102 protein-coding genes, 8 tRNA genes, 1 other RNA gene and 1 pseudogene (1 of these 112 only partly in view) are annotated in these 114603 nt (G+C 68.9%); 57 read left to right on the top strand and 55 right to left on the bottom strand.

From position 1 onward, the window contains the following. Together ACYBSK_RS36930 and ACYBSK_RS36925 are read left to right on the top strand one after the other, a co-directional pair. A protein-coding gene (locus ACYBSK_RS36930) for a S1C family serine protease (RefSeq protein WP_457481534.1) crosses the window boundary here: on the top strand, positions 1–1193 show its 3' portion. 265 nt of this gene lie to the left of the window's left edge; only the last 1193 of its 1458 coding nucleotides appear in the window; the start codon falls outside the window, past its left edge; its stop codon occupies positions 1191–1193. 60 nt (positions 1194–1253) lie between these two features. Further along, a tRNA-Ser gene (locus tag ACYBSK_RS36925) sits at positions 1254–1338 on the top strand. Between the two features lie 105 nt (positions 1339–1443). Here the strand turns inward: ACYBSK_RS36925 and ACYBSK_RS36920 are convergent. Beyond that, positions 1444–2337, bottom strand: coding sequence for a bifunctional DNA primase/polymerase (locus ACYBSK_RS36920; RefSeq protein ID WP_460244700.1), 894 nt, complete (start codon positions 2335–2337; stop codon positions 1444–1446). Between the two features lie 370 nt (positions 2338–2707). Here ACYBSK_RS36920 and ACYBSK_RS36915 point away from each other — a divergent pair, with 370 nt between their 5' ends. The 9 genes from ACYBSK_RS36915 to ACYBSK_RS36875 all read left to right on the top strand — a co-directional run bounded on the left by ACYBSK_RS36915 (position 2708) and on the right by ACYBSK_RS36875 (position 11410). Further along, on the top strand, positions 2708–3013 hold the full coding sequence (locus ACYBSK_RS36915; RefSeq protein ID WP_457481532.1) for a hypothetical protein: 306 nt from the start codon (positions 2708–2710) through the stop codon (positions 3011–3013). 202 nt (positions 3014–3215) lie between these two features. Next, positions 3216–4403: an acyl-CoA dehydrogenase family protein gene (locus ACYBSK_RS36910; RefSeq protein WP_460244699.1), complete on the top strand. Its 1188-nt coding sequence runs from the start codon at positions 3216–3218 to the stop codon at positions 4401–4403. Between the two features lie 26 nt (positions 4404–4429). After that, entirely contained in the window at positions 4430–5353 is a 924-nt protein-coding gene (locus ACYBSK_RS36905; protein ID WP_460247173.1) for a bifunctional MaoC family dehydratase N-terminal/OB-fold nucleic acid binding domain-containing protein, read from the top strand. A 1-nt stretch (position 5354) separates the two neighbouring features. Then, positions 5355–6434, top strand: a complete 1080-nt coding sequence (locus ACYBSK_RS36900) for an acyl-CoA dehydrogenase family protein (RefSeq protein ID WP_457481530.1) — start codon at positions 5355–5357, stop codon at positions 6432–6434. Beyond that, positions 6431–6850 (top strand): MaoC family dehydratase, encoded by a 420-nt coding sequence (locus ACYBSK_RS36895; RefSeq protein ID WP_457481529.1) that lies wholly within the window; start codon positions 6431–6433, stop codon positions 6848–6850. Before ACYBSK_RS36900 ends, ACYBSK_RS36895 begins: the two co-directional genes overlap by 4 nt. Then, positions 6847–8013: a lipid-transfer protein gene (locus tag ACYBSK_RS36890; RefSeq protein WP_460244698.1), complete on the top strand. Its 1167-nt coding sequence runs from the start codon at positions 6847–6849 to the stop codon at positions 8011–8013. Before ACYBSK_RS36895 ends, ACYBSK_RS36890 begins: the two co-directional genes overlap by 4 nt. A gap of 67 nt (positions 8014–8080) precedes the next feature. Then, a complete protein-coding gene (locus tag ACYBSK_RS36885; protein ID WP_457481979.1) occupies positions 8081–8950 on the top strand; it encodes a glycoside hydrolase domain-containing protein in 870 nt (289 codons plus the stop codon). A gap of 164 nt (positions 8951–9114) precedes the next feature. Next, a complete protein-coding gene (locus ACYBSK_RS36880; protein WP_457481527.1) occupies positions 9115–9636 on the top strand; it encodes a SigE family RNA polymerase sigma factor in 522 nt (173 codons plus the stop codon). Between the two features lie 121 nt (positions 9637–9757). After that, positions 9758–11410, top strand: a complete 1653-nt coding sequence (locus ACYBSK_RS36875; RefSeq protein WP_460244697.1) for a long-chain fatty acid--CoA ligase — start codon at positions 9758–9760, stop codon at positions 11408–11410. Positions 11411–11494: 84 nt separating this feature from the next. On the opposite strand, the gene ACYBSK_RS36870 is transcribed toward ACYBSK_RS36875, so the two are convergent. Then, a complete protein-coding gene (locus ACYBSK_RS36870) occupies positions 11495–16129 on the bottom strand; it encodes a PAS domain-containing protein (RefSeq protein WP_460244696.1) in 4635 nt (1544 codons plus the stop codon). A 194-nt stretch (positions 16130–16323) separates the two neighbouring features. Then, positions 16324–16764: an SSI family serine proteinase inhibitor gene (locus tag ACYBSK_RS36865; RefSeq protein WP_457481524.1), complete on the bottom strand. Its 441-nt coding sequence runs from the start codon at positions 16762–16764 to the stop codon at positions 16324–16326. A gap of 169 nt (positions 16765–16933) precedes the next feature. Between ACYBSK_RS36865 and ACYBSK_RS36860 the strand changes: the two genes are divergently transcribed. The 4 genes from ACYBSK_RS36860 (at position 16934) to ACYBSK_RS36845 (ending at position 18245) form a co-directional block, all read left to right on the top strand. Beyond that, positions 16934–17024, top strand: a tRNA-Ser gene (locus ACYBSK_RS36860). A gap of 233 nt (positions 17025–17257) precedes the next feature. Beyond that, positions 17258–17330: transfer RNA gene (locus ACYBSK_RS36855), tRNA-Arg, on the top strand. 496 nt (positions 17331–17826) lie between these two features. Beyond that, complete coding sequence (locus ACYBSK_RS36850; protein ID WP_460244695.1) at positions 17827–18066, top strand: DUF2188 domain-containing protein; 240 nt, start codon at positions 17827–17829, stop codon at positions 18064–18066. A gap of 14 nt (positions 18067–18080) precedes the next feature. Beyond that, on the top strand, positions 18081–18245 hold the full coding sequence (locus tag ACYBSK_RS36845) for a hypothetical protein (RefSeq protein ID WP_460244694.1): 165 nt from the start codon (positions 18081–18083) through the stop codon (positions 18243–18245). Between the two features lie 77 nt (positions 18246–18322). Here ACYBSK_RS36845 and ACYBSK_RS36840 read toward each other — a convergent pair whose 3' ends face one another. From ACYBSK_RS36840 to ACYBSK_RS36815, 6 genes are all read right to left on the bottom strand, one after another. Next, positions 18323–19597, bottom strand: a complete 1275-nt coding sequence (locus tag ACYBSK_RS36840; protein WP_460244692.1) for a site-specific integrase — start codon at positions 19595–19597, stop codon at positions 18323–18325. Continuing rightward, positions 19597–19779: a helix-turn-helix domain-containing protein gene (locus ACYBSK_RS36835; RefSeq protein ID WP_460244691.1), complete on the bottom strand. Its 183-nt coding sequence runs from the start codon at positions 19777–19779 to the stop codon at positions 19597–19599. The genes ACYBSK_RS36840 and ACYBSK_RS36835 overlap by 1 nt, the downstream gene beginning before the upstream one ends. After that, a complete protein-coding gene (locus tag ACYBSK_RS36830) occupies positions 19776–21239 on the bottom strand; it encodes a replication initiator (RefSeq protein ID WP_460244690.1) in 1464 nt (487 codons plus the stop codon). Before ACYBSK_RS36830 ends, ACYBSK_RS36835 begins: the two co-directional genes overlap by 4 nt. A gap of 133 nt (positions 21240–21372) precedes the next feature. Continuing rightward, a complete protein-coding gene (locus tag ACYBSK_RS36825; protein WP_460244689.1) occupies positions 21373–22077 on the bottom strand; it encodes a DUF2637 domain-containing protein in 705 nt (234 codons plus the stop codon). Positions 22078–22118: 41 nt separating this feature from the next. Beyond that, the gene (locus tag ACYBSK_RS36820) at positions 22119–23513 is read right to left on the bottom strand and encodes an FtsK/SpoIIIE domain-containing protein (RefSeq protein WP_460244688.1); all 1395 of its coding nucleotides are present in this window, start codon (positions 23511–23513) and stop codon (positions 22119–22121) included. A 109-nt stretch (positions 23514–23622) separates the two neighbouring features. After that, on the bottom strand, positions 23623–24003 hold the full coding sequence (locus tag ACYBSK_RS36815) for a hypothetical protein (protein WP_460244687.1): 381 nt from the start codon (positions 24001–24003) through the stop codon (positions 23623–23625). Between the two features lie 159 nt (positions 24004–24162). Between ACYBSK_RS36815 and ACYBSK_RS36810 the strand changes: the two genes are divergently transcribed. Then, complete coding sequence (locus tag ACYBSK_RS36810) at positions 24163–24609, top strand: GntR family transcriptional regulator (RefSeq protein ID WP_460244686.1); 447 nt, start codon at positions 24163–24165, stop codon at positions 24607–24609. A 1227-nt stretch (positions 24610–25836) separates the two neighbouring features. Here the strand turns inward: ACYBSK_RS36810 and ACYBSK_RS36805 are convergent. The 3 genes from ACYBSK_RS36805 to ACYBSK_RS36795 are packed head-to-tail and all read right to left on the bottom strand — an operon-like array spanning position 25837 to position 26428. Then, positions 25837–25980, bottom strand: coding sequence for a hypothetical protein (locus tag ACYBSK_RS36805; protein WP_361541025.1), 144 nt, complete (start codon positions 25978–25980; stop codon positions 25837–25839). Beyond that, positions 25956–26216 (bottom strand): DUF7848 domain-containing protein, encoded by a 261-nt coding sequence (locus tag ACYBSK_RS36800; RefSeq protein WP_456227091.1) that lies wholly within the window; start codon positions 26214–26216, stop codon positions 25956–25958. The genes ACYBSK_RS36805 and ACYBSK_RS36800 overlap by 25 nt, the downstream gene beginning before the upstream one ends. Further along, a complete protein-coding gene (locus ACYBSK_RS36795) occupies positions 26189–26428 on the bottom strand; it encodes a hypothetical protein (protein WP_460247182.1) in 240 nt (79 codons plus the stop codon). The genes ACYBSK_RS36800 and ACYBSK_RS36795 overlap by 28 nt, the downstream gene beginning before the upstream one ends. Positions 26429–26633: 205 nt before the next feature. Here ACYBSK_RS36795 and ACYBSK_RS36790 point away from each other — a divergent pair, with 205 nt between their 5' ends. The 3 genes from ACYBSK_RS36790 (at position 26634) to ACYBSK_RS36780 (ending at position 28721) form a co-directional block, all read left to right on the top strand. Further along, positions 26634–27380 carry an XRE family transcriptional regulator gene (locus ACYBSK_RS36790; RefSeq protein WP_460244685.1) on the top strand — a complete coding sequence of 249 codons (747 nt, stop codon included), beginning with the start codon at positions 26634–26636 and terminating at the stop codon, positions 27378–27380. A gap of 2 nt (positions 27381–27382) precedes the next feature. After that, a complete protein-coding gene (locus tag ACYBSK_RS36785) occupies positions 27383–27853 on the top strand; it encodes an NUDIX domain-containing protein (protein ID WP_460244684.1) in 471 nt (156 codons plus the stop codon). Positions 27854–28142: 289 nt separating this feature from the next. Next, positions 28143–28721 (top strand): endonuclease domain-containing protein, encoded by a 579-nt coding sequence (locus ACYBSK_RS36780; RefSeq protein ID WP_460244683.1) that lies wholly within the window; start codon positions 28143–28145, stop codon positions 28719–28721. 195 nt (positions 28722–28916) lie between these two features. On the opposite strand, the gene ACYBSK_RS36775 is transcribed toward ACYBSK_RS36780, so the two are convergent. After that, positions 28917–29483, bottom strand: coding sequence for a hypothetical protein (locus tag ACYBSK_RS36775; RefSeq protein ID WP_460244682.1), 567 nt, complete (start codon positions 29481–29483; stop codon positions 28917–28919). 481 nt (positions 29484–29964) lie between these two features. Here ACYBSK_RS36775 and ACYBSK_RS36770 point away from each other — a divergent pair, with 481 nt between their 5' ends. Then, a complete protein-coding gene (locus tag ACYBSK_RS36770; RefSeq protein WP_460244681.1) occupies positions 29965–30831 on the top strand; it encodes a hypothetical protein in 867 nt (288 codons plus the stop codon). A 152-nt stretch (positions 30832–30983) separates the two neighbouring features. Beyond that, positions 30984–31832, top strand: coding sequence for a hypothetical protein (locus ACYBSK_RS36765; protein WP_460244680.1), 849 nt, complete (start codon positions 30984–30986; stop codon positions 31830–31832). Positions 31833–31971: 139 nt separating this feature from the next. On the opposite strand, the gene ACYBSK_RS36760 is transcribed toward ACYBSK_RS36765, so the two are convergent. Further along, positions 31972–34395, bottom strand: coding sequence for a hypothetical protein (locus tag ACYBSK_RS36760; RefSeq protein WP_460244679.1), 2424 nt, complete (start codon positions 34393–34395; stop codon positions 31972–31974). An 833-nt stretch (positions 34396–35228) separates the two neighbouring features. Here ACYBSK_RS36760 and ACYBSK_RS36755 point away from each other — a divergent pair. From ACYBSK_RS36755 to ACYBSK_RS36715, 9 genes are all read left to right on the top strand, one after another. Then, positions 35229–36092, top strand: coding sequence for a DUF2797 domain-containing protein (locus ACYBSK_RS36755; RefSeq protein WP_460244678.1), 864 nt, complete (start codon positions 35229–35231; stop codon positions 36090–36092). 55 nt (positions 36093–36147) lie between these two features. Further along, positions 36148–36525 carry an antibiotic biosynthesis monooxygenase family protein gene (locus ACYBSK_RS36750; protein ID WP_460244677.1) on the top strand — a complete coding sequence of 126 codons (378 nt, stop codon included), beginning with the start codon at positions 36148–36150 and terminating at the stop codon, positions 36523–36525. Between the two features lie 97 nt (positions 36526–36622). After that, a complete protein-coding gene (locus ACYBSK_RS36745; protein WP_460247172.1) occupies positions 36623–37471 on the top strand; it encodes an amidohydrolase family protein in 849 nt (282 codons plus the stop codon). 77 nt (positions 37472–37548) lie between these two features. Continuing rightward, complete coding sequence (locus ACYBSK_RS36740; RefSeq protein ID WP_457481522.1) at positions 37549–38304, top strand: response regulator transcription factor; 756 nt, start codon at positions 37549–37551, stop codon at positions 38302–38304. A gap of 59 nt (positions 38305–38363) precedes the next feature. Beyond that, positions 38364–39857: a HAMP domain-containing sensor histidine kinase gene (locus ACYBSK_RS36735; protein WP_460247171.1), complete on the top strand. Its 1494-nt coding sequence runs from the start codon at positions 38364–38366 to the stop codon at positions 39855–39857. Between the two features lie 173 nt (positions 39858–40030). Beyond that, positions 40031–41452: a bifunctional glycosyltransferase family 2/GtrA family protein gene (locus ACYBSK_RS36730; RefSeq protein ID WP_457481521.1), complete on the top strand. Its 1422-nt coding sequence runs from the start codon at positions 40031–40033 to the stop codon at positions 41450–41452. After that, positions 41449–43659, top strand: coding sequence for an ArnT family glycosyltransferase (locus ACYBSK_RS36725; protein ID WP_460244676.1), 2211 nt, complete (start codon positions 41449–41451; stop codon positions 43657–43659). Before ACYBSK_RS36730 ends, ACYBSK_RS36725 begins: the two co-directional genes overlap by 4 nt. 77 nt (positions 43660–43736) lie before the next feature. Further along, positions 43737–45248 (top strand): MFS transporter, encoded by a 1512-nt coding sequence (locus tag ACYBSK_RS36720; protein ID WP_460244675.1) that lies wholly within the window; start codon positions 43737–43739, stop codon positions 45246–45248. A gap of 77 nt (positions 45249–45325) precedes the next feature. Then, positions 45326–46108 carry a TetR/AcrR family transcriptional regulator gene (locus tag ACYBSK_RS36715; protein ID WP_460244674.1) on the top strand — a complete coding sequence of 261 codons (783 nt, stop codon included), beginning with the start codon at positions 45326–45328 and terminating at the stop codon, positions 46106–46108. Positions 46109–46232: 124 nt separating this feature from the next. Here the strand turns inward: ACYBSK_RS36715 and ACYBSK_RS36710 are convergent, their stop codons facing one another. From ACYBSK_RS36710 to ACYBSK_RS36695, 4 genes are all read right to left on the bottom strand, one after another. After that, the gene (locus ACYBSK_RS36710; protein ID WP_460244673.1) at positions 46233–46694 is read right to left on the bottom strand and encodes a PPOX class F420-dependent oxidoreductase; all 462 of its coding nucleotides are present in this window, start codon (positions 46692–46694) and stop codon (positions 46233–46235) included. A 39-nt stretch (positions 46695–46733) separates the two neighbouring features. Beyond that, a complete protein-coding gene (locus ACYBSK_RS36705; RefSeq protein WP_457481516.1) occupies positions 46734–47552 on the bottom strand; it encodes a YceI family protein in 819 nt (272 codons plus the stop codon). Between the two features lie 208 nt (positions 47553–47760). Continuing rightward, positions 47761–50202, bottom strand: a complete 2442-nt coding sequence (locus tag ACYBSK_RS36700) for an MFS transporter (RefSeq protein WP_460244672.1) — start codon at positions 50200–50202, stop codon at positions 47761–47763. A gap of 98 nt (positions 50203–50300) precedes the next feature. Further along, complete coding sequence (locus ACYBSK_RS36695; protein WP_457481514.1) at positions 50301–50819, bottom strand: MarR family winged helix-turn-helix transcriptional regulator; 519 nt, start codon at positions 50817–50819, stop codon at positions 50301–50303. A 196-nt stretch (positions 50820–51015) separates the two neighbouring features. Between ACYBSK_RS36695 and ACYBSK_RS36690 the strand changes: the two genes are divergently transcribed. After that, on the top strand, positions 51016–51225 hold the full coding sequence (locus ACYBSK_RS36690; protein WP_457481513.1) for a hypothetical protein: 210 nt from the start codon (positions 51016–51018) through the stop codon (positions 51223–51225). An 18-nt stretch (positions 51226–51243) separates the two neighbouring features. Here the strand turns inward: ACYBSK_RS36690 and ACYBSK_RS36685 are convergent, their stop codons facing one another. The 9 genes from ACYBSK_RS36685 to ACYBSK_RS36645 form a co-directional block, all read right to left on the bottom strand. Beyond that, a complete protein-coding gene (locus tag ACYBSK_RS36685; RefSeq protein ID WP_460244671.1) occupies positions 51244–51987 on the bottom strand; it encodes a hypothetical protein in 744 nt (247 codons plus the stop codon). A gap of 153 nt (positions 51988–52140) precedes the next feature. Then, the gene (locus ACYBSK_RS36680) at positions 52141–53088 is read right to left on the bottom strand and encodes an RNA polymerase sigma factor SigF (RefSeq protein WP_457481511.1); all 948 of its coding nucleotides are present in this window, start codon (positions 53086–53088) and stop codon (positions 52141–52143) included. Positions 53089–53334: 246 nt separating this feature from the next. Then, complete coding sequence (locus ACYBSK_RS36675; protein ID WP_460244670.1) at positions 53335–54159, bottom strand: RNA polymerase sigma factor SigF; 825 nt, start codon at positions 54157–54159, stop codon at positions 53335–53337. Positions 54160–54355: 196 nt separating this feature from the next. Beyond that, positions 54356–54649 carry a Dabb family protein gene (locus ACYBSK_RS36670; RefSeq protein WP_457481509.1) on the bottom strand — a complete coding sequence of 98 codons (294 nt, stop codon included), beginning with the start codon at positions 54647–54649 and terminating at the stop codon, positions 54356–54358. 34 nt (positions 54650–54683) lie between these two features. Beyond that, positions 54684–54857, bottom strand: a complete 174-nt coding sequence (locus ACYBSK_RS36665) for a hypothetical protein (RefSeq protein ID WP_457481508.1) — start codon at positions 54855–54857, stop codon at positions 54684–54686. Between the two features lie 489 nt (positions 54858–55346). Next, positions 55347–55431: transfer RNA gene (locus tag ACYBSK_RS36660), tRNA-Ser, on the bottom strand. Positions 55432–55441: 10 nt separating this feature from the next. Continuing rightward, the gene (gene tadA, locus ACYBSK_RS36655; protein WP_457481975.1) at positions 55442–55900 is read right to left on the bottom strand and encodes a tRNA adenosine(34) deaminase TadA; all 459 of its coding nucleotides are present in this window, start codon (positions 55898–55900) and stop codon (positions 55442–55444) included. Positions 55901–56051: 151 nt separating this feature from the next. After that, complete coding sequence (locus ACYBSK_RS36650; RefSeq protein ID WP_457481507.1) at positions 56052–56609, bottom strand: tRNA adenosine deaminase-associated protein; 558 nt, start codon at positions 56607–56609, stop codon at positions 56052–56054. Positions 56610–56804: 195 nt separating this feature from the next. Beyond that, entirely contained in the window at positions 56805–57068 is a 264-nt protein-coding gene (locus ACYBSK_RS36645; RefSeq protein ID WP_460244669.1) for a hypothetical protein, read from the bottom strand. A 129-nt stretch (positions 57069–57197) separates the two neighbouring features. Here ACYBSK_RS36645 and upp point away from each other — a divergent pair, with 129 nt between their 5' ends. Then, entirely contained in the window at positions 57198–57833 is a 636-nt protein-coding gene (upp, locus tag ACYBSK_RS36640; protein WP_457481505.1) for a uracil phosphoribosyltransferase, read from the top strand. Between the two features lie 100 nt (positions 57834–57933). Here upp and ACYBSK_RS36635 read toward each other — a convergent pair whose 3' ends face one another. The 5 genes from ACYBSK_RS36635 to ACYBSK_RS36615 form a co-directional block, all read right to left on the bottom strand. Continuing rightward, entirely contained in the window at positions 57934–58584 is a 651-nt protein-coding gene (locus ACYBSK_RS36635) for a LytR C-terminal domain-containing protein (protein WP_457481504.1), read from the bottom strand. 153 nt (positions 58585–58737) lie between these two features. Further along, positions 58738–59034 (bottom strand): type II toxin-antitoxin system VapB family antitoxin, encoded by a 297-nt coding sequence (locus ACYBSK_RS36630; RefSeq protein WP_003955420.1) that lies wholly within the window; start codon positions 59032–59034, stop codon positions 58738–58740. A 245-nt stretch (positions 59035–59279) separates the two neighbouring features. Then, positions 59280–59420 (bottom strand): hypothetical protein, encoded by a 141-nt coding sequence (locus ACYBSK_RS36625; protein ID WP_457481503.1) that lies wholly within the window; start codon positions 59418–59420, stop codon positions 59280–59282. Between the two features lie 57 nt (positions 59421–59477). Beyond that, a complete protein-coding gene (locus ACYBSK_RS36620) occupies positions 59478–59813 on the bottom strand; it encodes a hypothetical protein (RefSeq protein WP_460244668.1) in 336 nt (111 codons plus the stop codon). 297 nt (positions 59814–60110) lie between these two features. Beyond that, complete coding sequence (locus tag ACYBSK_RS36615) at positions 60111–60701, bottom strand: HhH-GPD-type base excision DNA repair protein (protein WP_460247170.1); 591 nt, start codon at positions 60699–60701, stop codon at positions 60111–60113. A 138-nt stretch (positions 60702–60839) separates the two neighbouring features. On the opposite strand from ACYBSK_RS36615, the gene ACYBSK_RS36610 reads away from it, so the two are divergent. Then, a complete protein-coding gene (locus tag ACYBSK_RS36610) occupies positions 60840–61181 on the top strand; it encodes a cupin domain-containing protein (RefSeq protein ID WP_457481501.1) in 342 nt (113 codons plus the stop codon). 78 nt (positions 61182–61259) lie between these two features. Continuing rightward, complete coding sequence (locus ACYBSK_RS36605) at positions 61260–63161, top strand: propionyl-CoA synthetase (RefSeq protein WP_460244667.1); 1902 nt, start codon at positions 61260–61262, stop codon at positions 63159–63161. Here ACYBSK_RS36605 and ACYBSK_RS36600 read toward each other — a convergent pair. Then, a complete protein-coding gene (locus tag ACYBSK_RS36600) occupies positions 63138–63848 on the bottom strand; it encodes a sensor domain-containing protein (RefSeq protein WP_460244666.1) in 711 nt (236 codons plus the stop codon). The genes ACYBSK_RS36605 and ACYBSK_RS36600 overlap by 24 nt on opposite strands. Before the next feature lie 405 nt (positions 63849–64253). Then, positions 64254–65210 (bottom strand): recombination directionality factor, encoded by a 957-nt coding sequence (locus ACYBSK_RS36595; protein ID WP_460244665.1) that lies wholly within the window; start codon positions 65208–65210, stop codon positions 64254–64256. Between the two features lie 638 nt (positions 65211–65848). Between ACYBSK_RS36595 and ACYBSK_RS36590 the strand changes: the two genes are divergently transcribed. Beyond that, entirely contained in the window at positions 65849–66838 is a 990-nt protein-coding gene (locus ACYBSK_RS36590; RefSeq protein WP_460244664.1) for a hypothetical protein, read from the top strand. An 82-nt stretch (positions 66839–66920) separates the two neighbouring features. Here the strand turns inward: ACYBSK_RS36590 and ACYBSK_RS36585 are convergent, their stop codons facing one another. Together ACYBSK_RS36585 and ACYBSK_RS36580 are read right to left on the bottom strand one after the other, a co-directional pair. Further along, a complete protein-coding gene (locus ACYBSK_RS36585) occupies positions 66921–67403 on the bottom strand; it encodes an NUDIX domain-containing protein (RefSeq protein WP_460244663.1) in 483 nt (160 codons plus the stop codon). 9 nt (positions 67404–67412) lie between these two features. After that, complete coding sequence (locus tag ACYBSK_RS36580) at positions 67413–68636, bottom strand: helix-turn-helix domain-containing protein (RefSeq protein WP_460244662.1); 1224 nt, start codon at positions 68634–68636, stop codon at positions 67413–67415. A gap of 189 nt (positions 68637–68825) precedes the next feature. On the opposite strand from ACYBSK_RS36580, the gene ACYBSK_RS36575 reads away from it, so the two are divergent. From ACYBSK_RS36575 to ACYBSK_RS36545, 7 genes are all read left to right on the top strand, one after another. Beyond that, positions 68826–69716 (top strand): aminoglycoside phosphotransferase family protein, encoded by an 891-nt coding sequence (locus ACYBSK_RS36575; RefSeq protein WP_460244661.1) that lies wholly within the window; start codon positions 68826–68828, stop codon positions 69714–69716. A gap of 89 nt (positions 69717–69805) precedes the next feature. Continuing rightward, positions 69806–71056: a methionine adenosyltransferase gene (locus ACYBSK_RS36570; protein ID WP_460244660.1), complete on the top strand. Its 1251-nt coding sequence runs from the start codon at positions 69806–69808 to the stop codon at positions 71054–71056. Positions 71057–71133: 77 nt separating this feature from the next. After that, positions 71134–71982 carry an aminoglycoside phosphotransferase family protein gene (locus tag ACYBSK_RS36565; RefSeq protein WP_460244659.1) on the top strand — a complete coding sequence of 283 codons (849 nt, stop codon included), beginning with the start codon at positions 71134–71136 and terminating at the stop codon, positions 71980–71982. Continuing rightward, on the top strand, positions 71979–72689 hold the full coding sequence (locus tag ACYBSK_RS36560; RefSeq protein ID WP_460244658.1) for a histidine phosphatase family protein: 711 nt from the start codon (positions 71979–71981) through the stop codon (positions 72687–72689). The genes ACYBSK_RS36565 and ACYBSK_RS36560 overlap by 4 nt, the downstream gene beginning before the upstream one ends. After that, positions 72682–73974, top strand: coding sequence for a serine--tRNA ligase (serS, locus tag ACYBSK_RS36555; RefSeq protein ID WP_460244657.1), 1293 nt, complete (start codon positions 72682–72684; stop codon positions 73972–73974). Before ACYBSK_RS36560 ends, serS begins: the two co-directional genes overlap by 8 nt. Position 73975: 1 nt before the next feature. Further along, the gene (locus ACYBSK_RS36550; RefSeq protein WP_460244656.1) at positions 73976–74998 is read left to right on the top strand and encodes a glycosyltransferase family protein; all 1023 of its coding nucleotides are present in this window, start codon (positions 73976–73978) and stop codon (positions 74996–74998) included. Between the two features lie 71 nt (positions 74999–75069). Beyond that, positions 75070–76014, top strand: coding sequence for a hypothetical protein (locus ACYBSK_RS36545; RefSeq protein WP_460244655.1), 945 nt, complete (start codon positions 75070–75072; stop codon positions 76012–76014). 239 nt (positions 76015–76253) lie between these two features. On the opposite strand, the gene ACYBSK_RS36540 is transcribed toward ACYBSK_RS36545, so the two are convergent. Next, on the bottom strand, positions 76254–78650 hold the full coding sequence (locus ACYBSK_RS36540) for a helix-turn-helix domain-containing protein (RefSeq protein ID WP_460244654.1): 2397 nt from the start codon (positions 78648–78650) through the stop codon (positions 76254–76256). Between the two features lie 118 nt (positions 78651–78768). On the opposite strand from ACYBSK_RS36540, the gene ACYBSK_RS36535 reads away from it, so the two are divergent. The 4 genes from ACYBSK_RS36535 (at position 78769) to ACYBSK_RS36520 (ending at position 81459) form a co-directional block, all read left to right on the top strand. Further along, the gene (locus ACYBSK_RS36535) at positions 78769–78966 is read left to right on the top strand and encodes a hypothetical protein (RefSeq protein WP_460244653.1); all 198 of its coding nucleotides are present in this window, start codon (positions 78769–78771) and stop codon (positions 78964–78966) included. Between the two features lie 511 nt (positions 78967–79477). Then, positions 79478–80164: an SPDY domain-containing protein gene (locus tag ACYBSK_RS36530; protein WP_460244652.1), complete on the top strand. Its 687-nt coding sequence runs from the start codon at positions 79478–79480 to the stop codon at positions 80162–80164. Positions 80165–80252: 88 nt separating this feature from the next. Continuing rightward, on the top strand, positions 80253–80678 hold the full coding sequence (locus ACYBSK_RS36525; RefSeq protein WP_460244651.1) for a hypothetical protein: 426 nt from the start codon (positions 80253–80255) through the stop codon (positions 80676–80678). A gap of 97 nt (positions 80679–80775) precedes the next feature. Further along, complete coding sequence (locus ACYBSK_RS36520; RefSeq protein WP_460244650.1) at positions 80776–81459, top strand: hypothetical protein; 684 nt, start codon at positions 80776–80778, stop codon at positions 81457–81459. Positions 81460–81550: 91 nt separating this feature from the next. Here the strand turns inward: ACYBSK_RS36520 and ACYBSK_RS36515 are convergent, their stop codons facing one another. From ACYBSK_RS36515 to ACYBSK_RS36485, 7 genes and pseudogenes are all read right to left on the bottom strand, one after another. After that, positions 81551–81973, bottom strand: coding sequence for a hypothetical protein (locus tag ACYBSK_RS36515; protein WP_460244649.1), 423 nt, complete (start codon positions 81971–81973; stop codon positions 81551–81553). Positions 81974–82130: 157 nt separating this feature from the next. Continuing rightward, on the bottom strand, positions 82131–82544 hold the full coding sequence (locus tag ACYBSK_RS36510; protein ID WP_460244648.1) for a hypothetical protein: 414 nt from the start codon (positions 82542–82544) through the stop codon (positions 82131–82133). A gap of 198 nt (positions 82545–82742) precedes the next feature. Beyond that, positions 82743–84044: a GNAT family N-acetyltransferase gene (locus tag ACYBSK_RS36505; RefSeq protein ID WP_460244647.1), complete on the bottom strand. Its 1302-nt coding sequence runs from the start codon at positions 84042–84044 to the stop codon at positions 82743–82745. A gap of 216 nt (positions 84045–84260) precedes the next feature. Then, positions 84261–85967, bottom strand: a complete 1707-nt coding sequence (locus ACYBSK_RS36500) for a relaxase/mobilization nuclease domain-containing protein (RefSeq protein ID WP_460244646.1) — start codon at positions 85965–85967, stop codon at positions 84261–84263. Then, entirely contained in the window at positions 85964–86644 is a 681-nt protein-coding gene (locus tag ACYBSK_RS36495; protein WP_460244645.1) for a MobC family plasmid mobilization relaxosome protein, read from the bottom strand. Before ACYBSK_RS36495 ends, ACYBSK_RS36500 begins: the two co-directional genes overlap by 4 nt. A gap of 116 nt (positions 86645–86760) precedes the next feature. Next, on the bottom strand, positions 86761–87768 hold the full coding sequence (locus tag ACYBSK_RS36490; RefSeq protein WP_460244644.1) for a DUF2637 domain-containing protein: 1008 nt from the start codon (positions 87766–87768) through the stop codon (positions 86761–86763). 413 nt (positions 87769–88181) lie between these two features. Further along, a pseudogene (locus ACYBSK_RS36485) lies at positions 88182–89712 on the bottom strand (DnaB-like helicase N-terminal domain-containing protein). A gap of 270 nt (positions 89713–89982) precedes the next feature. On the opposite strand from ACYBSK_RS36485, the gene ACYBSK_RS36480 reads away from it, so the two are divergent. From ACYBSK_RS36480 to ACYBSK_RS36470, 3 genes are all read left to right on the top strand, one after another. Then, positions 89983–90546: a helix-turn-helix domain-containing protein gene (locus ACYBSK_RS36480; protein ID WP_460244643.1), complete on the top strand. Its 564-nt coding sequence runs from the start codon at positions 89983–89985 to the stop codon at positions 90544–90546. A gap of 175 nt (positions 90547–90721) precedes the next feature. Next, complete coding sequence (locus ACYBSK_RS36475) at positions 90722–91027, top strand: helix-turn-helix domain-containing protein (RefSeq protein WP_460244642.1); 306 nt, start codon at positions 90722–90724, stop codon at positions 91025–91027. Between the two features lie 11 nt (positions 91028–91038). After that, positions 91039–92829, top strand: a complete 1791-nt coding sequence (locus tag ACYBSK_RS36470) for a tyrosine-type recombinase/integrase (protein WP_460244641.1) — start codon at positions 91039–91041, stop codon at positions 92827–92829. A gap of 45 nt (positions 92830–92874) precedes the next feature. Here the strand turns inward: ACYBSK_RS36470 and ACYBSK_RS36465 are convergent, their stop codons facing one another. From ACYBSK_RS36465 to ACYBSK_RS36455, 3 genes are read right to left on the bottom strand one after another with little or no spacing between them, the layout of a single operon-like run. Then, a complete protein-coding gene (locus ACYBSK_RS36465) occupies positions 92875–94443 on the bottom strand; it encodes a class I SAM-dependent DNA methyltransferase (RefSeq protein WP_460244640.1) in 1569 nt (522 codons plus the stop codon). Further along, positions 94440–95360, bottom strand: a complete 921-nt coding sequence (locus tag ACYBSK_RS36460) for a restriction endonuclease subunit S (RefSeq protein ID WP_460244639.1) — start codon at positions 95358–95360, stop codon at positions 94440–94442. The genes ACYBSK_RS36465 and ACYBSK_RS36460 overlap by 4 nt, the downstream gene beginning before the upstream one ends. A 6-nt stretch (positions 95361–95366) precedes the next feature. Further along, on the bottom strand, positions 95367–98237 hold the full coding sequence (locus ACYBSK_RS36455) for a DEAD/DEAH box helicase family protein (protein ID WP_460244638.1): 2871 nt from the start codon (positions 98235–98237) through the stop codon (positions 95367–95369). Positions 98238–98598: 361 nt separating this feature from the next. Here ACYBSK_RS36455 and ACYBSK_RS36450 point away from each other — a divergent pair, with 361 nt between their 5' ends. Both ACYBSK_RS36450 and ACYBSK_RS36445 read left to right on the top strand, forming a co-directional pair. Beyond that, on the top strand, positions 98599–99957 hold the full coding sequence (locus ACYBSK_RS36450) for an AAA family ATPase (RefSeq protein ID WP_460244637.1): 1359 nt from the start codon (positions 98599–98601) through the stop codon (positions 99955–99957). Beyond that, complete coding sequence (locus ACYBSK_RS36445) at positions 99954–100709, top strand: HNH endonuclease (RefSeq protein WP_460244636.1); 756 nt, start codon at positions 99954–99956, stop codon at positions 100707–100709. The genes ACYBSK_RS36450 and ACYBSK_RS36445 overlap by 4 nt, the downstream gene beginning before the upstream one ends. A gap of 123 nt (positions 100710–100832) precedes the next feature. Here ACYBSK_RS36445 and ACYBSK_RS36440 read toward each other — a convergent pair. Next, positions 100833–100917 (bottom strand) — tRNA-Ser (locus ACYBSK_RS36440). A 121-nt stretch (positions 100918–101038) separates the two neighbouring features. Here ACYBSK_RS36440 and ffs point away from each other — a divergent pair. The 6 genes from ffs to ACYBSK_RS36410 all read left to right on the top strand — a co-directional run bounded on the left by ffs (position 101039) and on the right by ACYBSK_RS36410 (position 110304). After that, positions 101039–101133, top strand: an RNA gene (gene ffs / locus ACYBSK_RS36435) — signal recognition particle sRNA small type. Positions 101134–101226: 93 nt separating this feature from the next. Next, positions 101227–103473, top strand: coding sequence for a DNA polymerase III subunit gamma and tau (locus ACYBSK_RS36430; protein ID WP_460244635.1), 2247 nt, complete (start codon positions 101227–101229; stop codon positions 103471–103473). Between the two features lie 511 nt (positions 103474–103984). After that, entirely contained in the window at positions 103985–105244 is a 1260-nt protein-coding gene (gene purD, locus ACYBSK_RS36425; RefSeq protein WP_460244634.1) for a phosphoribosylamine--glycine ligase, read from the top strand. A gap of 405 nt (positions 105245–105649) precedes the next feature. Further along, positions 105650–107500: a hypothetical protein gene (locus tag ACYBSK_RS36420; RefSeq protein ID WP_460247169.1), complete on the top strand. Its 1851-nt coding sequence runs from the start codon at positions 105650–105652 to the stop codon at positions 107498–107500. A gap of 275 nt (positions 107501–107775) precedes the next feature. Next, positions 107776–109263, top strand: coding sequence for a N,N-dimethylformamidase beta subunit family domain-containing protein (locus ACYBSK_RS36415; RefSeq protein ID WP_457481496.1), 1488 nt, complete (start codon positions 107776–107778; stop codon positions 109261–109263). A 135-nt stretch (positions 109264–109398) separates the two neighbouring features. Continuing rightward, the gene (locus ACYBSK_RS36410) at positions 109399–110304 is read left to right on the top strand and encodes a phosphoribosylaminoimidazolesuccinocarboxamide synthase (RefSeq protein ID WP_460244633.1); all 906 of its coding nucleotides are present in this window, start codon (positions 109399–109401) and stop codon (positions 110302–110304) included. A gap of 56 nt (positions 110305–110360) precedes the next feature. Here the strand turns inward: ACYBSK_RS36410 and ACYBSK_RS36405 are convergent. The 7 genes from ACYBSK_RS36405 to ACYBSK_RS36375 form a co-directional block, all read right to left on the bottom strand. Next, positions 110361–110436: transfer RNA gene (locus ACYBSK_RS36405), tRNA-Gly, on the bottom strand. 44 nt (positions 110437–110480) lie between these two features. After that, on the bottom strand, positions 110481–111089 hold the full coding sequence (locus ACYBSK_RS36400) for a response regulator (protein WP_457481494.1): 609 nt from the start codon (positions 111087–111089) through the stop codon (positions 110481–110483). After that, positions 111086–112351: a sensor histidine kinase gene (locus ACYBSK_RS36395; protein WP_460244632.1), complete on the bottom strand. Its 1266-nt coding sequence runs from the start codon at positions 112349–112351 to the stop codon at positions 111086–111088. The genes ACYBSK_RS36400 and ACYBSK_RS36395 overlap by 4 nt, the downstream gene beginning before the upstream one ends. Before the next feature lie 14 nt (positions 112352–112365). Continuing rightward, positions 112366–113184, bottom strand: a complete 819-nt coding sequence (locus tag ACYBSK_RS36390) for an ABC transporter permease (RefSeq protein WP_457481492.1) — start codon at positions 113182–113184, stop codon at positions 112366–112368. After that, positions 113181–114173 carry an ABC transporter ATP-binding protein gene (locus ACYBSK_RS36385; protein WP_460244631.1) on the bottom strand — a complete coding sequence of 331 codons (993 nt, stop codon included), beginning with the start codon at positions 114171–114173 and terminating at the stop codon, positions 113181–113183. The genes ACYBSK_RS36390 and ACYBSK_RS36385 overlap by 4 nt, the downstream gene beginning before the upstream one ends. 130 nt (positions 114174–114303) lie before the next feature. Beyond that, a tRNA-Gly gene (locus ACYBSK_RS36380) sits at positions 114304–114379 on the bottom strand. 52 nt (positions 114380–114431) lie between these two features. After that, positions 114432–114503 (bottom strand) — tRNA-Gly (locus tag ACYBSK_RS36375). Positions 114504–114603 lie beyond the last annotated feature (100 nt).

The raw sequence follows: 114603 nt of genomic DNA, 5'->3' as shown, positions 1-114603 counted from the left end.
CGGCGTACGCGTCGGGCGGTGGCGGTGACGCAGGCTGGGGCGCCTCGTACCAGCAGCCGGCTCCCCAGCCGGGCCGGCGGCGCGGTGGGCTGCTCGCCGGGGTGATCGTGGCCGCGCTCGTCGCGGGCGCGGTCGGCGGCGGGGTCGGCTACTGGGCGGCGGAGCGCGACGACAGCAGCACCGGCTCGACGACCGTCTCGGCCTCCAACCCGGCCGACCTCAAGCGCGACAAGGGCACCGTCGCGGGCATCGCCGCCAAGGCCCTGCCCAGCACGGTCACCATCGACGCCGAGGGCAACAACGGCGAGGGCGGCACCGGCACGGGCTTCGTGTACGACAAGGAAGGCCACATCCTCACCAACAACCACGTGGTGGCGGAGGCGGCCGACGGCGGCAAGCTGTCGGCGACGTTCTCGAACGGCAAGAAGTACGACGCCGAGGTGATCGGCCGGGCGCAGGGCTACGACGTCGCGGTCATCAAGCTCAAGAACGCGCCGAACGACCTGAAGCCGCTCACGCTCGGCAACTCCGACCAGGTCGCGGTCGGCGACTCGACCATCGCGATCGGCGCGCCCTTCGGCCTGTCGAACACGGTGACCACGGGCATCGTCTCCGCCAAGGACCGGCCGGTGGCCTCCAGCGACGGCTCGGGCAGCAGCAAGGCCTCGTACATGAGCGCGCTCCAGACCGACGCCTCGATCAACCCGGGCAACTCCGGCGGCCCGCTGCTCGACGGCAACGGCAGCGTGATCGGCATCAACTCCGCCATCCAGTCCGCCTCCAGCGGTGGCATGGGCGGCTCGGGCCAGTCCGGCTCGATCGGCCTCGGCTTCGCCATCCCGATCAACCAGGCGAAGATGGTCGCCGAGCAGCTCATCAAGACCGGTGAGCCGGTCTACCCGGTCATCGGAGCCTCGGTCTCCCTGGAGGAGGGCACGGGCGGTGCGAAGATCACCCAGCAGGGCGTCGGCGGCGCCGACTCCGTCACGCCGAACGGTCCGGCGGACAAGGCGGGCCTCAAGTCCGGCGACGTCATCACCAAGCTGGACGACCAGCCGATCGACTCGGGCCCGACCCTGATCGGCCAGATCTGGACGCACAAGCCGGGCGACTCCGTGAAGCTCACGTACACGCGCGACGGCAAGGAGAGCACGGTCGACGTGACCCTCGGCGAGCGCAAGGGCGACAGCTGACCGACCCCGCGAACGGACCCGCTACCCTGGTCCCGCGCCGCACCAATGCGTGCGGTGCGGGGTGGGTTGCCCGAGCGGCCTAAGGGAACGGTCTTGAAAACCGTCGTGGCGCGAGCCACCGTGGGTTCAAATCCCACACCCACCGCGTAGCTGAGCGAGCCCCCGATCCGGGTCCCGGGTCGGGGGCTCGCCCGCGTTCCGGGACGTCGCGCACCCCCGTGTCGCGACGGCCCGGCGTGCGGGCCGACGGTTACGGGCCCGCCGTGAGGCGCGCCGCCGAGGCGATCGTGGAGCGGGCCTCGCGCTCCGTCAGGCCCGTGCGGACCGCCGCGGCCGCCAGGTCGTCCGCGAGGACGTCGCCGATGCCGCTCTCGTACGCGCGGCAGGCGGCCCAGAACAGGCGGGTGTTGCGCTGGCCCTCGTGGGCGCTCAGGACGAACTGGACGAGGCCCAGGCCGTGTTGACCCGGTCGCCCCGGCACGGGCTGGTGCGTGCGCGGCGGGGGCGTGAGCAGGCGCAGGAGCGCCGGTGGGCAGGGCGCGGGCGGCAGGTGGGCGGTGCCGGGGACCGTGCTGTAGACGCCGTGTTCGGTGCGGGAGCCGGGGCCGACGAGGTAGCCGCCGGCGCCGCGGATGTCGATGCCGGGGGCCAGGCGCCCCGCGGAGTTGGGCACCACGGCGTCCGGCGGCCCGGACAGCCACAGGTGCCGGCCGCCGCTGGGCGTGGCCACGACCACCGTGTCGGGGATCGTGAACAGATGCCGTAAGGCCAGCTCGCGCAGGGCGGCGGTGGCGTTCGTGCCGGACTTGGTGTCCAGGTCGACGCCGATCAGGTGGTGCGGCGCGAGCCCGCACGCGATGCCGTAGCCCGTCGCCCTGGGCGCCGCCGCGAAGAGCGCGCGGATGCGGCGCGGATCGGTCGTCGCGTCGTACACGCCGTGGCCCGGCAGTCCGCATTCGCCGTGGCAGCGCGGCGCCGTGGGCGGGTCGCTGCGGTGCGGCGAGGGCAGTGCGGGGAGCTTGGTCCTGGCCAGGGGGATGACGGCGAGCCCGCGCTCGGCTGCGGACAGGGCGTGCGCGAGGGCCAGGGTCGCGAGGGGCGGGTGCGGTGGGCAGTGGGGCGGGTGCCGGTCCATGGTGGCCATGCCCTCATTTTCGTACAGACGTTCGAAGAAGGGAAGTCGGGCCGGTCATCCGAGGGAAGCATTTACCAAAAATGTGCTGAAACGCTTCATCGTTTGGGGCGCTTGGGGAGGGCTGGTCCCGAGGTGGTGCGGTCGGGGCTGAGCTGGGGTTTTCCGGTGGTGAAGAGGGTTTATCGACATGTCCTCACGCTTGCGAGGGAATAGCGGCTTCCGGGGTGGTTCGCCGGGGATTCGGTGGGCAATTCTGATCTCGCGACGTCGTGAACATCGCCGAGGCGGTCGGCCAACTGCCTTGGTACAGCCCGTACTTACCGGGACGCGGACCCCGTCCGAGCGCCCGGAGCGTACTTCCTTTCCTGGAGGAACAGACATGGCTTCCATCCGTACCGCCCGCGTCATCGCCGCCGCCGCAGCCCTGCCCTTGGCTGCCGCCCTCTTCTCCGGAGTGGCCATGGCCGACAACGGCGCCTTTGCGGGTGACGGATCGAACGCCGGAGTCGCGACGGTCACCGGCAGCGGTGTCGGCGGCGACAACAACGGCAACTCGTCCACCACGCAGCAGCAGGCCGTCGGCTCCGGCGCCTCGAACCAGAACAACACGGCGCAGGTGAACGGATCGGCGTTCACGGCGATCGACCAGTCGAACGTCAACGTGAACTTCACCGAGCTCTGGTGAGCCACCGGCTCCTGTTCGACGGGGGTCTTCCGTGGGGTGCGTGACAGTCTGCGCGGCGGTGCTTCGGCGCCGCCGCGCAGGCGTGTGCCGGGCGGGTTTCCGATCCTGCCGTGGAGGCCGCTGATCTCTTGACACCCGACAGTATCTGACGGACAGTCAGAAACCCTTGTCGGTACGAGGCCAGTCCTGGAGGGCAGCCGCCGTGCACCTCGCCCCCACCGAGCGCCAGCGCGAGCTGCGCGCCCAACTGCGCGAGAGATTCCGTACGTTGATGCCGGACGGTCCACCGGCCGCCGACGACCCGGACGGGCAGCGCCGGCTGCTGCGCCGCATCGGCGCCGAAGGACTCCTCGGCCTCGGCTGGCCCGTCGAGTACGGCGGCCAGGGGCGCGGCGCGGACGAGCAGTTCGTGTTCTTCGACGAGGCCTACCGGGCCGGGGCGCCGGTCTCCATGGTCACGCTCAACACGGTCGGCCCGACCCTCATGAAGTACGGCACCGAGGAACAGAAGGCATCCTTCCTGCCCCGCATCCTCGCGGGCGACCTGGTCTTCGCGATCGGCTACAGCGAGCCCTCGGCGGGCACGGACCTCGCGGCGCTGCGCACACGCGCGGTGCGCGACGGGGCGAGCGGCGACTGGGTGATCGACGGCCAGAAGGTGTTCACGTCGAACGCGCAGAACGCCGACTGGATCTGGCTCGCCTGCCGCACCGACCCCGAGGCGCCCAAGCACCGGGGCATCTCGATCGTCCTCGTGCCGACCGACGCGCCCGGCTTCTCCTGGACCCCGATCGAGACCGTCGGCGGACTGACCACGACGGCCACGTACTACGACGGGATCCGGGTCCCCGGCGCGAACCTGGTCGGCGAGGAGGACGCCGGCTGGGGCCTGATCACCAACCAGCTCAACCACGAGCGGGTCGCCCTCGCCGCGATCGGGATGCAGGCCGAGGACTTCTACGAGCGGGTGGCCGACGCCGCCCGTACCCCTGATCCGGTGACCGGCGAGCGCCGCGTCGACTCGCCCTGGGTCCGGTCCCAGCTCGCCGAGGCGCACGCCCGGCTGGCGGCGACGCGCCTGCTCAACTGGCGTTTGGTGGGGGACGTCGGGACCGGCCGACTGGCCCCCGGCGACGCCAGCGGGGTCAAGTTCGCGGGAACGGAGTCCGCGGTCGAGACGTACCGGATCTGCCAGCGGATCGCGGGCGAGGCGGGGTGGGTGCGGGCCGGGTCGCCCGGTTCGTTCGGCGGTGAGGCCGGGGTGGGTGACGGCGAGTTGGAGCGGATGAACCGCGCGGCGCAGATCAACACGTTCGGCGGCGGGGTGAGCGAGGTGCAGCGCGAGATCGTGGCGACGATGCGGCTCGGCATGCGGAGGGGGAAGCGGTGAGCGCGGGCGTGGCGGGACAGGAGTACATGGGCCACGAGCCCTTGTCGTACGAGAAGCTGCGGACGTTCGAGGGGCGGGTGGCGGCGACCGAGGCCGCGGGGCTCGATCCGGTGAACGCGCCGATGATCCGGCACTGGTGCGAGGCGATGGGCGACACCAATCCCGCCTACACGGGACCGGACGCGATCGCGCCGCCGACCATGCTCCAGGCCTGGACGATGGCCGGACTGACCAGCTACGAGGGGCGCTCGCCCGCCCACGACGAGCTGTTCGCGCTGCTCGACGGCGCGGGGTACACCTCGGTCGTCGCCACCGACTGCGAGCAGGAGTACCTGCGGCCGCTGCGGCCCGGGGACACGATCACGTACGACTCGGTGATCGAGTCGATCTCGCCGCTGAAGACGACGAAGCTGGGCACCGGGCACTTCATCACGACGCGGATGAACGTGCGGGCGGGCGGGGAGCTCGCCGGGACGCACCTGTTCCGCATCCTGAAGTACACGCCCGCCGCTCGCGGTTCGGCCGCCCCCGGGAAACAGAAGAGCGGGAGCCGGCGGCCGCGGCCCGTCGTCAACCGGGACAACGCGGGGTTCTGGGAGGGCGTCGCCGAGCACCGGCTCCTCGTGCAGCGCTGCCTCGGCTGCGAGGCGCTGCGCTTCCCGTGGCTGCCGGGGTGCAACACGTGCGGCGGCCAGGAGTGGGACACGGTCGAGGCGAGCGGCGAGGGCACCGTCTACAGCTATGTGGTCATGCACCATCCGCCCTTCCCCGCCTTCGACCCGCCGTACGCGGTGGGGCTCATCGAGCTGGCGGAGGGCGTGCGCATGGTGAGCAACGTGGTGGGCGTGCCGTCCGACAAGGTCCGCATCGGCATGCCCGTACGGCTCGAATTCCTGGCCGTCGACGACGACTTGGAGCTCCCCGTCTTCCGTGTCGTCGAGGAGGTCTGACGTGGACTTCACGCCCACCCCGGAGCAGGAGGCGGCGCGGGAGCTCGCCGCGCGGATCTTCGGCGATCTGTCCACACCGGAGCGGCTCGCGGCCCTGGCTGGCGGCACCGACGGCGAGCTGTGGAAGGAGCTGGGCGCGGCGGGCCTCGCGGGCGCCGTCGAGGAGACCGGGCTGCTCGGGCTCGCCCTGATGCTGGAGGAGCAGGGGCGCACGACGGCGCAGGTGCCGTTCGCCGCGAGCTGTGTGTTCGGCCTTCTGGCGGTGGCCTCGCACGGCACGGACGAGCAGCGGGAGCGGCTGCTTCCGGGACTGCGGGACGGTTCGGCCGTGGCGGCGGGGGCGTTTCCCGCGCGCGGTGGGATCGTGGTCGACGCCCCCTCCGACGGGGCCGGGACGGCGCGGCTGAGCGGGGTCGTGCCGTGGGTGCCGTGGCTGCGGGACGCCACGCACGTGCTGGTGGCGGCCCGGGGCGGAACCGGAAACGTTGTCCACAGCCTGTGGATGATCCGCGCCGAGGACGCCGGACGCGAGCCCGTCGAGCTGACCGCGCCCTGGTCCGCGGGCCGCCTCGTGCTCGACGCGGTGGCGGCCGAGCGGATCGGCGACGACGAGGCGTACGGGGAGGTGCTCGCCGCCGCGCGGACCGCGTTCGCCGCGTTGCAGGCGGGGGTGTGCGCCGGGGCGCTGGACCGCGCCGTCGCGTACACCAACGAGCGGGAGCAGTTCGGCAGGCCGCTCGCCGCCAAGCAGGGGGTCCAACTCCGGGCGGCGGAGGCGTACATGGACATCGAGGCGATGCGGGTCACCGCGTACGAGGCGGCCTGGCGGCGCGACGCCGGGCTCCCGTACGACAGCCACGCGCTGACCGCCGCCTGGTGGGCCGCGGAGGCGGGCAAGCGGGTCGTGCACACGGGCCAGCATCTGCACGGCGGCATGGGCGCCGACCTCGACCACCCGGTGCACCGGCACTTCCTGTGGGGCCGGCAGCTGGACGGATACCTGGGGTGCGGGCCGGAACTCCTGGAGGAGCTGGGCGACTTGATCGCAGCGGGAACGGGCGACGGAGGGGTGGGCGTATGAAGACCGGTGAGGAGCCGAGCGTGAAGGTCGGGGACGAGCTCGCGCCCCTGACGGTCCCGATCACCCGGACGCTGATCGTCTCCGGGGCGATCGCCTCGCGGGACTACCAGGACGTGCACCACGACGCGGAGTTGGCGCGCCAGAAGGGCTCTCCCGACATCTTCATGAACATCCTGACGACGAACGGCCTGGTGGGGCGCTACATCACCGACCACTTCGGCCCGCACTGCACCCTCCGCAAGGTAGCGATACGCCTCGGCGCGCCCAACTATCCGGGCGACACGATGGTGTTGAGCGGCGCGGTCACCGAGGTCGACGGCCACACCGCGCGGGTGAAGGTCGTCGGCAGGAACGGTCTGGGCAACCACGTCACCGGCACGGTCACCGTCACCCTCCCCGAAGGGAGCGCGGCATGAGCGTGCGCGGAAAGGACCGGCTCGGCGGGCGGGCCGCGATCGTCGGCATCGGCGCGACGGAGTTCTCCAAGGACTCCGGCCGCAGCGAGCTGAAGCTCGCCGTGGAGGCGGTGCACGCGGCGCTCGACGACGCGGGCCTCTCCCCGGCCGACGTCGACGGCATGGTCACGTTCACCATGGACACCAACCCGGAGATCACCGTGGCGCAGGCCGCGGGAATGGGGGAGCTGTCCTTCTTCTCGCGGGTGCACTACGGGGGCGGCGCGGCCTGCGGCACCGTGCAGCAGGCGGCCCTCGCGGTGGCGAGCGGCGTCGCCGACGTCGTCGTCTGCTACCGGGCGTTCAACGAACGCTCGGGCCGGCGCTTCGGCTCCGGCGTCCAGCACCGGGAGCCGTCCGCGGAGGGCGCGGCGCTCGGCTGGAACCTGCCGTTCGGGCTGCTCACCCCGGCGTCCTGGGTGGCGATGGCGGCGCAGCGCTACCTGCACACGTACGGGCTGACCCCGGAGGCGTTCGGGCACGTCGCCGTCATGGACCGCAGGTACGCGGCGACGAATCCGGCGGCGTACTTCTACGGGAAGCCGATCACGCTCGCCGACCATGCCGCGTCGCGCGGGATCGTCGACCCGCTGCGGCTGCTCGACTGCTGCCAGGAGACGGACGGCGGGCAGGCGATCGTCGTCACGAGTGTGGAGCGGGCGCGCGCGCTGCCGAATCCGCCCGTGGTGATCAGGGCGGCCGCGCAGGGCGCGGGCCGCGCGCAGGAGCAGATGACGAGCTTCTACCGGGACGACCTGACGGGCCTGCCCGAAATGAGCGTCGTGGCGCGGCAGTTGTGGCGCACGGCCGCAATGGGGCCCGACGACATCGACGTGGGGATCCTCTACGACCACTTCACGCCGTTCGTGCTCATGCAGCTGGAGGAGTTCGGCTTCTGCCCGCCGGGGGAGGCCGCCGGTTTCGTGGCGGAGGAGCTGCTGCCGCTGAACACGCACGGAGGGCAGTTGGGAGAGGCGTATCTGCACGGCATGAACGGCATCGCGGAGGGCGTCCGGCAGGTGCGGGGGACGGCCGTGAACCAGATACCCGGCGCGGCCACGGCGCTGGTCACCGCGGGCACCGGGGTCCCTACATCGGGTCTGATTCTGGGGTCGGACGGCTGAACGGGGTGTGTTCGCCCGCCCCGCGAGCGGCCCCGCGCCCTTCACTCGGCCCATGCGCAAACAATGGATGACCTTGGGTTTTGTTTCCCTTCTGCTGGGCGCGGGCCTCGCACCGACGGCGATGGCGGAGAGCCCGCCGCCGTCGGCACGCGCGCAGCCGGTGTCGGCGCCCGCCGCCTCCGGCTCCGACGCGAGTTCGGGGCCCTGGCACTCGGGGGTGCGGACGTTCAACGGGCGGGCCTTCGACGTGTGCAGAACCCCCTCCCTCGACACGATGCGCCGCTGGCGGGAGTCGAAGTACCAGGCGATCGGCGTCTACTTCGCGGGCCGCGCGCGGGCCTGCCCGAACCAGGAGCACCTCGACCGCGACTGGACGCGCGCGGCCACCGGCATGGGGTGGCGGATCCTGCCGATCTACGTCGGCTCGCAGTCGCCCTGCGTCTACGCGCACCACAAGAAGGACACGCTCATCGGGCGCGACCCGTGGGCGCAGGGCGTGCGCGAGGCGCGCGACGCGGTCGACCGCGCCGAGCGACTCGCCATCGGACCGAGCAGCCCGCTCTACCTCGACATGGAGGCCTACGCCCACCGGAAGAAGCCCTGCGCGCGCACGACGCTGTCGTTCGTCCGCGCCTGGGACCGGGAGGTGACCCGCCAGGGATACGTTCCCGGCTTCTACAGCAGCGCGGGCTCCGGCGTGCGGCACATGGAGGAGGCCCGGCGCGCGGGCGTCGCGGACCTGCCCGCCGTGATGTGGTTCGCCCGCTGGCAGGCGCGGCCGGGCCTGTACGAGGAGCCGACGCTCAAGGGCCGCGCCTCCTGGCACCCGCAGCGCAGGATCCACCAGTACGCGGGCAACGTGAAGGAACGGCACGGCGGCCGTACGCTGTGGATCGACCGGAACATGGTGGACGCGCCCGTGGCCCGGATCGGCTGAGGCCGACCGGGAGGGGGAGAGTCAGGGCTGATCCCCCAGGGGACCGCACCCCCGGCTCCACCTTCAGGAGGTGGGGCCAGCACCCCTCGTACAACCTGAGGCGGACGCCGCTTCGGGACCTCCGGCCGATCCCCCGGAGTAGGGGGCGCTCATAGCGTGGAGCCATGACCGCAACTCTCTCGGCACCCACGACGTACCCGTCGTTCGCGTCGTATGTCAGCGCACGCCAGCCCGTGCTGCTGCGCACCGCCCGGTCGTTGACGTCGAACCCGTGTGACGCCGAGGACCTGTTGCAGACCGCCCTCACGAAGACGTACGTCGCGTGGGACCGGATCGAGGACCACCGGGCGCTCGACGGCTATGTGCGCAGGGCCCTGCTGAACACCCGGACCTCGCAGTGGCGCAAGCGCAAGGTCGACGAGTTCGTCTGCGACGAGCTGCCGGAACACCCGGAGCTGCCCGCGGGCGACCCCGCCGAGCAGCAGGCGCTGCACGACGCGATGTGGCGCGCCATCACCAGACTGCCCGCGCGGCAGCGGGCGATGGTCGTGCTGCGCTACTACGAGGATCTGAGCGAGGCCCAGACGGCACAGGTGCTGGGCGTCTCCATCGGCACGGTGAAGAGCGCGGTGTCGCGGGCGCTCGGCAAGCTCCGCGAGGACCCGGAACTGCGGCACACGGCGTGACCAGCGGTGGATCCTGGGTGATTCGCTGATCGATCATTCCGGGAGGTAGTGACATACCGCCTGGTATGCAGTGAGAATCAGCGGACCCTTACTGCTCCGTAGCGCCCACCGGGAGGACGCCGTGCTGAGCACGATGCAGGACGTACCGCTGACCGTGACCCGCATTCTGCAACACGGCGCGCGGGTGCACGGATCGTCCCAGATCACCACGTGGACCGGCGAGGGCGAGCCGCACCGCCGCAGCTTCCGCGAGGCCGCCGAGCGCGCGCACCGGCTCGCGAACGCCCTCCGTGACGAACTCGGGGTCCGCGAGGACGACCGCGTCGCGACCCTCATGTGGAACAACGCCGAGCACGTCGAGGCGTACTTCGCCGTGCCGTGCATGGGCGCGGTCCTGCACACGCTCAACCTCCGCCTGCCGGCCGCCCAGCTGGCGTGGATCGTGAACCACGCGGCCGACAAGGTCGTCATCGCCAACGGCTCGCTGCTGCCGATGATCGCCCCGCTGCTCTCGCAGTTGCCGACGGTCGAGCACATCGTGGTGGCCGGGCCCGGCGACCGCTCCGTCCTCGACGGCGCGCAGGCCCGCGTGCACGAGTACGAGGAGCTGATCGCCGACCGGCCGACCACGTACGACTGGCCCGAGCTGGACGAACGCCGGGCCGCCGCCATGTGCTACACCTCCGGCACCACGGGCGACCCCAAGGGCGTCGTCTACTCGCACCGCTCCATCTACCTGCACTCCATGCAGGTCAACATGACGCAGTCGATGGGCCTCACGGACGCCGACACCTCCCTCGTCGTCGTCCCCCAGTTCCACGTGAACGCCTGGGGCCTGCCGCACGCCACGTTCATGACCGGCGTGAACATGCTGATGCCGGACCGCTTCCTCCAGCCCGCGCCGCTCGCCGAGATGATCGAGTCCGAGCGCCCCACGCACGCCGCGGCCGTCCCCACCATCTGGCAGGGCCTGCTCGCCGAGCTCACCGCCAAGCCGCGCGACGTCTCCACGCTCACGCAGGTCACCATCGGCGGCGCGGCCTGTCCGCCCTCGCTGATGAAGGCCTTCGACGACCTCGGCATGCGCGTCTGCCACGCCTGGGGCATGACCGAGACGTCGCCGCTCGGCACCGTCGCCCGTCCCCCGGCGCACGCCGCGCCGGGCAGCGAGGAGGAGTTCGCGTACCGGCTCACGCAGGGCCGCTTCCCGGCCGGCGTCGAGGGGCGGCTCACCGGGCCCGGAGGCGAGGTGCTGCCCTGGGACGGCGAGTCCGCGGGCGAGCTGGAGGTGCGCGGACCGTGGATCGCGGGCGCGTACTACGCGGGCGCGGACAGTGAACCGATGCGCCCCGAGGACAAGTTCAGCGAGGACGGCTGGCTGAAGACCGGCGACGTCGGCACCATCAGCCCGGACGGCTACCTCACGCTCACCGACCGCGCCAAGGACGTCATCAAGTCCGGCGGAGAGTGGATCTCCAGCGTCGACCTGGAGAACGCGCTGATGTCGCACCCGGACGTCGCCGAGGCCGCGGTCGTCGCCGTCCCCGACGACAAGTGGGGCGAACGGCCGCTCGCGACGGTCGTGTTGAAGGAGGGCGCGAGCGCCGACTTCGAGACGCTGCGCTCGTTCCTCGCGGAGAAGGTCGCCAAGTGGCAGCTGCCGGAGCGCTGGACGATCATCCCCGCGGTCCCGAAGACCAGCGTCGGCAAGTTCGACAAGAAGGTGCTCCGCAAGCAGTACGCGGAGGGCGAGCTGGACGTCACGAAGCTCTGACGGCTTGTTTCACGTGAAACGGGGGCGGCCCGAAAGGGCCGCCCCCGTACGCGCGTTGGGGATGCGTGAGTCGGGCGACCCAGCTCAGTTGGTCCCTATTTTCGCCAGTACGTCCACGATCCGGCCCTGCACTTCGGTGCTGGTCGAACGCTCCGCCAGGAACAGCACCGTCTCCCCCGCCGCGAGCCGCGGCAGGTCGGGGCCGTCGACGGCGGCGGTGTAGACGACGAGCGGGGTGCGGTTCAGCTGCCCGTTCGCCCGCAGCCAGTCGATGACGCCGGCCTGGCCGCGGCGCACCTGGAGCAGATCCATGACGACCAGGTTCGGCCGCAGCTCCGCCGCGACGGCCACCGCGTCCGCGTCGTTCGCGGCCCGCTCGACCTGCATCCCGCGCCGCTCCAGGGTCGCGGTCAGGGCGAGCGCGATCTCCTCGTGCTCCTCGATCAGCAGCACCCGCGGCGGATGCTGCTCGCTGTCCCGAGGAGCGAGCGCCTTCAGCAGCACGGCGGGGTCGGCGCCGTACGCCGCCTCGCGCGTCGCCTGTCCGAGGCCCGCGGTCACGAGGACCGGCACCTCGGCCGCGACGGCGGCCTGCCGCAGCGACTGCAACGCGGTCCGGGTGATGGGGCCGGTCAGCGGGTCCACGAACAGCGCGGCGGGGAACGCCGCGATCTGCGCGTCGACCTCCTCGCGGGAGTGCACGGTCACCGGGCGGTATCCGCGCTCGCTCAGCGCCTGCTGCGTCGCCACGTCCGGCGCGGGCCAGACGAGGAGCCGGCGCGGGTTGTCGAGCGGCTCGGGCGGCAGCTCGTCGTCCATCGGCATCGGCTGCGGCCGGTTGGCGACCTCGACGGCACCGCCGGGTCCGTCCAGCGGCTCCGGGCCCTCGACGCCGTCCTGTTCGGGGGCGCCGATCGCGTACGAGCGGCCACCGCCCTCGGAGGCGTTCGGCGACAGGAGCGGGGGCTGCGGGTGCGGCCGGGCCTGCGTGCCGGTGCCCTGCGGGGGCGTGGGCGGGGCCGGGGGCTGCGCCGCGTTGCCGTTGTCCGGCTGCGCGGCCTGGCCGTGCTGACCTTGCTGCCCCGGGAGGCCCTGCTGTCCTGGCTGTCCCGACTGGTTCTGCTGTCCCGGCTGGTTCCCCTGGCGGTTGGACAGCTTGCGGCGCCGTCCGGAACCGCCGAGCGTCCCGCCCTGCGAACCGGTGCCGCCCTGCGGCTGGCCCGGCTGCGGCGCGGCACCCGGACGAGGCGGGGCCTGCGGGGGTACGGGCGCCTGCGGCGGTACGGAGGCCTGCGCGGGGCGCTGGCGCCCGAACGGCACGCCCTGCCCCAGCGTCCGCACGCTGAAGGCGCGTCCCTGCGTCGAGTTCGTGTCACCGGTCGGCGCGGAGGGCTGGGCCGCCGGCTTCGGCGCCTCGGCGGGCAGCGGCTGCGCCGCGGCGGCGGGCCGCGGCGCGCCTTCCTGCGCGCTCTCGTGGGCGGGCGGGGCTTCCGGCACGGGGCCCGTGGGGTTCGCCGCCAGAGCGGCGCCCGGCTGCGGCGCGGTGGCCTGCGGTGCGGTCGGCTGGGGGCCCGCCGGGTTCTGCGGCGCGGCAGGCGACGCGACCGGCTGCGGGCCCGTGGGGCTCTGCGGTGCGGGCTGCGGCTGGTTGGGCTGCGGGTTCTGTGGGGCGGGGGCCGGGGCCGGTGCCGGTGCTGTTGCCGGTGCCGACTGCGGCTGGTTCGCCGGGGAGTTGGGCGACTGAGGCTGGGGCTGGGGCTGCGGCTGGGCGCCCGGTTGCGCCACCGATGGGGCCACAGGCTGGTTCGGCGGCTGGGTTCCGGGCTGTGCGACCGGCTGGTTGCCCACCGGGTTCGCGGCCGGTGCCGCCTGCTGGTCCACCTGGCCGTTCTCCGGCGGCAGCGCGCCACCGGTGCCACCGGCCGGGGCGGCCTGCGGCGGGGCGGGCGTGCCCTGCGCGGGCGTGGCCTGCGCCGGGTGCGGCTGCGGCGGGGTGTGGTCCTGCGCCACGTGCGTCTCGGCGCTGTCGTGCTGCTGCGCCTCGTCCGGCAGCGGAAGGGGCTGCGGCTGCGGGGTGGCCTGCGGCGGGGCGGGCTGCGGCATGGCGCCGCCGTCCTGCGTCCCGGGCTGTACGCCGGTCTGCGCCTGGGCCTGCGCTTCGGGCTGCTGCCCGGCCTGCGCCTGACCGGGCACAACGGCCTGCGCCTGACCCGGCACACCGGCCTGCGTCTGCGCCTGCGCCTGCGCCTGTGTCACACCCTGCGCCTGTGCCACACCCTGCGGCTGCGCCGCCTCCCGGGCCGCCGGCGTCCGGTCGGCCTCGGCCGGGGGAAGGGCGAACACCTCGCGCGGTCCGGCCTGCTGCTGCTCGCGCGCGGCCTGCGCCTCCTGGGCCGCCTGCGCGGTGCGCAGCGCACGCCGCGCCCGACGCCCGGTCGGCTGGGAACCGGCGGCACCGGCCAACTCCAGCTCACCCTGCGCCGGTTCGGCGCCCTGCTCGGACTCGGGTGCGGGCCCGGACGGCAGCGCGGGCAGCGCGGCCTGCTCCTGGCGCCCGGCACGACGGGCCCTGCGCCCGGTCGGCGCGGGCACGCCCTGCGGCGGCACCGTGTCACCCAACGCCGGGGCGCCCGCCTCGTGTTCGGCAGCGGTCACCACGGAGCCCTGGGCGGCGGACTCCTCCGGGGCGGGACGTCCGCGCCTGCGGCCCGTACCGCTGGAAGGAGCGTTCTGTCCGCCGCCGGCCGGAACACTGCTCTCCAGGAACGCGTCGACCGACGGCCCGGAGGCCCGCCGCGCCCTGCGCCGCCCGCCGGTGGCCTGCGCGGGCAGGCTGGGTCCGGTCTCGGCGGAGGCGTCCTGCGCCGCGTCGCTGGCGGAACCGCCCTCCGGCGCCTCGCCGGGCATCTCCGCGCCACCGGCACCAGCACCAGCACCGGAACCGGCACCGGCGGGAACGACCCCGGCACCCGTCCCGATCGGCACCTCAAGCACGTAGGCGCTACCGCTCATGCCCGGCATCTCGTGCGTCTGGAGCACACCGCCGTGCGCCCGCACGATGCCCTGCACGATCGGCTCGTGCACCGGGTCACCGCCCGCGTACGGCCCCCGCACCTCGATCCGCACGTTCGAACCGCGCTGCGCGGCGGCGACGACCACGGTCGAGTCGACATAGCCGGAGGTGGCGGGCGTCCGGGCGTTGCCGGTCGCGTCGATCCCGGCGACGTCGGCGATGAGGTGCGCGAGCGCGGTCGCGAGCCGCCCCGCGTCGACCTCGGCCTCGATCGGCGGCGCGTGCACGGCGAACTGCACGCGGCCGGGCCCGATCAGCTCGACGGCCCCGTCGACACCCGCGGCGACGACGGCGTCGAACATGACGTTCGTACGGGAGAGCAGCGAACCGCCCTCGTCGAGGGTCTGGTAGGCGAGCACGTTGTCGACGAGCGTCGTCATCCGCGAGTACCCGGCGGCCAGGTGGTGCAGCACCTGGTTGGCCTCGGGCCACAGCTGGCCGGCGTCGTCGGCGGCGAGCTGGCTCAGCTCGTGCCGCAGCTCGTCCAACGGCCCGCGCAGCGACTGCCCGAGCACGGCGAGCAGCTGCGAGTGCCGCGCGGCCAGGGCCTCGTAACGGTCCTTCTCGCGCTCCGCGAGCGCGGCGCCCCGCTCCTTCTCGGCGGACAGCTCCTCGGCGTGCTGCTCGCGGACGGCGGCGAGTTCACCGGTGAGCTCCTCGCGTACGGACGTGAGCTCGGAGCCCAGCTCCTCCCGCACCCGAGCCAGCTCGTCGGCGCTCTCCTCGCGCACGCGAGCGAGCTCGGCGGCGTGCTCCGCCCGCTCCTTCTCCTCGGCCTCGTCGCGCCGCGCGAGCTCCTCGGCGTGCTCGACGGTCAGCTTCTCGAAGGTGCGCCGGTCGGCGAAGGTCATGACGGCGCCGACGAGTTGATCCCCGTCGCGCACCGGCGCTGTCGTCATGTCGACGGGCACCTTCTCGCCGTTCTTGGCCCACAGCACCTGGCCGCGCACCCGGTGCTTGCGCCCGGAGCGCAGGGTGTCGGCGAGCGGGGACTCCTCGTACGGGAACGGCTCCCCGTCCGGGCGCGAGTGCAGGATGAGCGGGTGCAGTTCCTGCCCGCCCAGGTCGCTGGCGCGGAAGCCGAGGATCTGCGCGGCGGCGGGGTTGACGAGCACGATGCGCCCGTCGGTGTCGGTGCCGACGACGCCCTCGGAGGCGGCGCGCAGGATCATCTCGGTCTGCCGCTGCGAACGGGCCAGCTCGGCCTCGGTGTCGACGGTCCCCGACAGATCGCGCACGACGAGCATCAGCAGCTCGGAGCCGCTGTACGACTGACCGCCGCCGGTGCTGTACGGATCCACGGCGTCCCGGGCGCCGTCGGCGAGATTCGCGGAGGTCACCTCGACGGGGAACTCGCTGGCGTCGGTGCGGCGCGCGGTCATCCGCGTCGGCTTGGTGCGTCCGCGCTCGTCGGTGACGGTGTCGGGCCTGCGCATGGAGCCCGGGATCAGCCGCGAGTCGAACTCGGGCAGCAGATCGAGCAGTCCACGCCCCACCAGGGCCGTGCCGGGCGCCTCGAAGGCCTCGAGGGCGATCGAGTTGGCGTTGACCACGGTCCCGTTGGTGTTGACCAGCAACAACCCGTCCGGGAGCGCGTCAAGTATGGCTGCGAGGCGAGCAGCGCCTCGGGATGGCCTGCTGCTCACGACTGCGGTTCCTCCCTGATTACTGCGACGTGCCGACCGCGCGGACCATCCGGCATCGCGGTCCGCGGCGTATCACGGGAGGGAGTCTACGGGCAGAGGTTGAACTGGAGGCGCCGGATGCGACGGAGCCCACGTAGAGGATGTGTTGATCCCGAGCGGGCCGCGTCACGACCGTGTGACTGATGGACCCAGGGTCACGGCCCGGTCGCAGGCAGCACGGGCACGATCTGCTCCCATCGGGAGATCTCGCAACCATTGCTCAACGTGTACGAGGAATCGATCGCGCGCCCGTGCCAGTTGCCCGTCACGCGGGCGGTGGCCGGGCCGCCGTACTGCATGGTGCAGCGCGCGTCGGCGGAGACCGGGGCGAACGGGTCCACACCCTGTACCGCCAACTCGTCGAGCCGCCCGCAGGCCTCGGCCGGCTCCGCGTGCGTCCCTCCGGCGGGCCGGCACTCCAGCTCGTACGTTCCGTCGCTGCCGTTGTCGGAGTCGGTGACGGTGATGGTCAGCCGGTCGAGCCCATCGGCCACCGGGTCGGTGTCCGCGTGCGCGGCGACGGGAGCGGCGGCGAGCAGGGCGAGCGGGCCGACGACGGCGGCGACGGATCCGAGGACTCGGGAAGAAACGCGCATGTACATGTCGTGCTCAACGCCCGTACCCACCCATAGGTTGCGGTCGACACCCCGGGCTTTGCCCTCTGGCCTGCCCGCCTAGTACCGTGGGGGGCGATTGGTGACGCGGCGTTCAGCTGTGTCATCATCTGCACGCACCCACTCGCGCATCCGCGAGAGGGACTGTGCTGGAGGCGTCGCCTAGTCCGGTCTATGGCGCCGCACTGCTAATGCGGTTTGGGGTTTACCCCCCATCGAGGGTTCAAATCCCTCCGCCTCCGCCGCAAGATCCGAAGCCCCGGTCCACCAGGACCGGGGCTTCGTCGTTTCCCGCCCCCGCCCGGCCCGGCCCGCCCCGCCCACCACCCCTCACCGGGCCCTCGCGACGTTTCCGCAGGTCAGAAGGGGTGTGCCTAACGGATTTCACATGGCGGCGGCAGTCATGTAATGTTCTTCTTGTCGCCGGGACGGGCCGAAAGGCCGGGAACGGAGACAACAACAAAAGAAAAAACAAGCACTCGTAGCTTAACGGATAGAGCATCTGACTACGGATCAGAAGGTTGCAGGTTCGAATCCTGCCGAGTGCACACCAGACCAGAGGCCCCGTGGAGGAATCCACGGGGCCTCTGGCGTATGTCTTGACGGCAGTGTTTGACGGCAACCTCGTCCGGCCCCGTGAGAGCGCCTGCCAACCGATGGTGGCGATTCGACGCGCAGGAGTCGCGGGCTGCGCCTGGCACCCGGTTCCGAGTTGGGGAGTGGCGCGACCGCCCGGCGACCGTCCCGTCTCTCCGAGAATGTCAGTGGGTGCCGATAATCTGGTGTTGTGCTCCGTCGCCAGCACTAGATGTAGTGGTGGGTCTGACTGCACATGGCACATGTTGGGGTGTCGTGCTTGCTGCTGGGCCATTCGGGGTGCTTCACTTGATCCGCCAAACCAAAGCAGGCCCCAGCCGGGGCCCAACTTGAGGTTGGGCGCTTGGCAATGGGGCCTGATGCGTTGGTCGCGCTCGCAGACTCTATCGTCCTGTCTTGGGTCCTCCAAGATGGCTGCCCGCGTCCGGCCTCGGAAACGGATGTGCCATGACGAATCAGCCGAACACACGGGATGTGTCCAGACGCGAGGACGGCTGGGCGGTGACGAAGCCTGGATCCGAACGGGCAAGTGCCGTGCTGCCGACCCAGGCAGCAGCCGCCGCGCGCGCCAAGGAGATCCTGGCCAATGACGGTGGCGGTGAACTGCGGGTCCGGGGTCGGAACGGCCAGGTGCGCGAGCAGAACACCGTTCCTCCGGGCAACGACCCGAAGCGCTCGAAGGGGTGATCACGTACACGTACGTGATCAACAAAGACCTCGGCAGCAAGCGCGAAGTCGAAGCCAACGGGTTCGCCACCGTAGGAGAGTTCATCGACTTCTACGGAGTCGGAACCAAAGGCGAGAAGATCGTGAAGCTGCGAGTTCGGTCCGCGAGAGTGGAGACGGTCGAGCAGATCGCCGGCTGATGCTCTAACGCGGTGAAGCGGGCCCTCACCCACTGGTGGGGGCCCGCTTGCGTTGTCAGCTACCTGTCGCTGCTCCGTCACCGTTCCCTCTCGTCTAGCGTTCGGGCATCGCCATCTTGGCTGCCGTTTACGAGCGCTGCGCTCACACGATCGAACGCCGAACGCTGTGAGTCGAGCCGGACGAACGTGTAGATGTCCATGGTCACGCGGATCGAGCTGTGGCCGAGTACTTCCATGATCATGCGGGCGTCGGCTCCCTGTTCGTGCAGGAGCGACGCGCAGGTGTGGCGCAGGTCGTGGAAGCGGACCTTGCGAACGCCGGCCCGGGCGCAGAGGACCTCGAAGGACCGGTTCAGGTTGCGCGGCTCGATGGGCGTGCCGTTCCTCGTGGTGAAGACCAGGCCGTGGCCTGTGCCCTTCCAGGCATCGCCCGCGGCCTTCTTGTCGGCGATCTGCTGGGCACGCTGAGCCCGGAGCGCGGTCACACACTCGGACGGCAGGGCCACGCGACGAGCTGACCGCTGTGTCTTCGGCGCGACGATCAGCAGTTCGCCGCCAACCCGCTGGAGCGCCTGGCGGACGGTGAGGACACCTTCGTGAAGGTCCATGTCCGACCAGCGCAGCCCGAGCAGTTCCCCGCGACGCAGGCCGATTCGAACCGCCACCTCGTAAGCGGCCCACAGCCGGTTCTCCCGCGCGGCCGCCAGGAGCATGCGTCCTTCCTTAACCGTGAGCGGTTCGATCTCGCGCTTCGTTCCCATGCTCAGCTCCACGTTCCGGGCCACGTTGCGCGGCAGCTCGTCTTCGCGCACGGCGTGCTGGAGTGCGGCACGAAGGATCACCAGAAGGAAGCGCACGGTCCGATCAGACGGGAGCTTCGTGCAGCACTTGCCGAGGGCGCAGCAGCGCCGCTTGTGCTCGGGCCGCTTCTTGTCCTTGCCCTGAGCACAGCACTGACACGTGGCGGCCGTCTTCACGAGGAAGGCCCGGATGTCGCGAGCAGTGAGCCGGACCAGCTTCTTCCTGCCGAACTCTGGAGTGACGTAGTTGCGAACGAGAGACTCGTAGTTGACGTAGGTCGTCCGCCGGACCTTGCCCCTGGCGACGTTCAGCAGCCAGTACCCCAGGTACTCGGAGACCGTCATCTTGCTGGTGGCCACCGGCAGGCCGTTGAGGGAGTCGGCCTTGAGTCTGGTCAGCTTCTCGTGTGCTTCGTCCCAGGTCTTTCCATAGACGCTGCGCCGCTTGTACGTGCCGTCAGTCGTGAGCACGTACGCGCTGCCTTCCCAACGCCCGTCCTTGCGCTGGTAGATGGTGCCTTCGTTGTTGGCGTTCTTCTTGGGCTTGGCCATCAGGCGGCTTCCTGTTCGGTGCGGAGGGACACGTACGCGTCTACGGCGGCGTCGCTGATGCGTCGACAGCGGCCGATCTTGAAAGAGGCGAGTTCGCGGGAGCGGATCAGGTCGTGGACCTTCCAGCGGCTGATGCCGAGGCGCGCGGCGACCTGGTCCACGGTGAGCACGTTTGTCGTCATGCGGGCATCAGCCCTTCGTGCTTGCAGCGTTGGGCGTGCTCCATGTCGTGGCGGACTTGGGCGGCGAGAAGTTCTTCACCGGGGCGGTAGCCGCTGCTGAGGTAGGTCCACGAAGAGGTGGTGACGAGGGTGGTGTTCTCGTCGTCGACGGGGAGGCCGGCGCGAACGCGGGCAGCTTCGGCCTGTGCGGTGCGCCAGGCCCGGCGGACGTCGCGGAGGGCGCCGAGGGTGGTGGAGTAGGCGCGGGATTTGCTGGAGAAGTGGCCGCGGAAGCCGAGCATGTGAGCCCACTTCCAGAGCTTGAGGTGGGCGAACTCTGGGAGGTGACCCAGCGCCCAAGCTGTGCGGATCATCTGCCGGGCGTGCTGCTGTACGGGCAGGCTGGTGAGGGGTTCGGCTTGGCCGGTGCCGTCGCAGTCCTCGCACAGGTCGCGGAAGCCGTCGGGGCCGCGTACGTATCCGCGTCCCTTGCAGGGGCGACACATCAGGGTGCGGTCAACCGTGCCTGCACCTTCGGCGTTCTTGGTGGCGTACTTGGCGACGTATCCAGCGACTTTGGCATCGGTAAGTTCACCGTCGCCCAGGGCGGAGATATGGTCCACCTTGAAGCGGTCGCCCCATTTGATGACGCGTTCGCCGACCGCGTCCGACTCGACGAGGAGACTTGCGCGCTCGACCGCCAGGCCGACAGCCGCCTGAAGGGCGTCGAAGGTGGCCCAGGCCGGGGGCGAGGTGGTGTGGCCGTCGGGACCGTCGAAGCGGACGACTGCGTGAAAGTGGACCAGGCCGCGTTGCTGGTACTCGGCGACCTTGGCGAAGGAGACCCGGAGGGCAGCGTTCAGTGCCTTCTGTGTCATGCCGAGGTGCTTGGCGAGGGCACGCCGCATGTAGGTGGTGAAGCGTGCCCAGAGTGCCCCGGCGTGGGCATTCCACAGAACGGCGCCGGTGTAGTCGTAGCTTGCTGGGCTGAGTGGGGTGCCGAGTTCGGGAGCGTCCTGTGGGTGGCTTGCGCCGCATGCGCAGGGGCGGGGCTCACCTGCCTTCGTCGTAGGGCGGTTGTGAACGGGGCCGAAGGACGGGGCGGTGAGGGTGACGAAGGCGCGGGGGTGGTCGCGGACGGTTTCGGCGACGCTCTTGCCGCCGGACAGCCCGGCCTTGATGAGGTGGTACGTGTCGGCGGCGTACACCCGAGAACAGGCAGGGCAGCGGGAGGAGCGGCGGTTTCCGCAGGTGGTCAGTAGCCGTCCGGAGGGTTCGTCCTCGGAGCGGTAGGAGCGGACCGCTTGCTTGGTGGTCGCGTCGGTGGTGGTTGTCCAGCCGTGCAGGTTCACGGGGTTGGTACAGCCACGCAGGTTGCGGACTTGTTCGGTGACGCGGTCGAAGCCATCGCCGTTCGCGAGGGCGAGAAGGTCGCGGATTGCGGGGCTGATCACATGGTGCAGGCCGATTTCGCGGGCCATGGCGTGCAGGTATCCCTTCTGGTGGGGCAGGGACCGCCGGGCAGCAGCCGAGGGGGTTTGCTACTGCCCGGAGGCATGACGAACCGGGCCCGGCAGGGCAGGGGTAGGGAGAGGGGCCGAAGCCGGCCGAAGTTCAGGCGGTCAGGGCGGCGTGCGCAGCCTTGGCCAGGGGAAGGCCGACGCCGAGCCGAGCCTTGAGTTGCGAGGCAGTGATGGGCTGGCCGTGGGTCGCGGTGTGGTCGGCCGCGATCTCACGTGCGGCTTCCAGGAGGCCCTGGGGCACAGGGGCGGCCTGGGCCGGGTCGGCGACGGGCAGCGGGGAGAGGGACGCCGCAGGTTGGACAGCTTCGGCGGGTGCGGGCAGTGCCGATTGGTCCGGTGCTTGTGCCGTGTCGGTCAGCACCGCAGGGGATTCGGTCGGCGCGTCGGCGGGGGTGGCGACCGCGTGGAAGTGGCGCAGGAGGGCAGGGCCGACCGCGCCCCAGCCGAGGAGGAGCAGGGGAGCCACAGCGTCCACGCAGGCGCGGCCGTAGTGCTCGGAGATGAAGGGTTCGGCCACGTTCAGAGCGAGGGTGAAGAAGCCGGAGACGTGCATGAGGCGGGTTGCCGCCTTGAGTTCACTGGCCGGGACTCCGCGCAGGGACAGGTACCGCAGGGCGACCAGGAGGCCGACCACGGACAGGTCCACCATCGGGGCGATGAGCGGTGCGACGGAGCCGGGAACGTCGAGACGTAGGGCGAGGTTCCAGACGTTGCCGAAGGAGAACACGAAGGCCAGTAGGGCGATGACAGCCATGACCACGGTGACCGTGCGTTGCGTGATCCTGTCTTCTGACATGGGGTTTCACCTCCTTTCGAGGGCGTAGGCGATAGGGACGTTCAGGCTGTTTCTGGCAGGGCCTTGGCGAGGTCAACGGGGTCCTGACCGGTGAGGCCCTCGAGGAGCCGGCCGGGGTCACGGGTGAGGTGTGCTGTCTCGGCAGCTATGCGGGCGGCGTGCTCGTCGGCCACGAACGGGGTGCGGATGCGGACGAAGCCGGGGCGACCATGGGCGTTCATGACCGCCACCCCTACATAGGCGGCGTCTTGGAGCGTGACCGGGTTGGCTTCGGGCCACTGACGGATGTCGTCTCCGAGGGCGGCAACGGCGGCGTCGGCAGTCTTCTGGGCGAATGACAGGCCGACCGGACACACGTCCCTGATGAAGGTAGGGATGGCGTCGCCGGTGGTCTTCTGCGTGATGATCAGGGTCAGGAAGCCAAGCGCTCTCCCCTTCTTGGTGAGGTCTTCCGCCAGCCGAGCGTTCTCAACAGCCAGGGCGGCCAGTTGCTTCGTCTGCGCGTCAGAGCCCTTGTGATCGCGGAAGTAGGTGTGCGCTTCGTCGATGATGGTGACGATCAGCGGCCACTCTTCCGTGGGCCCGGCGTGCCAGAAGTTCTTGACGCCTCGGATCTGCTTCTGACAGGAAGAGCGGGCACGGCGTAGCTCGACCAGCCGCTTCAGCTCCTTGTTCGCCGCCTCCAGGTCGTCACCGACGAAGGCGAACAGTCGGTCCACAAGATCGGCATAGTCTCCCTCGTAGGCGTGCGACACCTTGCCGTCGAACACGTTGAACTGCACGGCCGGTGACGGGGCCCAGTCACAGATCAGACGGTTGACCGCAGACGTCTTCCCGAAGCCGGGCAGGCCCGCCATCGTCACGCCGGGAACTTCCGACAGCGGCACGCTGACGGGCATGCCGAACTCGTCCAGACCGAGATCCCACAAGGCCACCTTCTGCGGCATCTCCCCCGTTGGGGTGTGCGTGGTCGAGGTAACGAGCGGGTCGACTCGTACGCCGCGGATGAGGACCTGACCCGGTTTGTCCGGGAGGACCGAGACCCGGGTCATGCGCCATGCGTCGGCCAGGTACGGGGCCGCATTCTGGAATTCCTTCAGGCCCACCTGCGGCAGGCAGCCCGCCCGCACGATGACCCCGAACTCATCCGGGACGACCTTGAGGGTTGGCACCAGGACGCGGGGCTTCACGACCTTGTCACCGCTGGTGAGAGAGGCCACGGCGGTTGGCATCTTGTCGGTGACGGACAGCCCGACCATCGGCGCCAGCCGCTTCCAGCCCCACCGGATGCGTACAGCCAGACGGATGCTGCGGCGTTCCATGGGCGTCGCTCGCAGGTAGTGGACCACCCACACCACCGCCCACAGGGTGATCACTATGAGGCCCAGCCAGACAGCACCGCTGATCCAGCCGAAGGCTTCGTTGATTCCGTTCATCACTGCGTCCTTCTGTTTGTGAGGAGTTGGCCGCCAGAGCGGCGGCGTCCTGCCCCGCAGAGGTGAGAAGACAAAGGCCGCCGCTCTGGGATGTCGCGGAGTGCTGGACCTACGCCGCCGCAGATTCGGCAGCCTCCTGCGGGACCGCCGGGCCAGCGACCAGCTCCAGGGACGTGCAGCGGAAGGCGACGCCCTCCTGAAGGGAGTCGTTGAAGATCCGGGCCCACGGAATCGCGAACAGCTCCACCGGCTTCACGAAGCGACCGGGGTGAAGACCGTTCGGCAGACCTCCCGCCGGAACGGTGATCTTCATTGCCTCGGCCCGGTCGTCCTCCATCAGGAAGAGCGTCACGACGAACATCGGCTGGCCGGTCTCGCGGTCGACGGCGCGCACACCGTTCTCCTGGTCCTTCCACTTCGGCACCGGAGGCGTGCCGACCATGAAATTCGTGGAGTCGAGCAGACCGACGCGGATGAAGGTCATAGCCATGACAGATAGAGCCCTTCGGTTGGTTCTGCGGTCCGGGTGTCGGCCGCTACACGAGGTAACCACAACAGCTAGGTGTACTGCAACACTCATGTGTTGGATGTTTGCTGCTACCCATGTGTTCCGTAGGTGGGGCAGGCGTAGCCGCCGTATTCTTGGGCCATGACGCTGCCCCTGGAAGACGACTCACGGCCGCCCTACGTGCAGGTGGCCGAGTACCTCCGCCGTCAGATCCAGAGCGGTGAGCTGAGTCCCGGGGACAAGGTCCCGTCCTCCCGTGAGCTCCAAGAGAAGTTCGGTCTGGCCAGCGCGACCATCCAGAACGCGTTCCGGCTGCTGAAGAGCGAAGAACTGATCTACAGCGTCCAGGGGCGGGGCAGTTTCATTCGCCGCCCCGCCGCCGGCCCCGGGGCAGAGGGTGGGACGGAGAACCCGGAGCTCTCCGAGTTGGAGGGTTCGGAGGGTAACGCCGCAGGCCTGCGCTCTAAGGTCGCGTCCCTTTCCGCCGAGGTTGCCGATCTGCGCGGCCAGGTCGGCGAGATGCGCGAGACGATGCAGAGCCTGTTGGAGCTGATGCAGCAGCTGAAGGGTGAGGGCGAAGGCGCCTAATTTCCGCTCGCACCTGCTTCAGGAGTGACGCCAGTTCGGCCAACTCCACTACGAGACGCGTCACTTCACCGTCAAGTGCCGCTATCTCCGACTCATCCACCAGGTCCCGCCCTTCATCGCGCTGATCTGACTGCTCACGCCACCACGGATCACTAGCCCGTGGGATGCCCTGTCCCGTAGGGCGGTTGAAGGCTTCACGTCCTCCCGCACCACGGTGATGCAACTTGCTTTCGCGTCCCGTCACACGCCCCCCAGTAGCCCGCTTCGGCTATGGCGCCGATGCTTGGTCCTTCGCCTGCTACAGGTGTGGGCAGGCCTCGCCGTGTGACAGTCCGGGCCCGACGAGTTCAGGAAAACCCAGAACGCCTGTGGATAAGTTTTGGCGATCCAGAGCGCAGAACGGCTCAATAGATGACCAAGTATCGGGAAACGGTCAGCGAGGAGCGGCCCAAGGGGCGAGCTGTCCAAAGTTTCTTTACTGGATCAAGGCGGCCCGCCTGCGGCGGACCGCGCGCGCTGGCGGCCCGGGGCCGCCGCCGCTCCATGTCTCCGCCACCGCTGCGGCGGCCCCACGCCGCTCAGCGCGCAGCTTCGCCGAGACGGACGGCAAGGTCGGAAAGTAACTTGACCACCCCGAGCACCAGGGCCCCGCCAACGTGTACCGACCCGACCACGCCACTCGACCGCCCGCCACCCCATAGCCGCACCGACCACTGACGCGCAGCCCGAACGCGGTCGCCATGTCACGTCGGCAACGGCCAGGCCGAACAGTGGAACAGTCCGTGACGTGAACAAGTGGGGTGGCTGAGACCGGAATTGGGTTGCTCGCGGCACACGTGACGGGTGCTCGTTCGTCTGTCCCGCCGTCGTGGCTGACTTTCGGTGGCTGGGGTCAGGACTGGGCTCCCACGGACTTCCCCGCATCATTGATCGTCTCCAACTCGGAAGCTAGGAACCGGGGTTGTAGTCGCACCCGAGTTCGAGAACGCCGACCGCCCCGGTACCATCGGCACCGGGGTCCTGATCAGGGCTTCCGCGACCGGACCACCCGGAATGCTGTCCAGGCTGAGGGGTGGTCCGGTCTCTTGCTCTAGGCGCCCTTGCGCACGGCGAGGGCGGGGACTGCGCGTACCGGGCAGGCCGGACGCAGATGTGGACCCGTCCCCACCGAGCCCGTAGAACGTGGGGGAACCACGTTGATCGGCGTCAGTCGATGGGGACGGGGGTTCAGAACGACGAAGCTCTGGACGCCAGCGCGACGCCGATGACTACACCGCTTGATCCGGAGATCATGATGATCAGTAGCGGGCCCGTGAACTGCCCCAGCCGGTTGATCGTTCGGCGCATCATGCGCTCATCCAGGATCGCCACGGCCGCGTGATGATCTCGCGATAGGTGTGGTGTGAGGGGTTCTTGCCGCAGTGCTTGAGGACCCAGTCCTGGGGCTCGACGAAGTCCTCGCAGGTCGGTGACGTCTCGCCGTCCACTGCACACTGCATGGCGTACGTCGTGGGTTCGGCGTCAGGCTCCCGATCGGGTTCGAGAGTCCACGTCTCATATCGCTGTACGGCCCGAGGGCTCACATTTCCCACCGGCTGTTCCCCCATGACACTTCGTTGGCCAGGAACACCTTCGCGCTCAGTCCTTCGGCTTGGGTGGGCTCACGGAGTGTCTCGGGCGGGGCATCCCACTCCATGCCGCCCCGCGGCGGGCGCAGTTGTACGTACGGGCCCTCGTGTCCCATGACGATGCCGGCCTTGTCGGTGCGTTCATCCACCACGAGGGTGCCGACAGTCGGTAGGGCCGCCTTGTCGACCACTTGTGCCTCCTACTCGCAGATGGGACGAACCGGGTCCGATCCGGAGAGCCGCATCACCCGTAAGCGGTCCGTATCCGTCCGTGTCCATGCGGAGAAGCATCAGGCCGACTGACAGGACCTAGGAACAACCCCCAAACCCCACTTCGGGACGTCCTGCGTCGGGTAGAACGTCCCTAGTGCCGTCCCAACCGTCAGGGGGAGACTCATGCAGAACGAGAGACTACGTGCCGTCATGGCGGCCGGAGGCTGGACGTACGCCGCCCTAGCAAAGGCAGTTGAGGTCGATCCCAAGTCGGTGGAGCGATGGGTGAATCTTGGCCGTACGCCGCGCCGTGCCACAGCCTTGGAGGCGGCTGAAGCCCTAGGAGAAGACGTGCACGCACTATGGCCGGCACTGCGGCAGGCTCGCGCCGCCCGATCTATCAGCCCGGAGCTCGTCGCCCTCTACGAGCAACGTGCCGACCTCCCTGTATCCACGTTCGTGGACATGATGGCGCAGGCCCGTGAGCACATCGACGTGTTGGTGTACGCGGCCGTCTTCCTCCACGAGGCGTACCCCCGGCTCAACGATCTGCTTCGCGAGCGTGCTGCCGAAGGCTGCTCCGTTCGCATCGCGATAGGAGATGCCGACAGCTCGAACGTCCAGGCACGCGGCCAGGAGGAGCGGTTCGGCCACGGCATCGAGTCCCGGTGCCGACTGGCGCTGATGCACTACCGCCCTCTGGTCGGCGTACCCGGCATCGAGATAAGGACCCACGGAACGACGCTCTACAACTCCTTGTACCGCGCCGATGACCAGATGCTGATCAACGCTCACGTCTGGGGAGTGAACGCCTACGGTGCCCCGGTGTGGCATCTCCGTCGCAACGGGGAAGGCGGCATGTTCGACACCTACGGGCAGAGCTTCGACGCGGTATGGGCGACGGCGGAGCCGGTACAGCAGGAGGAGTGACCATGTCGCGGACCGAGTACTACGACGACCCGAACGCACCCAAGCCGAACAGCATGGTTGTCGCGGCCTCCGCGGTCGTCACTGATGAGCAGGGGCGCATCCTGCTTCAGCGACGTCGGGACAACGACCTGTGGGCCCTGCCGGGAGGCGGCATGGACCTCACCGATTCACTGCCCGGTACGGCGGTCCGCGAGGTCAAGGAAGAGACCGGGCTGGACGTGGAGATCACGGGGCTGGTCGGAACGTACACCGATCCGAAGCACATCATCGAGTACACGGATGGTGAAGTCCGGCGACAGTTCAATGTCTGCTTCACCGCTCGGGCCGTCGGCGGTGAGCTCGCAATCTCCAACGAGTCGACAGAACTCCGGTTTGTTCGCCCGGAGGAGCTTGAGGACTTGTCGATGCACCACACTCAGCGGCTTAGGCTCCGGCACTTCCTGGAGCACCGCGAGCGCCCGTATCTCGGCTGACGGCGACTGACGGCACCATTGATCGGGAGTTGAGCGAAGTCGTCTTCGATCAAGGCTTCGCGCACGCCACTCAACACGCTGCCAACTGCGGTGGTGTTACTCAGGCTCTCGGACGGGGCCGTTCACCTGCGTGCATGCTCGGTTGCTATTCGTCGCGGGGCGGCTCGGGGCCTCGTCTGAACGACCATGTACGAAAGTGAACGAGACGGAAACTGAGACGGCGCAGAGCAGTTGGGACGGCAGGCGCCACGGCCCGTTGGATGTCAGTGGCGGCGTCTAGCTTGCTGCTATGGATTGGGAAACCGACGAAGAGTTCTATGCGTGGGCCGAAACCCTGGGTTCTCCGTGCGTTATGTGCGCCGACAGTTTATGGCGAGTGCTCGCAGGACCCAAGGGGAGGAGATGTCCGCAGTGCACCAACGCAGTCCGGCAGGCACGCCGACACAAGCTAACGGTTGAACGCGTCAATGCGATCCTTAGAGCCCAAGACGATACTTGCCCGTTGTGCCTCAGGCTGGGTGGAGATCCGTCGATGGAGGGTCCGTCTTGGTGGCACATCGATCACGATCACAACTGCTGTCCGAGCCAGTCGTCGTGTGGGCAGTGTGTACGAGGACTCCTGTGCCGGAACTGCAATGTCCGCGGTTTGGCCTGGTACGAGAGTCTCTCCCCGGAGCTGCGAACCTGGGACCACATCAACGCCTATCTAGCTGATCCGCCTGCACGTAGACCAGAGTCGGCGGTTTTGCTGCATGGTGACCTAAGGGGCGTGCGCTCCCGCGACGGATCCTTCGCTGGGTGGCGCTCCGATCAGTCGCTACGCAGTGATCACGAGCCACCTTCATCCAGCGAGCCAGCACCTCAGTAGACCTGAAGTCAAACCCGCATCGACTTCTCATCCGTAGCTTTATGTGGGCCGGGCACCAACCGCCGTAGTGGTCACGCACTGACCTGAGATGCGCTCTTGCCGGCGGGGACTGGTTGCTGTGGTTGCGGGACTTCGCTCCTGTACAGCGAAGGAGCCGAGCTCATCTCGCCACTACCCATCGTCGGAGAAAAACAGTCAGTCTTCGCTTCCTGGGGCAAGCTCACCGGAACCGATGTTCAAGGCCCCGCTTTCGATCAGACGGTACAAACGCTTCGTCGACATGCGCCGCTGTATTTGCGTATGCGTGAAGGCGTCATTGAAGGAGACTTGAGTCACCGGTCGAGGGTCGAGCAACCACCTCGCAAGGTTCTGGTCGCCTCGTCGAACGGCGTCCTCAACCTGTTGCTGCAAGCGTCTCATCTGGTCGGCAAAGGGACCGTAGAAGAAGTCGTCGTTATCCGTAGGCGGGATCTTTGACATCGCACGGTAAGCAGATTCCCGCAGCTCATCCGCTCGGGCCGTGAACGTTGACTCGTCAACGTGCTGGCCCCCAGCTAGCTGTTCGCAGGCGCGCAGGAGGTATTCAATCCACGCCTGCCCCGTGGCTCGGATCTCCCCAACCAATTGGGCGTCCCGTGCCTTGCGGGCCATGTCAGCCTGAGCCGCGTTTTTCCTTACCTTCCACACCTGAACGACCGAGGCTGCCGCCCCCACGGCAAGGCCAGCCGCTCCGCTGACGATCGCGGTCGCTAGTTCACTCACGCGGCGAGTCTGGCATGCGATGGCTGATGCCCGCACTCGGCAGACGGGTCCGAGCCTTGGACCTGCGCGTTCGCTATGAAGCCGGAGACGAGCATCGAACTCGCACTCTCAGCTTGGGATGCTGTGATCATTTGCGGTCGGATCGGCTGCTGACCTGGCGGAACGGCCACGATACGGCCTCGTCGGGCCCGGCTGCTTTCACCGTGGTTCCCTGCTGTGCTGTTCCCCGCTCGATCGGGTGCGGTTGTGGTGTGGACCGTCTCGGTGGTTGCACTTGGGGACTTTCCCGACGTCGTTCTTCGTCGGCGTCGGTGCCAGCGCTCGGACAGCTCCCCTGTCACGAGCGTTGCTTTTAAAGACACCAGGGATGAGGACACCGCGCTCGTCGCGTAGGCCGAGCCCATCAGCCATCAGCCATCAGCCGGCTACGGCCGTTTGATCTGTCTGACCTAGCTGCGCAGGACGTAGGAGCTGTGCGGTAATGGCTGCTGTGGATCAAAACTCGCTACGGAAGCTCGTGGAAGGCCAACTCCTTCGGCTGGAAGGCAACGCCTTCCAGGACTGCATGGATCGGCTCGGCCTCGTGTTGTACCCCGGCGACTACCAACCCGTGCGGGCAGCCGGACCGAAGGGCGACACCAAGAACGACGGCTACTGCCCGAAGGCCCGGGTGTTCTTCGCGGCGCACGCAACTCGCGGTGAGACGTTTGCCAAGGCCAAGGGTAAGATCCGCGGGGACTTGGAGGGCTGCCTCCAGGAGCACCGGGACGTGAAGGTGTGGCGCTTCCTCACCAACGACACGTTGCCCGGCGAGGTCGACCAGTTCATCGACAACACGCTTCGCCCCCTGTACCCCGACGTCACCATCGAGGTCTGGGGACTCAAGACGCTCTCCGATGAGATCAGCAAGCTCAAGCAGGGGCAGGTCGAAAGGATCATCGACGTCATCACGGTGGACGAGCCAGAGTTTGAATTCGTAGTGCTCAACCACATGAAGACGGGGCGTGACCTCTGGCCAGTCCTCTCAGACTGCCTCGGATGGTTGCCTCATGAGGAACCAAACGACTGTACCGACGACGAGCAGGACCTCATCGACAGTGCGGTCCAAAGCTTCCGAGACTGGAGCGACATCTCAGGAGACATCGATTTCTCTCGCTCCTCAGTGCGGGACGCACAGCGAAGCATCACTGCCATCCTGGACGAGCTCGCCGAGAAGCGGTTTGCCCTCTACGCCGCGACGACAGACGACTACCCCCTTACCGGTGGTCCATCGCCATTCCTGGGGACTGTCGCCATCTTCAGGATCGTTCGTGTAGCCAGTGAGCAGCCACCACCTTCTGGTAGTTGAGGTACGAGCCTTCCCGCAAGCTAGAACTCGATCACCCACTTGACGCCGGCCACTCCCCCTCGGAAACGTGAACTACGAGTGATTGCTCCGCTCGAATCGACGTCGGCAACTACTCGCTAGTCCAGCGGTTCTTGGCGCCGTAGCCTGCTGGGATGAAGCCGAGAGATCTCGTTGCTGTCCTCAACGTCCCCAAGGCTGAACGGCTTGACCTCATTGCCGAGGGCCTTGAACTGCTGGCGGAACACGTCAGCACGCTGCGGGATGACCTCATCCACCTTCAAGAGGCCGGGCGCAGTCGAGGCGCAGCAGTGATCGACGGTCTCGCCAGCGAGGAAGCGGCGAAGATGCTCATCCTCTGGGATGTCGTTCGTATGGGCTGGACTGACATCGATGCGGTACGGGGGCAGTTGAGGACCTTCTACAGCCACCTGGCCCGAGGGATCTATGCGCGGTTGGTTGAAGGCCGACCGGCAGATCTGGCAGAGGTGCGCGGCTACGCGGAGTCCCTACGCCACAGTCTCTATCTCGACGGTCCCAACGATGTTGACTGGATCTTCCGCAATCGCGTTGAGGCAGATCGTGAAGAGAGTCTGTACGTCGACTACGTCACGAGCGAGGGTGACAGCGCCTGGATCACGCCAGCAAGGCTGAGTGACCTGAAGCTCTCCTCCTGGCCAAGCATGGTGGTCGACCTGGCCCTTGCGCTGCATCGCTTCGGCTGCACGAGCAAGGAGGGGCTGGAGATCATTGCCAAGGAGTGGGACGGCGTATCTCTGGACGACGACACCCACTGGGTGAAGGTTGAAGCGATCAACAAAAGTATCCTGGAGAAGTTGGGCACTGCCGGTCTATACAGCAACGACCTGACGCAAGTGGATGTACGGCTTGCTCTGGAACAGTGGATCTTTCCGCTTGGCGGTGTTGACTTTAGCCCGATCAAGGTCACGAAGACTGAGCTTCTGGCTGAGCGAGAACGGTGGGTCGCGAGTCAGTGGCAGTAAGGGCATACCCAGCTGTCAACGTTGCTGTCGAACCTCTCCGCAGTTATGGCGTCGAAATGGCCGCTTAGATTGTGACCATCAACCCGCAGCTGGCCAAGCCGCCTGACGCGTCTCGATTGCACAGTGCGACGAGGTGAAACTAGTCGTCGTACAAATCACTGCGAACCATCAGCTCGGCGTTCGGCACTTTACTCATCTGCTCCTTGAACTCGTCTGAGACATGTTGCGTTGTTGCAAAGATGACTCGGGCGGGATTTCTGAGTGGCATCTTTGCCAAAGCTGCAAACTTTTCCAAAGCTTCGGTCTTCAAAGAGTCAGTCTTGCACTCGCCGAATACGATCGCACCATCAACGATGCAAGCTACGTCCATTTCCCGGATCCTGCCTCTCCGGGGAAAGTCGAGTAGATCGATCTCAGGGGCATAGTGGAAAGCGGACTTCGACTCGCCTTTCAGCTTGTACAGAACCTGCGCAGTGAGGTGTGAGTTATTCCGATAGAACTGGTAAATTGTCTCCGAAAGCCTGTAGTACCAGTGAGGTACAACCGGGTTCCTCCAATGTCCTCGCGTGAATTGCTGACTCAAAGAGCAGCGGTTGCATGTGAATTCTGTCGTCAGGGCATCGATTCCATACCAGGAAATCAGACGACACCGTTCACACTGGAAGATATAGCCGCGTTGGAGCACCTGATTTCCCACAAGATCATCTACCAGATCAGCAGCCGCCTTCTCGTCACTCAAGCTGCCCGCAATGGCGTCGAGATTCAGGTAGGCCCTCTGGTCGTTCTCCAGGTAGATGATGTTGCCGCCCTCGGCCACCTTCTTCGACATGAACTTATCCAGAATCGACCTGGTGGCGGCAGCCTTGATGAACTTGCCGGTAGCGTCCAGACCGCCAAACCGTCGGAGCGTGTCGTTGAAGTAGTTTCCCTTATCTGAGTATCGGACCTTGACACCGACACCTTCAAAGTAAGTATCGAAGAGCGTCACAGTGTTCAGCATCTCGATCTTGGGGCGAACCAAAATGGCGTCGAGGTCACTGCCGAAGATCATGGAGTTGGGACACAGATAAGCAATGCCGTCATTTGCCACACGAGACTCGGTAGTCGAGTTGTGGAGATTGGCGATTTTCGGCCCCAACGTTGGTAGCGACGGCGGCTGATAGCCCTCGATTTGTAGCGACGTCAGCCAATAGTGGCCGGGAAGCCTGATTGCGTTGAAGCTCTTAGGCTTGGGTGTAGCAAATGGGCTGACACTCTTCCCGTCAACAAACACCATACTGCGATGGTTGACGTAGTTGTCGGTCTCGTAGACCCGAAGCACACATGAGGTCGAGATGGATTCGACGGAAACGCATTCAATCTTGGAAGCGAACCTGTCAGGCTCAAAATACGAGAGCCTTCCAATCTGGGTCCGATAGGAAACGAGTTGTCGTTGGCTAAGACTCATGCTGCACAACTGCACGCTCTTAGCGCTATGGCCGTAGCGAATCAGGGAGGACACAACACTAACAAGGTCGCGTCCTGATTGCTGCTGTAGCGTAAATGGCTCTACTTCTTGTCCCTGCTCACGGCGCTTTCTGGCTGTATTACGTGCCTTAGTGTATGAGCGCAGCCAGGCCTGTGGAAGCCACTTAACGCCCTCATGCATGCGGGACAATGAGTAGTAGAAGCAAAAGTCCTCCACTGTGTCACCAAGTACTAGAACCACTGGTTCTTTATCTGACCGATGATTGTCAGCCCTGTAGTACTGACCCAGGTGCAGCATACTTAGACCGAACGGGGTATTCGGCAGGAAACTCTCATCCAAGTGCGGTTCTTCGTGTTCGCCAGAATATGGCCGTTGTGGCCCTTGGACGTGAGTCAAAACGTTTGTCAGCTTGTATGTGTCCGGCAATCGCTTCGGCGTGAAGCCAGCTTCACTGATCTCGTCGATATACTCGCTGCTTCCTACTCCCGTCTCGGAATGGATGAGCAGCTTGAACGTTGGATCGCTAATTACCGGGGGGAGCCTCACGAGGTCGATGTGTCTGGTAGCCGCCGAAATGATTTTTGCGATCTTCGTGAAGGGGTACCCGAAGCCGGACGTACTCGTCAGATGTTGGTCGACTGCATCACTGTGATGAAACGGACTCAGTCGGTAGATCAGCTCCTTATTTAGGCTTTCACTGATGATGAGCTCATCCACCTGAGACTGCGCAGCACTATCCGTAAACCAATCCTCGAACTCTGCGTCACTCCAGTCTTTGGTTTGCTCGCTATTCTTGTGAAACTGTTTGATCTCCGCATATCGATCCGGGTTGGCTTCTTCGAAGTCCGTGAACGTCAGATTGCAAACTGCGAGATGGTCAGGACTGTAGGCCTCAAGTAACTCCCAAAATTTGCCTTCAATCTTTTCGCCATCTGTCGGCACAATCAGAAAGTAACGACCACCCCACACTTGAGATGCTTGGGTGATAGCCGCGTTGGCTGCGGTTTTCCAGTACTCACTATTCTTGTTAATGAAGATGGCACACCGGGGCGGACGCACAGTCGCGGTGATGTTTTGGTAAGTCGGCTCGCCCACGCTGCTTCTCCTTGAAGTGCTACATGGCTTTAATTATAGGATCAATCACCGAAACAGGATGATCGTCAGCGATATTCCTAGAACGGTGGCAACTGCGAAATCTTCGAACGTGCGGCCATGGCCGCACCTGTTTTTACCCAAATATCGGTTACAGTGGCGACGGCCCGCGAAGCAACCACATGTGAATTTGACCGTCCAGGTCAAGATATCAGGCAAGCAGTTGACACGCCTTGAAAATGAACGACGCTGACTGACGTACGGGGCAATGTCACCTAGGTCAGCGGAGCGGCTTTGGGACCATGATCTTCGAGGCTCGCGCCAAAATGGCTCCGTAAAGCTGTGGAGCCGACGGACCCAGCCACGACGTACCTCTTCTCTGGCATCAGGTGGCTGATTGCTGTGCGCCCGTGCCGCGCGCGGGGAGCGGAGCGAGCCGCCATGAATGAGTAGTGAAGGTTGCAACTCGCGCAGGAGAGCTTCGATCGGCCGAGTTCTGAGACTGGTGGAGTCGGGAAGCCGGGCCAGATTGCTGTGCTGACGCCCGGCCGGCGCTGACAGGTGTAGGTGTCGGCACAGCTCAGATTGACGGCAGTTCTGACGGCAACGACGGCACACAGACACCCGTGATCGCCAACTTGGGCGGTCAAGGTCAGCGGGAGCCAGCCCGGTACCTGCGATCTTGCCCAATCCTACGGATCAGAAGGTTGCAGGTTCGAATCCTGCCGAGTGCACACTGACAAGAGGCCCCGGAGAGATCCGGGGCCTCTTGCGTTGTCCGGGCGTTGTCAGTGCCGTGCGTCATCCTGGCTCGTATGACGTGGTGGTGCACCGGAATGCGGTGGCGTGGGGGCGGGCCGGTCTTCGGGTGGGTGGGGGACGGCGGGGGCGAGCGGGAGAGCGGGGTGCGGTTCGGGGACGGGGTGGCGTTCCGGGTCGGTGGGGCGCGGCGGTGTCTCGGGGTGTGGCGGGGAGGGCGGTGGACCGTCTGTCCCGGGTGGGACGCCGTGCCGGTGCGTGGGACGCGGGCGCAGTGCGCGGAGTGTGCCGGGATCGACCGGGCGTGGTCCGTGGCCGCGGACACCATCGCCGACGATCCCCGGCCGTACCACGTGTACTTGGCGTGGTTCGGGGACGGGCTCGTGAAGGTGGGGATCACGGGGACGCGGAGGGGGAGCGATCGGCTGCTGGAGCAGGGGGCCGTGGCCTTCACGTGGCTGGGGCGGGGGCCCTTGATGGCGGCCCGGCGGGCCGAGGAGCTGTTGCGGGTGGCGCTCGGGGTGCCGGACCGGATTCCGTACGAGAAGAAGCGGGCCGTGCGGAGCGGGTTGCCGGGGGCCGGGGAGCGGGGCGCCGAGCTGGTGCGGGCCCACGCCGTGGCCGTGGGGCTCGACGGGTGGCCCGAGTCGTTGGAGCGGCTGCCGTGCCAGGTGGTGGATCACGGGGAGGCGTTCGGGCTCGCCGGGATCGACCGGGTCGACGCCGTGGTGAGCGAGCTCGCGGAGGGCGCCGTCGTGGCGGGGCGGGTCGTCGCGGCCGCCGGCCCCGATCTGCATCTCGTGGAGGAGGACGGCGGGCGGCGGCTCGTCGTCGACGTCCGGGTGCTGGCCGGGTGGCCGTTGGAGCGGGTGTCGGCGGGGGCCACGGACGCGGGGTTCGTGGTGCGTGAGGTGCCGGGGGTGCAGGGTGGGCTCTTCTAGGCCAAGGGCCGACGCTCCCCTTCCCCCGCGCCGGGGGACAGGGGATCGTAGGGACATGAGTGATCACGTCGATGCGGCTGACCAAGCGGCCGGTGGGGCTGCGGCGCGGCCGTTGCCCGCCTTCGAAGCGCCGTACTACCTCGTGGTGTTCACCGCCGTGCGGACCGAGGGGGACCGCGGGTACGGGGAGGCCGCCGACCGGATCGACGAGTTGGTCAAGGAGATACCGGGATACCTCGGGCACGAGTCGGCGCACGAGCCCGGTGGCCTCGGCATCACCGTCTCGTACTTCCGGGACGCCGCCGCCGTCGAGCGGTGGCGGTCCAACGGTGAGCACCGCGTCGCGCAGAAGCAGGGGCGCGCCGAGTGGTACCAGCGGTACACCGTGCACGTCGCCAAGGTCGAGCGGAGCCGGAGCTTCGAGCGTGAGTGAGGCCACCGCCCCCGGCCCCACTTCCGCGCCCGGCCCCACTTCCGCCTCGGGCCCCACCGAGGCCGAGCGGGTCGCCGCCTTCCGTGCCCGGCACCGGCTGCCCGGTCTCGTCGACGTGCACACCCACTTCATGCCCGAGCGCGTGCTCCGCAAGGTGTGGGCCTACTTCGACTCCGCGGGCCCGCTCGTCGGCACCGAGTGGCCGATCACGTACCGGGAGGAGGAGCATCAACGGCTGGCCCGATTGCGGGAGTTCGGGGTCGTGGCCTTCACGTCCATGCTCTATCCGCACAAGGCCGGGATGGCGCGCTGGCTCAACGCGTGGGCCGCCGGCTTCGCCGCCCGCACGCCCGACTGCCTGCACACCGCCACCTTCTTCCCCGAGCCGGGCGCCGAGTCGTACGTGCGCGAGGCGCTGGACGCGGGGGCGCGGGTGTTCAAGGCGCATGTGCAGGTCGGCGCCTACGACCCGAACGATCCGCTGCTCGACCCCGTGTGGGGGCTGCTCGCCGACGCCGGGACGCCGATCGTGACGCACTGCGGCTCCGGGCCCGCGCCCGGCAAGCACACCGGGCCCGAGCCGATCGCGCGGCTGCTCGCCCGGCATCCGCGGCTGCCGCTCGTGGTCGCGCACATGGGGATGCCCGAGTACACCGACTTCCTCGCGCTCGCGGAGCGGTACGGGCAGGTGCGGCTGGACACCACCATGGCGTTCACCGACTTCGTCGAGCGGCAGGCGCCGTTCCCCCGGGACTGTCTGGAGCGGCTGGCCGACGTCGGCGACCGGGTGCTGCTCGGCAGTGACTTCCCGAACATCCCGTATCCGTACGTGCATCAGCTGGAGGCCGTCGAGCGCCTCGGGCTCGGCGGCGACTGGGTGCGGCGCGTGTGCTGGGAGAACGGGGCGGAGCTGTTCGGGATCGCCCCGCCGGAGGGCGTTTCCTGAGAGCCCCCTGTGGGTTTCTCAGAGTTTTCACAGGTTGGGGAAAGGGGGCTCTCAGAGGCGCGTCGCAAGGTTGCACCATGACCGCGACCTCGCCCCAGGGGCGTACCGAACTGCTCAGGCCGGACGGAAGCCCCGTCCGCGTGCTTGTCGTGGACGACGAGCAGTCCATCACCGAGCTGTTGTCCATGGCCCTGCGTTACGAGGGCTGGCAGATCCGCGCCGCGAGCGACGGCGCGGGCGCCGTGCAGACGGCGCGCGAGTTCCGGCCCGACGCCGTCGTGCTCGACATGATGCTGCCGGACATGGACGGGCTCAGCGTGCTCGGGCGGATGCGCCGCGAGCTGCCCGACGTGCCCGTGCTCTTCCTCACCGCCAAGGACGCGGTCGAGGACCGCATCGCGGGCCTGACGGCCGGTGGCGACGACTACGTCACCAAGCCGTTCAGCCTCGAAGAGGTCGTCGCGCGGCTGCGCGGCCTCATCCGCAGGACCGGCGCCGCCGACCGGCGCAGCGAGTCCGTGCTCGTCGTCGGCGACCTGATGCTCGACGAGGACAGCCATGAGGTGTCCAGGGGTGGTGACAACATCCATCTCACCGCCACCGAGTTCGAGCTGCTCCGCTTCCTCATGCGCAACCCGCGGCGCGTGCTCAGCAAGGCGCAGATCCTGGACCGCGTGTGGAGCTACGACTTCGGCGGCCAGGCCAACGTCGTCGAGCTCTACATCTCGTACCTGCGCCGCAAGATCGACGCCGGGCGTGAGCCGATGATCCACACCCGGCGCGGCGCCGGGTACCTGATCAAGCCGGCCGTGGCCGCCACCGCGGCGTCGTGAAGCGCAGGGGCCGGCCCCAGACGCTGCGGACCCGGCTCGTCGTCACGGCCGTCGCGCTGATGGCCGTGGTGGCGGCGGTGATCGGGGTCGTGTCGACGGTGTCGCTGCACTCGTACCTGTACGACCAGCTCGACGACCAGGTCAAGGGCATAGCGATGCGCGCGGGAGGGCCGAAGGGCGACTTCCCCGGGGCGGGCCCCATGGGGCAACAGAACGGCGAGGATCTGGCGTTCGTGACCGTGGGCTCCCCCTCGGGCACCCTCGGCGCCGAGATCAGCGACGGCCAGGCCACCGACGGCAAGGTCAGTGTCGAGGGCACGAACGACGCCGGTGGCCGGCAGACGCAGACCAGCAAGCTCTCCCAGTCCGTCCTCGACGCCCTCGAAGAGGTCTCCCAGACCGACGACGGCACCGCGCACACCGTCGACCTCCCCGGCCTCGGCAGCTACCGCGTCCAGTACGTCTCCGGCTCCAACGGCGACTACTACGTGGGCCGCCCCACAGACCAGGTCGACTCCACCGTCAACAAGCTCATCGTCACCGAGCTGCTCGTCGCCGGTGCCGCGCTCGTGGCCGCCGGAGCCGCCGGGGCGATCATGGTCGGCGTCAATCTGCGGCCGCTGCGCCGCATCGCCGCCACCGCCACCCGGGTCTCCGAACTCCCGCTGCACAGCGGCGAGGTGACCCTCTACGAACGGGTGCCCGAGTCCGAGGCCGACCCGAGAACCGAGGTCGGCCAGGTCGGTGCCGCGCTCAACCGGATGCTCGACCATGTGCACGGCGCGCTCGAAGCGCGTCAGCAGAGCGAGATGCGGGTGCGCCAGTTCGTCGCCGACGCCAGCCACGAGCTGCGTACGCCGCTCGCCTCCATCCGCGGCTACGCCGAGCTGACCAGGCGCGGCCGCGAGGAGACGGGCCCCGACACCCGGCACGCGCTCGGCCGCATCGAGTCCGAGGCGCACCGGATGACCGGGCTCGTCGAGGACCTGCTGCTGCTCGCCCGGCTGGACGCCGGAAGACCGCTGTCGTACGAGCCGACGGACCTGTCGCCGCTCGTCGTCGACGCGCTCAGTGACGCGCGGGCCGCGGACCAGAACCACTACTGGCGTCTGGAGCTGCCCGACGAGCCGGCCACCGTGCTCGCCGACTCCGCGCGCCTGCACCAGGTCCTGGTCAATCTGCTCGCGAACGCGCGTACGCATACGCCGCCGGGGACGACGGTCACGGCCCGTGTGCACCAGTACGGGCCGTGGGTCTGCCTCGACGTCCAGGACGACGGGTCCGGTATCCCGCCGGAGTTGCTGCCGCACGTCTTCGAACGGTTCGCGCGGGGGGATTCCTCGCGGTCCCGGAAGGCGGGGTCGACCGGGCTCGGGCTTGCCATCGTGCAAGCTGTTGCGGCGGCGCATGGTGGGGCCGTGACGGTCGACAGTGTGCCGGGGCGCACCGTTTTCACCGTGCATCTGCCGGCCTACGCGGCCGTGGCGGCTCCCCATGCCGACGCCACGGGGCTCCGCCCCGGACCCCGCGCCTCAATCGCCGGCGAGGCTTGATTTTGTCGCCCTGTGCGTCGAGTGGCGGCGGGGCGTGGGTTTGCCGCCGCGCCTCAATCGCCGGCGAGGCTTGATCGAGTGGCGGCCAGGCGTGACGTGGTCGGCTGGTACTCACAGGCAGGGCAAAGCTTCACCACACAGCCCTAACAGGGCAGTTGGCGAATGTCGGTGGTATGCGAACCGACTCTTCTCCGGGCATCGACCCCACCGTCTCTGCGAGGTTCGGGGCGCTGCCGGCGCGGGAGCACCTCCCTGCCGGCAGCGGCGATGTGCCGGTCCTGGACGTTGTCATCCCCGTCTACAACGAGGAGAAGGACCTCGGTGAGTGCGTGCGCAATCTGCACCGCCATCTGGTCCGCACCTTCCCCTACCCCTTCCGCATCACCGTCGCGGACAACGCGTCCACCGACAGCACCCCGCAGGTGGCGCACGGCCTGACCCGCGAGTTCCGCGAGGTGCGGAACTTCCGGCTCGAACAGAAGGGCCGCGGCCGCGCCCTGCGCACCGTGTGGTCGGCGTCCGACGCGCCGGTCCTCGCGTACATGGACGTGGACCTGTCCACCGACCTGAACGCGCTGCTCCCGCTGGTGGCGCCGCTGATCTCCGGTCACTCCGACCTCGCGATCGGCTCCCGGCTCGCCCGCGCGAGCCGGGTCGTGCGCGGCACGAAGCGCGAGTTCATCTCCCGCACCTACAACCTCATCCTGCGCGGTTCCCTCCAGGCCCGCTTCTCCGACGCCCAGTGCGGGTTCAAGGCGATCCGGCGCGATGTCGCGCAGGTGCTGCTGCCGCTGGTCGAGGACACCGGCTGGTTCTTCGACACGGAGATGCTGGTGCTCGCCGAACGGGCCGGGCTGCGCATCCACGAGGTGCCCGTCGACTGGGTCGACGACCCGAACTCGACCGTCCACATCGTCAAGACGGCCACCGACGACCTCAAGGGCGTGTGGCGCGTCGGCAAGGCGCTCGCCACCGGCTCGCTCCCCCTCGACCGCCTCGCCCGCCCCTTCGGCGACGACCCGCGCGACCGCAACCTCACCGACGTACCCAAGGGCCTGGCCCGCCAGCTGCTCGGCTTCTGCGTCGTCGGCGGTCTGTCGACCCTCCTCTACCTGCTGCTGTACTCCGGGTTCCGTACGTTCTCGGGGGCGCAGCTCGCCAACGCGCTCGCCCTGTTCGTCTCGGCGATCGCCAACACGGCGGCCAACCGGCGCCTCACCTTCGGGGTGCGAGGCCGGGACAAGGCCGTGCGCCACCAGGCCCAGGGCATCGTCGTCTTCGGCATTGGCTGGGCCCTGACCAGCGGCTCGCTCGCCGCCCTCGGCACGGCGTCCGGCAACCCCTCGCACTCCACCGAACTCGTCGTCCTGATCGCGGCGAACCTCGCGGCGACCATCCTGCGCTTCCTGCTCTTCCGGGCGTGGGTCTTCAACGACCGCGGCGAGCGCGGCACCCCGGTCCGGGACGCCGCCCCGACCCCCGTACACACGTCCCAGGTGCCGGGTGCCTGGGACGACGGGACCGTGCGGATGCAGCCCGTCGGCGCGCATCACCACCACGACGACCCCGACCCCGACACCAGGATCCAGCGATGACCACAGAACTCCGACCCTCGTACGACGCCGCGGACGCGGCGCCGGCCGAGTCCCCGCCCCCGGGCGCGGGGCACGGCCGGCCGAAGGCCTCCTTGCGCACGCGTGTGTGGCGCGGCAGGCCCGAGGATCCGCGCTGGGCGCGCCCGGCCTTCCTCGGCATGCTCCTCGTGATCGCGGCCGCCTACTTCTGGAACCTGTCCTCCTCCGGGTACGCCAACTCCTTCTACTCGGCGGCCGCGCAGGCGGGCAGCGAGAGCTGGAAGGCGTTCTTCTTCGGCTCGTCCGACGCGGCGAACGCGATCACCGTCGACAAGCCGCCGGCCGCGCTGTGGCCGATGGGCCTGTCGGTCCGGCTCTTCGGCCTCAACTCGTGGGCGATCCTCGCCCCGCAGGTCCTCATGGCCGTGGCCACCGCCGGTGTGCTGTACGGGGCGGTCCGCCGCCGCTTCAGCGCCGCCGCGGGCCTGCTCACCATGGTGGTCCTCGCGACGACCCCGGTCGCCGCGCTGATGTTCCGCTTCAACAACCCGGACGCGCTGCTCGCGCTCCTGATGACCGTCACGGTCTACTGCGTGCTGCGCGCCATGGAGAACGGCCGCACCAAGTGGCTGATCTGGGCGGGCGTCGCCGTCGGCCTCGCCTTCCTCGCCAAGACGCTCCAGGCGTTCCTGATCCTGCCGCCGCTGGCGGTCCTCTACGCGGTGTTCGCGCCGGTACGGGTGCGCAAGCGGTTCGGCCAACTCGCCCTGTCCGCCGTGGCGATGGTCGTCGCGGGCGGCTGGTGGGTGGCGATCGTCGAGCTGTGGCCCGCGTCCTCGCGGCCCTATATCGGCGGCTCCCAGAACAACTCGTTCCTTGAACTGACCTTCGGCTACAACGGCCTCGGCCGCATCAACGGCGACGAGACCGGTTCCGTCGGCGGCGGTGGCGGCGGCACGGGCGGCGGCACCGGGCAGTGGGGCGAGACCGGCCTCACCCGGATGTTCAACTCCGAGATCGGCAGCCAGATCTCGTGGCTGATCCCCGCCGCGCTGATCCTCTTCGCCGCGGGCGTCGTCCTGACGTGGAAGGCCAAGCGGACCGACCTGACGCGCGCCGCGTTCCTCGCGTGGGGCAGCTGCCTGCTGATGACCGGCCTGGTCTTCAGCTTCATGGCCGGCATCTTCCACCAGTACTACACGGTGGCCCTGGCCCCCTACCTCGCCGCCGTCATCGGCATGGGCGCGGTGGCGCTGTGGGAGCGCCGGGCACGGGTGGCCTGGTCGGTGACGCTGGGCGCGGCCGTCGCCGTCACCGCGGTGTGGGGCTACGTCCTGCTGAACCGGACGCCGGACTACCTGCCGTGGCTGCGGTGGGCCGTGCTCATCGGCGGTCTCGTGGCGGGCGTCGGCCTCGCCGTGGCGGGCCGCCTGAACCGTCGACTGGCCGTCGCCGCGGCCGGGCTGGGCCTCGTCGCCTCGCTGGCGGCGCCCACGGCGTACACCGTCTCGACGCTGAACACCGGGCACACCGGGTCGATCGTGACGGCGGGCCCGTCGGGCTCCAGCATGATGGGCGGCGGCATGCCGGGTGGCGGCAAGGGCGGCGGCCCCGGAGGCGGCATGCCGGGCCAGCAAGGTGGCAAGACCGGCCAGGGCGGCCAGGGCGGCCAAATGGGCCAGCCCCCGACCGGCGGCAACGCCCCGGGCAACGGCAACAGCAACGGCAACAGCAAGAGCAACCAGCAGGGCGGCTTCCCCGGCGGCGGCATGCCGGGCCAGCAGGGCAGCAAGACCGGTGGCAAGACCGGCGGCAAGAACAGCGCCAAGGCCGGCGGCGGCGGTGGCGGCGGCATGGGCGGCCTCCTCAACGGCGCCCAGGTCAGCAGCAAGGCCAAGAAGCTGCTCCAGAAGAACGCCGAGGACTACACCTGGGCCGCGGCCACGGTCGGCTCGCAGAACCAGTCGAGCTACCAACTGGCCACCGGCGACCCGGTGATGGCGATCGGCGGCTTCAACGGCACCGACCCGTCCCCGACGCTCGCCCAGTTCAAGCAGTACGTCGAGGACGGCAAGATCCACTACTTCGTCGGCAGTGGCTCCAGCGGCGGCGGCATGGGCGGCTCCAGCTCCGGCACCGCGTCGAAGATCACGAAGTGGGTCGAGGCCAACTTCACGAAGGTGACGGTCGGCGGCACCACGTTCTACGACCTGACCCAGCCCAAGTAAAAAGCGCTTGTACGGCGTACAGCCAGTCCTCTACGGTGTATGGGAAGCGTCACCCCATACACCGTAGAGGAGTGTCCATGGCATCCACGGCCGACCCGGCCACCCAGGCACCCCGGGGCACCGCCGGGCACCCCCAGCGCTGGCTCATCCTCGGCGTCATCTGCGTCGCCCAGCTGACCGTGCTGCTCGACAACACCGTGCTGAACGTGGCGATCCCCTCCCTCACCCGGGAGCTGGACGCCTCGACGTCCGACATCCAGTGGATGATCAGCGCGTACTCGCTCGTCCAGTCCGGCCTGCTGCTCACCGCGGGCAGCGCCTCGGACCGGTACGGCCGCAAGAAGATGCTGGCGGCGGGCCTCGCGATCTTCGGCGTCGGCTCGCTGACCGCGGCGTTCGCGGGCTCCACCGGGCAGCTGATCGCGGCCCGCGCGGGCATGGGCGTCGGCGGCGCGCTCATGATGACGTCGACGCTCGCGGTGGTGGTCCAGGTCTTCAGCGAGGCCGAACGCGTCAGGGCGATCGCCCTGTGGTCCACGGTCAGCACGCTCGGCTTCGCCGCGGGACCGCTGGTCGGCGGGGTGCTGCTCGACCACTTCTGGTGGGGCTCGATCTTCCTCATCAACATCCCGGTCGTGCTCGTCGGCCTCGTCGCGGTGATCGCGCTGGTCCCCGAGTCGAAGAACCCCTACGGCGACCGCCCGGACCTGCTCGGGGCGCTGCTCTCCACCATCGGCATGACCGGCGTCGTCTACGCGATCATCACCGGCCCCGACGACGGCTGGACGGCCGCGTCCACGCTCACCTCGGCGGCGATCGGCGTGCTCGTGCTGGCCGCGTTCGTCGCGTGGGAGCTGCGGATCCCGTATCCGATGCTCGACATGCACTTCTTCCGCAACCGGAGGTTCACGGGCGCGGTGACCGGCACGATCCTCGTCGCGTTCGGCATGGGCGGTTCCCTCTTCCTCCTCACCCAGCACCTCCAATTCCTGCTCGGCTACGGCCCGTTGGAGGCCGGGCTGCGCACGGCGCCGATGGCGCTCACGGTCGTCGCGCTCAACCTCACCGGCGTCGGCGCCCGGCTGCTGCCCAGGATGGGCACGCCCCTGACCATCGCCGTCGGCATGACGTGCATGGCGGCGGGGCTCGCGGCCATCGCCGTGCTCGGCGGGGACGGATACGGGGGCATGCTGCTCGGCCTGGTCGTCATGGGCGTGGGCATGGCGCTCGCGATGCCGGCGATGGCCAACGCCATCATGAGCGCGATCCCGCCGGAGAAGGCGGGCGTCGGCGCCGGGGTCAACGGCACGCTCGCCGAGTTCGGCAACGGGCTGGGCGTCGCCGTCCTCGGCGCGGTCCTGAACGCCCGGTTCACGGCGCTCGTGTCGGTCTCCGCGGCCTCGTTCCCGGCGGCGCTGGCGGCGGCGGACTCCGCGGCGGAGCGGGCCCGGATCGGCGAAGCGTTCTCCTCCGGTCTGGAGAACAGTCAACTCGTCGGCGCGGTCGCCGTGCTCGCGGGCGGCCTGCTCGCGGCGGCGCTGCTGCGCAGGGCCGAGCGGACAGAATCCGCGGCGGTGACTTCCGCTTAGCATCGGTGCGGGCGGGGAGCGGTTCTGTACGCAGGGCCGGCCCGCCCGCGTACGAGGAACTCCTGGGAAGGAACGCCATGGCGAAGGCAGCGCGGATGAGCGTCTGGCTCGACGACACGGACGGCGCCGCGGAGCCCAGGGCCAGAGCGTCGCGCGGGCGCCGGACCGAGCAGCCCAGTGGACTCGACCGGGAGCGGATCACCGCGGCCACGGTGAAGCTCCTCGACGCGGAGGGCCTCGCCAAGTTCTCGATGCGGCGCCTCGCGGGGGAGCTGGGCGTCACCGCGATGTCCGTCTACTGGTACGTCGACACCAAGGACGACCTCCTCGAACTCGCCCTGGACCAGGCGTTCGGCGAGCTGGAGATCCCGGACACGGACGCCGACGACCTGCCGTCCTGGCAGACGCAGCTGCGGGAACTCGCGGCGGTCTACCGGCAGTTGCTGGTGCGTCACCCGTGGATCTCGCCGCTGGTCGGCAACTTCCTCAACGTCGGACCGAAGTCCCTGCTGTTCTCGCGCGCGGTGCAGCGGGTCATCGCCCGCACCGGCCTCACGCTGGCCCAGCAGCGCGGCGCGGTCTCCTCCGTCTTCCAGTTCGTCTACGGCTACGGCACCATCGAGGGCCACTTCCGGCAGCGGTGCGCCGAGGTGGGGCTCACGCAGGACGAGTACTTCCACAAGGCGATGGCGGCGTTCTCCGTGCCGGAGGAGATGGCGGGGGACTTCCGGCACGCCGAGCGGATGATGGAGGCGGTGGAGGAGGGCGGGGACGTGGACGCGATGCGCGACATGGACTTCCAGGTCGCCCTGGACCTCCAGATCGCGGGCATCGAAACCCTGGTCGCCCAACGGCCTTGACGCCACGGGGCTCCGCCCCGGACCCCGCTGCTCAATCGCCGCAGGGGCTTGATCGTTCCAGCCTCGCCGGCGTTTGAGGCGCGGGGTCCGGGGCGGAGCCCCGAGGCCGTAACGCCGGTACCGGCTACGCCAGTCGCGCCGGGAACCCACCCGTGGCCACGGGCCCCCACCTCTCCGGCGTGATCCGAATGATCGACTTCCCCTGCTTCCGCATCGCCGCCCGATACTCGTCCCAGTCCGGGTGCTCCCCCGAAATGCACCGGAAGTACTCGACGAGCGGCTCCACGGAGTCCGGCGCGTCGATGACCTCCGCCACCCCGTCGACCTGCACCCACGGCCCGTTCCACTCGTCACTGAGCACGACGACACTCACCCGCGCGTCCCGCTTCGCGTTCCGCGTCTTCGCCCGCTCCGGGTACGTGGATACGACGATCCGCCCGTCGCCGTCGACCCCGCAGGTCAGAGGTGAGGCCTGCGGGGAGCCGTCGGCGCGGGCGGTGATGAGGAGGGCGCGGTGCCGGGGTCGTACGAAGTCGAGCAACTCGTCGAGTGAGACACGGGTGTTGGTCGCGATGTTCGGAGCCATGCTGCGCAGCCTAACTCCGGCCACCGACACCCGCCGGTGTCACATCTGCGGCAGCGCGTCGCCCTGTACGGCCTGGATGTCGAGCTCGACCTTCAGCGTCGCGCCGATCGCGGCGATGCCGGCCTGCACGACCTGGTTGTAGTTCATGGCGAAGTCCTCGCGCTTCAGCTCGGCGGTCGCCTTGAACGCCGCGCGCGTGCCGCCCCACGGGTCGGCGCCGGTGCCGAGGTAGCTGAGGTCGAGGTCGACCTCGCGCGCCACACCGTGCAGGCTCAGCTGGCCGTGCACGGTCCAGCGGTCGGTGCCCGCGGGCTCGATGCCGGTCGACCGGTACGTGATCTCCGGGAACGTCTCGACGTCCAGGAAGTCCGGGGACTTCAGGTGGCCGTCGCGCATCCCGTTGCCGGTGTCGATGGAGGCGGCCCGGATGACGGCCTCGACCCGCGACTTCTCGACGTCCTGCGCTATGTCGATGCGGGCCGTGAAGTCGGTGAACCGGCCGTGCACGGACGTGATCCCGAGGTGCTGCGCCGTCGCGGCGACCGAGGAGTGCGCCGGGTCGACCATCCAGGGTCCGGGCGGCGGCAGTTCGGCGCCGCCCTGCCGGTGCAGCACGATGCTGCCCACGTCGGCCCGGCCGCTCGCGGTCACCATCGCGGTGGAGGCGGCGGGGGCGTAACCGACGGCGGTCACGATGACGGTGTAGGGACCGGGGGCGAGCTGGGCCGGGTCGTGCACGGCGCCCTCGTCATCGGCCTCGGCCCGCAGCACCTGCGAGCCGGTCATGTCGGTCACCGTGACGACGGCGTGCGGCAGGGCCCACCCGTCCCGCGTGCGGATCCGCGCGCTCAGTCCCATGCTTCTGATCTCCTAGCTCAAGTTCTCACGTACGCAAGGGGGCCGGTCATCGCTCCCCTTGCGTGGACGGGCCCCGGTCGGCGTGCGTCACGGCCGTCCCCTGCCGTTCTGCGACGCCACCGGGTCCGGGGCCCATTCTCACAACCGGGCCTGTGCGGTCCGCGTCCGCTCAAAGCGCGAACCACACCTTCAGGTGGCCCGGGGCTTGTTACTCGCCGGGGTGGGCGAGTTCGATGTCGTGGCCGTCGATGCCACTGCCGTTCACGCTGAGACCGGTGGCCACCGGCGGGTAACCGGTCGCGATGACCGTGTACTCGCCGCCGTCCAGGTCGGTGAAGGCGTACGCGCCGTCCTCGCCGGTGGTGGCGGTCGCGACGACGTTGCCCGCGGCGTCCACCAGCGTGACCCGCGCGTCGTTGAGCGCGCGGCCCGCGGCCCGGACGGTGCCCTGGACCTGGGAGCCGGAGTTCAGGTCGATCTCGACGCGGGTGACACCCGTGCCGCCCACCTCGACCGGCAGCGCGGTCGGGCGGTGGCCCGGCGCGTTCACGGCGACGGTGACCGGGCCGGGGACCAGCTCGGCGAAGGTGAACTCGCCGCCCTGACCGGACAGTCCGGTGGCGAGCACGTCCCCGCGGACGTCGGTCACGATGACCATCGCCCCGACGACCGGCGCCTTGGTCTCGCTGGCCCGCACCACACCGCTGAGGCCACTGGTGCCGCTGAGCAGGATGTCGTACGTGACCGCTTCCTCGCCCACCAGCACGGTGGAGGCCTGCGGCTGGTAACCGTCGGCCGAGGCGATCAGGACGTAGGAGCCGGCTCCGGGAGCGTCGATGCCGTACGAGCCGTCGCCCTGGGCCACGGCGCGGCCGAGCTGGCGGCCACCGAGGGAGATCAGGGTGACCGCGGCACGCGCCACCGGGGCGGACTCGGCGCCGCGGACGAAGCCGCGGACCGGGACGCCGCCGCCGACGGGCACGTCACCGGCGGTCGCGGCGACGGCCGCGAGCCGCTGGGTCTGCGTGTCGGCCGCGGGCTGACCCGCACCGACCAGGCTCGGGACCTGCTCCGGCATGGGCGCCGGGTCGGCGGCCTGGGCGGCGGCGACGGCGGGCGCCGCGTCGCCCTGGGCGGCCTGTTCGAGGGCTCCGGTCGTACGCAGGGGAACCTCCTTGATGAAGAGGGTGAAGAGGAAGGCCAGGAAGGCGATCGGCGCGGCGTACAGGAAGATGTCGGCGATGCCGGCCCCGTACGCGGCCTCCAGCCAGTTGCGGATCGGGCCGGGCAGCATGGACATGTCCGGGAGCGAGCTTCCGGCCATCGCCTTGCCTGCGGCCTGCCGCTCCTGCGGGCTGAGCTGGCCGATGGTGTCGGTGGCGTGGTGGCTGATGCGCGTGGTCATCACGGAGCCGAGCGCCGAGACGCCGATCGTGCCGCCGAGGGACCGGAAGAAGGTCACCATCGAGGAGGCGGAACCGAGGTCCTGGGGGGCGACCTGGTTCTGCGTGCTCAGCACGAGGTTCTGCATCATCATGCCGACGCCGAGACCGAGCAGCGCCATCCAGATCGCGACGCGCCAGTACGGGGTGTCGTACTCGATGGTGCCGAGCAGCCCCAGACCCGCGGTCAGGAACAGACCGCCGGCGACGAGCCAGGCCTTCCACTTGCCGGTCCGGGTGATGATCTGGCCGGAGACGGTGGAGGAGATGAACAGGCCACCGATCATCGGGATCGTCATGACACCCGACATCGTGGGCGTCTCACCGCGCGCCAGCTGGAAGTACTGCGAGAAGTACACGGTGCCCGCGAACATCGCGACACCGACGAACAGCGAGGCGATCGAGGCCAGCGTGATGGTGCGGTTCTTGAACAGGCGCAGCGGGATGATCGGCTCGGCGGCCTTGGACTCGACGAGCGTGAAGATCAGCGCGAGCACGATCGCGCCGCCGACCATCGTGTACGTCTGCCACGACAGCCAGTCGTACTTGTCGTCGGCGAAGGTGACCCAGATGAGGAGCAGGCAGACCGCGGCGGTGATGAAGAAGGCGCCGGCCCAGTCGACCTTGACCTTCCGCTTGAGCACCGGCAGCTTCAGCGTCTTCTGGAGCACGACCAGGGCGATCAGCGCGAAGGGCACACCGACGAAGAGGCAGTAGCGCCAGCCGAGCCAGTCGGTGTCGGTGATGACGCCGCCGAGCAGCGGACCGCCGACGGTGGCGACGGCGAACGTGGCGCCGAGGTAGCCGGAGTAACGCCCGCGCTCACGCGGGGAGATCATCGCGGCCATGATGATCTGCGCCAGGGCGGACAGACCACCGGCGCCGATGCCCTGGATGGCACGGGCGGTGATCAGCATGCCCGGGTTCTGCGCGAGGCCGGCGACGACCGAGCCCACCACGTAGACGACCAGGGCTATCTGGACCAGGGCCTTCTTGCTGAACAGGTCCGCCATCTTGCCCCACAGGGGCGTGGTGGCGGTCATGGCGAGCAGCGAGGCCGTGACGACCCAGGTGTAGGCGGACTGGCCGCCGCCCAGGTCGCCGATGATCTTCGGCAGGGCGTTGGTGACGATCGTCGAGGAGACGATGGCGGCGAACATGCCGAGCAGCAGCCCGGACAGCGCCTCCATGACCTGGCGGTGGGTCATGGCAGCCCCGCCCTCGGGGGCGGCCCCTGAATGCTTGGGATGGCTGCCCCGCACACCGGACGGTGTGGTTGTTGCCATGGGATTCCTTTTCTTACGTATTACGCGGGTGTACGGGTGGTGGCCTGAGCGGTCGACCCGGTGGTCGGCTCAGTGGCGGCCTGCGGAACCGTCGTTCGGGACCCCGTCGTGCGGCAGTCGCCGAAGCTGTCGCGCAGCCGCGTCATGAGGACGATCAACTGATCGACCTCGTCGTCGGACCAGTCGCTCAGCCGGTCGGCGAGCAGTTGGGTGCTCAGTTCGTTGAGCACCTCCAGCTGCTTCGAGCCCTTCTCGGTGAGGCTGAGGATGCGCGAACGCTTGTCTGCGGGGTCGGGATGGCGCTCGATCCAGTCGCGGTCCGCGACGTGCGCCACGTGGCGGCTGGCCACGGACACATCCACGGCGAGCAGCTCTGCCATGCGGCTCATCCGCATGTCGCCGTAGCGCTTGAGCAGGGTGAGAACCGCGGCCGAACCGGTCGGGCAGTCGTGCGGAAGGATCCGCGCCATGTCCCTCTTGACGGCTCCGAAGGCGCTCATCTGTCGCGCCAGCTCGTCGTAGTGACGTTGTGCGGCCACGGCACCTCCTGACCTAAGATTTTTATTTGTTGCTTAGGGCAACCATAGAAGCGGTTGGTTGCCGCAGGCAAACGAAAAGGGGTGATCGCGAATAAAATCGCGGCAAAGATCGAGTGCAAATCAGTAAAGTCGCAGCTCAAGCGGTGTGCGCTGGGACTGTGGCGCTGTTCACGGCAATTCGCTAGGGTCCTGCCCCATGGCTAACAACCCCCAAGGCCCCGGCCCCCAGGGCAACCAGGACCCCGCGGGCAGCACCCAGATGTTCCGCGCCTTCGTCGACGAGCAGCCTCAGGGAGGCCGTCAGGCGGCCGCCCCCGCGAAGTCCGGCCCCGGCGCCGGCCTGATCATCGGCATCGTGCTCGCGGTCGTCGTGGTCGCGGCGGTGGCCTGGCTGGCACTCAAGTAGCGGGAATCTCCAGCGGGTTCACTTCCAGTCGACGTCGACGTCCTTCGTCTCCAGTCGCATCCCGAGGGGTACCCGCCACTCGTCGACGCACACGTTCCACGTCTTCCGCTTCCGCTCCCCGGCCCCGATGGGCACGGGGAGCTTCTTCGTGACGTCGACGGTCGCCCAGTCGATGCCCAGCGCGCCGATCACATGCGTCTCGAACGTGACGGTGCCCGAACGCACCGCGCTGCCACCGGAGTTGTGCAGGGTGAGGGTCACGTCCTGACACCAGCGCTTGTCCGCCTTGGCGAGCGCCGGGTCGCCGACGAGCGCGAGCTTCGCGGGGCCCGCGGGGCTCGGCGCGGAGGGGCCCTCGCCGCCTGCGCCGGTGCCGGGGGAGGCGCTCTTCGGAGGCTTTGCGTTCGCGGACGCCGTACTGCCGCCGGACCCGCTCCGGCTCGCTTCGGGGGTCTCACCGGCCGCCGGGACGTCACGGTCCACGTCCTGGCCGCCCCCCGATCCCTTGCCCGCGCCGGACCCGCCCGCCCCGCCCGCGGGGGAGCCCTTCCCGGAGCCGTCCGGCGCGCCCGGCCCTCGGGGCGTGCGCGGGTCCAGGGGTACGAGTTCCACCTTGCCGGTGGGCGCGACCCGGTCGCCCGGTCCGGTGGGCGCCGCTCCCGCCGCGCCCACGGCCACGTACGAGCCGGGCCCGTCGTCACCGCCCAGGGCGACGACGGCCCCCGCGCTCACGCACACCACGGCGACCGAAGCGGCCCCCACGGCGGCCTTCCTGTGACCGAGCAACCATGTCCGCAGCATCGCGCCAGTGTGTCTGACGCTCCGTCAAATCGGAACCCCGCGACCCGGGTTGAACCGATCACTCGACGGCCGACGGCGGTCGATCGGCAATGAGCTCGCGCTCGGCCGACGCGCTCAGTCCGCGATCAGGCCCTCACGCAGCTGCGACAGCGTCCGCGTGAGCAGGCGCGAGACGTGCATCTGGGAGATGCCGACCTCCTCGCCGATCTGCGACTGCGTCATGTTCGCGAAGAACCGCAGCATGATGATCTGGCGCTCGCGCGGCGGCAGCTTCGCGAGGAGCGGCTTCAGCGACTCCCGGTACTCGACGCCCTCCAGGGCCGTGTCCTCGTAACCGAGCCGGTCCGCGAGGGAGCCCTCGCCGCCGTCGTCCTCGGGGGCCGGGGAGTCGAGGGACGACGCCGTGTACGCGTTGCCCACCGCGAGGCCGTCGACCACGTCCTCCTCGGAGACGCCCAGCACCGCGGCGAGCTCCGGGACGGTCGGCGAGCGGTCCAGCTTCTGCGAGAGCTCGTCGCTGGCCTTGGTCAGGGCGAGCCGCAGCTCCTGGAGGCGGCGCGGCACCCGCACCGACCAGGAGGTGTCACGGAAGAAGCGCTTGATCTCCCCGACGACCGTGGGCATCGCGAACGTCGGGAACTCCACGCCGCGTTCGCAGTCGAAACGGTCGATCGCCTTGATCAGCCCGATCGTGCCGACCTGGACGATGTCCTCCATCGGCTCGTTGCGACTGCGGAAGCGGGCCGCCGCGTACCGCACCAGCGGCAGGTTGAGCTCGATGAGGGTGTCGCGGACGTAGGCCCGCTCGGGGCTGTGCTCGTCGAGCGTGGCAAGACGCAGGAACAGGGAGCGGGACAGGGTGCGGGTGTCGATGGACCCCGAGGTCTGCTGCGGCTGAGGCGTCCCGGACACCTCGGGCCCCTCGGCCGGCTGGGCCGGGACCGAGGCGGGAACAGGAGCGTCGATCAGCGCGGCAGGCGTCTGCTCGCTCAGGTCGTCGGTCGCGGCGGGCGCGCCGGGCGTGAGCGTGAGCACCTTCGAGCTGCCCTGGTCTGCGGACATGCCACCCCCTTGAGGTCGCGGACGGTCGCGGCGGACGCTCCCGTCAGGTAAGAGCGCAGCCTCCACCTGAATACCGGACGTGGGGCTGCGCCAAACGCCGTTCCAGCAGAATGTCACATGTCGGCAACACGCTGTAGTGACATGTCGACATGTATGGGGTGGATCGGTGCAGGAAGCAGGGGGTGTGGCCCGAGAGGAACCGGATTCTGCCGGGAAAGCGCCCCGGGACCGGTCTACCCGATCGAGCTACGCTTCGATCCTGTTTGCGGACCGAAGTCGAGCGAAGCTCCGGGCGAGGAGCCTTGACACGTGCATCTGCGAGACGCCCAGTTCCGCGCTGATCTGGGACTGCGTCAGATTGCTGTAGTAACGCAGCAGCAGGATCCGCTGCTCCCGCTCGGGCAGCTGTACGAGCAGATGCCGTACGAGGTCGCGGTGCTCGACGCCGTCCAGCTCGGGGTCCTCGTAGCCGAGCCGGTCGAGCAGGCCCGGCATCCCGTCGCCCTCCTGCGCCGCCTCCAGGGACGTCGCGTGGTACGAGCGGCCCGCCTCGATGCAGGCGAGCACCTCGTCCTCGCCGATCCGCAGCCGCTCGGCGATCTCGGAGGTGGTCGGGGAGCGCCCGAAGGCGGTCGTCAGGTCCTCGGTCGCGCTGTTGACCTGCACCCACAGCTCGTGCAGCCGCCGCGGTACGTGCACCGTGCGGACGTTGTCCCGGAAGTACCGCTTGATCTCGCCGACGACGGTGGGCATCGCGAAGGTCGGGAACTGCACCCCGCGGTCCGGGTCGAAGCGGTCGATGGCGTTGATGAGACCGATCGTGCCGACCTGGACGACGTCCTCCATCGGCTCGTTGCGGCTGCGGAAGCGGGCCGCGGCGTAGCGCACCAGCGGCAGGTTCGCCTCGATCAGCGCGCCGCGCACCCGGGCGTGCTCGGGGCTGCCCGGCAGGAGGTCCTTGAGCTGGGCGAAGAGGACCTGGGTCAGGGCACGGGCGTCGGCGCCCCGGCTCTTCGCGGGCGCGGGCGGTGCTTCTTGAGGCGCAGTACTGGCCGGCACGGTCAACTCCACCTCTGTTTCCGTCAACTCATCGGTCAAAAGCGGTCATAGCATCACAAGACATGTGCACTGTGTGCAAGCACCGCATTACTACGTGTTGAGGGTGTAGAGGTGACGAATTGGTGCACAAGACGCAATGAAAGCCCCTCACCGTTCCGGTGAGGGGCTCCTGGGTCCGCTCTCGATCGAGTGACCGAGCGGGACGCGCTCAGAACTCGTAGTCGGCGATCACCCACGTGGCGAACTCGCGCCACATCGCGACGCCTTCCTGGTGCGCGGGGTGCTCGATGTACCGCTTCAGGGCGTCGGTGTCCTCGACGGCCGAGTTGATCGCGAAGTCGTAGGCGATCGGCCGGTCGGTGATGTTCCAGTCGCACTCCCAGAACGTCAGCTCCGGGATCTTCCCGCCCAGCGCGCGGAAGGCCTCGACGCCCGCGGCCACCCGCGGTTCGTCACGGCTCACGCCGTCGTTGAGCTTGAACAGGACCAGATGGCGGATCACGGGAGCTCCCTGGGTGCTGACGACGGGCCCGCCGCTACTGCCCGCCGTTGACGACCCAGGTCATGAAGTCGCCGATGGACTGGGCGGCGGACGATACGCCTTCGAACCCTATCTGGACGTAGTCCGCGGCCTTGGCCGGGTCGGTGATGATCACGTACAGCACGAAGACCACAAGGACGAAGAGTCCGATCTTCTTCGACTGCACCACGATGGCCTCCCCGTGCCCGCGTCCCTAGCCCTGTGGCCCCTGTAGCCGCCTGCGGCGCCTGTCTGCCGGCGCGAGTCTAACGCGGACGATCACTCATGTGACTTTTAAGGACCAACGGCCTCCGGTTATGGGCCCTTTGCCGTCGTCCGCGACCGCCGCAAAGGCGCAGGATTGGTGATGAGCCCGGAGGGTCTGGCAGGAATCCGAAGGGCAGGGACGTGACCCCGACTGCGGGGTCCGCGCCGCGGCTTCCCCCCGGAAGCGGCGCGGGCTACGGGAGTCCGTCCTCGTCGGGGGGAGTGGTTTGTCCCCCCGATGCCACTCCCCCCGTCCCGAGCGGGACGCAAGAGCCCCGGCGCCTCTGGACAGGCGCCGGGGCTCTTCGTGTACGTGTACGCCTACGTGGCTGGGGTTCGCGGCCACGGTCCGCGAAATACGGCGGGGCAAAGCGAAGGGGCGGATCCTTGTCGGATCCGCCCCTTCGAACGGCGGTAGCGGTGGGATTTGAACCCACGGTGAGTTTCCCCACACTCGCTTTCGAGGCGAGCTCCTTCGGCCGCTCGGACACGCTACCGAGAGGAACTCTAGCCCATGGTGGGCCGTGGTCTGAAATCCGTATCCCTGAAGAAGCGGGTGAGGGGTTCGGCGCACTCGCGGGCGAGCACTCCGGAGATCACTTCGGGCCTGTGGTTGAGCCGCCGGTCCCTGATCACGTCCCACAGCGAACCGGCCGCGCCCGCCTTCTCGTCCCGCGCCCCGTAGACGACCCGGTCGACGCGGGACTGCACGAGCGCGCCCGCGCACATGGTGCACGGCTCCAGGGTGACGACGAGCGTGCACCCGGTGAGCCGCCACTCGCCGGTCGCCTGCGCCGCCCTGCGCAGCGCCAGCACCTCGGCGTGCGCGGTCGGATCGCCGGTCAGCTCACGCTCGTTGTGCGCCCGCGCGAGCACCGTGGTCCCGTCCGGCGCCAGGACGACGGCGCCGACGGGGACGTCACCGCCCGCCGCGGCGAGCCCGGCCTCGGCCAGGGCCTGCCGCATGGACGGCACCCACGGGTCCCGCACGGGATCGGGACCGGAGTCGGAGACAGGACCGGGACCGGAGCCGGGCACAGGACCGGGACCGGAGACCGGATCGGGGACGGAAGCGGCGTCGGAGGGTGTCACGGCGAGGAATCTATCGCCGCGGCGGTCAGCGCACCGTTTCGAGAACCTCCGATGCGCCCAGGGCGTCGGCGATCTCGCCGAGCGCGTCCGCCCCGTCGAGGATCAGCAGATCCTTCTCGGAGACGCCCAGGTCGGCGAGGACCTCGCTGTCGCCGAGCGGGCCCGGCGGGACCACTTCGGCGCCGGGGTCCTCCTCGTCGTCGGCCGTGTCCTCGCCGTCCGGTTCGCCGTCCTCCGTGCCGTCCAGGTTCAGGGCGTCGAGGTCGTCGACGGCGTCCGAACCGTCCGGCGCCTTGCCGAGCAGTTCGTCGGTGAGCAGGATCTCGCCGTAACTGCTGCGGGCGGCCGCGGCCGCGTCGGAGATGTAGATGCGAGGGTCCTCCTCGCCGTCGATACGGACGACGCCGAACCAGGCGTCCTCTTGTTCGATGAAGACGAGGATCGTGTCGTCCTCGGCGCCGGCCTCGGCCGCCGCCTCGCGGGCCAGGTCGGACAGGTCCGACAGGGTCTCCACGTCGTCGAGCTCTGTGTCGCTCGCTTCCCACCCGTCTTCGGTGCGCGCGAGCAGTGCGGCGAAGTACACCGTGACTCTCCCACTGGTCTCAGGTGTGCCGGTCGGGAATCCCCCCGGCGGGGTTCTTGGTGGCGGGGAGTGCTGCTCAAGCCCCGCCCACTCGGAATCGTGGCAGAAAGTACGGCTTCAAGAGAGGTCTTCCGCGCGCTGTGTTCGTGGCGCGTCTTCCGCGGGGCCCGTGCGGCGGGCCTCCGCGGGGGATTGTCACCAGCGAAAAGTGCGCATGCGCATCTGCTGGCGCATCCGTGCCGCTCGGGCGCGGCGCGGCTGGACCCGGGCCCGCAGCTCCCGCGCCTCCGTCAGCTCGCGCAGGAACACGGCCCGCCTGCGGCGCCGCTCGGCGTCCGTCTCCGGCCCGGTCCCGTCCCCTGCGGGGTCCGGCCCGGCCGCGCCCGCTCCCGGGTCACGGGCGGCCGCGCCCGCGCGGGACCCCCGGTCGGGCCGTTCCCGGCGCTTCTCGTCCGCCATCGGCCACACCACCCCAGTCCGCCCAGTCGGCACCCGTCGGCGAGTCCCTTCCACCTTCCCTCGGTACCGGCGGTTGATGCCACCGCACGGGGGAGCGGGCGGCCGCGCGGCCCGGTTACTGTTGATGACATGCGGATCCACGTCGTCGACCACCCGCTGGTGGCGCACAAACTCACCACGCTGCGCGACAAGCGCACCGACTCCCCGACCTTCCGGCGGCTCGCCGACGAGCTGGTCACCCTGCTCGCGTACGAGGCGACCCGGGACGTGCGCACCGACCAGGTCGACCTCGACACCCCCGTCGCGCGGACGACCGGCGTCAAGCTGTCGTACCCGCGCCCGCTGGTGGTGCCGATCCTGCGCGCCGGTCTCGGCATGCTCGACGGCATGGTGCGGCTCCTGCCGACCGCCGAGGTGGGCTTCCTCGGCATGGTCCGCAACGAGGAGACGCTCCAGGCCTCCACGTACGCGACGCGCATGCCGGACGACCTCTCCGGGCGCCAGGTGTACGTCCTGGACCCGATGCTGGCCACGGGCGGCACGCTCGTCGCGGCGATCCAGGAGCTCATCAAGCGCGGCGCCGACGACGTCACGGCCGTGGTGCTCCTCGCCGCCCCCGAGGGCGTCGAGATCATGGAGCGCGAGCTGGCCGGCACCCCGGTGACCGTCGTGACGGCCTCGGTCGACGAGCGGCTCAACGAGAACGGCTACATCGTCCCGGGCCTCGGCGACGCGGGCGACCGGATGTACGGCGCGGCCGAGTAGCGGCGAACGACGCAAAGGGCTGTGCCCGCGGCCACCGATCACTCGGCGGCCGCGGGCACAGCCTTTTCGCGTCTCAGTCCCTACCGCGTGACGGCAGTCCCTACCGGCAGTCGGCGGAGGCGCTCGGCGTGGGCTTCGGGTGGCTCAGGGCGGTCAGCGCCTTGTCGGCGGCCGGCTTCTTGGTGAGCTTCTTGAAGCCGGAACCGATGATCAGGTCGACCTCGGTCGGCTTGTCGCGCTTGTCGGCCTTCAGCTCGGCGCCGGTCAGCTGCGTGCCGAGCACGGGCAGCGCGGCGTCGGTGGCCGCCGAGGCGCCGAGCAGTATGCCGGGGCCCTTGACCTTCTTGTCGTACGCCTTCGTGGCGTTGCCCACGTCGCCGATCTTGAAGCCGCGCTTCTTCAGCTCGTCCGCGGTGTCCTTGGCCAGGCCGCTGCGGGCCGTGGCGTTCAGTACGTTCACGGTGATCTGGGACGGGGTCGGCAGCTTCTGCGCCGCCTTGCTCGGGGACGGTGAGGCGCTCGGCTTCTTCTCGCACGCGCCGGACTTCGCGCCGGCGGCGCTGGCCTTGTCACCGCCCGTGAAGACGTCGACCAACTGGAACGATCCCCAGCCGATCAGCCCGATCGCGACGACGGAGGCGACGATCGCGAGCACGAGCCGTTGGCGCGGACGGCCGCGCCGCATGCGGGGGTACTTGTCCCCTGTGATGCGGTACTTGCCGCCCATGCCGGGGGGAGTGAGCATGCTCATGGACGCAGCGTAATGCTGTGCGGCGACGATGCCTATTAAATGATCACGGTCAGTCGCCCAGTCCAACCCAAAAGGGCCAATACGGACTTGAGGCGCCGTCAGCGATCGCGGCCTGCGGCGAGCGCCTACGGCCCGCGCTGACGGCGCGGCGCGTCAGCCGAGTTCGAGCACGCGGGCGTGCAGCACCTGGCGCTGCTGGAGCGCGGCGCGCACGGCGCGGTGCAGGCCGTCCTCCAGGTAGAGATCGCCCTGCCACTTCACGACGTGCGCGAAGAGGTCGCCGTAGAACGTCGAGTCCTCGGCGAGCAGGGTCTCCAGATCGAGCTGGCCCTTGGTCGTCACCAGCTGATCGAGGCGGACCGGGCGCGGCGCGACGTCCGCCCACTGCCGGGTGCTTTCCCGGCCGTGGTCGGGGTACGGCCGGCCGTTTCCGATGCGCTTGAAGATCACACGGAAAGCCTACCGGGCGAGGCTCTCCGGGCGCAGCCATGGGGACGTAGTGCGGCGTCGGTAAATAACGTGCTTAACCGGTGCCAACCAGGTCCAGTCGAGTCGCCCACAGAGGCCTGAAACGAGTGGCGCCCAGCGTGAGTTGGTCGAAGGAAGGCGTGTGGATGGCTCTTCCGGGGTAGAGGCGCGCGTCGCGTTGACGGGCGGTTCCCCGCGCCCGGTGGAACGGCGCGGGGAACCGGTTCTCAGCGGTCGTCCTTCTTGCGCGGCGGCCGCCGGTCGCGCGGGGCGGTGGCCGGGGGCGTCTGGTCCGTCGTGGCGCGTTCGCCGCGCGCGGCCTCCGCGCGCATCAGGGCGCGCAGCAGCGCGTAAGGGTCCTTGGGCATGGGGGTGTTGCCGTCCTTCGTGAGTCGTGCGTGCGTACGGGGCCGGGGCGGGGCCCCTCAGCAGCGCAGGACGACGGTGCGCAGGGCGCGGTGGGACGGCGGCGCGGGCTGCGCCGTGGGGACGACCGGGGACCAGCGCGGCGGGGCGCCCGGGGGCGGCGCCGTGAGCAGCAGCCGGACGGGGTGGCCGGTCGGAAGCCGCAGCGCCGCCTCGGGCGTCTCCCGGGTGCCCTCACCCGGTTCGCAGGAGGAGGAGAGGGCGGGCGGCGGCGCGGACGCCTCGGCGGGGGCGGCGGCCGGCGGCGCGAGCAGCAGCGCGACCAGCAGGAAGAGCGCGCGCACCACGGCCGGGACACGGCGGCCCGGCACAACGGCGGACGCGGCGGCACTCATACCCCGTCATCTGCCCACCCCCGCCCACGGCCTGATCCCCCCAGCCCCAGATCCCCCCTGACGGACTACTCCCCCACCCCCAGCTGACGCACCAGCAGCCCTTATGAAGCCCCTCCGGCGATTGAGGAGCGCACCACTCAAGCCCCTTCGGCGATTGCTGAGCGCACCACTCAAGCCCCTCCGGCGATTGAGGAGCGCACCACTCAAGCCCCTCCGGCGATTGAGGAGCGGGGCCCGGGGCGGAGCCCCGCGACGCCAACCACGGCCCCGCCGAAACCACACCCACCCGGCCCCCGCCTACTTCGCGGCCTTCGCCGCCTTCGCCGCCGCCTTCATCTCCTGCTTGTGCGCCCGCACCTTCGCCAACGACTCCGGCCCCGTAATGTCCGCGACCGAACGGAACGCCTCCGGCTCCCCGTACGCCCCCGCCGCCTCCCGCCACCCCGCGGGCCGCACCCCGAGCTGCTTGCCGAGGAGGGCCAGGAAGATCTGCGCCTTCTGCTTGCCGAAGCCGGGCAGCTCGTTGAGGTGCCGCAGCACCTCCTTGCCGGTGTCCACGCCCTCCCACACGGCGGCCGCATCCCCGTCGTAGTGGTCGACGAGGTACTGACACAGCTGCTGCACCCGCTTGGCCATGGACCCCGGGTACCGGTGCACGGCCGGCTTCTCGGAGAGCAGCGCGGCGAAGGCCTCGGGCTCCCGCGCGGCGATCTCGTACGCGTCGAGATCGTCGACGCCCAGCCGGTCGGCGATGGTGCGCGGCCCCGCGAACGCCCACTCCATGGGCACCTGCTGGTCGAGCAGCATCCCGACGAGCGCGGCGAGCGGACTGCGGCCGAGGAGTTCGTCGGCGGCGGGCTCCTGGGCGAGGTGGAGGGTGACGTCCATACGGCTCATACGTCGATGATCGCGCCACGCCGACCGCGTCGCCACGCCGGGGCCGGACCGGGCCCGCGAGGCCGGGCGCGGCCACGATCGGGCGCCACCGCGTCGCATAGGCGCGCCGTAGGCGGTAACCCTGACGTCATGGCTTCCACGACACCCGCCCCGTACGATCTCGCCGCCCTCGCCGACGATCATCTGACGGCCGCCCGCAAGGCGGAGCACGGCCGCAGCGCGGAACTGCTCGTCAAGGAGGACCCGCTGCTGCGGCAGAGCGTCATCGCGCTGACCGAGGGCAGCAACCTGGAGGAGCACAACGCCCCGCCCGCGGCCACCCTCCAGGTGCTGCGCGGCCGGGTCCGCCTCACCGCGGTCTCCGGCGACGTCACCCTCACACAGGGCCAGCTGCACCCCATCCCCCAGGAGAAGCACGGCCTGGTGGCGCTGACGGACGCTGCCGTGCTGTTGACGGCGGTCACCGCCTGAGCTGATCGTGTTCCCGTCGCCACGGGAGCCTTGTGGACGGGGCTCCCCGGGTCGGGTTCTGCGCAAAGGAGTGCGGGCATGCCGTCGTACGAGGAAGTCTTCCGAGCGAGCACCGAGGACCCCGAGGGCTTCTGGCTCGCGGCGGCCCGCGCGATCGACTGGGACACGCCTCCGACCAGGGCGCTCGACTCCTCCCGCGCGCCCTTCCACCGCTGGTTCCCCGACGGCGCGCTCAACGTCTGCCACAACGCCCTCGACCGTCACGTCGAGGCGGGCCGCGGCGCCCAGCCCGCACTCGTGTACGACTCACCGGTGACGGACACCAAGCGCACGTACACGTACGCGGAGTTGACCGACGACGTCGCCCTCTTCGCCGGAGTGCTGACCGGTCTGGGCGTGACCCGCGGCGACCGGGTCGTCATCTACATGCCGATGGTCCCGGAGGCCGTCGTCGCGATGCTCGCCTGCGCCCGGATCGGCGCGGTGCACTCCGTCGTCTTCGGCGGCTTCGCGGCGAACGAGCTGGCGGTGCGGATCGACGAAGCGGCACCCAAGGTCGTCGTATCGGCGTCCTGCGGGATCGAGGGCGCCCGGGTCGTCCCGTACAAGCCGCTGCTGGACCGGGCCGTGGAGCTGGCGCGGCACGCGCCGGACGCCTGTGTGGTCCTGCAACGCCCGCAGGGGCCGGGCGAGTTGATCGCCGGGCGGGACGTGGACTGGGCGGCGGCGATGCGCGACGCCCGTCCCGCTCCGTGCGTGTCCGTCGCGGCCACCGACCCGCTCTACATCCTCTACACGTCCGGAACGACCGGAAAACCCAAGGGAGTCGTCCGCGACAGCGGCGGCTACGCGGTGGCGCTGCGCTGGTCCATGGAGGCCGTCTACGACGTGGGCCCCGGTGAGACCATGTTCACCGCGTCCGACGTGGGCTGGGTCGTCGGCCACTCGTACATCGTCTACGCACCGCTGCTCGCGGGCGCCACGACCGTCCTCTACGAGGGGAAACCGGTCGGCACCCCGGACGCGGGCCAGTTCTGGCGGGTGGCGGCCGAGTACGGCGTGAAGACGCTGTTCACGGCGCCGACGGCGTTCCGCGCGATCAAGAAGGTGGACCCGGAAGGGCGCTTCACGCGCGCGTACGACCTGAGCGGCCTCACGTACCTCTTCCTCGCGGGGGAGCGACTCGACCCGGAGACGTACCACTGGGCGAGCGACCTGCTCGGCATCCCGGTGGTCGACCACTGGTGGCAGACGGAGACGGGCTGGCCGATCGTGGCGAACCCGATGGGCATCGAGGCCACGCCGGTGAAGGCGGGCTCCCCGACGTACCCGCTGCCGGGCTGGGACGTCCGGGTCGTGAACGGCGACGGCAAACAGGTGCCGCCCGGCGAGGACGGCGCCATCGTGGTCCGCCTCCCGATGCCGCCCGGTGCGCTGCCCACCCTCTGGAACGACGACGCGCGCTTCGTCTCCTCGTACCTCTCGGCCTTCGACGGCTACTACCTGACCGGCGACGGCGGACACGTGGACGAGGACGGCTACGTGTTCGTGATGGGGCGCACGGACGACGTCATCAACGTCGCGGGCCACCGCCTGTCGACGGGCGGCATGGAGGAGGTCCTCGCCGCGCACCCCGACGTCGCCGAGTGCGCGGTCATCGGGGTGGCGGACTCCCTCAAGGGCCAGGTCCCGCGCGGTTTCGTGGTCCTGAAGGCGGGCGTGGAGTCGGACCCCGCGGTGGTCGAGGCGGAACTCGTCCAGCTCGTACGGGACCGGATCGGGGCGGTCGCCTCCCTGAAGGACGTCGCCGTGGTGGCGGCACTGCCCAAGACCCGCTCCGGGAAGATCCTCCGCAGGACCATGCGCGGCATCGCCGACGGCCTGGACGAACCAGTGCCGTCGACGGTCGACGACGTGACGGTCCTGGACGCGCTGCGCCCGGTCCTCACGCGGGGGTCAGCGGGCCGCGCCGAGCAGTGAGCGGATCGCGACACGGTCGAGGTTCGTGAGCCCGCGCACCAGCAGCGGCGTCAGGAACACGAACACGAACCCGATGGCCGAGACCGCCGCGATCTGGGCGGGCGACTCCACGTAGTACGCGTGGTGCACGCCGGCGTCGGTCGTGAAGTCGTAGAGCCGGTAGCCGGGCCAGTCCAGGTAGCGGTGGAACACCCAGGAGTAGGTGGGGAAGAGCGCGACCACCCAGCCGGTGACCAGGAAGGTCACGGACAGGACGAAGGTCAGCACCCGCCACGGGAACATCACCGTGTGGAAGAGCAGCGCCTTCCACCCGGCGGCGTCGGCGAGCCGCCCGCGCAGCCCGGCGGCGGGCGCGGCGGGCGCGGCGGGCGCCGCCACGTCGAGCCCGAGCAGGCTCCGCGCCCGCCCCCGCTCGGCCGCCCCGAGCCCGCGCGCCCCGCCCAGAGCCGCCGCGAGGACCGGCAGCCCGACCCACACGACGAGCGTGCTCACCCCCAGGGCGAACATCGTCACGGCGAAGACGAACCCGGCGATCGCGACGGGCAGCGACGTCAGCGTGTGCCCGATCTCGCGCCAGGTGACACCGGAGAACGGGGCGCGCCAGAACCCCGGCCGCGCGAACGAGGGGTCCGGGAGGCGCGTCGGAGTCGAAGTGGTGCTCGGGCGGGACAGCGTGGTCGAGGTCATGCCCCAAGCCTCCCGATCCGGCGCCGCCGGGGACATGGGGCTGCGGGGTGTCTTGGGGGTGGGGTTTTCCCCAGGTCACTCCACAACGCGCCGCGGACAAGGAGCGGACAGCGACACGAACAATGCGTCGGACAATGCCGCGGACAACGACAAAGGCCCGGACCGATTGCTCGGTCCGGGCCTTGTGCCTGCGGAGGATACGAGATTCGAACTCGTGAGGGGTTGCCCCCAACACGCTTTCCAAATGTTCGTCTGGGCGTCCGGTGGGGGTCGTGGGTGTCCTGACCTGCGGTGAAGCATTCAGGCCAGCCTCGTCCGAACGGTCCTGAACAGAGGCGAATGAGACCAGGACTGAGACCAGTCGGCCCCGGCTTCCGGTGGTCCCAGAGAGACGCTCGGAGCTCGTCAAGCGAGTGGTGAATCCGGGCCTTGGAGAGCTTGCTCTGCGATGGCGGCGATGCGTCCGACATGCTCTTGCAGCCGGGCAAGGTCCGCGGCCTGCCGTCGTTGTGCCAACACCTCGGACAGGGCGGCCATGACGGTCTCCTGATGGTCGCTGGTGCCCAGCACTTGGGCAGCACGGTGGAGCAGAGAGGTATCCACGGCGACCGAGCAGGCAGTCTCGTGCACAGTCGTTGCGGCGGGCTCTGGGGCCCGGCGGGCCTCGCGGCGGCGTGCGGAGGGTGCCGGAGCTGGCGGCGGTTCAGCCGTCGGCGGGGCTTCAGGTGCAACGGTGCTGGGGCTGCCGAGCACCGTGACCACCGGCTTTCGATAGCAGACACGTTCTCCTGCCTTGGTCGTGAAGACGACCAGCTCCATGGTGAGGTCGCAGACGGCCGGGCCGTCGACACGTTCCAACGCGTCCGTCAGGTCGGAGAGCTGCGAGGCCAGCTGCCACGAGCTCGTCGTGAAGTGGAACTCGCCAAGCATGCACGCCCCTGCGATCCGAAAGGTGAGGTCGGTGGAGGGCATTGGGCCGCGGCCGCTCCTGGCGGCCAGTCTCTTGTCCTCAATCAGTGGTGGGCATCCGCAGGACTGGCCCTTCTTCTCTGCCGGTGACAGCAACTGCGAGCCGTCACACTCGTGGATGATCTCTTTGCTGCTCCGGAGGACCATGCGAGCGGCCACTGCGGCAGGCCCGTCCATAATGACGCGCACGCTGTCACTGCTCGTCAGAACCTCATAGGCAAGGCCGCTCCCTCCTCCGTTCGTTTGAGGTTCGCCGCCCAGGAAGCCGGCGATGCGCGCGGCGACATCGGCATCGTCGGTGGTGACGCGCCAGGCATCTAGGGCTTGGGGCCGCCCTTCGGATAAGCGCCCCTGGTGAAAGCGTCCAGCTCGGGCAGTCGTGCACTTCGTCATTAGGGACCCCCTGGTAGACCGGGCAGCAGCTTTTGGGTGAACGAGATGACTACCTGGAAGAGAGACCCGGCCTGCACGTCTCACGATGTTGCGGCCGGTCGGGCCATCCGGGCTTGGCCATTGGACTGTTCGGATCGTTGCCGTCGTGGACCGTAATACCGGTCCCGCCGAGCGCCTACAGCAGAATCGGTGACGTTCCCGCATTCTGCTGCCCAAGCGTCTCTACAACCGGACGGACAGCGCCGCTCCCTGCGCTCGCAACCACGCTCGCAGGGCTCCCTTGTGCGTACGACGGCAGCAGTGCCGACCGTCTGCGGTGGTGGGATGGAATATCGCCTCCGTTGGCACAGCGGCCGACCATTCGCCAGTTCGCCGGGGCGGACAGGGAAGAACCTGGAAGGGGCTGGTGCGCGGCCGCGAATGTTGGATCATCCCTGTGCGCGTGGTGTGCTGAGGCGTTCCGGCACGGGCTCCTAGTCGCAGAGTTGTGCCACCACACTCCCTCGAAGGGTCCTCTGCAGCTCCGTCCTATCGTGCCCAAATGAGCGGGGGCACGGACTGCCTGTTTCGGAGCCCGGTGCGCTGCCCGCAGGAAAATCCCTTGTCTGCGGGGACGGCCGTACCGTCACCATGGGCGCATGAGGTTGATCCTGGACAACAACGTGTGGTCCTACGTGGGAATTGAGGGCAGCAAGACTGAGCTTGAATCTCTCGCCCGCAGCCGTCAGTTGTCTGTACGGACGCCGCCGGCCACGCTGCTTGAGGTCCTACGAACCAGAGATGCGGAGAAGCGGGACCGCATCATCAACGCGATGACATCGCGTTACTGGGTGCGACTCCGTACCGAAGTCGACGTTGAGTGCGAGGAGTTCGTCGCGGAGGCGCGCCGCCTGCGCCCCAAGTGGGTGCGTCAGTTGCCCCTACCTGGTAAGCCCGCTGCCCTGAGGGAGTTCTGGACGCGCGGGATCTGGCGGCAGGCGGCACAGGACAGCGCTCCGCTCGCGGCCCGCCAGCCGCATGTCACGGACACAGCCGAGGGCCAGGTCTTCGACGTCATGAAGCGGAACAGCCTTGCGATGCGTGAGGCAGGTCGGCACACGAACGACCTGGCCAAGATGACTCTCACGGCGGCAGAGGAGGCTCCGGACTCCTATCTCGCCGGCTGGCAGCGCGGAACTTCCGTCGCAGGATGGCGAGTAGAGGGGCGTGACGTATTCAGGCACTCTCTGGGTCGGCAGGACCTCATGACATTGGCGGGGCTCGATACGACGTTCGGCGACTGGCTTGCGCCGTATCTGCACCTCGACCGGGTGATGCGTGACCCAGAGGACTTCACTCGTTTCTGGCTGGAGGACGTCGACGAAGCACGGATGCCGCGCAACTGGCTTCGGTGGGTCTCGGGCATCGCGCTGCTCGAGCACAAGGTCACCACAAGCACGGGCCGAGACAACCAGTTGGCCTGCTACCTGCCGGACTGCGACATCTTCCTCTCCGAGGATCGACGGTTTGTCCGCGCCCTGCAGCGGGTGAAGGAGACGTCACCGATCTCTCTGCCGGAGATCCGCTGGGTTGACATCGAGGCGAGCGGTGGCCGCGCTGTTGACGTGATCGCGGCCGAGCTGGCCTGAAGTTCTATCTGGGGCGTGGGGAAGGTCGAGAGCGTTCCAACCTGCGGGGAGCAGTAGGCGTATGGCCTTGGCGGGACGACGTCTACGAGCTGACGTCTGGAGACTCCCCGTGCTCCAGGTAGCAGGTCAGGCCGTCAGCGTGGGCTCTGATACCAGCGGTGATGCGGCGAACGAGCCGCGGGATGGTGAGCTCGGCGAGCTCGTCTGCGTGATGGAAGTCGTAGCTGCGGAGCTCGTCGACTTGCAGTGTGATCTGGCCGAGGAGGTCCGGGCTTAGGCGGCCGCCGTCGAAGAGGTAGAGGACCTTGTCGCCCTCGCCGGGGTTCGGTGCCCAGTCCACGACGAGCAGGGGGCCGATGGGCGGCTTGATGCCCAGTTCCTCGTGGACTTCGCGGACGCAGGCTTGCCTCGGTGATTCGCCTTGCTCGACGTATCCGCCGGGGATCTCGCGGTAGTCCTTGTACGACGGTTCGACGAGCAGCACTCGACCGGCATCGTCGAAGAAGAGGGCGCCGGCTGCCATGCGCGGGTGGGCCATCTTTGCTTCGTGCTCGTTCTCGCTCACGGGTGGACTCTAACCGCCGGCGATGATGCGGAGCCTTCGGGCCAGGTCGGCTACGGGCTGGGACGGTCGGCCTCGGGTTCCGCGGATCCAGCCGATGACCAGTTCGCGGCTGAGGTAGTGGTGGCGTACCTGTTCAGGCGCGATCCGCTCGGCGTCGAGCAGGGCGTCCAAGGCGTCGTCTGTTCGGTTCCAGGAGCTGAGCGCTCGGGCGACTTCGAGGCTGTGTCGTACGCGCCGCTCTACTGGCAGGCCGCTGGTGTCGATGCGGGGGCCGAGGTCGGCGGCTACTTGGATGTCCCCGAGTTCTCCGGCGGTCGCCACGCAGTGGATGGCCACGTTGGTGGGGCCGAAGGCGGTCCACAGGTGGTTGGCGTCGGCGCCTAGCCGTTGGGCGGTTTCGTCGGCTTCCCTGAGGAAGCTCTGTGTCGTTGCCCTGTCTTCTGCTCGCGCGGCGGCCATGGCCCCGGCGAGGAAGAGCGTGCCGTATACGGAGAGGTGTTCGTCGTCTGCGTGGACCAGTTCCGGCTGCATGGTGGCTGCCGCGTTGTTCACCAGTTGGATCGCCGGGGCGAAGCGTCCGGTGGCCAGGAGGCAGTGCGTGACTGCCCGGAAGAGTGAGCCCAACACCGCGCTCTGGCCGCTGAGTTGTGCGGCTGCCAGACCTCGGTCAGCGGCGATCCAGGCCAGCTCCGTCTCGCCGACCTTGCCCAGCACCATGGCCGCACCTTGATAGGTCAGGGCGAGCAGGGCATGGGCCTCCTCCCTGTCGTGCCCCGAGTAAGCGCGGGATGCGGCGAGGGCATCCGCCAGGACGAGGGGGAGGCGCCGGGTGGCAAAGCCGTAACGCGATGCCTGGTAGGCGTCGAGGACTTCCTCCACGTGGGTGCGTAGATCCGGAAGGGTGGGTGGCTCCTCGTCGGGAGGAGAGCCGAGCAGAGGTGTGAGCTGCTGGTAGTCCATGAGCGCGTCCCGCAGCACGGGGACCGTGCGGCGGCCGCTGTCACTCGACCACTCCAGGAGCGTGGGCTCGGCGAGCAGGTCCCCGAGCGAGACGTCGAGAGCCTCGGCGAGTGAGGTGATCACCGAGAGGCGGTCGAGCTCGATCCGATTGTTTTCCGCTTTGCTCAGCCAGTCCGTGGTGCGGCCGACAAGGCCGGCCAGGACCTCTTGGGAGAGTCCGCGCCGCCGCCGGTACCAGGCCACGCGTTCGCCGATGGTCAGGTTTTCTGTCATCCCTCGCATGTCCTGAGCATCACCTCGTGGCCGGAATCGACCCCGGAAGGTTTTTCCGGGGTGCTGCGGGGCGCCGCGCCTACTGTCGCAGCAGACCGAGAAAGCCGCAGGGCCTTGGGGCCAACTCCTGCTGGTTCAGCTTGTTTTGGCGATCATTTCTGCTTCTCGAATGGGATGGAGGTGTGGAGGGTGCGCAATACGAAGATGACGGAGCCGTGGGTCGATCAAGGGCTCGGTCCGTTCGGCGTGGCAGTCCTCAAGCCGTACTCCAGAACGCGGTTCGCCCTGGACGGCAGCGCCGTGCTGAAGGTCTACGTCGGCATCGACCCCGAGGGCCGGTGCCAGCGTGAGGCCGCCACGGTCCAGCGTGCTGCCCTGCGCGGCATCTCGGTTCCGACCGTCCGGGCGACGGGCGTCGGCGAGGCCGGATCCTGGACGGTGTTCCGGGCGGTGGATGGGACGCCGTGCTCGGCCTTCACCCGCAAGACGATCGAGGATTACATCGGTCACGTCGTGGCTGTGAGCGGCATGCTTCACAGGCCCGCCGGCTCCACTCCCGGCCCCGGTTGGGAGATGCGGAGTGGCAGCCCTGTCCCGGCGAGCCAGTTCCTGCTGGATCAGTTCTCCGCGCGCTGCCGGTGGCTGCCCTGGTGGGCGACGCTGGGAGAGGTCCTCCAGCCGGTCGACGCGCACCCAGTCGTTTACCTGCATGGCGATTTCAAGCCTGAGCACCTTCTCGTCGACGGCGAGCGCCTGCACGTTGTCGACTGGGAGGCGAGCGCCTGTGGCCCAGCCGTTCTCGACTACACCGACGTCGTCTTCCACCTCGTACGTGACCTGGTGTACGAGGGCGTAGCGCCCGCGCGTATTCCGGTCGATCTTGTGACCCGGCTGCCATTCAGCGGACCGGTACTCGCCTGGCGCCTACTCCTCTGGCTCGATCGCCGGCGGACCCAGGACATCGACCTCGTGACCATTCAGGACGTCGTCCGACTTGCTGCTGAGGAACAAGCCGCCTCTGCGTACAGGGCGCTCGCAGAGATCGTTGCGCAACTCCGTGCTGTCGGAGTTCCTCGCTAGATCCCTATCGCACCGCACCACACCGCTCGTCCAGGCGTGCTGACGCCTGCGCTCATCCTCTTCTGTCCACCCTTGAACGGGAGTTCGTGATGCCTCGTACGAGCACGACCATCGACAAAAGCCACCTCGTCATCGACACCGGCATGACCCGACCGGACGCCACAACCATCGTGGAACGCAAGGGCCTTGGCCACCCTGACACCCTGGCCGACCATCTTGCCGAGCGCCTGTCCCGCTCCTACAGCCAGTACACCGTCAGGAACTTCGGAGCTGTGCTGCACCACAACTTCGACAAGCTCGCCCTCCTCGGTGGGGCCAGTGAGGTCCGCTACGGAGCCGGCCGCATGACGTCGCCGGTGCGGGTCCTGGTCAACGGACGTGCAGCGCCCCTGTGCGGCGGCGAGCGCATCCCCGTCGAGGACATCGTGGAGGCGGAGGTACGGGCGTTCTTCGCCGAGAGGTTGCCCGAGGTCTCGGACCACCTCGACATCGTCTTCAACATCACCAGCAATTCCAGCCCGGGCGCCGTTCTCACTGGCGACGGGGTTCCCGACCGCACGCGTTGGTTCGCTCCCCGCTCGGTCGAGGACCTCCGCGAGCGAAGGGTGCGGCTCTCCAACGACACGTCTCTCGGCACCGGTTGGGCACCGGAGAACGGCTTCGAGTCCTTCGTGCGCGAGCTGGTGAACCACTTCTCCGGGGAGAGCGAGTTCACGCTTGCCCGTGCCTGGTGCGGCTCGGACGTGAAGCTCATGGGCTACTGGGACGGCGACCAGGCGGACATCGTGCTGTGCGTCCCGCAGAAGTCGCGCCACGTGGGCAACCGAGCCGAGTACGTCCGTAACGCCGAGGACGTTCTGGCCGAGTGCCACCGTCTCGCAGCCCTTCGCCTGCCCGGAGCGGAGGCGCGCTTCCGGCTGAACGCCCGCGACGTACCGGAGAAGGACGAGCTGTACCTGACGTACACCGGCAGCTCGATCGAATCGGGTGACGAGGGCGTCGTGGGGCGCGGTAACCGAGTCAACGGGCTGATCACGCCGCTGCGGCCGATGAACCTGGAGGGTGCCAATGGCAAGAACCCCGTCTACCACGTCGGCAAGCTGTACAACGTCGCCGCGCAGCGGCTCGCCAACCGCCTCCACGAGGCAACCGGCGAACATGCGGAAGTGCACCTGGTCAGCACGACCGGGCAGCGGCTCGACCAGCCGTGGCGTGTCCTCGTCCGCCTGTCCTCTCCCGACGCCGAGGTGGACAAGGTGCAGGCCCTGGTCGTCGAGGCTCTCGGCGAGTTCCCGGCCCTGACGGACGAGCTCGTTTCCGACGGGATCGTGATGAGCTGATGGTGGTGCGGACGCTCGGAGAGGTTCCCGCAGGATGTCGGCAGCGATTACTCGCGCACTATGGGGCTGACGCCCAGGTGTGGCTCGATGCGGCACCCGGCCTGCTGGAGCAGGCTGCCGAACGCTGGAAGCTGTCCCTCGGCGATTATCACGACGTCGGCCACGCCTCGGTGATCGCGACCGCCGTCGCCCTCGACGGGCGTCCGCTGCTCCTCAAGGCGTGGACCGACCCCGCCCGGTATGCACACGAAGTCGGCGCACTGCAGTTGTGGGCCGACGGACCGACGGCTGACGTGGTCGAGGCCGCGGACGATCTGGCCGTGGCCGCGCTGGAGCTAGTGGGCGGCCGACCCGGCGGTGCTGCACGCCCGAAGCGCGAGACACAGATGGTGGCGGTCGCACTCCACGGGCTGCATGCCCTCGGCCGGCGCCGGGCCGGCCCCAGAAGATTCCCGCTGCTCGCCGACCACCTCCGCACGGACATGCTGCCGCGGATCGAGCAACGAGCTCGGGAAGTCGACCTCGGCGCTCGACGCCTGCTCGTCGAGGCCGTCCTCTCGACACTCGCCGGGCTGGAGGAGGACGCAAGCAGGACGACAGTTCTTCACGCGGACCTGTACCGGGAGAACGTGCCGTTCGACGGGCGCGGGCACCCGCGCCTGCTCGATCCGCTGCCCATGCTGGGCGACGAGGTCTTCGACTGGGCCTTCTGGACCGTCTACTACGACCTCGGGCACAGCACCGAGAGACGGCTGGCCACCGCCGCCCGAGTCTCCCGGCTCCCGATCCCCGTACTCGCACCGTGGTGCAGAGCGCTCGCTCTCGACGGGCTCCTTTACTACCTGGAGACGGGCGACCGGCGAGCACCGCAGATGGCGGAGGTGCTTGCCGCCCTTTCCGCCTCGACCCCAAGGAGGGACTCGTGACCACCTACGTCCTCCGCCACGGACAGACGGACTACAGCAGGCGGTACCTCGTCAACGGCGACCCGTCCAAGCCCGTCCACCTGACCGATGAAGGCCGACAGTCGCTGAACCGCGGCTGGTCCACCCTCCCCCTCCACACAGTGAGCACGTGGCTGACCAGCGAATTCCCGCGCGCTCAGCAGACAGCCTCTCTGCTGATGGGAGTGCCGTTGGAGGAACTGGTCGTCGACCCCCGACTGAACGAGCTTGATTACGGGGAATTCGAAGGACGTCCGTTCCTGGATTACGCGGCCTGGCTCGACGACGCGGGACCTGACGAGCGGCCTGCGGGCGCCACCGAATCCCAGCGCGACGGCATCCGGAGGATGCTCACGGGGCTGCTCGACGTCCTGAAGCATCCCGGCCCCCGCGTCCTCGTCGGCCACGGCCTCTTGGCCTCCGTGCTCCTCTGGCACCAGATCCGGTCTCCGACGGAGGTCATGCCGCTCTTCTTCCCAGAGGCGCCGTACGTCGAGCCGATTGCCATACCCGACGACGAGCTGCCCGACTGGGTCACGACGCTGCTGAGCGATCTCGCCACTGACGTTCCCGGAGGTCGTGCCGAGCGCGGTGGCGCGGACATATTCCGGATCGGAGAGGGCTCGGCGGTTGCTACCGTCGATTCCGTATCCCACCCGCCGGATCAAAAGGATCTTCCTCATGCATGATGCCCGCGCCCTGATTGAAATGGGTGCCGAAGCGGTTCGTCGGCTCGCTCGTCGCGGTTACTCTCTGGACCTGTCCGAGCTGGAGTCGCTCCAGTCTCGTCGCAACCAGAACATCCGCTCGGCCGACGAGCTGCGGGCAGAGTCCAAGCGGGTGGCGAGCGAGGTCCAGCAGACGGCCAAGCAGGGCGGCGACATCTCCAAGCTGAAGGAGCGCGCCCGTGAGCTGAAGGAACAGATCCGGGACATCGAGTCCGGACAGGTGCAGGTCGAGGTGCAGCTCCGCGACCTCCTCCTCAGCATCCCGAACCTGCCTGATGACTCGGCCCCGGACGGCGACTCCGAGGAGTTCGCGGTCGAGATCCGCAAGGTCGGTACCCCGCCGGCCTTCGCATTCGAGCCGAAGGACCACGTCGACCTCGGCGAGGCCACCGGCATCCTCGACTTCGCCCGCGCCACCAAGTTGTCCGGTTCGCGCTTCGCGGTGTCCCGCGGTGCCGGCGCCGCCCTGGAGCGCGCTCTGGCCACGCTCTTCCTCGACATTCACACGCGCCGCCACGGCTACGTCGAGCACGGGGTCCCCTACCTGGTGACCCGAAAGACGATGACCGGCACCGGCCAGCTGCCGAAGTTCGAGGAGGACTTGTTCAAGACCGGCGCAGCCGATCGCGACCTGTTCCTCATCCCGACGGCCGAGGTCCCGCTGACCAACCTCTACGCCGACGAGATCATCCCGCCCGCCGAGCTGCCCCTGGCCCTCACGGCCCACACCCCGTGCTTCCGCTCCGAGGCGGGCTCGTACGGACGTGACACCCGCGGCCTGATCCGCCAGCACCAGTTCGCCAAGGTCGAGATGGTCAAGATCGTCGACCCGGACACGGCGGACGCCGAGCTGGAGACGATGGTCGGCCATGCCGAGGCATGCCTGAAGGAACTCGGCCTCGCCTACCGCGTCGTCAAGCTGGCCGCCGGTGACACCGGCTTCTCTGCCCAGCTCACGTACGACATCGAGGTCTGGATCCCGAGCCAGAACACGTACCGCGAGATCTCCTCGGTCTCCAACTTCGGCACCTTCCAGGCCCGCCGGGCCAACATTCGCACCCGCGGCGAGGACGGCAAGCCCAAGCTCGTCGCCACCCTCAACGGCTCCGGCCTGCCCGTCGGCCGCACCCTGGCCGCGCTCCTTGAACAGTGCCAGCAGCAGGACGGCTCCCTGGTCCTGCCCGAATCCCTCGTCCCGTACCTCGGCTTCCGCCGGATCTCGGCGGACGGAACACCGGAGGCATAACGTGCTCGTCGGCGTCTGCGACTTCCCTGGTAGCTACGCCTTTCCACCCGCCGGTTATGGCGGGATCGAACGATGGCTGTGGGCGGTCGCCGTAGGCGCCCGAACCACAGGCGCCGACGTACACCTCCTCGGGCCGGGCTGGCTCACTGACCTGGAGCACGACTGGGTCCGCAAGCCGGTCCGCCTGGAGGACATCACCGCCGGATCGCTCGCCGAGCGCGAGCTGCGCGCCACGGGCTACGACCTCTTGGTCGTCGGGCACGAATATCCGTCCCTGCCGGCGTGGACTCGCACATGGAACGAGCTGAACTGCGACGTCGCCACGTTCCAGCACTCACCCGTCTTCCAGCATGGCGATGAAGCCTTCGACGGCAGCCGGTCACGGCTCTACTGCTACTCGCCCGAGATGGTCGAGCGGTACGCGCAGCACCAGCCGATCCCGGAACTCGCAGTTCACCTCGGCCTGGACGAAGAAGAACCGCCAGCTGTTCCCGGCAGAGATCTCGTGTGGCTCGGCCGCATCGACGAGGAGAAGGCGCCGCACATTGCCGTCCGCGCCGCCCAGATCCTCGGCCGCCGGATACAGGTAGTCGGTCCGGTCTTCGACGAGGCGTACGTACGACGCCACGAACGGCTCTTCAGTGCGGACCACGTGAAATGGGTCGGCGAACTCGGCGGCCCTGCCAAGACTGCCGCCATCCGGGACGGATCCGTCTTCGTCTACACCTACGCCCGTACGTACGTGGAGGCCGGCGCAGCCGTCTTCGGAGAGTCTCTCCGCGCTGGCACCCCCATGGCCGCCCTCACCTGGCGCGAAGGGACCTGCGCTGAGGCGGCCCTCTGTGACCGGACCGGTGTGATCACAGTGGCCGATCCCGCCGAGGACGACGAGACGGCGGCGAAGCGTCTCGCCCTCGCGATTGAGCAGGCCGAGGACCTCAACCACACCGAAGTCCAAGAGATCGGGTTACGCCGCTTCGACCCGGCCCGCCACTTTGCGGCGATGGCGTTGCGGTCATGCTGAGTACGCCTGCAGCACCCGTGTTCGGAGCACTACCCCAGTCGGAGACCCGTCTACCCGAGGTCCTCCGCCAAGTGCTCGGCTCCCAATGGGAGTTCACGCTCTCCTCCGAGCGGATCGCGATCGAGCACATGCGCAGGGGATCCCCGTACTGTCCACCTCGCCGGGCACCCTCGTGGGAGGAGCTACTGCTGGGGCTCAAGGCGGGCTTCGCGGCCCAGGATGTCCCGCAGGTCTCCTGCCTGCCCATCCGGTGGGGCCGCGAGACCGAATTGACGATCTCGGCCGTCCAAGCCCTCGACCCCCTCCTCAAGGACAGGCGACCGGTCACCTACCGCAGCGGCTTCCTACCCCAGCCAGTCGTCCGTTTCACCGGGCAACGTGATGCATCGGGCAATCTCCGGGCAGGGTTTCTGACCTCGTTCGTCAACGTCTCCCGTGTCCAGCCGATTCAGCGTGTGGACGAGTACGGGGAGATCTTGGACGGCTGGATCAGTGTGCTGTCGTGCCTGGGCTTTCACGCACGCCACATCAGCATCAGCGGCAAGCTGACAACATGGCGCCGCCGCCAAGTCGCAGGCATTACCCTGCGTTTCAACCATCTCGATCTGTCCCTCGGCGACATCGTCCTCCTATGGAACGTCGATGACCCCTCGTGCATGGCTGTAGACCTCGGCACCGGGCTGGAACGACTGGCGTGGGCGCGGACGCGGAGGAACTGGACGGACCTCGTCTTCGGCAGATTCGCGCACATGGCGTCGCCGCAGACTCTGGATGCCGTCCGCACCGCCACGCTCCTCCTCGCCCACGGCATCCGCCCCGCAGCGCGAGGAGCCGGCGGGATCACTCGCCGGGTGATCGGAACGATCGAACCCGAATCGGCGAGGCTGGGCGTCAGCTCTCTGGTTCGCGCCTCGTACCGCTACTGGCGGTTGTTCGGCGAGCCGAATGCTCCATGGCCTGCGGTGGCCACGGCGATCGAGGCGGAACTGGATCTGAAGGAGGACCTGGCAGGCTGAGCCCGCTCATGGGGGTAAATCTGTCCAGATAGGATCTCGCGGCTCGTATCATCGAGCGCAGCCCTGGCCAGCGCGTTTCTGGGCTGTTTTGGCCTGTGTCGGCGTGCCCGAGTCTCAAGCCGTGGGCATTTCCTTGCGGTTGTCTTTTGCCGCCATCCGTCTGCCCAGTCCCGATACTGTTCGTCGGACGGTTCGTCGGCTGGCGCCCCATGCAGGCTGCCAACCAGTGTCGGGATCGGTCACCACAGTTCTGGGTCAGGGGCGTCGACATCGTCAGCGTCCGAAAGGACCTCCTGGAGCACGGCGTTGGCCTGAGGATGCTCAGAGTCGCTGCGGCCCCCGATGCCGAGGACGATCCGGGCGAGGCCCGCGTCGATCGCTTTGCGGGCAAGGGGCCCGGCATGAGCGCTGTCCTGCCGAAGCCGCCGGAAGAGCAACTCTCGAAGCGGCTGCACTGTTCCGTGGTCGACCGCAGTGAAGGCGTGCTCATCAGCCTGGGCGTGATCGCCTGCGTCCTCGGCGACCAGCATCGGCACGCGGGTCCACCCTGCCTCGACACCTTCCTTGTGGATCCGCATGGCCTCCACGTCGTCACCTTCCTGAAGATGAAGGCGGGCAAGATCGCCGTAGTCGTCGATCAGCCCGGCGTCGACGGCCTTTTGGAAGTAGACCTTGGCGTTGCTCAGGTCACCCGCCGCCTCATAGCGGTAGGCAAGCCGGGAGTACGCGTAGATGTCGCCGATTGCCGCGATGCGTTCGGTCCATTCGGTGGCTTCCTTGAAATGCCTGTCTTCGGCCAGCAGGAACACCAGGCTCTGCATGGCGTCCGGATCGCCGGCTTCGGCGCCCAGCCGGTAGAAGCGCTCGGCGTCAGCCCGGCGTCCGTCCTCCTCATGCCGCTGACCAATGCGGTTGTAGGCGTCCACGAACCCCCTCTCGGCCAGCTCGTCCCAGATAGCAGCGGAGGCCTCTCGGCCTTCAGTGCCCTCCAAAATGCGCGCCCTTTCCTCTTTGACCAGGAAGTCCGGCCAGCCCTCAAGGGCGCTGGCGTCACCAAGGCCGAAGGCCTGGCGGTAAAGGACTTCAGCGCCGTCCCCGTCGCCGGCTTCTCCCTGCTGCTGCCTCGCCAGGCGGAACAGGGCACGCGTGCTGCCGTTTTCGGCGGCACGATGAAACAGGTGGTGGGCCCATTGGAGGCGGTGACGGTCTTCAGCGGCCTTAGCGAGGTTGGTTAGGTCGTCGGGGTGGGTGAGGTGGGTGTGGGCGGCATGCCAGAAGGACGCGGGAGGGCAGAGCCGTCTACGAACCAGGCGGCCATGCTGTTCGAGGTAGTCGGCCAGACGGAACACCGCACCCGGACCTATCGCTGTGCCTGCGGTGCTTTTGGCCGGAGCGGGCGGGCGCCGGGGAGGCCGGGGGGCGGCGTGGCGGAGGGGGGCTTGTTTGCCGTGGACAGGCTGGGCGAGTTCGGCGAAGGCGCGCTCGGTCCAGTCGTCGGTGAGCTGGTCGTAGTCAGTGTCGGTGAGGTAGTCGATCGAGGCGTTGGTCAAGAAGGTCTGAGGGAGGTGGAGGCTGACGCCGAGGCGGCGTGCGTCGATCGCGGCGTCCAGGAGCGCTCGGGCGGGAGGGGTGGCCTGCTGATAGCGGCGCAAGAGTTCCGGAGCCCCGGCCAGGTCCTGGGCCACTCGTCCGTCACCGGCCCGGGCGAGGGCGTCGGCGAGGAGAAGGTCGCCGGCTTCGGCCAGCGCGGTTGCGGCGGCCAGCGCAGCGGCGTCGAAGCTGTCGGGGACGGCCAGGGTCCGCCCGGCGAGGAGTTCCCGGACCCGGCTGTACGGGTCAGGCTCGCCTGGTATGGGCAGGGCGGTGTACAGGTGGGCGTATTCGGGCCAGAGCGTGCCTAGTACGAGCACCGGGCCTGGGCCAGTGTCGGTGAGGAGCCGGTGCACCGCGGCGGTGATCTGCTCGCCGACATTGGAGTCGCCGAGGTAGTGCTGGGCCTCGTTTAGCCACACCACTGTCCGAGGCCCGACATGGTGCAGCTCCTTGAGTACTGCTTGTGTGCGGGTTGGGTCGAACGGGTGCCACAGCCGCCACCCCTGCGATGCGAGCGGTTGAACGGCCTCCCAGCACGCCCTTGTCTTCCCAGTTGAGGAGCCGCCGACCAGCACGACCATTCCACTTCGCCCGGCCGCCGCATTCTGCACTACGGTGCCCAGTAACCGGTCATGCTCTCTGGGCACGTACCCGGGCAGCACTCGGCCCGCCAATACACCGGCATCCGCGGGGGTTCTGCTGGGCCCCGCAGGGTGCACCTCCAGATCGTGCGGCTCCCACGCCCTAATCGGCCTGCCCGGCTCCCGACCCGCGCAACTGTCCGCCCCCGGTACCTCGGTCGCGAGCCGCTGCCACTCAAGCAGCTCGTTCACGGGCAGTTGCAGCACACGGGCCAGCGCGGCCACGGTCTGCGCGGACGGAACATCCCCCCGGGGCGATAGCGCCGCCGACACTGTCGTGCGCCCCAGTTCCGCCCGGGTGGCGAGCTGCGTCTTGTTCATCCCAGCCGCAGCCAGTGCGTCGGCCAGGCGACTACGCAGCTTGGCCCGAGCCAAGACCCGGCCATCCAAGTCCTCCTGCACGCCTTGCCCCCCTGGTGGTGTGTTCGCCAGTGTTCATCTTCGTCCTGGCGAACCATGGCGCACGCCGATTCCGCGACTTTCGATCACGTCAACCCACCACCGTCATCGGGAGCTTGCCGTGACTATCGCTGACCTTCTCCTCACCACCGCACTCGTCACCATCGTCGCCCTGCTGACCGCAGCCGCTGCGGCCAAACTTGCTCGGCTCGACGGCGCCACCTACCCCACGGCTCTCACCCGCGCCGCCACCGCCTTTGCCGCCGTCATCACCCTCGCCACCACAGTGACCGCGGCCATCACCACCCTCCTCACTTGAGACCCGCCACTTCCTGGACGATTCGTCAGCGGACGATCGCTATGGAGTCGCAGACCTCAGCAGATCGACGGACGCTGTTGCCCACGGGAGACTCTCGGCGATTTCGCCGCCTGGTAGCCACCGGCTGACTGTCACAGCGAGGCGGTCCATGGAGCTACCCCCAACCCGAGGAACGGCCTCCGAAGCCGTTTGGGGAACCAGGGACGAGCGCCCATCGGCCGCTGTCACGCGAGTGGGTTGCCGGTACTAGACAGCGGGTCTCACTGCGACTGCACAAGCGCAGTCGCAGTGCAGGCAGCCCCAAGACTGTGCAGCGAAATACGAGATCCCACAGTCCACCTTTTCGGCAGTTCGCCTGGGGCAGACAGGAAAGAGCGCGGAATGACTGGTGGGCCGTAGCAGAGCATGTCAACGTACAACACCCTGCTGGAAGAACCCCCTTGAACCCGCGGAGGTGCCCCTGCACTCACATCACCCCGATGTCCCCTTCAACTGCGACTCGACGGACTCGTTGTACTGGGTCACTCCGCGTCATCTGGCCGGTGACGACGGTGCTCTGGCCGAGCGGGTCGGTGACGCCCTGGCCGATCTCGACTGGCGTATGTGGCTGACCGCGCACGACACCCTGCTGTATGTCAGCCCGGACGGGCTGCGCGGCGCTGAGTGGACTCTCGCCCCGTACCCGTTCGAGCTGGGCGGTCTGCCCGTGGCCTGGCAGGTGAGTGCCCGCTCTCGTGTCGACTCCGTGATGGTGGAGTGGAATGCCTACTTCACCATCGGAGTGCCCTACGAGGCGCTCACGGACTTTCTACTTGCGCTCGATGCCCGCTCCGCGCCTGACGTGGGCTTTGACGGGCCCGACGTCGTGCTCGCGGAGTTGGGTGCGCGCGGTTGGTTCCGTGACGCGGACCGTCCGCATGCCGCCGCCTTCGATCCTGGATTCACCGGCAGTATCTCGTTGGAGTTGCTGCCGCCGCTCGTTCAGGACGCCGATCCGCGCCCTGATCAATTGGGCTGGCAGGCATGGGCCGAGCTGGAATTCGGCGGCCCGTATTTGTGGTGCGCGAGCTTCAGTTCCAGCGTTCCGCACGACCTCGTGGCGGTGTTCGCCTCGTCAGTGGCCGCGCCAGGCCCCGTGCCCCGCCACACGCTTCCTGCTGGCGCCGAGGACCGACTCAGGATCCTCCGCCGCGGCTAGCCGTCCTTCATCCGAGGCCCGGTCGGCCTGGAGCCGGCGGCCTTTGAGCGGCCTCTTTGTACGTGTCAGCCGATAGAGAGGGAGAACCGTGTTCCGACGCCGTTCCCGGATCGACCGGGAGTTCCGTGAAATCCAGCGCGCCGGCCAGGCGATGCTGGCCGCAGCCGCCGAGTGGCCGAAGCCGGAAGCACCCGCGCCGGCTGAGGCGCGAGCCGAGCCGGCCGACTTCCTGCCGCCGGAGTTCCGGGCCCCATGCCGCCAAGACGTGGCGGGGTTCATGATGCGCTGGGACCCGCCGCTCGTCATCGATGGCGAGGTCCACGCGTGCCACTGCGGCGCCTACAGGAACTGGATCGTCTTCAACATGCGCGATGACTCGGTGTGGCTGCGCTGCCCGGCTGGTCACGAGGCGCAGGAGCCGCGTCTGGATACGGCTTGGTACAACCGCAACTCCGGTCCGATCGACCGCTTCCATCCCACCCTGGAAGACGGCCTGCGCCACCTTGGCCGCTGACGGCGCGAAACCCCTTCCCCTGTCCCTGCGTTCGTCGGCACTCGGAGGGCCGACCCCTGGTCAGACCGTCCGTCTCGCACAACCAAGGGGTTTTCGCATGCGCCGCTCCACTACGACGGCCTTCGGCCTCGGTGCCGTCTTCACCGTTCTCTCCCTGACCGGTTGCTCCGGCCACGCCGAGCCCACCGGGGCCTCCGTGCAACACGGCGGCAGCGTCTCCTCGGGATCCGCGCCGCTGTCCTCGGCCCAGCTGAAGCAGCTGCTGCTGAACGAGAGCGATCTGGGCGAGGGCTACACCCGCAAGCCCGAGACGCCGCGCCGAAACGACGACGTCACCGTCATTGGTTGCCCGGCTCTGGACAAGCTCGGCGGTGACGCCGCCACCGGCTCCGGCCTCGGCTTCACCCGCAAGGCGAAGGCGTCCTTCTCCTACTCCTACGCCGGCCGCAGCGGCTCCGAGGTCAGCGAGGAGGTGTACAGCGACAGCCCGGCGAAGCTGTCCACGGGCATCACGAAGATTGTCGACGCGATGCTTTCTTGCCCCTCGTATCAGGTGGCGTCGGGCGGCACGGTCATCGACGTGGGCACCGAGAAGTCGGCCGCCCCGGACATCGGCGACGAGCGGTGGAGTCAGCTGCTCACCTTCTCTGTCGGCGGGCAGCGCAGCGTTGTCAGACAGACGGCGATCCGCATCAGCAACATTCTGGTGATCGTCTCCGGTTCGCCGGGCCTCGTGGATGTTCACTCGGCGCAGGCCGTGCGAAAGGTAAGCGCGCGGTGATCCCCGGTACGTGAAGGGGGCCTGCGGTCAGGAAGCTTCCTGACCGCAGGCCCCCTTCTTCATGTCAGGGTCCGGGTGGTGCGGTCCCTCGTCAGAAGGTGTAGGGCGTGAACGGACGGAGTGGTTCGTTCACAGCGGCGAGTCGTCGATTGAGCTCGGCTACTTCGGCCTTATTCATGAGCTTGACGGCGTTTCCGAGGGTCTTCTTGTGCAGCTGCTCCCAGAACGGGGCCAGGAAGTTGTCCAGGGCTGCGGGGGCATCGGCCTTCGTCTGGAGGTAGTCGTGGTAGCGAGCGAACTGCTCGCGTGCCTCCTCCATATCGGTGCGGGTGGCGGTGAACGCCGTGTCCTGTTCCTGCTGGGTGAAGGGGCGTCCGTCGCGGTGAGACCAGGTGCCGGTGTCGGGCCGCTTCTGGAAGTCCGCGTCGCACAGCAGGGCGACGATCTGGGGGCGGGATTCGGTGGTGGGAATGGAGGATGCTCCTTGAAGTGAATTGACGTGATCGGAATGCAATGGGCCCGCTGCGTCCCCGGCTTCGGTTACCGGGAGGCGCCTAGTTGCTGCTCCGGCTGCTCATGTCAGTCTTTGGCTGAGCAGAGCAGCTTGGGATGCGCCTCGACATCGGCGTTCTGGCCTGCGGGACTGGACGCCTCGTCGACGCTGCTGGGTGTTAGAAGGCGGACCGGACGGGTGTGAGGGCCGGGCCGTCCACGGCATGGAGTAGCCGCTCGAGTTCTGCTTGTTCGGCGTCCGTCATGTCCTGCACGATCGTGCCGAGGTGCTTGTTGATGAGCCGCTCTACGAACGGATCGAGGAAGCGGTTCAGGTCCCTCTGGGCCTTGGTCTGCGCGCGCCTGTACTCCAGGTAGCGCGCGCGGTGCCCCACGTCCTCTGTTTCTCCGGGCTGGGTGATCAGGTCGACAGCGGCCTGCTCTTCCTGGGTGAAGGGGTGTCCGTCGTGGTGAGACCAGGTGTTGGTGTCGGGCCGTCGCGTGAAGTCTGTGTCGCAGAGCAGGGAGATGGCACGGCGGCACTGTTCGGCGGTGGGGATGTGAGTGCTCCTTACGGGGGCGGCTGGGAGCATCAAGGATCCGGAGAATCGCCGGTTTCGGTAACCGGCGATCGTCGGCTATGTTGCGCCCGCTTAGGCGGGGAGATCACTACTCACCGGGACCGGCCAGAGCGGGAGGACGGGGTCGTGTACACGGTGTGTGTCACGGTTCCCGCCTGCAGGGCAGGGCGGTAGCGGCCGACGGGACCGACCTCACACCCGATCCTCTGTTCAACTGACCCAGATGCCTTTGGGTGAGATCCGTCGGGCGAGGCGTCGGCCCGCGTCACTGACCGGAGTTGACCAGGAAACGTCGGCCACCTGGCATCCGAAATCATCGGCGAGCGCGTGAACGAGCGTGGCCCCAACTCCACGGCTGCGGTAGATGTCTGCGACCCAGATCAGGATGATCCTCGGACGCAGGGTGACGTCCTCGTCGCCGTACCGCGAACCGTCGACCAAGTCCCAACGGCGATGCTCAGCGGTGTCGTGTGCTGCCAGATAGCCGATGACGTGCCCGTTCACCTTCAGCAGGTAGGCGCGCACGTTGTCCGACGTCTCTTCGGGCTCGCCAAGATGAGTCCACGAGTTGAAGTCGTAGTGTTCTTCCTTCTGCGGCATCCGCCCCACCCGGTTGGCCAGCCTGCGCCACGAGATGGGGGACTGCGCCGTCACGATGGCCAGATCGCTGTGCCAATCAAGGTTTTTGGGCGTCCTGATGCCGAAGGTCCACGCTGTGTGGTGGGCGGTGTGCTCGTTACCGCCGTCCACCAGATCTTGCAGGGTCATCCCGCAGGGGCAGGAGGAAGCGGCCGGTGTCGTCACCTCACGGAACGCGACGCGTATCGCCCCGTAGCTGAGTTCTTGGTTTTGGCCGCCTACCCAGGGGCGCATGGGTGCACCGTCCGGCTCCTCATACTCGGACCAACGGTCCCTCCAGCCCGGATAGTGCTGGGGGTCCTCCTCTCGTAGCTGCTTCTCGACGGGTGACAGCGTGGGCCGGATCCATACGCTGCCCGCTGTGGCCCGCCCGTTGAGGCGGACTCCCTGCTGCTTGGCCTTGCCCCGCAAGAACCTCAGGAACACGCGGGGCGGCGGGTCGAAGTCGACGCCACGAACCAGCTCCCGCTCGCCGGGAGCCAGCCAGTCGTTGACGGGCAGAGCCATCTCGTCAGCGAGCGTCTGGAAGATGCCGTAGTCGTTATTGAGCTCGGCGACGCGCAGCGCCTCAACCGTGGCTTCGACATGCCGGAAGGGAACGAACAAGGTGATCCATTCCGGGCCGTTGGTCCACGAGAAGGTGTCCGAGCTGCCGTCGTACCGGATGCGGTCGATGCCCGCTCTGCGGGCCGCGTCGACGGCTTCGGTGTAGGCAGCGGGCAGTTCGACGGCGTTTCCCTGCCGCCGTGTGACGTGGGCGTACCCGTCGCGGTCGAGCCGGACAGTGGCGTACCAGCGGTAGGGCCGGACAAGGATCTTCCGAGAGCGCCAGTCGTACGGGGGAGGGTCGAGGTAGACGGTTCGCTCAGTCATGCGCTCCGCTCCGGAAGGCTGAGGACATCGGTCAGGGGGCGTCCTACAGCGTGCCGTGTGGATGGAGTGGCTCGGGCGTGATTGCCGATCTTCGCTCCTTCCTGCTGCGGGCTCGGAGATGGCCCGGACTTCGAGAGGCATGAGCGCGATGCACGGGGAGTCGCTTGTCTCCCGTCGTCGACGAGGGTTTGCTGCAGGAGCTTCCGATCGCACTGGTCAGCGCCTTCGCGCTGAGGGCTGTGGATGAAGTAGATCCCCGGCCAAGGCGTGGGTTGGAGGACCCGGGCGTTGCGCGGTGCTGCGGACGTTCGCTGCTTGGGCTCGGGGGCTGGGGGCGTGGCGGTCGCCGAGGCGCTGGATGCGCCAGACAAGGACTTCGGATGCCGACTTGACGTCGTCCAAGGAACGTTGGTGGGCTGCTTGTTGGAGGACGGTGGCGGGGTTGTGGCCGGCTGCTTCGGCGGTAGCGAGTGCGGTGGTGAGTGAAGGCCACGTGTTCTCGCTAAGGATCTGTTCTGCGTGCAAGGGCAAGACCTCGCGCAAGATGCGGGCGTACCGGTGGGAAACGCCGTCGGAGGGCCGGTGCCTGGCGAGTTGAGTGAGGCTGGTGGGGGCGATCTGGTCGTAGGCGGCCTGGAGGTGGATAAGCGTCTGGCTGGCAGCGGCAACCTGCCGGTCGTGGTGGTGCCTGGCACTGCGGCGCTGTGCGGCGAGGACGACGAGGATCGCGGCGTCGAGGAGCATGGCCAAGCCGGTGCCGTCGGCAGGTTGGTATCGCATCCCCTTCAGCGCGCCGCGCAGCGCGCGACCGTGCTGGTGGTCGATTCGGGCGCGGGTGTGTGTGGCGTGCTCGAAAGCGAGTGCTGCGCGGCGAAGTTCGGCTTTGAGGCCGACGGGGGCGTGGGCGGGCAGGGCATACAGGACTTCACCGAACACGGTCAGGTGGGCCCGGACGGTGGCGTCATCTCCATGCTCAAGGTGGTGGGGGATCCGCTCGGCTGCCGCGGTGGCCTGGTGCCACGCGTTGGGATATCGGAGTCCAGCCGGTGAGGCCGGACCGTCGGCGGGTGTGTCGGCCGCGGCCAGGCGCTGCCTGATCTGGGGCAGGGACAGGTCGGTGGCGAGGCTGGAGCCGGAGTACCAGATGGGCGGGCCGTCGTCGGGCAGGGAGACCTTGTAGCCCTGGAGGTCGCCGGAGGGCAGGCTACGCGTCTCGACCTGGAGGCCGGCGTCGGCGAGCAGGTTGAAGAACTCGTCCAGGTTGTGGGCGTGGGAAAGCGCGGCGCGGACCGTGTGCCGCAGTTGTTCGCGCGCCGTCGTGTTGTGGCCGAGTCGTTTGGCCTTCTCCTGTTCGGCGCGGGTGGGGCGCTTGGCCGCCGGGGTGCCGGCAGCGGCCTCGGGCCCACGGGGTAACTGAGTGAGGCCGAAGTCCGCCTCGATCGAGGTGAGTTCGGTCATGGCGCGGTGGTAGTCGTTCCAGTTCCGGGGCGGGCGCAGGTCTCCGCGGACTTTGGTGGCGACGATGTGAATGTGGTCGTTCGCGTGCCGCACAGCCACCCAGCGACATCCGTCCGGATCCCCCTTGGGCGCGATGCCGGTCGCGTGCAGGACGCGCCGGGCGATCGTTGCCCACTCGGCGTCCGTGAGGATGCGGTCCTCGGGTGCGGCGCGCACCGAGCAGTGCCACACATGCCCCTCCGGCGCACGGCCGCCGGCCTGTACGACGCGCAGATCCACCGCGCGGGTGAGCTGGCCGAGCCGCTGCTTGTGGCCGGGGCTGTCCCAGGGGCCGGGGTCGGGGATGAAGTCGTCCCAGGAGCCGACGATGTGCTGGTCGGTGTGTTCGTTGGCGCGGCCCTTGCCGAAGAGGTACGCGAGCACGCCGTAGGTGTTGCTGCCCGGCTTGACGATGTTCGCGATCACGCCAGACCGCCCGCCTTCTGCCCGGCTGCCCGGAAGGCAGCGTCGTCGATCGCCCGGACCGTGTCGTGAGCGGTGGCGAGCACACGCTCCGCCCGCTGCAGGATCGCCGCATCCACAGGGTGTGGGTCGCCGTCCGTATTGAGGCGGCGGGCGATCTGGTTGACGTTGTTGCCGATCCGGGCGATCTGCGCCCGCGTCGCGGCTAGCTCGTCGACCGCGTCGTCGTACACGGTGCGCTGGTCGGGCAGGTGCTCGTCGCCGTTGACGAAGGCCATCGCGACCGCGGCGACCAGATGCGCGCCGGTGATCTCCAGTGACTTCGCCTTGGCAAGGATCCGCGCCTTCTCATCGACGCTGTAGCGGGCATCTACACGCTCTTCGCGACGGCCTTCACCGCTGGCAGTGCGGCGATGCGCGGCTCGATAGAGCGCGGCTTCATCGGCTGCACGTGCGACGGCAGACGACGACTGTTCTTCGACGACGAGGTGCCCCACGCCCTCCTGCTCCGGCGCGCCCTCGCGCCGGAGCAGCTCCTCCGCCACCCCTGGGGCGGAGGTGTCCGCGATGGACCGGCCTGTGGACGGTCCATCGCTATTGCTTGCTCCTGTTCCGGTGACGGGTGTGGTCGCAGTCATCTCCTTTTGGGAGATGGGGAGTTCGCGGTGCGGGTCGCGCATGGATTGATTCTCCGAGGGGTGTTGGTGCCGGGTACCGTTCGGCCGCCCTCGTACCGGGCTTGTCCGTGCAGGATGCAGGGAGCCGGATGCGAGGGCTGAGGGAGATTTCGCGGGGATCAGGCAATGTCGACGGGGGCCGCGCCCTGTGCCTTCTGTTGCTGGGAGGAGGCTTCGCCGAGTTCGCCCGCAAGCTCGTCCTCGGAACCGTCGCGCGGGACAGGCTCGGTCTGGCCGGTGCGGTCGGCCTGCAGCTGGTTGCGCAGGGCGCGGGATCGGTCCTGGCCGATCCGTAGTTCGCTGCGCAGACGCTCGGCGGTCAACTGGTCGTCGCTCCAGTCGGCGGTCAGGCGTCGGGCCTCGTTGAGGACTTCGGCGTCGGTGCGGGTGCGGTCGACGGTCGACTTGGCGGCGGAGGGCACCCGACCGGTCGCCCGACGCGGCGTGACTCTGGCCGACTCCGCGACGGCGGCCGACCGGGCCGGTCGGGCAGATGGGGCCGACCCGTCGGCCTCGGTCGGCCCTGTCGCGTGCGCTGCGGCGGCCTTCACGGGGGTCGACGCGGTCGGCTGGACCTGGGGCGCTTCGGCCTGGTTAGACGGCGACTGCACGGCCTGTTTGCCGATGTGCTGTCCGGCCGACTCGTCAGCCTGCTGGCCGACCGAGTGGACCGAGGCCACCGCGGCAGAGTCGGCCGACTCGGGGGTGTGATGCAGCACCTTCGCTACGAGGTCCGACCCGAAGTAGATCGAACCGACCGGGAGTGAGGTCGCCAGCAGCACCAGCGCGTAGTTCGCCGGGGCCCAGTCGGCCAGTCGGCCCCACCGGGCCGACGCAGTGTGCAAGGCCGGGACGAGGCCGTGCACGTAGTTCAGCAGGAGGCTGGCGACCGTGTAGGCGCCCAGGACGCGCAGTGCGTACTTTCGGTCGGTCCCGGTCAGCACGAGCGTGGCGACCAGCGCGAGGGCCATCAGTCCGTCGATCACGATCGGATAGAAGAGGGCGGCCCAGGAGTCGGCGCCGATGGCGCGGGCCACGTCCTTGAGCGCGTTCCACGAGACGCGGAAGGCCATGAGGACGACGACCATCAGGGCGAGGACGAGGGTGATGCGTCCGTTGAGCTCCACGCGACGTCCGTCATCAGGCGCGGGTGCCTGGTGGACATCGGCAGGATCGCCATGTTGGCGAGTGCCTCGTCCTCGGTGGAGCGGGGGGATGCGGTTGCGTATGCCGTGATGGTCGAGTGCGGGTGCCAGCTCGCTGGGGGCAGGGGAGTGCAAGGCGGTGGACTCCTGGGGGCGGTGAGGCTTGTGGGGTAGGAATGAGGGGCGTTCACGGAGGGGGCGTACACGCGGGCCCCCTTCTAAAGGGGGCCCCGCGCGTGATCGCCTGGGTGTGTGTACGGCGTGGACGCTCGCGTGATCGCTTGACCTGCGGTTTTACGGTGACCGTGTGCGCTGTGAGCGGTTCACGGCGGCAGCTGTGCGCAGGGGCCGCGTGTACGGTCGCGTGATCGCTTCCCGCAGGTCGGTGGTGGGGCTCAGCCGACGGCAGTGAGGTGGCGTGCGGTGGCGTAGTAGCGGGTCTGCTGCCCGCCTCCGGCTCCGCCGGCGATCCCGTCGGCCTTGGTCGCCAGGCCACTGTCGACGAGGCGCGTCAGGTGACGCCGCGCCTTCTCGACATCGGCGCGTTCGGGGTCGCCTCCACCGATCAGGACGGTCGCCAGGTCGCGGGCGCTCAGACCGCCCGGGGCGTTGCGCAGCAGAACAGCGGGATCCTTGGTCGGGTCGACCGTGGTGGTGCCGCGCTTATGGTCGTGGGTGACGTCCAGCGGGCCGACCTCGCCGGTGGGGGTCTTGAGGTGGTGCAGGGTGACCGCGGGGTCGCCTGCCCGGCCGGTGACGAACAGGACGCTGCCCGCGCCGGCGGTGAACCAGGTGGAGCCGTAGACCTGGTCCAGGCTGGGCCGTTGACCGCGCGGTGCGTCGGCGGTGGCCTTGCGCTGGTGGTGGAGCTCCAAGATCTCCACGCCGTTGCGTAGGGCGCGCATGCGGGCGTTGTGGAAGGCGACCGCGAGGCTGTCGTCGACCATCGTGCTGACCGCGTCCTTGAGGCTGTCGATCACGATGGTGTCGGCCTGGTGCGCGGCTGCGAGGTCGGCGAGGAGATCGGGCTCCTTGTCGAGGGTGGCGGGCAGCGGGCCCTCCCACACGACGAGCCCTTCGCGCAGGATCTTCTCGTCGGTGTCGAAGACGCGGCGGGCCATGGCCTTGGCGATCTGCCTGGGCCGGTCCATGGCCAGGTACAGCACCCGTCGACTGGGTGCGACCGGCATCTCCAGAACCGTCTCCGACAGGCCGAGTCGAGCGAAGATCACCTGATGGGCCAGGGTGGTCTTCCCGACACCCGGAGCGCCGACGATCATCAGGCTCTCGCCGGGCGCCCAGAGGGTCTTGTCGCGCGTTCCCCACAGGGGCTCGGCGTCGGCCCCGGTCTCCGTGACGAAGGACCAACCGTCCCTGGCGAAGCGGTTGAGACGCCCCTGGCCGGAGGCCAGGGGCGCGCTCACGCTCGGCTCGCATCTCGACTTCGACCTCGCTGCGTATCGCCTCGGGGTCGGCGCCCGGCTCCTGGGCACGTTGCACGGTGCGTACGGCGGAGGCGAGCAGCCTGCGGAGGTTGGCCTTCGCGCGGATGATCTCCGCGTGGTGTTCCGCGTTGCCGACGCTGTAGTGCAGGTCGGCGAGCTGATGCAGGTAGACGGCGCTGCCGACGCGCTGCAGGTCGCCCTGCTGCTGGAGCAGTTCGGTCAGGACGATCGGGTCGGTCGGTTTGTCCTCGCGGTGCAGGGTGAGCAGTGCGCGCCAGATCGTCTCGTGCGCGGGTCGGTAGAAGGCGTCGTCACCGAGGATGTGCCGGACCGAGTCGATGACGGTGACGTCGTGCATGCAGGCGCCGAGCACCGCGCGCTCGGCGTCCACGTTGTACGGAGGCTCCGCCCCGTCCAGGGGCGCGGGAGCGTCTTCGTAGTGGGATGGCGTCTGGGGCGGCAGGGTCGTACCCTGGGGCATAGAACTCCTCACCCGGCAGGCCATATGGGGCGGCAACCCCGGCCGGGCCGGTCGAATCGTTAGGTATGGCGGTTGTGGGGTTTCTGCTTCGCCCCCGGTGTTTCGCAGCGCCGGGGGCTTCTTCATGCCCACGTTCGTCCGAGGACAGCCATAACACTACCAGCAACGATTCAAATGGGAATGGCTTGCAATGCAGATCGGGTTAGTGTTAGCTATTCGTCATCGTCCACAGCTGTACGACCGTGCACTGAGCGAGAGGAGGTGTGAACGTTGAGCGACGAAGACGGCGCGGCCCGCGCCGGAACGGACCGGCCTGAGCCGGAGAACCACGTGGCCGACCGCATCCGGACGGAGCGCGAGGTTCGTGCGTGGAGTACGGCGAAGCTCGCCGAGGAGATGACCAAGGCTGGCCACCCGATCAACCAGTCCGCGATCTGGCGGATCGAGAGCGGAAAGCCCCGCCGCAGGGTCAACCTCGACGAGGCGCTCGGCTTCTGCAAGGTCTTCGACCTGCCCCTCGACGAGCTGACCAGCCCGCCAGGACGCCTGATGAATGCCCAGGTCAGACGCCTTGTCGGCGAGTACGTCGAGAAGTGGAAAGAATGGCGCGTCCTGGGGAAGGCCCAGGATCGCATCATGGCCGAGCTCGACGACTACGCGAAGGCCCACCCGGACCAAGCGGACATGATCAAGGTCATGCTCATGCACGAGCTGGAAGTCGCTTCCGATGGCGAGTTCCGACACCACCGCGGCTCGCGCCCCAAGCTCCAGAGCTGGCTCGGCCCCGACCGCATGTGGCCGGCCGACGAAACCGAGCAGCCGCCGGCCCAGTAGCCGGTCCACCACCCGCCACGCTCACTTCGGCGCTGCGAACGCCGACGAGCCATGTGGCGAATACCGCGAGCCCTGCGAACTCGCGGACTCCGTGATCCCCGCAACCGCCATACCTGACGACCGACCGGCACAGCTGCATGGGTTGCCGCCCAGGCCCGCCGGTCAAGGAGCCTCCTTGCCCCAGAACGCTTCTTCCCTGCCCCTTGCCCAGATCGCCCAACTCCTCGACGTACCCGAGGAGTCCCTGCGTGCGCTCATAGCCGCGCGCGGCGGCGACCAAGGGGACACCACCCTTGTCGGCCTCACCGTCGCCGAAGCCGCCCGCCGCCTCGGCATCGGCCGGACGAAGATGTACGAGTACGTCTCGTCCGGGGCGATCCACTCGGTCAAGATCGGCAGTCTGCGCCGCATACCCGCTGAGGCGGTCGGCGAGTTCCTATCCCGCCGCCACCAGGTCACGGACTTCGACACTGCGGCCTGAGCGGGGCGACCATGGCAAAGACCACGAAGCCCCAGAGTTCCCGCCAGCCCAACGGCGCCTCGTCCATCTACTTCGGCAAGGACGGACGCTGGCACGGCCGCGTCACCGTCGGCGTCAAGGACGACGGCACCCCCGACCGTCGCCACGTCGGGCGCAAGACCCGCGCCGAGGTCACCAAGGCCGTCCGCGAGCTGGAGAAGCAGCGCGATTCCACCGGCGTCCGCAAGGCCGGTCAGACCTGGACGGTCGAGACCTGGCTGACCCACTGGGTGGAGAACATCGCCGCGCCCAACGTCGGCGAGAACACCATCGACGGCTACCGCGTGGCGGTCTACCACCACCTCATTCCCGGCCTGGGCGCGCACCGCCTGGGGAAGCTGGAGCCCGAGCATCTGGAGCGCTTCTACCAGAGGATGCAGGCAGGCGGCAGTGCCGCCGGCACCGCTCACCAGGCCCACCGCACCGTAAACACGGCGCTGAATGAGGCGGTACGCCGCCGTCACCTCACCATCAATCCGGCCTCTATCGCCAAGGCCCCCAAGGTCGAAGAGGAGGAGGTCGAGCCGTACTCGCTGGAGGAGGTCCAGCGTCTCCTCGCCGAGGCCGCCAAGGTGCGCAACACCGCCCGCTGGGTCATTGCCCTCGCGCTTGGGCTGCGCCAGGGCGAGGCACTTGGCCTGAAGTGGGAGGACGTCGACTTCGAGGCCGGCGTCATCCTCGTACGCCGAGGCCGCCTGCGGCCCCGCTACAAGCACGGCTGCGGCGACAAGTGCGGCCGCAAACCCGGCTACTGCCCACAGAAGATCAATACCCGGCGTGAGACCAAGGACACCAAGACCCGCGCCGGCAAGCGCCCGATCGGCGTGCCCGAGGAGTTGCTCAGGCTCCTGAAGCGGCACAAGGAGGAGCAGGAGCGCGAGCGAGCCCTCGCCCGCGACCTGTGGGTGGAGAAGGGGTACGTGTTCACCTCGCCGACCGGCGAACCGCTCAACCCCAACACCGACTTCCACCGGTGGAAGGACTTGCTCAAGGCGGCGAAGGTCCGCGACGGCCGCCTCCATGACGCGCGTCACACCGCGGCGACCGTTCTGCTCCTCCTCGGCGTCCCCGACACGGTCGTCGACCGGATCATGGGCTGGGAGCCCGGCAAGTCCGCCCGGATGCGCAGCCGGTACCAGCACCTCACCAGCCCCGTGCTCCAGCAGACCGCCGCGAAGGTCGGCGCCCTGATCTGGGGCTCAACACCACACCAGTCCCCGTCACCGCTTGGAGGTCCCGTGCCCGGCTTGAGTCAGAGCTCCGCACTATCGGGGCCGGATGTATACGTGGCTTGCCTTGGCAAGCGTGGCGAGTGGTATGTCCCGTTCCTGCACAACGAGCATGCCCAGGCTCTGGCCTCCCAGTGGGGCGTCGATCACCCCGGGAAGCCTGCGCACGTGGAGAAGTGGGACTGGCCTCAGTGGGAGCGCGAGGGCCCTGGTGGTATTCGAGCTATCCGTGACCAGATACCCGACCGCCGGCTCGTTCATCACGCCCACGCTGCGTTCCTACCCGGCGGCGAACGGCTCAATATCGGCCGCGACGAGCAATGGTCCGTGGTGGCCTGGGAGTTCGAGACCGACCTCTACACGGACCTGCCCGTGCGCTGGCACACGACCCGCCGCCCTGGCCAAGAGGTAGAGGCGCAGGTACGCGGTACGGACAGGACTGCTGTCGCAGCCGCGTTCGCAGAGGCTTGTGCACAGGCTGCGGATCGCGCACAGAACCCCATCAAGTACGGGGACGCTGGGGCCGATTTGTAGCCGCATTGCCAGGACGGGCCCGGCGCCACGGCCGGGCCCAATCCCTTACTGCTGTCCGCGGACTAGCGGCGGTAGCTCCACGTCCAAGTCAGCTGCCAGGTGCTCTAGTTCGAGCAGCGCCTCGCGCAGACCCGTGGAAAGCGCGAGCGTGAGCTCGGTGAGGGACTTGGCCTCCGCCGCTTCCGGTTCGATCAGGCCGATGTCGAGGTTGACGTCCTTGGTAGCGATGAGTTTGGCACCGTCAAATACCTGGAGCCGGCCTTCGGGTGCGCGGCGTTCAATGGCGCCTTCCGGGTCGTCGGATCCAAGGCCGAACACACGCGTCTCGAAATCCTCGAGATGCCGAGGGAGCAGCGGGTTCTGCTTAAGCGTGAGGCGGTTTCCGGTGCGTAGGTCGTACACCCACAGCTTTTGCGTGTGCGGTGGTTCGTCTTCGCTGCGGCGTGGCGGGGCAGCGTCGAAGAAGAGGACGTTGGCCTTGACTGTGCCGGCGTAGAAGATCCCCTTCGGCAGGCGCAGGATGGTGTGGAGGTTGTAGCGCTTGAGCAGTTCACGACGGATGTTTGCGCCGCGGCCGCCTTCGTTGAGGACATTATCGGGCACGATCACCGCGGCCCTGCCATGGTCAGCAAGCAGGTTCACGATGTGCTGGACAAAGTTCAACTGCTTGTTAGTCGTGGTCTCCCAGAAGTCGCGGCGATGGTACGAGAGATCCTCCCGGCTGACCGAGCCGTCGATGTTGGTGATCACAATCGACGATTTCTTACCGAAAGGAGGGTTGGCGAGGACCATCGAGGCTCGCCTGGTCGGGGGCTTCGCCAGAGCATCTTCTACATTAATGAGGGGTTTTCCGTCTGGCTTTCCGATGTTGTGTAGGAGGAGATTCATCTCTGCGAGACGGGCAGTTGCAGGGACAAGTTCAGTACCCCAGATGGCATCGCCTTCATCGAAACGGGCGAAGTCCTCCGTGGACATTTCTTTGCCGTACTCCCGCACGATGTGGTCGTATGCGGCGAGTAGGAATCCGCCAGTGCCACAGGCCGGGTCAGTGATGGTGTCGTCCGGGGTGGGGCGCATGCACCGCACGATGGACTCGATGAGCACGCGAGGTGTGAAGTACTGTCCGGCGCCAGCCTTAGTGTCCTCCGCACTACGAGCGATGAGCGCCTCGTATGCGTCGCCCTTGATGTCCTTGCTGGCGGTGAGCCACTGCTCCTTGTCGATGAGGTCGACGATGAGGCGGCGAAGGTTGGCCGGATTCTGGAGGCGGTTGCGAGCGCGGTGGAAGATCAGGCTGAGGGCGGTGTCCTTTGCCCCATTTTCGCGTTTGCCGAGGTCAGCGAGGAGCTGTGTGTACGCCTCCTCCAGGTTGGTGCCGGTGAGATCGAGGAGTTCTGGCCAGCCGCGCCCTTGCCACTGCTCCGTGCTGGGCAGGACATGGCGCCGCCGTTCTTCGGGGAGCGTCTTGTCAGCCTCCTCGATTTCCGCCGCCATCTTGAGGAATACCAGGAAACTCAGCTGCTCCAGGTACTCAAGGCTCGAAACGCCGTCGTCCCGCAGGACGTTGCAGTAGTTCCAGAGCCGGTCGACTAGACGGCGAGCTTCTGGTTTCACGCGTTGAACTCCTCAGGGAAGAGGGTCTGTTCCTCTACGGGGGGATGCGTCTCCGTGGCTTGAAGGGGAAGTTCCTGGGCGTCGGCAGGGGCTGACACTTTCGGCTTCTCGCGCTTCTTGCCCCGGGCTAGTGCTGCCGCACGCCGGATCGCTTTCCGCTCCGCCTCGGCAGCCTCGCGCTCCGTAGTGATCCGCTTGAGGAGATCATCTGCGGGCTCATCGTCAGGCTCCTGGGGGACTAGGCGCCCTGCAAATGCCTCGACGAGGCATGCCCGCCGCAGCTCGTTGACCTGATCCTGTGCGGCTCGAAGAGCGGCATCAATTGAATCCAGCCGGGCAAGGTGCCTATCGAGGGCCTCGGTAATGCGCTGTTGTTCGGCAGCTGGCGGGATAGGGACGCTGATTGCCTTCAGGTCTGGTTGTGAGATGTTCCGCATTGAATCCGAGGTGCCTGATGCCTTCGCCTCAACTTCCTTACGTACTGCTGGCGATCTGAGCCAGTAGGTAAACCACTTGCGGTCAACTTCGAGGCCGGGCTGGAAACGGATGCTCTTGTCGCTGAGTAGGAGGCGGGATCTCACTTCACCGACAAGAACCGGAGCCCCGACGTGTTCGACGGTGTTCGCGCGGCTTACCAGAACATCGCCCTCGTGGATCTCGTAGGACGGATTTACAAGCCGTTCATCCAGTAGTGCCTTATTTTCATCGGGGCGGAACTCACCCCACGTCATGGCAGTGACCGTGATGATCCCCCACTCGTCCGGAGCAGCCGGACGCGGATCACACTTGAATGACTTGCCCGCGTCCGTTTTTACGAGTAGGTCCCCGACAGTTCCCCAGGCCCAACCTGTGGGAAGCTCCGCCTGCCCTGTGCCGGTCGGAACGTCCGTTCCAATCTCGTTGCTCTCCGTGCTCACGCGTCCTCACGCACCCAGTTCTCGATCAAGTTCGTCAATAAGCTCGTCCGGCGTATGCGTGTCTTCGGCGAATGCCTCCCTGAACCCGCTCCAGCCGCCTTCGTCACGACACAGCGCATGCTGGTCCAGTGCCTCTACCGACACGGCTGCCGAGGTCGAAACTACGCCCACGATCAATCGCAACCACTTCTGCTGGTGATTCGTGTACGTCGTTCCGGCCGCCTCCTGCCGCGCGAGCCACGCCTGGAAGCGAAGCTCCACGGTATCCCGGTATGGCCGGAACTCGTCGCCGTCGAATCCCAGCTCGAAGCGAAGTACCGACAGCAGCTCGGGCAGCCCTGCCCCTCTGCGCCGCTCATCACGCGCAATGCCGAAGTCGACGTACGCCTTCCAGATCCGCTGCCGGGTCCAGCGCTGCTGCGGCGGACTGACCAGACCGAGGATCTCGTTGATCCGAGCTTCCACCACGCTCAGAGGCTGACGTTCCTGGAAGGCGATGCGCAGGGCGGTGAACTGTTCCCGCTGGTCCTCCATGTACTTGCGCCAGTCGGTGACTGTCCGCTCGGCGCGCATGACGTCTGTCACGCCCTCGGCGATCACACCGCCGTCCTGGCTGAGATGATCGATCTTGATCCAGCGGCGCTTCCTGGCAGCCTCCAAAAGCGCTTCTCGTAGCGCCTCTCGTTCCATGAAGGGACGTAGTGCCTCCATCAGCATGGCGTCGACCGTGTCCTCCACCGATTTCGGAGCTGGCTCCGCGTTGTCCGGCTCACCAGCTGGCGGAAGGCCCGGCACGGAGCTCGGTATGGCGGCTCTGACACGCTCTTCTGCGAGCCTGTCGGGGTCGGCTGCCAGGACGAGGTCGGTCACAAGCTCGGTTAGCTTGCGGCCGCCGGCACTGCCCTCGATCCGGGTGAGTTGCTCGTCATCCAAGCGCTGACCGAGGCGGCTGAGGCGTCCGGCCAGCGTGGCGGCATCGTCAACCGACAGGGGACGCCCCTCCTCGCATGCCTTGAGAAGCCTCTCGAGACTGGGAGTCTCCGACATCCCGTCGCGTACGAGCGGTCTCGCGTCAACCATGGCGTGTTCGGTCACTCCGACCGTGTCGACGATCACGAAGCGGTCCTTGCACAGCGCGTCCTCGGTGACCTGTTTCAAGACTTCGGGCTTAATGATCCGAGCTCCGCGACCTTTCATCTGCTCGAAGTACGACCAGGTCCTGATGTCCCGCATGAAGACGAGACACTCCAGAGCCGGGATGTCAGTGCCGGTGGCGATCATGTCGACGGTGACGGCGATACGGATCTCGGGCTCGTTGCGGAAGTCACGGATGGCCTTGTCCGGCCGGGACGCAGCGCTGGTGATCTTCTTGCAGAAGCCGTCCCCAGCCCCTTCCCATGCGCGGAGCACCTCGTCAACGATTGCGTCCGCGTGCCGATCGCTGGCCGCGAAGATCAGGGTTTTCGGTACGACCTTCCGCGCGTGGAGTACCTCGCCGGTCTCGAGGTCCAGCTGAGGCGGGAAGATCTCGGTGAACAGGTTGTCCTTGAAAGTCTTGATGATCGTGCGAATCTGCCCAGTGGACTCCACGCGCCTGTTGAGCTCGGCCGGCACGTACGCGTCGTCCTCGTCCTGCTGGCGCCAGTGTTGCTTTCGCGTCACGCGGTCGACGTGGGCGAGGACCGTGTTCAACTGCTCGATCGTGCCGTCTGGGGCGACTGTCGGCGTTGTCGCTCGGATCAGCGAGCCTTCACGACTGATGCGCGTCGAGATCTTGTAGACGTCGTAGTCGACGTTGACCTCATCGGCCACGGCCTCCTCGTACGAATAGGTGCTGACGAGGTTCTCGTTGAAGAAGGCGAACGTCGGCCCGATCGGGGTCGCGGTGAGGCCCACGATATGCGCGTCGAAGTACTCAAGAACAGGCCGCCAGGTGCCGTAGATAGAGCGGTGACACTCGTCAATGACGATGAAGTCGAAGTAGTCGGGCGGGAGTTCAGTCGAGTAGCGGACTTCGGGGCGCCCGGTGGTGAGTCCCGCCGTGCCACCTGCCTCGAATGCTGCCTCGCTCGTGCTGCCCGGTTCCGGCAATGGCTGACCGGACAGCTTGCACCACAGTCTCTGGATCGTGGTGATCACGATCTTGTCGGAGTCGGCGAGGCCCGAACTACCACCCGAGAGGTGCTTGAGGGGGAACTCCTCATGCAGCGCCTTCTTCGAGCCCGCCGGGATGAAGTCGCGATACTCGTCCCGTGCCTGTTCGCCCAGGTTGTTGCGATCCACAAGAAAGAGGATTCGGTGGGCGTCCGCGTGCTCGAGGAGGCGGTGGCTTGCCTGTACGACCGTGTACGTCTTACCGGAACCGGTCGCCATCTGAATCAAGGCCCGCGGCTGATCCGCTGCGAATGAACTCTCCAGGCCCTCGATCGATCGTTGCTGAGCCTCGTACAACTGCCTTTGTGGGTCCAGTTGGACGCCAGGCAGCCGGCGCAGCCGGGCTCGCAGAGTCGGCGCTTCGGGACGGCGTATGGCCTCACGTTTCCAGCGGGCGACGGTGGTCGGACGGGCGGGGGCGAAAACGTAGCGACTGCGCGCTCCGCCCGCAGGGGAGTCTGGAGCAGCAGCGCCGTCGAGACACTCGGCGTCGAGTGAGTTACGGAAGCGCCAGACGTGGCCATTGGTTCCGTATTGGAAGGGCAAGGAGCGCCCCTGCCAGGCGCGAGTGGGATGCTGCTGAGCGAGTGGGGCGGCAAGCCGTTTCGCCTCGGCGATCAGGTCGCGAGGATCGGCGGTGTCCGCTCCAGCCACGACGAGGCCGCTTAGGTCCTGGTCGACGTAGAGAAGGTAGACACGGAGGCTGGGGTCCTGTGAGTGCATGGTCCGGACTGCTGTCGGATCCGGCCTGAGGTCACGCTCATGTAGGGCGCACACGCGCCACCCGGCCTCACGCAGAGCTCTATCGGCCCTGTCGTGCGCTTGAGTGCCGGCAACGTTCACGGCCCCTCCCCGTACTTCATCGCTTCCTGCTCCGAGCGCGTCTCGATTCAGCTCGCCAGCCTCACCTATTACATCAACTGGCGCACGCGCGTACGGTACGTGCGCGGCTTCGTAGACCCTGATTGGCTGGATTCGGCCACTGACCGAGACGAGTCGCTGTCAGAGCGCATCCGTACAGTGGGCGTCAGATCACCACGGGCAGCGGGAGCCCGGGGCGGCGGCATAGGGAAGGGTTAGTCCGGTGTACGTGACGAGGCTCCGGCTCGACGGCGTGCGTGGGTTCCACGGCGCTCGTGCGTGCGACCTCGACTTCACGCGCCCGGATGGGAGCTTTGCCGGCTGGACCGTCCTTGCCGGTCGTAACGGCTCGGGCAAGTCGACTCTGCTGAGATGCATCGCTTTTGCCCTGGCCGGCCCAGAGCGTGCCAGCCGCTTGGACGGGGAGGTCGAGGACTACCTCACCCACGGTCAGGCCCAGGGCGGTCTTGAACTGTCCTTGCTTGTGGACGCAGCGGCCGATCTAGGCGCTCCCACGTCGGCTTCAGTACGCACGGTGAAAATGGCATGGGGGCCGGGCAGGGAGCCTCTCAATGCGGAAGACGCACCCCCGACGCACGTCCGGTTCCTCGCGGATGCAGGGGCCAAGGCGGCCAGGCTGTTGTGGTCTTCCTCGCCACCGACAGGTTGGTTCCACGCTGCATATGGTCCCTTCCGTCGCCTCAGTGGCACCGGCCTCTTTGAGCAGGACCGTCAGACCCCAGACAGGGTCGAAGCGGTGCGCACCCTCTTCCAGGAGGAGTCGGCACTCACTGAATCGGTCACCTGGCTTGTCGATCTCCATACGCGCAAGCTCGAAGGTGAGGCTGGCGCCCGAGGGGTGCTGGAATCGGTACTCGAGCTTCTGAACGACGAATTGCTGCCGGGAGGCTTCTGCGTCGAGAAGGTCACATCTCGCGGCCTTTGGCTTCGCCGGGCAGACGGCGAGGGGCCCCTCGTTCTCCAGCGACGGATGAGTGACGGCCTGCGCACTGTGACCGCACTGGTTCTGGACGTCGTACGGCAGATGCATGCCGCCTACGGTGCGTTGCAACTATGCCGAGACGATCGTGGTCGGCCATATCTGCCACACCAGGGCGTCGTCCTCATCGATGAGGTGGACGCGCACCTTCATGTTTCCTGGCAGCAACGCATCGGCGAGTGGTTCAAGAAGCACTTCCCCGCGGTTCAGTTCATCGTCACCACCCACAGTCCGTATGTCTGTCAAGCCGCGGATCCTCGTGGTCTCGTGCGACTGCCAGGCCCCGGTGAGCAGGCCCCTCCGGAAGTCGTCGATGAGAAGGAGTACGGGACGATCGTCTACGGCACCGGCGACGACGCTGTCCTGTCGGACTTCTTCGGTCTGGAGTCGCCGTTCTCCCGCCGTGCCGAAGAGCTCAGGGAAGAGCTTGCCGACCTGGAGTACGAGGTTGCGGCCGGGGATGCTGATCCCGACGCAGTACGCCGGTTCCGTACTCTGCGCCGGACTCTGGCCAGTTCGCAGGCGACCTATGTTGAGGACTCCAGCCTGCGAGCCAGGAGACGGGAGAGCGGCGGCTCGTGATCAAGGTTGTGCGGCCAAGGCTCTCCACCGAGCTGGAAGCGTCTCTGCTCGTTCTGTCACAGGAGATGGCCAACACTCCGATCGCGGAACGCGACAAGCATGCTGAGCGAATGTGGGACCGCAAAACCGTTCGGCGTGACGTGTACCCGCTAGTCCGTGGTGCCCTGGAGGCGATGGCTCCTGGCATTGACTGCTGCATGTACTGCGGCAATCACATGGCCGATCAAGTGGATCACTTCGTACCCAAGTCCCGCTGTGCTCTGCGGACCTTCCACTGGCCCAACCTGCTGCTGGCCTGCTCCACCTGCAACACGCGCTTCAAGCGCGATAAGCACCGCGGCGATGGGCTCGTCGGCTCGCTGCTCATAGATCCGACCCGCGAGGACCCCTTTGAGCATCTGGATCTCGGGCTCTCAAGCGGCGTGTACCGACCTGTGGAGCGCTCAACGAAGGGGCAGTGGACGATCGAGGTCTGCGGTTTGAATGAGGGGAAACGGCCTCGAGTCAGGGCTGCAGCCTGGATCAATCTGATCGACGACCTGCAGGGCTGGGCTCAAGCGAGGGCTGCCGGCGACGCGAAGAACATGCGACGCAAGATCAACCGCATGCGCAATCAGCCATTCGCCGATGTCTGTCACGCCGCGTTGCGTAAGGCCGTGTCAGATGAGGCGCCGAGGATCTTTGCGGTTGAGGAGCCGGGCGTGCTCGCTCTCCTCCGGGACGACGAGCTTCGGGCCGCCTTCGCATCCTGAGCCGCCCCAGTGACCGGCCACGCTGGCTGGTCGCGCCAACTGAGACCAAAACTGAGACCACCCAACGACGAAGGGCCCGGCCGCTGAGCGGTCGGACCCTTCATCTGCCCTGGTGGGCAAGTGCGGAGGATACGAGATTCGAACTCGTGAGGGGTTGCCCCCAACACGCTTTCCAAGCGTGCGCCCTAGGCCACTAGGCGAATCCTCCGCCGCAAACAATACAAGACGCTGAGGGGTGCTCGCGACCATGTTCGGGATCAAGATCATCGGCCGGTCGGAGGCGGGACCTCCGGGTTCTTTCCGCGGTGGGGGATCGGGTACTGTTGGCGTCAGCCCCTCACGTGGCGCTATCTGACTGAACTCCCCCAGGGCCGGAAGGCAGCAAGGGTAGGTCGGCTCTGGCGGGTGCGTGGGGGGCGTCTGCGTTTCCGGGGCGGCGGTCGGCGCCGCGTGGGCGGAACGTGCCGATACCCGTGGGCGGGTCCTGTTGTCAGTGGGCGCCTATAACCTCGTATGCGTGTCGTCTCTCGCGCTGTACCGCCGTTATCGCCCGGAGTCGTTCGCCGAGGTCATCGGGCAGGAGCATGTAACCGACCCGTTGCAGCAGGCGCTGCGGAACAACCGGGTCAATCACGCGTACCTGTTCTCGGGTCCGCGCGGCTGCGGCAAGACGACCAGCGCGCGCATCCTGGCCCGCTGTCTCAACTGTGAGCAGGGTCCCACCCCGACGCCGTGCGGGGAGTGCCAGTCGTGCCAGGACCTCGCGCGCAACGGACCGGGCTCGATCGACGTCATCGAGATCGACGCGGCGTCGCACGGTGGTGTGGACGACGCCCGTGACCTGCGGGAGAAGGCCTTCTTCGGCCCGGCGAGCAGCCGCTACAAGATCTACATCATCGACGAGGCCCACATGGTCACCTCGGCGGGGTTCAACGCGCTGCTGAAGGTGGTCGAGGAGCCGCCGGAGCACCTCAAGTTCATCTTCGCGACGACCGAGCCCGAGAAGGTCATCGGGACGATCCGGTCGCGTACGCACCACTACCCGTTCCGGCTCGTGCCGCCGGGGACGCTGCGGGACTACCTGGGCGAGGTCTGCGGCAAGGAGGCCATGTCCGTCGAGGAGGGCGTGCTGCCGCTCGTCGTGCGGGCCGGCGCGGGGTCGGTGCGTGACTCCATGTCCGTCATGGACCAGCTCCTCGCCGGGGCCGGCGAGGACGGTGTGACGTATGCCATGGCGACGGGCCTGCTCGGATACACGGACGGTTCGCTGCTCGACTCCGTCGTCGAGGCGTTCGCCACCGGTGACGGCGCCGCGGCCTTCGAGGTCGTCGACCGCGTCATCGAGGGCGGAAACGACCCGCGGCGCTTCGTGGCCGACCTGCTGGAGCGGCTGCGCGACCTCGTGATCCTCGCCGCCGTGCCCGACGCCGCCGAGAAGGGGCTCATCGACGCCCCGGCCGACGTCGTGGAGCGGATGCAGGCGCAGGCCTCGACCTTCGGTGCCGCCGAGCTCAGCCGCGCCGCCGACCTCGTCAACGAGGGGCTCACCGAGATGCGCGGCGCCAACGCGCCGCGCCTCCAGCTGGAGCTGATCTGCGCGCGCGTGCTGCTGCCCGCCGCGTACGACGACGAGCGTTCGGTCATGGCCCGCCTCGACCGCATCGAGCGCGGGGGCGTCTTCACGCCGGGCGGGCAGGGGGCGGCGCCTGCGATGGCGTACGTTCCCGGGCCCGACGCCCACGCACCGGTGCCGCAGGGGCAGCCCCCGATGCAGGCTCAGCCGCCGGTCGAGCCCGGTGGTGGCCCGGCGGCGGCGCGGGCCGCGGTGCGCGGGGCGGCGCCGGGCGGCGGCCCGGCCGCGGCTCAGGCCCCGCAGGCTCCCGCGGCTCCGGTGGCACAGGCGCCCGCCCCGGCGCCCGCGCCCACTCCTGCTCCCGCTCCGGCCGCGGAGGCTCAGCCCGCCCCGGCAGCCTCGGCCCCCGGCTCGTGGCCGACCGCCTCCCCGGCAGGCGGTGGTGGCGGTGGCGGGCGTCGGCCCGGCGGATGGCCCACGGCCGCGGCGGCCGGTTCCGGCCCCGCGCCCTCCCCGGCCGCCCCGCAGACACCGGCTCCGGGCCCGGCCCCGCAGCAGCAGGCACCCGCGCCCGCCCCCGCCGCACCGGCGCCCGTGGGCGGCCCGGACCCCCGGACGCTCTGGCCGAACATCCTGGAGGCGGTCAAGAACAAGCGCCGCTTCACGTGGATCCTGCTCAGTCAGAACGCGCAGGTGACGGGCTTCGACGGCGCCACGCTCCAGCTCGGCTTCGTGAACGCGGGAGCCCGGGACAACTTCGCGAGCAGTGGCAGCGAGGACGTACTCAAGGCGGCCCTGTCCGAGCAGTTCAACGTGCACTGGAAGATCGACGCGGTCGTCGACGCCTCCGGCGGAGGCGGCGCCCCGCCCGCCCCGGGCGGCGGCTACGGCGGTGGCGGTGGCGGTGGCGGCTATGGCGGAGGCGGTTACGCACCCGCCCCGGCCTCGGCCCCCGCACCTCCGGCCCACTCCGCGCCGTCGTCCCCGCAGCCCGCGTCCTCCGGACCGGCCCCCGCCCCCGCTCCGGAGCCGGCCCCCGCGCCTCAGGAGCCGCCCCGCCGCTCGGTGTCGGTGGAGGACGACATCCCGGAGGACGACGATCCGGACCTGGACGAGAAGTCCCTGTCGGGCCACGACCTGATCGTCCGGGAACTGGGCGCGACGGTGGTCGAGGAGTTCACGAACGAGTAGCGGCCGTCCCCCGGCGCAGGGCGATCCCCGCCCCCGAACCGGCCGGCCACCACCGACGTCACCGGACAGCCCCAGCCCCTGCCGCCGGGCAGACGGCCCCCTGCTCCAGACAGTTCCCCGCCCGTGCCGCCGGGCCGTCCCCGCACCCGCCGCCGGGCAGACGGCCGCCCCCGGACGGGCAGGCGGCTGCCCAGCCAGACGGCCACCACCTACGGGACAGTCCCCGGCCCGCCGCTGGACGCCCCCGCCGCGGGCAGGCGGCCGTCGCTACTCCGGACACCCCCGGCGGGCAGGCCACCGCCTACGCGCCGAACGGTCCCTGCCCCCCCCGGCACCGTCCAGCCCCCCCCACCCGCCGGGCAGACGGCCATCCCCGCACCGCCCCGTACCGCCCCGCACCGCCCCGCCCAGGCGGCCGCCACCAAGGCTGGAGGAACGCACAAAGCCGTGCCGGTCACGCCTTGGACGGCCCGTACAAGAGCATCCCGTCCGGGCGGATAGGCTGACCGGCGTGAAGGTCCTCGTCATCGGCAGCGGCGCCCGCGAACACGCCCTGTGCCGCTCAATGTCCCTCGACCCCGACGTCACCGCCCTGCACTGCGCTCCCGGCAACGCAGGCATCGCCGAGGTCGCCGAGCTGCACGCGGTCGACGCCCTCGACGGCGCGGCGGTCACCGCCCTCGCCCGGAAGCTGGAGGCCGACCTCGTCGTCGTCGGCCCCGAGGCCCCGCTGGTCGCCGGTGTCGCCGACGCGGTCCGCGCCGCGGGCATCCCGGTCTTCGGCCCGTCCGGAGAGGCCGCCCAGCTGGAGGGCTCCAAGGCGTTCGCCAAGGACGTCATGGCCGGCGCCGGTGTCCCCACGGCCCGCTCGTACGTCTGCACCAGCCCCGCCGAGATCGACGAGGCGCTCGACGCGTTCGGCGCCCCGTACGTCGTCAAGGACGACGGTCTCGCCGCGGGCAAGGGCGTCGTCGTGACCGACGACATCGAGAAGGCCCGCGCCCACGCCAACGCGTGCGAGCGCGTCGTCATCGAGGAGTTCCTCGACGGCCCCGAGGTCTCGCTCTTCGCGATCACCGACGGCACCACCGTCGTCCCGCTCCAGCCCGCGCAGGACTTCAAGCGCGCGCTCGACAACGACGAGGGCCCCAACACCGGCGGCATGGGCGCCTACTCGCCGCTGCCGTGGGCGGACCCGAAGCTGGTCCAGGAAGTCCTCGACACGGTGCTCCAGCCGACGGTCGACGAGATGAAGCGCCGCGGCACCCCGTTCTCCGGGCTGCTCTACGCCGGTCTCGCGATCACCAGCCGCGGCGTCCGCGTCATCGAGTTCAACGCCCGCTTCGGCGACCCCGAGACGCAGGTCGTCCTCGCCCGCCTCAAGACCCCGCTCACCGGCGTCCTGCTGGCGTCGGCCAACGGCACGCTGGCCGATCTCGAACCGCTGCGCTGGAGCGAGGACGCGGCCGTCACCGTCGTCGTCGCCTCCCACAACTACCCCGACACCCCGCGCACCGGCGACCCGATCACCGGGCTCGACACGGTGGCCGCGCAGGACGCCCCGCACGCGTACGTGCTGCACGCCGGCACCAAGCGCGACGCAGAGAGCGGCGCGGTGCTCAGCGCGGGCGGCCGCGTGCTGTCCGTCACCGCGGTCGGCGACGACCTCACGCAGGCCCGCGAGCGCGCGTACGCGGCCGTGGACCGCATCGGTCTCGACGGCTCGCAGCACCGCACGGACATCGCCGCGAAGGCCGCTTCCGGCCACTGAGGGCCATCGAGACCCGCTGACGGGCGCCCACGCCCACGCCGATACCGACGCCGATACGGACGTCGATACGGGCACCGATTCCGACACCGCCGGACAGGCCACACCCTCGCCTGTCCGGCGCTCGATGTCATCTACCTCTACCCAAAGCCATTCCATCGAGTGACCGATGGCCCATCCGGCTGACGAGGCCGGAACCCCCAACTAGGGTGCGGCGCACGGAGTTAGGGCACCTGCGCCGACCGTGCGGAACCAGACGGACCACCGGCATTGCGATGTCAGTGGCGGGTGCCATTGTGGGGGAGTGAGCAACGCCACCAGAGCTCTGCCGTGGGTCTCGGCCCCCGGCTGGGCACCAGGCAAGGGCAGCAGGGGGTGACATCGGTCGTGTCCGGTACGGGTGTGGAGATGGGCGCGCAGGCAGCGCGCTCCCGAGCCCTCGCGGTGCTGCGCATCCGCAGCAGGGCGACGGCCCTCGCGCTGCTTCCCGCGGCCGCCTCCGTGGTGCTGCTCGCGGGTGGCTCCACGGGGCATCTGGCGGGCGGCGGCTGGGACGTCGCGCGCGCGGTCGTGAGCGCCGTCGCCGTCGTGGTGCTCCTCGCGGCCGCGGCCGTCGCCCTCGTCGTGGCGCGCGCCCGCCCGGCGCTCAGCCCTACGGTGCCGATCGCCGAGGAGACCGCCCCTGACCTGTACCGGATGGTGCGCGACCTGGCCGACCGGCTCGACGTGCCGGTGCCCTCGGCGATAGCGCTCACCCCGGACTGCGACAGCTGGCTCGAGGACCGTACGCACCCGGCCCACGGCCCGCCCGCGCGCCGCGAGCAGAACGACCAGGGCGCTCAGAGCGGCAAGACCGCCCAAGGAGCGCAGGGAACCCAGGGAGCGCAGGGAACCACGGGAGCCCACGGACGACCCGGTCCGGCCGGTGGCGCCGCCGCCGACCCCAAGGCCCCCGCCGCACCCGTCCTCGTCATCGGCTCCCCGTTCCTGTGGTGGATGCGGGTGGGCGAGCTGCGCGCCGTCCTCGCCCCGGTCGTCGCCGGTACGGGACCTTCGGCGCACCCCGACATAGCGGCCGCCCGGCGCTTCGTGCGCGGCCTGGACGCGGCGGTGGCGGTCTCCTCCGCCGGTGGCCGGGGACCGCTGGCGCGCGTGGTGCTCGGCGGCGTCGGCCGGGTCGCCCGGCTGCTGCTCACCGGCTGCCGGGTGCACGCCGCCGAGATGGAGCGCGGCGTCGCCGCGGCGGCGGCCGAGCGGGCGCAGGCGGTGGACTACGGACTGCGGATCGTGGCGCAGGAGCAGGTCGGGCTGGCGTACGCGGGCTGGGACCGGCTGCTGACCCGGGTGGCGCTGCCGGCCTGGCGGATGGGGCGGTGGCCGTCCCGGCTCGACGCGGGCGTGGTCGCGGCGCTGACCGAGCTGTCCCGGCGGGACCGGCTGGCCGCGCAGAACGGGGCGTTCGCCTCCCGGCTGGGCGAGCGGCCCGCGTGCGATCTGCTGGAGGAGCCGGGGACCGTGGACGAGGCGGCGTCGCTGCTGGCCGCGCGGCTCTTCCACGGAGGGCCGGCGGAGCGGGGGCCCGACTGGGCGCCGGTGGACTGGCAGGAGTATCCGGACGAGGTCGTGGACCGCAAGTGGCGGACGGACGCGGCGCGGTTGCACCGGGTGCTCGACACGTTGGGCGTCCGGGTGCCCTCCGGGGTGGGCGAGGGGCCGACGCTGGCCCGCGTCCTGGACCACCTCGCGGTGGCCCCCGACACGGCGCGGCCGCCCGTGCCCGGACCGCCCGGACCCGGCCCGGACGACGCGGAGGAGGGGCCCGGCGCGGACGACGACGCGGTGGACGAGGACCTGGAGCCCACCCACCTCGACGCCCTCTCCGCGACCCTCGCCGCCGAAGTGGCCCGCGAGGAGAGCGCGAAGCCCGCGCCGGACGTGCCGGTGGCCGGGCAGGGGCCGGACGGGGCGCTGTGGGACGAAGGGGCGCTGCCCCTGTTCCCGCTGCAACCCCCGCGCAGCGGACGGGAGTTGCTGGCCGACCACGTCACGGCGATGGTCTGCTGCGCCGCCGTGGACACGGCGGGTGCCGCCCCGGGCCTGGACTGGCTGGACGGCCCCTCGCTGCTGGTCGGCGGGGAGCGCGCCGCGGACCTGGCGCCCCGCGTGCTGAGCCTGGTCGAGGACGGCGACGTGGAGCCGCTCAAGGACTGGCTCACCCACCAGAACATCCGCCCCGAAAAGCCGATCCGCCTCGTCTGACACCCCGCCCCGGGGAGTGCCCGGGAACCCGGCGCCGCCCGCCCACCTGCACTCTCCGTCACCCGCACCCGCCGCCCCCCATCCCCCGCAACCCGGAGGGAACCGTTCCACTCTCGTCAATTCGCGACGAACGGTGACGGAGTGCGTGCGTTATGTGATGTGCTGGGACCGGTCGCGGACAAGGGGCCGCGAGTGTGGGCTCGGGGGAGCGAGGGAGGGGAGCTGCCATGGGGCCGGACAGCGCGGGGCACCAAGAAGATGTAGCGCACAAGGACATGCCCCCGCCCCGCCCGCGCACGACCCGCTGGGAGTCGGGCGCGATGGCGCACGCCGTCACCGACCCCTTCGGCCAGGGCCCGCTCCCCTGGCTGCGCGGCAGCGAGCACTACTTCGACGACACCGGCCAGGTCGTCCCCTGGTACATCGACCACGCCTCGCACCCCGGCGCCCAGGGCATCCCGACGCCCCGCACCGGCGGCCCCCGCACCGCCGACGACGTGCACCGCCAGATCAAGGGCTTCACCTCGACCGGCGCCGCCGCACCCGGCGAGGCGATCGACTTCCACGTCACCGTGGACCCGCCCCAGCAGTTCACCGTGGACGTCTACCGCATCGGCCACTACGGCGGCGACGGCGCCAGCAAGATCACTACGAGCCCGCGCCTGTCCGGCATCGTCCAGCCGCCCCCGCTCACCGCGGACCGCACGGTCTCCTGCCACCACTGGTGGCTGTCATGGCGCCTTCAGATCCCCTCGTACTGGAACGTCGGCGCGTACGTCGCCGTCCTCACCACGCTCGACGGCTACCGCTCGCACATCCCGTTCACGGTCCGCGACGACGAGCCCGCCGACCTGCTGCTCCTGCTCCCGGACATCACCTGGCAGGCGTACAACCTGTACCCGGAGGACGGGCGGACGGGCGCCAGCCTCTATCACGCGTGGGACGAGGACGGCCGGCTGCTCGGCGAGAGCGAGGCCGCGATCACGGTCTCCTTCGACCGCCCGTACGCGGGCGCGGGCCTGCCCCTGCACGTCGGGCACGCGTACGACTTCATCCGCTGGGCGGAGCGGTACGGGTACGACCTCGCGTACGCCGACGCCCGCGATCTGCACGCGGGCCGCATCGACCCGACGCGCTACCGGGGCCTGGTCTTCCCCGGCCACGACGAGTACTGGTCGGCGAACATGCGCCGCACGACGGAGCTGGCGCGGGAGAACGGGACGTCGCTCGTCTTCCTCTCCGCCAACACCATGTACTGGCAGGTGGAGCTGGGCCCGTCCCCGTCCGGCGTGGCCGACCGGCTGCTGACCTGCCGCAAGCGCAGAGGCCCCGGAAAGCCCACGCTGTGGCGGGAGATCGACAAGCCGGAGCAGCAGCTCATGGGCATCCAGTACGCGGGCCGGGTCCCCGAGCCGCACCCCTTGATCGTGCGCAACGCGGACCACTGGCTGTGGGAGGCGACGGGGGCGCACGAGGGCGACGAGATAGAGGGCCTGGTGGCCGGCGAGGCGGACCGCTACTTCCCGCGCACCTCCCTGCCCGAGCACCAGGACCGCATCCTGCTCGCGCACTCCCCGTACCGCGATGGCGACATGGCCCGCCGCCACCAGGAGACATCGTTGTACCGGGCGCCGTCCGGAGCACTGGTCTTCGCGTCCGGGACGTTCGCATGGTCCCCGGCCCTGGACCGCCCCGGCCACGTGGACCCGCGTATCCAGCGCGCCACGGCGAATCTCCTCGACCGCATCTGCAAACGCGACTGACGCGACCGGCGACCCGACTGGCGAGGCGACCGGCGACGAGACCGAGCCCACAGCGCGCCGACTCGCCCCGTGGCCAAAACCCGCCCCCACGTACGGGAGAATCGGGGTACTCGTACAGACCCACGGGGAGGAACCATGTCCGGATTCGTCGAAAAGCCCGAGCCTGTTCAGGTGCCGGGCCTGGTGCATCTCCACACCGGCAAGGTGCGCGACCTGTACCGGAACGAGGCGGGCGACCTCGTCATGGTCGCCACCGACCGCATCTCGGCCTACGACTGGGTGCTGCCCACGCCGATCCCTGACAAGGGCAAGGTCCTCACGCAGCTGTCCCTGTGGTGGTTCGACCAGCTCCAGGACCTGATCCCGAACCACGTGATCTCGCAGGAGCTGCCCGAGGGCGCCCCCGCCGACTGGGCGGGCCGCACCCTCGTGTGCCAGAGCCTCGACATGGTCCCGGTCGAGGCCGTGGCCCGCGGCTACCTCACCGGCTCCGGGCTCGTCGAGTACAACGAGTCGCGCACGGTCTGCGGCCTCGCCCTCCCCGAGGGCCTGGAGGACGGCTCCGAGCTGCCCGCCCCGATCTTCACGCCCGCCACGAAGGCCGAGGTCGGCGAGCACGACGAGAACGTCAGCTACGAGGAGGTGGCCCGCCAGGTCGGCGCGGAGACCGCCGCCGCGCTGCGCCAGTCCACCCTCGCCGTCTACAGCCGGGCCCGGGACATCGCGCGCGAGCGCGGCATCATCCTCGCGGACACGAAGTTCGAGTTCGGCTTCGACAAGGACGGCTCGCTGATCCTCGCCGACGAGGTGCTGACCCCGGACTCCTCCCGCTTCTGGCCCGCCGACCAGTGGCAGCCGGGCCGCGCCCAGCCGTCCTACGACAAGCAGTTCGTGCGGGACTGGCTGACCTCGCCGGCCTCCGGCTGGGACCGCAGGAGCGAGCAGCCGCCGCCCGCGCTCCCGGACGAGGTCGTCTCCGCGACCCGCGCCAAGTACATCGAGGCGTACGAGCTGCTGACGGGCACGCCCTGGAACGCGTAGCGAGCATGCGGCAACGAGTAAGGCCCCGGTCAGAGGAGGACCGGGGCCTTACTTACTGGAGCGAACGACGAGGTTCGAACTCGCGACCTCAACCTTGGCAAGGTTGCGCTCTACCAACTGAGCTACGTTCGCAAGCGCCGCTTGCGCGGTGCCGCTGCGCCGTGGCGCGACGCCAACTATACCCAACCTCGCTCGCGGGCGAGACGCACCGCCGCGTGCCGGTTCTCGGCGCCGAGCTTCGAGACGGCCGACGACAGATAGTTCCGGACCGTCCCCTGGGACAGCGCGGCCCGCTCGGAGATCTCCGAGACGGGTGCGCCGTCCGCCGCGAGTTCCAGCACCTCGGCCTCGCGCGCGGTCAGCGGCGAGTCCCCGGCGGAGATCGCGTCGGCGGCCAACTCCGGGTCCACGTAACGGTTTCCGGCGTGCACGGTGCGGATGATCTCGGCGAGCCGCTGCGCGCTCACCGTCTTCGGCACGAAGCCGCGCACACCCGCCGCGAGGGCCCGTTTCAGGTGGCCGGGGCGCCCGTGACTGGTCACGATCATGGTGCGGCAGCCGGGCAGTTCGTCCCGGATCGATGTGGCCACACTCACACCGTCGGCGCCGGGCATCTGGAGATCGAGCACGGCGACGTCCGGCTCGTGCGCCCGCGCCATGGCGAGCGCCTCGGGACCGCTCGCCGCCTCCGCGACCACGACGAGGTCGTCCTCAAGGGCGAGCAGTGCGGCGAGCGCGCCACGGATGAGGTGCTCGTCGTCGGCGAGCAGGACCCGCAGCGTCATCGGGCGGCCTCCGCCGCTTCCTCCGCCGCCTCCCGTGCGTCCGCTGCCGCCAACGGCACCTTCGCCACCACCCGGAACACCCGCTCCCGCACCATTCCCGCCTCCAACTCCCCGTTCACCGCGGCCAGTCGCTCCCGGAGCCCCGCGAGCCCCGAACCGCCCTTGGCGCTCGGCGCACCGCCCCGCGCCCCGTCGTTCTCCACCGTCAGCACGACCTCCTCCGGCCCGGTCACCAGCTCCACCCGGCACGACGTCGCGTCGCCGTGCCGCAGTACGTTCGTCGTGGCCTCCCGCACCACCCAGCCGAGCGCCGACTGTGTCCGCGGCGGCAGTCCGGCCGTGGACCCGGTGACCGTGCACTCGATCCCGGCGGCGCCCAACACGCCGCGCGCACCGGCCAGTTCGGCGCCGAGGTCGGCCGCGCGGTAGCCCCGTACGACCTCGCGGACCTCCTTCTGCGACTCCTGCGCGATGCGCTGCACCTCGGTCATCTGCGCCACCGCGTCCTCGGTCCGCCCCCGCCGCGCCAACTGCACCGCGAGCTCGCTCTTGAGCGCCACGACGGACAGGTTGCGCCCCATCACATCGTGCAGATCCCGCCCGAACCGCAACCGCTCCTCGGCGACGGCGAGCCGCGCCTCGGTCTCGCGGGAGCGTTCGGAGTCCCACATGACGGAGAGGTTCCAGGCGCTGCACCGCGCGGTCATCATGGAGAAGGGGCCGGTCACGGCCAGCAGCGCGGCGCCGCCCATGGCCTGGCCCGGTGTCGCCCCGGCGAGCGCGAAGACCCCGCCCATCACCACGCTCGCCGCGAGCCAGCGCCGCAGCGCCGTCCGCGGCGGCGTCGTCAGCGTGTATGCGAATCCGAACGGCACCGGCACGAACAGCAGCGGCAGCATCAGCACCGCCGATTCCTTCTTCGCCCCGTTCACGGCGTCCACCGCGAAGAGCGCGGTGACGAGGGCCAGGCCGATGCCGACGAGCACGGCGGCCGCGACATCCTGCCGCCGTGGCACGGGGCCACGCCCCAAGTACTGGTCGAGGGCGGACCCGACGTGCCAGTACGCCACCACGCACTGGAGCACGCCCACGATGAGGAGGGCGAGCCCCAGAACGTACGCGACCGGGTAGCTCCGGAAGGCGAAGAGAAGCGGGCCCGCCGACCAGCCGAGCAGCAGGAACCAGTGGATGCAGCGCAGCGTGACCCGGCTCTGGAGCTCGACCCGCTCCACCTTGCTCCGCTCGCGCCAGCGAACCCGCACGTCGTCGTCCCCTCTCAGCGCCGCGGTTCCCACCGGAACCGCTTCTGCACAGCAAACACCGCGACCACGATCCAGGCCACCGCGATGACGATCGCCTTCACGGACTCGCCGCCGGTCAGGGTCCCGCTCCAGCCGCCCCGGACCAGCGTGAGCGCCGACGTCAGCGGCAGCAGCTCGCACACGGCCGCCAGCTTGTCCGGAAAGATCTCCAGCGGCACCACACCGCCGGAGCCGATCATCGACACGAGCAGCATCGGCATCGCGGCGACCTGGGCGCTCTCCACGCTGCGGCTGAAGACCGTGGTGAAGGCGGCCAGCGCGACGCACAGCGGGATGCCCAACAGCACGCCGAGGACGACCAGTTGAGGCGCCTCGGGCGCCCCCGCGTCCAGCGCGAACGTGCACACGACGGCCACGGCCGTGCACTGGACGAGCCCGATCACGACGGACGGCACCGCGGCCCCGCTGAGGATCTCCAGGTCGCGCAGCTCACCGGTGCGCAGCCGCTTGAGGACGAGCTCCTCGCGCCGCGACGCGTACACGCTGACCAGCGAGCTGTACACGGCGAACAGCAGGGAGAAGGCGATCGCCGAGGAGATCATGACGGTGCCGAGGTTGAGCCCGACACCCTTCAGGTCGCCCTTGTCCATCGACTGGGAGACGCTGAACGGCAGGACGAGCGGCACGAAGACGGCCGTGAACAGCACGCCCTTGCTCCGCCCGATGAGCGTGAACTCGGCCCGCGCGAGCGCCTTGAGCCGCCCCGCGGACGTCGTCGTCCCAGCCGGACCCGTACCCGCACCCGTGACCGCGGACGCCGTACCCGTACTCATACCGCCATCTCCTTGTCCTTCTCGCGGGCCGGTCCCCCGGCGGAGCCCTTCGCGTCCTGCGCGATCCTCAGGAACGCCTCCTCCAGCGACGCGCCCCGCACGTCGAGCCGACGCAGTTCGACGCCCGCGTCCCTGGCCCACACCAGCAGGCCGGTCGCGGCCCGTTGCAGGTCCTCGGTGCGCAGCCGCACGAGCCGGCCCTCGACGTCGTGCGCGTCGACGCCGAGCGAGCCCAGCGGCGGCAGGTCGCCCGGGAAGTAGCCCTCGGGCAGTTCGAAGGTGATGCGCGAGGGCTGGCTGGCGACGACCTCGTCGACGCGGCCCTCGGCGGCGATCCGCCCCTCGTGCAGGATCGCGAGCCGGTCGGCGAGCTCCTCGGCCTCTTCGAGGTAGTGCGTGGTCAGCAGCACGGTCGTGCCCTCCTCGCGCAGGCGGCGCACCAACTCCCAGGTGTCGCGGCGCCCTTCGGCGTCGAGGCCGGTGGTCGGCTCGTCGAGGAACAGCACCTCGGGCCGGCCGAGGAGGGCGAGCGCGAGGTCGAGCCGCCGCTTCTCGCCGCCGGACAGCTGCTTGACGCGCACCTTCCCCCGCTTGGCGAGCCCCACCGCCTCCAGCGCCTCGTCGAGGGGCCGGGCCCCGCTGGTGCAGCCGGCCCACATGCGTACGGTCTCGCTGACGGTCAGTTCGCTGGGGAAGCCGCCGTCCTGAAGCATCACCCCGATCCGCGGCCGTACCCGGTCCCGCTCGGTGTACGGGTCGTTCCCGAGCACCCGCACCTGCCCCCCGGCAGGTGCGGCGAGCCCTTCGATGACTTCCACGGTGGAGGTCTTTCCGGCGCCGTTCGTGCCGAGGAGGGCGAACAGCTCGCCGCGGCCCACGGAGAAGGTGACTCCGCGCACCGCCTCGAAGGAGCCGCGCTTGCCGCGGTTCCCGTCCCCGTACACGCGGCGCAGATCAGTGACGTCGATCACGCGCTCGTTGTTGGTCATGCCTCAAGCCTTCCGCCCCGGGCGGAGGACCGGCAGTGCGCGCTGTCATCGGCCCGCATGACAAATGTCAGAGGAGGAGCGTGGCCGGGAACGACGAAGGCCCGGTCCGTGAGGACCGGGCCTTCGTTACTGGAGCGAACGACGAGGTTCGAACTCGCGACCTCAACCTTGGCAAGGTTGCGCTCTACCAACTGAGCTACGTTCGCACTGCTCGCATCAGCCTACCGCACTCACCGAAGTGATCGGTACGCGATGCAGAGCGGGTGACAGGAATTGCACACTGCGCCTTCCTCCTGGAAGGAGGATGTTCTACTACTGAACTACACCCGCATGTACTCCGTGAGGTCCGGCCTTTCGGCCTTGCCCCTCGGCGTGCTCCAGACTTTAGCCGACTGCCCGGGGTGCAGCGCAAGTCCGGTCGCCGAGGGCG

The organism is Streptomyces sp. BYX5S (genome assembly GCF_054724165.1).
Note: the sequence above shows the minus strand (reverse complement) of the source record. Positions and strands in the feature narration are given on the sequence as shown.

Coding starts and splice junctions, on each gene's coding strand:
- ACYBSK_RS36890 (WP_460244698.1), top strand. CDS start 6,847: ATGAGCGTGCGCGGAAAGGACCGGCTCGGCGGGCGGGCCGCGATCGTC.
- ACYBSK_RS36470 (WP_460244641.1), top strand. CDS start 91,039: ATGGCAAAGACCACGAAGCCCCAGAGTTCCCGCCAGCCCAACGGCGCC.
- ACYBSK_RS36620 (WP_460244668.1), bottom strand. CDS start 59,813: ATGAGTGCCGCCGCGTCCGCCGTTGTGCCGGGCCGCCGTGTCCCGGCC.
- ACYBSK_RS36400 (WP_457481494.1), bottom strand. CDS start 111,089: ATGACGCTGCGGGTCCTGCTCGCCGACGACGAGCACCTCATCCGTGGC.
- serS (WP_460244657.1), top strand. CDS start 72,682: ATGCATGATGCCCGCGCCCTGATTGAAATGGGTGCCGAAGCGGTTCGT.
- ACYBSK_RS36505 (WP_460244647.1), bottom strand. CDS start 84,044: ATGACTGAGCGAACCGTCTACCTCGACCCTCCCCCGTACGACTGGCGC.
- ACYBSK_RS36510 (WP_460244648.1), bottom strand. CDS start 82,544: ATGCTCCCAGCCGCCCCCGTAAGGAGCACTCACATCCCCACCGCCGAA.
- tadA (WP_457481975.1), bottom strand. CDS start 55,900: ATGCGGCAGGCCCTGGCCGAGGCCGGGCTCGCCGCGGCGGGCGGTGAC.
- ACYBSK_RS36420 (WP_460247169.1), top strand. CDS start 105,650: ATGGGCGCGCAGGCAGCGCGCTCCCGAGCCCTCGCGGTGCTGCGCATC.
- ACYBSK_RS36385 (WP_460244631.1), bottom strand. CDS start 114,173: ATGACCAACAACGAGCGCGTGATCGACGTCACTGATCTGCGCCGCGTG.
- ACYBSK_RS36605 (WP_460244667.1), top strand. CDS start 61,260: ATGCCGTCGTACGAGGAAGTCTTCCGAGCGAGCACCGAGGACCCCGAG.
- ACYBSK_RS36790 (WP_460244685.1), top strand. CDS start 26,634: ATGCAGAACGAGAGACTACGTGCCGTCATGGCGGCCGGAGGCTGGACG.
- ACYBSK_RS36680 (WP_457481511.1), bottom strand. CDS start 53,088: ATGTCCGCAGACCAGGGCAGCTCGAAGGTGCTCACGCTCACGCCCGGC.
- ACYBSK_RS36915 (WP_457481532.1), top strand. CDS start 2,708: ATGGCTTCCATCCGTACCGCCCGCGTCATCGCCGCCGCCGCAGCCCTG.
- ACYBSK_RS36770 (WP_460244681.1), top strand. CDS start 29,965: ATGGCTGCTGTGGATCAAAACTCGCTACGGAAGCTCGTGGAAGGCCAA.
- ACYBSK_RS36610 (WP_457481501.1), top strand. CDS start 60,840: ATGGCTTCCACGACACCCGCCCCGTACGATCTCGCCGCCCTCGCCGAC.
- ACYBSK_RS36750 (WP_460244677.1), top strand. CDS start 36,148: ATGAGTGATCACGTCGATGCGGCTGACCAAGCGGCCGGTGGGGCTGCG.
- ACYBSK_RS36885 (WP_457481979.1), top strand. CDS start 8,081: ATGACCTTGGGTTTTGTTTCCCTTCTGCTGGGCGCGGGCCTCGCACCG.
- ACYBSK_RS36570 (WP_460244660.1), top strand. CDS start 69,806: ATGCCTCGTACGAGCACGACCATCGACAAAAGCCACCTCGTCATCGAC.
- ACYBSK_RS36615 (WP_460247170.1), bottom strand. CDS start 60,701: ATGGACGTCACCCTCCACCTCGCCCAGGAGCCCGCCGCCGACGAACTC.
- ACYBSK_RS36700 (WP_460244672.1), bottom strand. CDS start 50,202: ATGACCCACCGCCAGGTCATGGAGGCGCTGTCCGGGCTGCTGCTCGGC.
- ACYBSK_RS36835 (WP_460244691.1), bottom strand. CDS start 19,779: ATGACGACAAACGTGCTCACCGTGGACCAGGTCGCCGCGCGCCTCGGC.
- ACYBSK_RS36595 (WP_460244665.1), bottom strand. CDS start 65,210: ATGACGAAGTGCACGACTGCCCGAGCTGGACGCTTTCACCAGGGGCGC.
- ACYBSK_RS36800 (WP_456227091.1), bottom strand. CDS start 26,216: ATGGGGGAACAGCCGGTGGGAAATGTGAGCCCTCGGGCCGTACAGCGA.
- ACYBSK_RS36635 (WP_457481504.1), bottom strand. CDS start 58,584: ATGAGCATGCTCACTCCCCCCGGCATGGGCGGCAAGTACCGCATCACA.
- ACYBSK_RS36410 (WP_460244633.1), top strand. CDS start 109,399: ATGTCCGGATTCGTCGAAAAGCCCGAGCCTGTTCAGGTGCCGGGCCTG.
- ACYBSK_RS36690 (WP_457481513.1), top strand. CDS start 51,016: ATGGCTAACAACCCCCAAGGCCCCGGCCCCCAGGGCAACCAGGACCCC.
- ACYBSK_RS36840 (WP_460244692.1), bottom strand. CDS start 19,597: ATGGCCAAGCCCAAGAAGAACGCCAACAACGAAGGCACCATCTACCAG.
- ACYBSK_RS36705 (WP_457481516.1), bottom strand. CDS start 47,552: ATGGGACTGAGCGCGCGGATCCGCACGCGGGACGGGTGGGCCCTGCCG.
- ACYBSK_RS36715 (WP_460244674.1), top strand. CDS start 45,326: ATGGCGAAGGCAGCGCGGATGAGCGTCTGGCTCGACGACACGGACGGC.
- upp (WP_457481505.1), top strand. CDS start 57,198: ATGCGGATCCACGTCGTCGACCACCCGCTGGTGGCGCACAAACTCACC.
- ACYBSK_RS36590 (WP_460244664.1), top strand. CDS start 65,849: ATGAGGTTGATCCTGGACAACAACGTGTGGTCCTACGTGGGAATTGAG.
- ACYBSK_RS36390 (WP_457481492.1), bottom strand. CDS start 113,184: ATGAGTACGGGTACGGCGTCCGCGGTCACGGGTGCGGGTACGGGTCCG.
- ACYBSK_RS36780 (WP_460244683.1), top strand. CDS start 28,143: ATGGATTGGGAAACCGACGAAGAGTTCTATGCGTGGGCCGAAACCCTG.
- ACYBSK_RS36720 (WP_460244675.1), top strand. CDS start 43,737: ATGGCATCCACGGCCGACCCGGCCACCCAGGCACCCCGGGGCACCGCC.
- ACYBSK_RS36905 (WP_460247173.1), top strand. CDS start 4,430: ATGGGCCACGAGCCCTTGTCGTACGAGAAGCTGCGGACGTTCGAGGGG.
- ACYBSK_RS36735 (WP_460247171.1), top strand. CDS start 38,364: ATGGCCGTGGTGGCGGCGGTGATCGGGGTCGTGTCGACGGTGTCGCTG.
- ACYBSK_RS36810 (WP_460244686.1), top strand. CDS start 24,163: ATGACGCTGCCCCTGGAAGACGACTCACGGCCGCCCTACGTGCAGGTG.
- ACYBSK_RS36815 (WP_460244687.1), bottom strand. CDS start 24,003: ATGGCTATGACCTTCATCCGCGTCGGTCTGCTCGACTCCACGAATTTC.
- ACYBSK_RS36625 (WP_457481503.1), bottom strand. CDS start 59,420: ATGCCCAAGGACCCTTACGCGCTGCTGCGCGCCCTGATGCGCGCGGAG.
- ACYBSK_RS36920 (WP_460244700.1), bottom strand. CDS start 2,337: ATGGCCACCATGGACCGGCACCCGCCCCACTGCCCACCGCACCCGCCC.
- ACYBSK_RS36600 (WP_460244666.1), bottom strand. CDS start 63,848: ATGACCTCGACCACGCTGTCCCGCCCGAGCACCACTTCGACTCCGACG.
- ACYBSK_RS36730 (WP_457481521.1), top strand. CDS start 40,031: ATGCGAACCGACTCTTCTCCGGGCATCGACCCCACCGTCTCTGCGAGG.
- ACYBSK_RS36895 (WP_457481529.1), top strand. CDS start 6,431: ATGAAGACCGGTGAGGAGCCGAGCGTGAAGGTCGGGGACGAGCTCGCG.
- ACYBSK_RS36830 (WP_460244690.1), bottom strand. CDS start 21,239: ATGGCCCGCGAAATCGGCCTGCACCATGTGATCAGCCCCGCAATCCGC.
- ACYBSK_RS36645 (WP_460244669.1), bottom strand. CDS start 57,068: ATGGCGGACGAGAAGCGCCGGGAACGGCCCGACCGGGGGTCCCGCGCG.
- ACYBSK_RS36880 (WP_457481527.1), top strand. CDS start 9,115: ATGACCGCAACTCTCTCGGCACCCACGACGTACCCGTCGTTCGCGTCG.
- ACYBSK_RS36820 (WP_460244688.1), bottom strand. CDS start 23,513: ATGAACGGAATCAACGAAGCCTTCGGCTGGATCAGCGGTGCTGTCTGG.
- ACYBSK_RS36865 (WP_457481524.1), bottom strand. CDS start 16,764: ATGCGCGTTTCTTCCCGAGTCCTCGGATCCGTCGCCGCCGTCGTCGGC.
- ACYBSK_RS36710 (WP_460244673.1), bottom strand. CDS start 46,694: ATGGCTCCGAACATCGCGACCAACACCCGTGTCTCACTCGACGAGTTG.
- ACYBSK_RS36580 (WP_460244662.1), bottom strand. CDS start 68,636: ATGACAGAAAACCTGACCATCGGCGAACGCGTGGCCTGGTACCGGCGG.
- ACYBSK_RS36785 (WP_460244684.1), top strand. CDS start 27,383: ATGTCGCGGACCGAGTACTACGACGACCCGAACGCACCCAAGCCGAAC.
- ACYBSK_RS36725 (WP_460244676.1), top strand. CDS start 41,449: ATGACCACAGAACTCCGACCCTCGTACGACGCCGCGGACGCGGCGCCG.
- ACYBSK_RS36520 (WP_460244650.1), top strand. CDS start 80,776: ATGCGCCGCTCCACTACGACGGCCTTCGGCCTCGGTGCCGTCTTCACC.
- ACYBSK_RS36765 (WP_460244680.1), top strand. CDS start 30,984: ATGAAGCCGAGAGATCTCGTTGCTGTCCTCAACGTCCCCAAGGCTGAA.
- ACYBSK_RS36755 (WP_460244678.1), top strand. CDS start 35,229: ATGCGGTGGCGTGGGGGCGGGCCGGTCTTCGGGTGGGTGGGGGACGGC.
- ACYBSK_RS36825 (WP_460244689.1), bottom strand. CDS start 22,077: ATGTCAGAAGACAGGATCACGCAACGCACGGTCACCGTGGTCATGGCT.
- ACYBSK_RS36495 (WP_460244645.1), bottom strand. CDS start 86,644: ATGCGCGACCCGCACCGCGAACTCCCCATCTCCCAAAAGGAGATGACT.
- ACYBSK_RS36455 (WP_460244638.1), bottom strand. CDS start 98,237: ATGCACTCACAGGACCCCAGCCTCCGTGTCTACCTTCTCTACGTCGAC.
- ACYBSK_RS36415 (WP_457481496.1), top strand. CDS start 107,776: ATGCCCCCGCCCCGCCCGCGCACGACCCGCTGGGAGTCGGGCGCGATG.
- ACYBSK_RS36740 (WP_457481522.1), top strand. CDS start 37,549: ATGACCGCGACCTCGCCCCAGGGGCGTACCGAACTGCTCAGGCCGGAC.
- ACYBSK_RS36850 (WP_460244695.1), top strand. CDS start 17,827: ATGACGAATCAGCCGAACACACGGGATGTGTCCAGACGCGAGGACGGC.